This is a genomic window from Deltaproteobacteria bacterium, assembly GCA_016180855.1.
Classification (GTDB): Bacteria; UBA10199; UBA10199; order JACPAL01; family JACPAL01; genus JACPAL01.
Window position 1 is genome coordinate 113,483 of the sequence record JACPAL010000002.1, and the last position, 115,343, is coordinate 228,825.

The 115,343-nt window shown below is 51.0% G+C and carries 99 protein-coding genes, 2 tRNA genes and 1 pseudogene (2 of these 102 running past the window's edge); 56 read left to right on the top strand and 46 right to left on the bottom strand.

The features are described from left to right. The 11 genes from HYT77_00645 to ribD all read right to left on the bottom strand — a co-directional run. On the bottom strand, positions 1-434 hold the 5' portion of the coding sequence (locus HYT77_00645; GenBank protein ID MBI2066507.1) for an NADH-quinone oxidoreductase subunit D. The gene continues 772 nt to the left of window position 1, outside the view; only the first 434 of its 1,206 coding nucleotides appear in the window; the start codon lies at positions 432-434; the stop codon falls past the left edge of the window. 3 nt (positions 435-437) lie between these two features. After that, positions 438-935, bottom strand: coding sequence for an NADH-quinone oxidoreductase subunit C (locus HYT77_00650; protein MBI2066508.1), 498 nt, complete (start codon positions 933-935; stop codon positions 438-440). After that, positions 925-1,410, bottom strand: coding sequence for an NADH-quinone oxidoreductase subunit B (locus HYT77_00655; protein MBI2066509.1), 486 nt, complete (start codon positions 1,408-1,410; stop codon positions 925-927). The genes HYT77_00650 and HYT77_00655 overlap by 11 nt, the downstream gene beginning before the upstream one ends. Positions 1,411-1,418: 8 nt before the next feature. After that, positions 1,419-1,943 (bottom strand): hypothetical protein, encoded by a 525-nt coding sequence (locus tag HYT77_00660; GenBank protein MBI2066510.1) that lies wholly within the window; start codon positions 1,941-1,943, stop codon positions 1,419-1,421. Next, complete coding sequence (nusB, locus tag HYT77_00665; protein ID MBI2066511.1) at positions 1,940-2,347, bottom strand: transcription antitermination factor NusB; 408 nt, start codon at positions 2,345-2,347, stop codon at positions 1,940-1,942. The genes HYT77_00660 and nusB overlap by 4 nt, the downstream gene beginning before the upstream one ends. Beyond that, positions 2,331-2,801, bottom strand: a complete 471-nt coding sequence (locus HYT77_00670; protein ID MBI2066512.1) for a 6,7-dimethyl-8-ribityllumazine synthase — start codon at positions 2,799-2,801, stop codon at positions 2,331-2,333. Before HYT77_00670 ends, nusB begins: the two co-directional genes overlap by 17 nt. Before the next feature lie 3 nt (positions 2,802-2,804). Continuing rightward, complete coding sequence (locus HYT77_00675; GenBank protein ID MBI2066513.1) at positions 2,805-4,040, bottom strand: bifunctional 3,4-dihydroxy-2-butanone-4-phosphate synthase/GTP cyclohydrolase II; 1,236 nt, start codon at positions 4,038-4,040, stop codon at positions 2,805-2,807. Continuing rightward, positions 4,037-4,636, bottom strand: a complete 600-nt coding sequence (locus HYT77_00680) for a riboflavin synthase (GenBank protein ID MBI2066514.1) — start codon at positions 4,634-4,636, stop codon at positions 4,037-4,039. Before HYT77_00680 ends, HYT77_00675 begins: the two co-directional genes overlap by 4 nt. Before the next feature lie 130 nt (positions 4,637-4,766). After that, the gene (locus tag HYT77_00685) at positions 4,767-5,792 is read right to left on the bottom strand and encodes a hypothetical protein (GenBank protein ID MBI2066515.1); all 1,026 of its coding nucleotides are present in this window, start codon (positions 5,790-5,792) and stop codon (positions 4,767-4,769) included. Between the two features lie 61 nt (positions 5,793-5,853). Next, a complete protein-coding gene (locus HYT77_00690) occupies positions 5,854-8,445 on the bottom strand; it encodes a S8 family serine peptidase (GenBank protein ID MBI2066516.1) in 2,592 nt (863 codons plus the stop codon). Positions 8,446-8,595: 150 nt separating this feature from the next. Further along, complete coding sequence (ribD, locus tag HYT77_00695) at positions 8,596-9,663, bottom strand: bifunctional diaminohydroxyphosphoribosylaminopyrimidine deaminase/5-amino-6-(5-phosphoribosylamino)uracil reductase RibD (protein ID MBI2066517.1); 1,068 nt, start codon at positions 9,661-9,663, stop codon at positions 8,596-8,598. Between the two features lie 88 nt (positions 9,664-9,751). Between ribD and HYT77_00700 the strand changes: the two genes are divergently transcribed. Beyond that, positions 9,752-11,689 carry an acetoacetate--CoA ligase gene (locus tag HYT77_00700; protein ID MBI2066518.1) on the top strand — a complete coding sequence of 646 codons (1,938 nt, stop codon included), beginning with the start codon at positions 9,752-9,754 and terminating at the stop codon, positions 11,687-11,689. A gap of 4 nt (positions 11,690-11,693) precedes the next feature. On the opposite strand, the gene nrdR is transcribed toward HYT77_00700, so the two are convergent. After that, positions 11,694-12,155: a transcriptional repressor NrdR gene (gene nrdR / locus HYT77_00705; GenBank protein ID MBI2066519.1), complete on the bottom strand. Its 462-nt coding sequence runs from the start codon at positions 12,153-12,155 to the stop codon at positions 11,694-11,696. A 100-nt stretch (positions 12,156-12,255) separates the two neighbouring features. Then, the gene (locus HYT77_00710) at positions 12,256-13,548 is read right to left on the bottom strand and encodes a serine hydroxymethyltransferase (protein MBI2066520.1); all 1,293 of its coding nucleotides are present in this window, start codon (positions 13,546-13,548) and stop codon (positions 12,256-12,258) included. A gap of 69 nt (positions 13,549-13,617) precedes the next feature. On the opposite strand from HYT77_00710, the gene corA reads away from it, so the two are divergent. Beyond that, positions 13,618-14,589, top strand: a complete 972-nt coding sequence (gene corA, locus HYT77_00715; protein MBI2066521.1) for a magnesium/cobalt transporter CorA — start codon at positions 13,618-13,620, stop codon at positions 14,587-14,589. 10 nt (positions 14,590-14,599) lie between these two features. Here corA and rpiB read toward each other — a convergent pair whose 3' ends face one another. The 4 genes from rpiB to HYT77_00735 form a co-directional block, all read right to left on the bottom strand. Continuing rightward, complete coding sequence (gene rpiB / locus HYT77_00720) at positions 14,600-15,049, bottom strand: ribose 5-phosphate isomerase B (protein ID MBI2066522.1); 450 nt, start codon at positions 15,047-15,049, stop codon at positions 14,600-14,602. After that, positions 15,050-15,238, bottom strand: a complete 189-nt coding sequence (gene rpmF, locus HYT77_00725) for a 50S ribosomal protein L32 (protein ID MBI2066523.1) — start codon at positions 15,236-15,238, stop codon at positions 15,050-15,052. 202 nt (positions 15,239-15,440) lie between these two features. Continuing rightward, the gene (chrA, locus tag HYT77_00730) at positions 15,441-16,622 is read right to left on the bottom strand and encodes a chromate efflux transporter (GenBank protein MBI2066524.1); all 1,182 of its coding nucleotides are present in this window, start codon (positions 16,620-16,622) and stop codon (positions 15,441-15,443) included. A gap of 30 nt (positions 16,623-16,652) precedes the next feature. After that, positions 16,653-17,009, bottom strand: a complete 357-nt coding sequence (locus HYT77_00735) for a PilZ domain-containing protein (GenBank protein ID MBI2066525.1) — start codon at positions 17,007-17,009, stop codon at positions 16,653-16,655. A gap of 321 nt (positions 17,010-17,330) precedes the next feature. On the opposite strand from HYT77_00735, the gene recA reads away from it, so the two are divergent. From recA to HYT77_00760, 5 genes are read left to right on the top strand one after another with little or no spacing between them, the layout of a single operon-like run. After that, positions 17,331-18,398, top strand: a complete 1,068-nt coding sequence (gene recA, locus HYT77_00740; GenBank protein ID MBI2066526.1) for a recombinase RecA — start codon at positions 17,331-17,333, stop codon at positions 18,396-18,398. Between the two features lie 28 nt (positions 18,399-18,426). Further along, positions 18,427-19,095 (top strand): hypothetical protein, encoded by a 669-nt coding sequence (locus HYT77_00745; protein ID MBI2066527.1) that lies wholly within the window; start codon positions 18,427-18,429, stop codon positions 19,093-19,095. A 34-nt stretch (positions 19,096-19,129) separates the two neighbouring features. Beyond that, positions 19,130-19,741, top strand: coding sequence for a hypothetical protein (locus tag HYT77_00750; GenBank protein ID MBI2066528.1), 612 nt, complete (start codon positions 19,130-19,132; stop codon positions 19,739-19,741). 11 nt (positions 19,742-19,752) lie between these two features. Next, positions 19,753-20,637 (top strand): catechol 1,2-dioxygenase, encoded by an 885-nt coding sequence (locus HYT77_00755; GenBank protein ID MBI2066529.1) that lies wholly within the window; start codon positions 19,753-19,755, stop codon positions 20,635-20,637. Between the two features lie 34 nt (positions 20,638-20,671). Beyond that, the gene (locus HYT77_00760) at positions 20,672-21,571 is read left to right on the top strand and encodes a dihydrodipicolinate synthase family protein (GenBank protein ID MBI2066530.1); all 900 of its coding nucleotides are present in this window, start codon (positions 20,672-20,674) and stop codon (positions 21,569-21,571) included. Between the two features lie 8 nt (positions 21,572-21,579). Here HYT77_00760 and HYT77_00765 read toward each other — a convergent pair whose 3' ends face one another. Beyond that, a complete protein-coding gene (locus HYT77_00765; GenBank protein ID MBI2066531.1) occupies positions 21,580-22,866 on the bottom strand; it encodes an ATP-binding protein in 1,287 nt (428 codons plus the stop codon). A gap of 94 nt (positions 22,867-22,960) precedes the next feature. Between HYT77_00765 and HYT77_00770 the strand changes: the two genes are divergently transcribed. Further along, entirely contained in the window at positions 22,961-23,281 is a 321-nt protein-coding gene (locus HYT77_00770; protein ID MBI2066532.1) for a hypothetical protein, read from the top strand. Positions 23,282-23,547: 266 nt separating this feature from the next. On the opposite strand, the gene HYT77_00775 is transcribed toward HYT77_00770, so the two are convergent. From HYT77_00775 to rpoH, 4 genes are read right to left on the bottom strand one after another with little or no spacing between them, the layout of a single operon-like run. Next, positions 23,548-25,020, bottom strand: a complete 1,473-nt coding sequence (locus HYT77_00775; GenBank protein ID MBI2066533.1) for an aldehyde dehydrogenase — start codon at positions 25,018-25,020, stop codon at positions 23,548-23,550. Beyond that, positions 25,017-25,928 (bottom strand): hypothetical protein, encoded by a 912-nt coding sequence (locus HYT77_00780; protein MBI2066534.1) that lies wholly within the window; start codon positions 25,926-25,928, stop codon positions 25,017-25,019. The genes HYT77_00775 and HYT77_00780 overlap by 4 nt, the downstream gene beginning before the upstream one ends. Positions 25,929-25,950: 22 nt before the next feature. Beyond that, positions 25,951-28,437: a hypothetical protein gene (locus HYT77_00785; protein ID MBI2066535.1), complete on the bottom strand. Its 2,487-nt coding sequence runs from the start codon at positions 28,435-28,437 to the stop codon at positions 25,951-25,953. Positions 28,438-28,485: 48 nt separating this feature from the next. Beyond that, positions 28,486-29,340, bottom strand: a complete 855-nt coding sequence (gene rpoH, locus HYT77_00790; protein ID MBI2066536.1) for an RNA polymerase sigma factor RpoH — start codon at positions 29,338-29,340, stop codon at positions 28,486-28,488. Between the two features lie 148 nt (positions 29,341-29,488). On the opposite strand from rpoH, the gene HYT77_00795 reads away from it, so the two are divergent. Beyond that, complete coding sequence (locus HYT77_00795) at positions 29,489-30,964, top strand: DegQ family serine endoprotease (protein ID MBI2066537.1); 1,476 nt, start codon at positions 29,489-29,491, stop codon at positions 30,962-30,964. Here the strand turns inward: HYT77_00795 and HYT77_00800 are convergent. Both HYT77_00800 and HYT77_00805 read right to left on the bottom strand, forming a co-directional pair. Next, positions 30,947-31,879 carry an alpha/beta hydrolase gene (locus HYT77_00800; protein ID MBI2066538.1) on the bottom strand — a complete coding sequence of 311 codons (933 nt, stop codon included), beginning with the start codon at positions 31,877-31,879 and terminating at the stop codon, positions 30,947-30,949. The genes HYT77_00795 and HYT77_00800 overlap by 18 nt on opposite strands. 201 nt (positions 31,880-32,080) lie before the next feature. Continuing rightward, a complete protein-coding gene (locus tag HYT77_00805) occupies positions 32,081-39,814 on the bottom strand; it encodes a methyltransferase (protein MBI2066539.1) in 7,734 nt (2,577 codons plus the stop codon). Between the two features lie 271 nt (positions 39,815-40,085). Between HYT77_00805 and ispE the strand changes: the two genes are divergently transcribed. Next, complete coding sequence (gene ispE / locus HYT77_00810) at positions 40,086-40,976, top strand: 4-(cytidine 5'-diphospho)-2-C-methyl-D-erythritol kinase (protein MBI2066540.1); 891 nt, start codon at positions 40,086-40,088, stop codon at positions 40,974-40,976. 34 nt (positions 40,977-41,010) lie between these two features. On the opposite strand, the gene HYT77_00815 is transcribed toward ispE, so the two are convergent. Next, a tRNA-Gln gene (locus HYT77_00815) sits at positions 41,011-41,081 on the bottom strand. A 51-nt stretch (positions 41,082-41,132) separates the two neighbouring features. Here HYT77_00815 and HYT77_00820 point away from each other — a divergent pair. Genes HYT77_00820 through HYT77_00860 form a run of 9 tightly spaced genes read left to right on the top strand, consistent with a single transcriptional unit; the run spans position 41,133 to position 47,358 of the window. Then, positions 41,133-42,083 (top strand): ribose-phosphate pyrophosphokinase, encoded by a 951-nt coding sequence (locus tag HYT77_00820; GenBank protein ID MBI2066541.1) that lies wholly within the window; start codon positions 41,133-41,135, stop codon positions 42,081-42,083. Positions 42,084-42,100: 17 nt separating this feature from the next. Then, on the top strand, positions 42,101-42,805 hold the full coding sequence (locus HYT77_00825) for a 50S ribosomal protein L25 (protein ID MBI2066542.1): 705 nt from the start codon (positions 42,101-42,103) through the stop codon (positions 42,803-42,805). Between the two features lie 22 nt (positions 42,806-42,827). Continuing rightward, positions 42,828-43,355, top strand: coding sequence for an aminoacyl-tRNA hydrolase (locus HYT77_00830; GenBank protein ID MBI2066543.1), 528 nt, complete (start codon positions 42,828-42,830; stop codon positions 43,353-43,355). 14 nt (positions 43,356-43,369) lie between these two features. After that, positions 43,370-43,672, top strand: coding sequence for a 30S ribosomal protein S6 (gene rpsF, locus HYT77_00835; GenBank protein MBI2066544.1), 303 nt, complete (start codon positions 43,370-43,372; stop codon positions 43,670-43,672). 3 nt (positions 43,673-43,675) lie between these two features. Continuing rightward, positions 43,676-43,930 (top strand): 30S ribosomal protein S18, encoded by a 255-nt coding sequence (locus HYT77_00840; GenBank protein MBI2066545.1) that lies wholly within the window; start codon positions 43,676-43,678, stop codon positions 43,928-43,930. A 4-nt stretch (positions 43,931-43,934) separates the two neighbouring features. Further along, positions 43,935-44,924: a DUF2232 domain-containing protein gene (locus HYT77_00845; protein ID MBI2066546.1), complete on the top strand. Its 990-nt coding sequence runs from the start codon at positions 43,935-43,937 to the stop codon at positions 44,922-44,924. Continuing rightward, positions 44,921-45,364, top strand: a complete 444-nt coding sequence (locus tag HYT77_00850) for a 50S ribosomal protein L9 (protein MBI2066547.1) — start codon at positions 44,921-44,923, stop codon at positions 45,362-45,364. The genes HYT77_00845 and HYT77_00850 overlap by 4 nt, the downstream gene beginning before the upstream one ends. Positions 45,365-45,375: 11 nt before the next feature. Beyond that, positions 45,376-46,734 carry a replicative DNA helicase gene (gene dnaB / locus HYT77_00855; protein ID MBI2066548.1) on the top strand — a complete coding sequence of 453 codons (1,359 nt, stop codon included), beginning with the start codon at positions 45,376-45,378 and terminating at the stop codon, positions 46,732-46,734. Further along, a complete protein-coding gene (locus HYT77_00860; GenBank protein MBI2066549.1) occupies positions 46,735-47,358 on the top strand; it encodes an XTP/dITP diphosphatase in 624 nt (207 codons plus the stop codon). Here HYT77_00860 and HYT77_00865 read toward each other — a convergent pair. Continuing rightward, the gene (locus tag HYT77_00865) at positions 47,332-48,711 is read right to left on the bottom strand and encodes a hypothetical protein (GenBank protein ID MBI2066550.1); all 1,380 of its coding nucleotides are present in this window, start codon (positions 48,709-48,711) and stop codon (positions 47,332-47,334) included. The genes HYT77_00860 and HYT77_00865 overlap by 27 nt on opposite strands. 250 nt (positions 48,712-48,961) lie before the next feature. Here HYT77_00865 and HYT77_00870 point away from each other — a divergent pair, with 250 nt between their 5' ends. Beyond that, a complete protein-coding gene (locus HYT77_00870; GenBank protein MBI2066551.1) occupies positions 48,962-50,857 on the top strand; it encodes an OmpA family protein in 1,896 nt (631 codons plus the stop codon). A gap of 6 nt (positions 50,858-50,863) precedes the next feature. Here HYT77_00870 and HYT77_00875 read toward each other — a convergent pair whose 3' ends face one another. Continuing rightward, positions 50,864-52,777: an acyl-CoA dehydrogenase family protein gene (locus HYT77_00875; GenBank protein ID MBI2066552.1), complete on the bottom strand. Its 1,914-nt coding sequence runs from the start codon at positions 52,775-52,777 to the stop codon at positions 50,864-50,866. A gap of 200 nt (positions 52,778-52,977) precedes the next feature. Between HYT77_00875 and HYT77_00880 the strand changes: the two genes are divergently transcribed. From HYT77_00880 to HYT77_00965, 18 genes are all read left to right on the top strand, one after another. Beyond that, positions 52,978-55,227, top strand: a complete 2,250-nt coding sequence (locus HYT77_00880) for a CDC48 family AAA ATPase (GenBank protein MBI2066553.1) — start codon at positions 52,978-52,980, stop codon at positions 55,225-55,227. A gap of 3 nt (positions 55,228-55,230) precedes the next feature. Next, positions 55,231-55,304 (top strand) — tRNA-Pro (locus HYT77_00885). Positions 55,305-55,308: 4 nt separating this feature from the next. Beyond that, on the top strand, positions 55,309-55,680 hold the full coding sequence (locus tag HYT77_00890) for a response regulator (protein ID MBI2066554.1): 372 nt from the start codon (positions 55,309-55,311) through the stop codon (positions 55,678-55,680). After that, positions 55,668-56,528: an endo alpha-1,4 polygalactosaminidase gene (locus HYT77_00895; protein ID MBI2066555.1), complete on the top strand. Its 861-nt coding sequence runs from the start codon at positions 55,668-55,670 to the stop codon at positions 56,526-56,528. The genes HYT77_00890 and HYT77_00895 overlap by 13 nt, the downstream gene beginning before the upstream one ends. Next, complete coding sequence (locus HYT77_00900; protein MBI2066556.1) at positions 56,480-58,570, top strand: hypothetical protein; 2,091 nt, start codon at positions 56,480-56,482, stop codon at positions 58,568-58,570. The genes HYT77_00895 and HYT77_00900 overlap by 49 nt, the downstream gene beginning before the upstream one ends. Continuing rightward, positions 58,557-61,448 carry a tetratricopeptide repeat protein gene (locus tag HYT77_00905; protein ID MBI2066557.1) on the top strand — a complete coding sequence of 964 codons (2,892 nt, stop codon included), beginning with the start codon at positions 58,557-58,559 and terminating at the stop codon, positions 61,446-61,448. The genes HYT77_00900 and HYT77_00905 overlap by 14 nt, the downstream gene beginning before the upstream one ends. 15 nt (positions 61,449-61,463) lie before the next feature. Continuing rightward, positions 61,464-61,832 carry a response regulator gene (locus tag HYT77_00910; protein MBI2066558.1) on the top strand — a complete coding sequence of 123 codons (369 nt, stop codon included), beginning with the start codon at positions 61,464-61,466 and terminating at the stop codon, positions 61,830-61,832. Continuing rightward, entirely contained in the window at positions 61,829-63,187 is a 1,359-nt protein-coding gene (locus HYT77_00915; protein ID MBI2066559.1) for a hypothetical protein, read from the top strand. The genes HYT77_00910 and HYT77_00915 overlap by 4 nt, the downstream gene beginning before the upstream one ends. Beyond that, complete coding sequence (locus tag HYT77_00920) at positions 63,187-64,182, top strand: HEAT repeat domain-containing protein (GenBank protein ID MBI2066560.1); 996 nt, start codon at positions 63,187-63,189, stop codon at positions 64,180-64,182. The genes HYT77_00915 and HYT77_00920 overlap by 1 nt, the downstream gene beginning before the upstream one ends. 4 nt (positions 64,183-64,186) lie before the next feature. Further along, complete coding sequence (locus HYT77_00925; protein ID MBI2066561.1) at positions 64,187-66,163, top strand: HEAT repeat domain-containing protein; 1,977 nt, start codon at positions 64,187-64,189, stop codon at positions 66,161-66,163. Next, positions 66,156-67,616 (top strand): GT4 family glycosyltransferase PelF, encoded by a 1,461-nt coding sequence (gene pelF / locus HYT77_00930; GenBank protein ID MBI2066562.1) that lies wholly within the window; start codon positions 66,156-66,158, stop codon positions 67,614-67,616. Before HYT77_00925 ends, pelF begins: the two co-directional genes overlap by 8 nt. 14 nt (positions 67,617-67,630) lie before the next feature. Further along, positions 67,631-69,037, top strand: coding sequence for an exopolysaccharide Pel transporter PelG (gene pelG / locus HYT77_00935; protein ID MBI2066563.1), 1,407 nt, complete (start codon positions 67,631-67,633; stop codon positions 69,035-69,037). Between the two features lie 16 nt (positions 69,038-69,053). Next, a complete protein-coding gene (gene glmM / locus HYT77_00940; GenBank protein MBI2066564.1) occupies positions 69,054-70,406 on the top strand; it encodes a phosphoglucosamine mutase in 1,353 nt (450 codons plus the stop codon). A 135-nt stretch (positions 70,407-70,541) separates the two neighbouring features. Further along, on the top strand, positions 70,542-70,850 hold the full coding sequence (locus HYT77_00945) for a Rieske 2Fe-2S domain-containing protein (GenBank protein MBI2066565.1): 309 nt from the start codon (positions 70,542-70,544) through the stop codon (positions 70,848-70,850). 7 nt (positions 70,851-70,857) lie between these two features. Beyond that, positions 70,858-71,271 (top strand): divalent-cation tolerance protein CutA, encoded by a 414-nt coding sequence (locus HYT77_00950; GenBank protein ID MBI2066566.1) that lies wholly within the window; start codon positions 70,858-70,860, stop codon positions 71,269-71,271. Positions 71,272-71,307: 36 nt separating this feature from the next. After that, positions 71,308-71,544, top strand: coding sequence for a hypothetical protein (locus HYT77_00955; protein MBI2066567.1), 237 nt, complete (start codon positions 71,308-71,310; stop codon positions 71,542-71,544). After that, a complete protein-coding gene (locus HYT77_00960) occupies positions 71,541-72,026 on the top strand; it encodes a hypothetical protein (GenBank protein MBI2066568.1) in 486 nt (161 codons plus the stop codon). The genes HYT77_00955 and HYT77_00960 overlap by 4 nt, the downstream gene beginning before the upstream one ends. Continuing rightward, complete coding sequence (locus tag HYT77_00965; GenBank protein ID MBI2066569.1) at positions 72,019-72,660, top strand: MBL fold metallo-hydrolase; 642 nt, start codon at positions 72,019-72,021, stop codon at positions 72,658-72,660. The genes HYT77_00960 and HYT77_00965 overlap by 8 nt, the downstream gene beginning before the upstream one ends. Before the next feature lie 114 nt (positions 72,661-72,774). On the opposite strand, the gene HYT77_00970 is transcribed toward HYT77_00965, so the two are convergent. The 5 genes from HYT77_00970 to HYT77_00990 all read right to left on the bottom strand — a co-directional run bounded on the left by HYT77_00970 (position 72,775) and on the right by HYT77_00990 (position 78,335). Beyond that, the gene (locus HYT77_00970; GenBank protein MBI2066570.1) at positions 72,775-73,359 is read right to left on the bottom strand and encodes a peroxiredoxin; all 585 of its coding nucleotides are present in this window, start codon (positions 73,357-73,359) and stop codon (positions 72,775-72,777) included. 82 nt (positions 73,360-73,441) lie between these two features. Then, entirely contained in the window at positions 73,442-74,611 is a 1,170-nt protein-coding gene (moeB, locus tag HYT77_00975; GenBank protein MBI2066571.1) for a molybdopterin-synthase adenylyltransferase MoeB, read from the bottom strand. A 35-nt stretch (positions 74,612-74,646) separates the two neighbouring features. Next, the gene (locus tag HYT77_00980) at positions 74,647-75,930 is read right to left on the bottom strand and encodes a hypothetical protein (protein ID MBI2066572.1); all 1,284 of its coding nucleotides are present in this window, start codon (positions 75,928-75,930) and stop codon (positions 74,647-74,649) included. An 8-nt stretch (positions 75,931-75,938) separates the two neighbouring features. Then, entirely contained in the window at positions 75,939-77,252 is a 1,314-nt protein-coding gene (locus HYT77_00985; protein ID MBI2066573.1) for a hypothetical protein, read from the bottom strand. A 9-nt stretch (positions 77,253-77,261) separates the two neighbouring features. Next, positions 77,262-78,335: a hypothetical protein gene (locus HYT77_00990; GenBank protein MBI2066574.1), complete on the bottom strand. Its 1,074-nt coding sequence runs from the start codon at positions 78,333-78,335 to the stop codon at positions 77,262-77,264. A gap of 294 nt (positions 78,336-78,629) precedes the next feature. Between HYT77_00990 and HYT77_00995 the strand changes: the two genes are divergently transcribed. Both HYT77_00995 and HYT77_01000 read left to right on the top strand, forming a co-directional pair. Continuing rightward, complete coding sequence (locus HYT77_00995) at positions 78,630-78,920, top strand: hypothetical protein (GenBank protein MBI2066575.1); 291 nt, start codon at positions 78,630-78,632, stop codon at positions 78,918-78,920. After that, positions 78,913-79,395, top strand: coding sequence for a hypothetical protein (locus HYT77_01000; GenBank protein MBI2066576.1), 483 nt, complete (start codon positions 78,913-78,915; stop codon positions 79,393-79,395). Before HYT77_00995 ends, HYT77_01000 begins: the two co-directional genes overlap by 8 nt. A gap of 4 nt (positions 79,396-79,399) precedes the next feature. Here HYT77_01000 and prfB read toward each other — a convergent pair. The 6 genes and pseudogenes from prfB to HYT77_01030 form a co-directional block, all read right to left on the bottom strand. Then, positions 79,400-80,455 (bottom strand): annotated as a pseudogene (prfB, locus tag HYT77_01005) (peptide chain release factor 2). Between the two features lie 68 nt (positions 80,456-80,523). Next, positions 80,524-82,071: an apolipoprotein N-acyltransferase gene (gene lnt, locus HYT77_01010; protein ID MBI2066577.1), complete on the bottom strand. Its 1,548-nt coding sequence runs from the start codon at positions 82,069-82,071 to the stop codon at positions 80,524-80,526. 1 nt (position 82,072) lies between these two features. Continuing rightward, the gene (ybeY, locus tag HYT77_01015; protein MBI2066578.1) at positions 82,073-82,402 is read right to left on the bottom strand and encodes an rRNA maturation RNase YbeY; all 330 of its coding nucleotides are present in this window, start codon (positions 82,400-82,402) and stop codon (positions 82,073-82,075) included. Further along, entirely contained in the window at positions 82,377-84,500 is a 2,124-nt protein-coding gene (locus HYT77_01020; protein ID MBI2066579.1) for an HDIG domain-containing protein, read from the bottom strand. Before HYT77_01020 ends, ybeY begins: the two co-directional genes overlap by 26 nt. After that, positions 84,478-85,470, bottom strand: a complete 993-nt coding sequence (locus HYT77_01025) for a PhoH family protein (GenBank protein ID MBI2066580.1) — start codon at positions 85,468-85,470, stop codon at positions 84,478-84,480. The genes HYT77_01020 and HYT77_01025 overlap by 23 nt, the downstream gene beginning before the upstream one ends. Continuing rightward, the gene (locus HYT77_01030; GenBank protein MBI2066581.1) at positions 85,467-85,883 is read right to left on the bottom strand and encodes a YjbQ family protein; all 417 of its coding nucleotides are present in this window, start codon (positions 85,881-85,883) and stop codon (positions 85,467-85,469) included. Before HYT77_01030 ends, HYT77_01025 begins: the two co-directional genes overlap by 4 nt. Positions 85,884-86,125: 242 nt before the next feature. Between HYT77_01030 and HYT77_01035 the strand changes: the two genes are divergently transcribed. Together HYT77_01035 and HYT77_01040 are read left to right on the top strand one after the other, a co-directional pair. After that, on the top strand, positions 86,126-86,698 hold the full coding sequence (locus tag HYT77_01035) for a ribonuclease H-like domain-containing protein (GenBank protein MBI2066582.1): 573 nt from the start codon (positions 86,126-86,128) through the stop codon (positions 86,696-86,698). 72 nt (positions 86,699-86,770) lie between these two features. Further along, positions 86,771-87,391, top strand: a complete 621-nt coding sequence (locus HYT77_01040) for an RlmE family RNA methyltransferase (GenBank protein MBI2066583.1) — start codon at positions 86,771-86,773, stop codon at positions 87,389-87,391. Between the two features lie 238 nt (positions 87,392-87,629). Here the strand turns inward: HYT77_01040 and HYT77_01045 are convergent, their stop codons facing one another. After that, positions 87,630-89,780, bottom strand: a complete 2,151-nt coding sequence (locus HYT77_01045; GenBank protein ID MBI2066584.1) for a thrombospondin type 3 repeat-containing protein — start codon at positions 89,778-89,780, stop codon at positions 87,630-87,632. Positions 89,781-89,958: 178 nt separating this feature from the next. Here HYT77_01045 and alaS point away from each other — a divergent pair, with 178 nt between their 5' ends. Beyond that, a complete protein-coding gene (alaS, locus tag HYT77_01050; GenBank protein MBI2066585.1) occupies positions 89,959-92,571 on the top strand; it encodes an alanine--tRNA ligase in 2,613 nt (870 codons plus the stop codon). Here alaS and HYT77_01055 read toward each other — a convergent pair whose 3' ends face one another. The 3 genes from HYT77_01055 to HYT77_01065 all read right to left on the bottom strand — a co-directional run bounded on the left by HYT77_01055 (position 92,572) and on the right by HYT77_01065 (position 96,324). Continuing rightward, on the bottom strand, positions 92,572-93,270 hold the full coding sequence (locus tag HYT77_01055; GenBank protein ID MBI2066586.1) for a tetratricopeptide repeat protein: 699 nt from the start codon (positions 93,268-93,270) through the stop codon (positions 92,572-92,574). It abuts the gene before it with no gap. A 3-nt stretch (positions 93,271-93,273) separates the two neighbouring features. Further along, on the bottom strand, positions 93,274-94,002 hold the full coding sequence (gene bamD, locus HYT77_01060; protein MBI2066587.1) for an outer membrane protein assembly factor BamD: 729 nt from the start codon (positions 94,000-94,002) through the stop codon (positions 93,274-93,276). Positions 94,003-94,278: 276 nt separating this feature from the next. Further along, positions 94,279-96,324 (bottom strand): thioredoxin domain-containing protein, encoded by a 2,046-nt coding sequence (locus tag HYT77_01065; protein MBI2066588.1) that lies wholly within the window; start codon positions 96,322-96,324, stop codon positions 94,279-94,281. A gap of 167 nt (positions 96,325-96,491) precedes the next feature. Here HYT77_01065 and HYT77_01070 point away from each other — a divergent pair, with 167 nt between their 5' ends. The 8 genes from HYT77_01070 to HYT77_01105 all read left to right on the top strand — a co-directional run bounded on the left by HYT77_01070 (position 96,492) and on the right by HYT77_01105 (position 105,943). Continuing rightward, positions 96,492-97,127, top strand: a complete 636-nt coding sequence (locus tag HYT77_01070; GenBank protein MBI2066589.1) for a hypothetical protein — start codon at positions 96,492-96,494, stop codon at positions 97,125-97,127. A gap of 89 nt (positions 97,128-97,216) precedes the next feature. Next, positions 97,217-98,569, top strand: coding sequence for a lysine--tRNA ligase (locus tag HYT77_01075; GenBank protein MBI2066590.1), 1,353 nt, complete (start codon positions 97,217-97,219; stop codon positions 98,567-98,569). Positions 98,570-98,577: 8 nt separating this feature from the next. Next, positions 98,578-99,411, top strand: coding sequence for a Bro-N domain-containing protein (locus HYT77_01080; GenBank protein MBI2066591.1), 834 nt, complete (start codon positions 98,578-98,580; stop codon positions 99,409-99,411). Next, a complete protein-coding gene (locus HYT77_01085) occupies positions 99,408-100,607 on the top strand; it encodes an ABC transporter permease (protein ID MBI2066592.1) in 1,200 nt (399 codons plus the stop codon). The genes HYT77_01080 and HYT77_01085 overlap by 4 nt, the downstream gene beginning before the upstream one ends. Next, a complete protein-coding gene (locus tag HYT77_01090) occupies positions 100,600-101,775 on the top strand; it encodes an ABC transporter permease (protein ID MBI2066593.1) in 1,176 nt (391 codons plus the stop codon). The genes HYT77_01085 and HYT77_01090 overlap by 8 nt, the downstream gene beginning before the upstream one ends. 9 nt (positions 101,776-101,784) lie before the next feature. Then, on the top strand, positions 101,785-102,468 hold the full coding sequence (locus tag HYT77_01095) for an ABC transporter ATP-binding protein (GenBank protein ID MBI2066594.1): 684 nt from the start codon (positions 101,785-101,787) through the stop codon (positions 102,466-102,468). A gap of 6 nt (positions 102,469-102,474) precedes the next feature. Then, a complete protein-coding gene (gene bamA, locus HYT77_01100; protein ID MBI2066595.1) occupies positions 102,475-104,745 on the top strand; it encodes an outer membrane protein assembly factor BamA in 2,271 nt (756 codons plus the stop codon). A 175-nt stretch (positions 104,746-104,920) separates the two neighbouring features. Continuing rightward, complete coding sequence (locus HYT77_01105) at positions 104,921-105,943, top strand: hypothetical protein (protein ID MBI2066596.1); 1,023 nt, start codon at positions 104,921-104,923, stop codon at positions 105,941-105,943. Here the strand turns inward: HYT77_01105 and HYT77_01110 are convergent, their stop codons facing one another. Both HYT77_01110 and HYT77_01115 read right to left on the bottom strand, forming a co-directional pair. Beyond that, a complete protein-coding gene (locus HYT77_01110; protein ID MBI2066597.1) occupies positions 105,944-106,330 on the bottom strand; it encodes a type II toxin-antitoxin system VapC family toxin in 387 nt (128 codons plus the stop codon). Positions 106,331-106,381: 51 nt separating this feature from the next. Next, positions 106,382-106,633 carry an AbrB/MazE/SpoVT family DNA-binding domain-containing protein gene (locus tag HYT77_01115; protein MBI2066598.1) on the bottom strand — a complete coding sequence of 84 codons (252 nt, stop codon included), beginning with the start codon at positions 106,631-106,633 and terminating at the stop codon, positions 106,382-106,384. Positions 106,634-106,963: 330 nt separating this feature from the next. Between HYT77_01115 and HYT77_01120 the strand changes: the two genes are divergently transcribed. Further along, positions 106,964-107,458, top strand: coding sequence for a hypothetical protein (locus tag HYT77_01120; protein ID MBI2066599.1), 495 nt, complete (start codon positions 106,964-106,966; stop codon positions 107,456-107,458). Positions 107,459-107,628: 170 nt separating this feature from the next. Here the strand turns inward: HYT77_01120 and HYT77_01125 are convergent, their stop codons facing one another. Beyond that, positions 107,629-108,114, bottom strand: a complete 486-nt coding sequence (locus tag HYT77_01125; GenBank protein ID MBI2066600.1) for an acyl-CoA thioesterase — start codon at positions 108,112-108,114, stop codon at positions 107,629-107,631. Then, the gene (locus HYT77_01130) at positions 108,075-109,415 is read right to left on the bottom strand and encodes a replication-associated recombination protein A (protein ID MBI2066601.1); all 1,341 of its coding nucleotides are present in this window, start codon (positions 109,413-109,415) and stop codon (positions 108,075-108,077) included. Before HYT77_01130 ends, HYT77_01125 begins: the two co-directional genes overlap by 40 nt. Positions 109,416-109,488: 73 nt before the next feature. Here HYT77_01130 and HYT77_01135 point away from each other — a divergent pair, with 73 nt between their 5' ends. From HYT77_01135 to secA, 4 genes are all read left to right on the top strand, one after another. After that, entirely contained in the window at positions 109,489-110,817 is a 1,329-nt protein-coding gene (locus HYT77_01135) for a TldD/PmbA family protein (protein MBI2066602.1), read from the top strand. 6 nt (positions 110,818-110,823) lie between these two features. Then, entirely contained in the window at positions 110,824-111,588 is a 765-nt protein-coding gene (locus HYT77_01140; protein ID MBI2066603.1) for a Stp1/IreP family PP2C-type Ser/Thr phosphatase, read from the top strand. A gap of 164 nt (positions 111,589-111,752) precedes the next feature. After that, positions 111,753-112,592 carry a M23 family metallopeptidase gene (locus tag HYT77_01145; protein ID MBI2066604.1) on the top strand — a complete coding sequence of 280 codons (840 nt, stop codon included), beginning with the start codon at positions 111,753-111,755 and terminating at the stop codon, positions 112,590-112,592. A 38-nt stretch (positions 112,593-112,630) separates the two neighbouring features. Next, positions 112,631-115,343, top strand: partial view of a preprotein translocase subunit SecA gene (gene secA, locus HYT77_01150; protein ID MBI2066605.1) — the 5' portion only. 23 nt of this gene lie beyond the right edge of the window; the window shows 2,713 of its 2,736 coding nt (coding positions 1-2,713); it begins with the start codon at positions 112,631-112,633; its stop codon lies beyond the right edge, outside the window.

The window sequence follows — 115,343 nt, forward strand, 5'->3', positions numbered from 1 at the left end:
CGCGCATTGAAGAGGTACCAGAAGTTGGACAGTGCCCCGAGGTCGACGGCGGCGGCCCCAATACAGATGAGGTGATCCATAATACGGGACAGCTCGCAGACAATGAGGCGAATACGCTGGGCCCGTTCAGGGATCTCAATTCCTAACAGGGTTTCCACCGCGCGGCAGTAACCAACGTTATTGGCCATCGACGAACAGTAATTCAGCCGGTCCGTATACGGGATCACCTGACTCCAGGTGCTATGTTCCGTATGTTTTTCAAAGGCGCGATGAAGATAGCCGATCTCGGCATCGGCCTTGGCAATCGTTTCTCCATCCAGCTCAACGAGGAAACGAAGCGCCCCATGGGTCGCCGGATGGGAGGGGCCGATATTCAATACCATTCTCCTGGTTGATGATTCTTCGGGAAGGTTTTCTATCGATCGGGATCTCATGATTTAAAGTTTTTCTTCAGGGACCGGAATCTTCTGGCGGCGATCGATCGGATAGTCCTTTCGAAGCGGGTATCCCTCAAACCCCTCGAAGAGGAGCAGCTTCTTCGGGTTGGGATGCCCCTCAAAGAGAATTCCGAACATTTCGGCACATTCACGCTCCATCCAGTTGGCGGATTTCCAGAGATCAACGGCCGAGGCAAGACGCAAATCCTCTTCAGGCAATTGAATCTTCAACCGGAGCCGGTGTTTGAGGGTGACGGAGTAGAGGTGATAGACAACCTCAAAGCGAGGAGTTCCTCCCAGCTTCTGCCGGTCGATAGCGGTGAGGTCGATCAGAAAATCAAATCGGAGGGCCGGCTCCTCTTTCATAAAGGAGAGGATTGAATGGCCTTCCGCCTTCTTGATCACGGCGACCGGCATTTCACCGGAATCGTTCGTTGAGACAATTTCGGTCGGAAACTTTTCTTTAAGCTTCTCAAGAATGACGGGATCAGGCGGCATCCGGTTTCCCTTTTGCTTCCTTCACTATTTTTTCCTGGATCTTCAATATACCGTTCAGGATCGCCTCGGGCCTTGGAGGACAACCAGGGACGTAGACATCGACCGGGATAATCTCGTCGATCCCCTGAACGACACTGTAGTTGTTGTAAAAACCTCCCGAAGAGGCGCAGGCCCCGGCCGAAATAACCCACTTCGGTTCGCACATCTGGTCGTAAATTCGTTTCAGGATCGGCGCCTGCTTGTAGTTGATCGTTCCCAGGACAATGAGGAGGTCGGCTTGGCGTGGAGAAAAGCGGACCAGCTCCGCTCCAAAACGGGAGATGTCAAAGTAGGACGAGACGGTTCCCATGAACTCAATGCCGCAACAGGCGGTGGCGTACGGCATCGGCCAGAGGGAATTTTTTCGTCCCCAGGCGACTACCTCTTTCACCTTGGTGGTGATGACAGAGCCCGCAAAAATATCTTTTGTCCCCATAAATTTAATTAAGCGTACGTCAATTCTACATCGGCCCCAAAATCCATGTTCCTTCGCCTCGCCTCCTGGATCCAGCGGGAGTCCTCGGCGCAGAACATCTGGATATCCTCTTTTCGAATTCTTTGGGAGAGCCCCCCCATGAAAGAACGAAGAAGCGCGCGCCAGCTCATGAAGTCCCTCGCCATCTCTCCAAAGGAGATGACAAAGGTAGGAGCTCCGAGGCGTGCGACCTTGTCAACGATACAGTCAAATCCCTTTTCGAGCTCGTCTTCCGAGGCGGTCTTGTAGGAACCAAGGCCAAAAAGGAGGATCTCGTCTGCGGCAACCCTTCCGCGCGACGGCATGATCAGTGACTCTGAAAATCCGCCGGAGATCCTCTCGGCCATAATGAGACGGGAGAGGTGACCGTTTAAGCGCCAATCCAGGAGACCAACAACTCCTTTAAGGGGGCGGACATCCTCGAAAAAGGTTGCCAGCACCAGTTTGCCGGGGACCTCATCGACGGGTGTTGAAGAAAGGACCAGCTGAATCATTTTCTGACCTCCTTGGCGGCATGATCGAGGATTCCGTTGATAAAGGAACTGGAGTTTTCCGAGCCGAATTTTTTGGCAATTTCAATCGCCTCATCGAGGACAACCGGCGTTGGGACCTCGTGGTCATATAGAAGTTCGTAGGCCCCCAGACGCAGGATATTCCGGTCGACGGCTGACATCCGGTTGAGCTTCCAGTGTGTTGAAAACTTTTCTATCATCTGGTCAATCTCTCGGAGGTTGCGGTAGGTCCCCTCTACAACGGTCCTGGCAAAATCTTCAACCTCTTGACTCAAAGGCTCTTCATGCCCCAGATATCTGAGCTCCGACTTTGGATCGCTCCCCTTCATGTCGATCTGATACAAGATTTGCAGGGCGAGTTCTCTTCCCTTATGACGATAGCCCATGGTGAATCCCTCTAACCATTTCAATAGCGACTTCGGCGGCTTCAATCCCCTTGTTACCCAACCGGCCTCCGGATCGATCCAACGCCTGTTTCAGGTTATTGGTGGTTAGGACTCCAAAGGCAACAGGAATTTTTTCCTGCAACATGACCTGCATCACCCCTCGCGCTGTTTCACCGGCCACATAATCAAAATGGGGTGTCCCACCACGAATGACCGCTCCAAGGGCGATCAAGGCATCATACTTTTTTTGCCGGGCCATCCTCATGAGGGCGTAGGGGATCTCAAACGCCCCGGGGACCCACACCACATCGAGCCTCTTGGCCTTTTTCAGTCCCCTTTTGGCCCCCGACAGAAGCCGCGTGGTCACTTTCTCGTTGAAACGACTCACCACAATGCCGAATCGGAGTCCATCCGCCTTCAGACCGGTCACTCTTTTGGCAATGTAACGGCTCATGAGCTACACCTTTTTTAACAGATGTCCCAGTTTATCTTTTTTTGTCTTGAGATATTTCAGGTTTTCTTTTTCCGGCTCGATCTCAATCGGCACCCTTTCCACAACCTCCAGGTGATAACCATCCAGTCCGACAATCTTTCGTGGATTGTTTGTCATGAGCCGCATCTTTTTGACATCGAGCGAGGCAAGGATCTGGGCCCCGATTCCGTAATGACGAAGATCCGGTTTAAAGCCGAGCTGGCTGTTCGCCTCGACCGTATCGAATCCCTGGTCTTGCAGCGCATACGCCTTCACCTTGTTAAAAATTCCGATCCCGCGTCCCTCCTGGCGGATGTACAGCAAGACCCCTTTGCCTGCCTCCTCAATCATCTCGAGAGATCGATGGAGCTGTTTGCCGCAATCGCATCGCTTGGAACCAAAGGCATCTCCGGTCAGGCATTCCGAGTGGACCCGGACCAGAACCGGCTCTTTGGGAGAGATCTTCCCCTTCACCAGGGCGACGTGGGTCAGCTCGTCGACCTGACTCTCAAAACTGATCACACGGAACTCGCCATAGTCGGTCGGAAGACTCGCCTCTTCTACTTTTCGGATCAACGTTTCATGTTGCAGTCGGTAATCGATCAGGTCGGCAATCGTTACAATCGGGATCCCGTGTTCTTTGGAGAAGATCTCCAGGTCGGGCATCCGTGCCATCGTTCCATCCTCCTTCATGATCTCGCAGATCACCCCGGCCGATTTGAGACCCGCCAGCCGGGCCAAATCGACAGAGCCTTCCGTCTGACCGGAACGGACGAGTACCCCTCCTTTGCGTGCACGAATCGGGAAGATGTGCCCCGGCCTTGCAAAATCAGAATTTTTAGCCCCGTCACGAACGGCCTCCAGGATTGTTGTGGCACGGTCAGCGGCGGAGATCCCGGTTGTCACATTCTTTTTGGCGTCGATCGAAATGGTGAAGCCGGTTCCGAAATTGGAGGTATTTTCGGTGACCATCGGTGCGAGGCCGAGCTCGTCGCATCGCTCCTGCGTGAGGGTGAGGCAGATCAGACCCCGTGCGTGTCTCGCCATAAAGTTGATCGCCTCGGGCGTCACCTTTTCGGCCGCCATGACGAGGTCTCCTTCGTTCTCACGATCCTCATCATCAACGAGGATAACCATGCGTCCCTTGCGGATCGCCTCAATGGACTCCTCAACGCGTCCCTTTCGCCCCGTTACTTTTGTGAAGAATAATTTTTCTGTCACCTTCGACTCCGCTTGCGGAGGTAATTGACTATATACTTCCCAACCATGTCAACTTCGAGATTAACCGGGTCGCCCACCTTATGATCCCCCAGATTTGTTTTCGACAAGGTATGCGGGATGATAACGAGCGTAAAACGGTTTTTTGTGAGGTGATTCACCGTCATGCTGACCCCGTCAACTGCTATGGAACCTTTCGGGATGAGGTACGGCCGAAGTTCCGTTGAAAAACCGATCGTCAGTTCAACTCCAGCCCCATTTCGATTGATTGAAACAACCCGGCCGATTCCATCGACATGACCTGAAACGAGATGTCCCCCCATCCGGTCGCTCAATCGAACCGCGCGCTCCAGATTCACCCGCTCTCCATCTTGGAGGCGACCCAGATTAGTTCGCTTCAAGGTCTCTTGCGAGAGGTCGGTCCAAAAGCATTTTCCTTCTTTTTTAGTGACGGTCAGACAACAGCCGTTGACGGAGATGCTCTCCCCTTTTTTAATGGAGGAGAGCGAAAAAGAGGCCTGAATCTGAAGAATTAGGTGCCCCTTTCCCTCCCGTCGACTCCGTATAAAACCAGCCCCCTCGATGATACCCGTGAACATGAATTCCTCACTCCCTCACCCGTCCTTCGGCAGGCTCAGGACACCCTCTCCCGCCGAGGGGAGAGGGTATAAGAAAGCTACGATTATAGGGAGGTGGCCCCTCGCGTCAAGGAGAGGCTATCGGGCGAGATTAATGTATCAGTGAGAGGAGGGTGCGCGCTGCCTCCTCGGTCTCCATGACGTCGAGGTGATTCTGTTTCCACAAGATCCGTTCCCGATCAGGCCCCAACCCGAGCAACGCGGAGTGATGACCGATGACACCGTCGCTCAGTTCTCCCGGTGCCAACTTGACCGCTGTTCCGGACATGAGTCGGGCGGCTCCCTGCATAAGGCCGTTTGCTCCCAAGGAGAATGGGTCCCTTGCATGAAGGCCCCATGTTTGGGCCGCACCGAGGATGATGCCATCAGCAATCTTTTTAGGTTCAAAACCAAGTTGCTCGTAGAGTCCGGTCCTTGTTCCTGTGCCGCGAAGATAACCCCTTTCAAGCCACTCAAAAAGTTCTGGTCGAATCGTCCCGATCGCCCGGACCGCTTGACGACCTGCGCGTGTTAACCGAATCTCGTTTACGGGTGCCCCCATGAGGATCACACGCGCCCCCTGGAGACGCACGGACAGATCGTGTAACGCCTCGATCGTTCGGTGCGGTGTCGGGGGTAAAAAGGCGTGAAATCTTTCAATGAACTCCGAGCGTCCCTCCGCCGGCACCTTTGCCAAGGCACCAAGGAACAGGCTCGTCATCCCTCCCAGGGAAGAACCAGCGATCACCTCTACCTTCTCCGGGGGGCTCACAATCAACGCCTCACAGGCCTCGGCGACCATCTCGCCTAACCCAAGAAGCCGTCTTTTTTCCGCCCTCGGAGAGAAAAGGCAGGTACGGACGTTGAAACCACTTTGCTGCAGTGTGCCTATAAAGCGCTCCCCAAATGGGACAAGCCCAAGGCATCGAAACAGGAGGATCGTTGGGGCACCCTGCTCGGGGGCTGGTGGGAGACTATGACTATGACGCTGTCCGGCAAGGCGGTCGTAGACCCTCACAAAGTGATCCGCTGTCCGTTCGACAACGCGGAAAACGGCCCTCCTTGCGGTTTCTAGGGCTTTCCCTCCTCCTGTCAAGGAGGCCCCCCTTCCGGTCATAAATGACAAAGGCGAAATCAAATGACCCCTCTTAAATAGAGGATCGGCCCAGGCTTGAGAAAGTTTACAGAAAAATTGAGAATTATTGTCGGTGAATGACGATGCTCGAAGGGGTGCAGCTGCCATCTTTGCACTCAATCGTCTCCAGACTATTGAGGTCGGGGAAACCGAGACAGACCGGTTCGGGGGTAGAGCAGTCGGTCGGTTGACTGCCAAGGACCGCGACCAGGTTGTATTTGCCGGAGGGGAGGTTGAGATAGAAGTGGTAGTTGGCCCCCAAAGTGGTCTTGGTCCGGTACTGCTGTTCCGGCTTCTCGATGTTCCAGACGTAGATGTACGCCTCGCCAATATCTTCCGTATTCTGGAACTCTCCCGTTCCGTTGAGTAGGCTCGTTGCCCGGCTAATCAAATCGTCGATCTCATCGGTCTGTTCCCCTGCAGCAGGGTCAAAGGCCATCGTGACTTCAATCTCTTTATCTCCACCATTGGTGTGGATTTGGATCTTTCCAGTGTAGTTTCCCTCCGTGAGATCCTCTCGATTGATCGTGGCCACCAGCGCCCAGGGGGCGGTCTTCGGTTGGTTTAATTCCTTGACCGCAACGGAGAGCCAATCGCCTCCATCGGTCGTTTCGACAGAATAGCTGAGAAGATCCAGATCGCCTCCTCCCGAATTAAAGAGGATAATCGTCGCATTTTCTCCCAATTTTCCAAAATGAAGGCCGTTTACGGAGGTTGAAAGGATTGGGTTTCCCTCGGGTGTGTGATCAAGAAGTTTTTGCAAGGCGCCCCAGGGGTTTACGAGACCGAAGCCGTACTCCGGATCCCATCCGGCCGGGTCGTTCCCCAGATAGATTGCGGAATCACGCAGGATCTGGACGAGTCCATTACCTTCCGAACTATTCGAGAGAGGAAGCTCCGGATCGTATGCCTTCAGAAGGGCTGCCAGGCCGCTGACATGAGCCGCCGCCTGAGAGGTGCCACAAAGATCCCAGTAACCGTTAGCCACATTGGGATTGACCGTGCTCAAGACACACTGATCGCCGGAACCACCGGGGGCGACGAGGAACTGTCGCTCACCATAATTAGAGTAGGATTTTGCAAACGCCCCGCTGCCCGTGACCGCCCCGACGGCGATGACGCTCGGATCGGCTGCCGGATAAAATTTACAGTTTTCATTTGCATAATATCGTCCCGTCTCCTCATCTTCACAAAATCCGTCTGTTGTACCGCCATTGCCTGCGGCGGCTATCACAACAACTTTCTTCTCCCGTACACATTCGTGGATCACCTCGAGCAACGGAAGGGCAAAGTCAGTCGTCATTGCCAATCCCAAGCTCAGGTTGATAACGTCGGCGCGAGGACGGACCGCCCTGAGGTCGGTAGGGCCACCGCAGTTATCAGGATCAACATAATCGCCATTCGGTCCCGCAGTGGCACGGGGGCATTCATAACGATTCGGGAGGTGACAGGCCCAGGCGACTCCCTGTGCAACGTCATGAAGCGTCCCAAGTCCGTTTTTTCCCATCGCACGAATCGGGAGAATTTTGACCTTTTGACTTAATCCCCCCATTCCGGCAAGCCCGCGGCTGTTGTTAGTTGCTGCGGCCACAATGCCGGCCAGGTGGGTTCCATGCCAGCTACAGGCTGATCCCGGAATCCCCATATCCCGTCCGTCACATGGATCGGTTGGATCAAGATCATCGCCATCGTTGTCGAGTGAAAAATTTGCCTCAACGACGGTTCCACCGCTGTCGGTTAACTGATGGGTCACGAAATCAGCGCCCCAGATGACACCTGCATCCTGGTTCCAGACAAACTTGTTCTGAAACTCACGATGATCTTTGCGGATACCGGTGTCGATTACCGCGACGTAGGTAAATTTTTTCTGCAGATCCTCTTCGTCAGGATCAAACGGCTCCGGATTTTCATTCTCAAATTCGAAAACCGCCCCCATATTGATGAGGGCCATATTCCATTGTTCATCGTAGCCAGGATCATTGGGGAGTGACTGTGTTTTGAGCAAGACATTATAGGTACAACTCTTTCCTTCGCGACGGCACTCATCCAGTGCTTCTCTTTCCATCTTGCGGGTCAACCGGTCCTTCTCTCTTTTCACACCTAAACGAGCGGCAACTCCCCCGGATTGAACAGTCAGTGCCTGTATCTCAGGAGTTTCCAATTGAATCGCTGACCATCCCTTCTCTTTGACAAGGATTTGGCCAGCGACATGAGGTGGTGCATAGCTGGAGACTTCAACCAGTTCATCCGCGGTGACCTGGGTGATCTGAATCTGGCCTGACAGGGGTGCGCCATCCGGGTTAATCCGGTAGTAGGTCTCTCCGCCAAGGATCAATTTTTCCTGTTCGTTCTCTACCTGAATCTCGTAGACGAGTGACATGCCGCCCAAGACCGGCAGGTTGAAGTTTACATTCTCTCCGGCAACATCATAGGCCCCTTCATCCACATTGACGGTATCCCCTAAAGGGCGAACGGCCTGAACAAGTATTGTTTTTTGTTCTGAATCGAATTTGAGGAGAACGGTCTCACCGTTGGCACTCGGGGTCTCGGCAGCCCAATTTCCATTGAGGGCATCGTTCCCCCCCGAACCACCACACCCGAACGCCTGGTGAAACAGGCAGGCAAATACGGCAAATAAAAGTATCCTCTTCGGCATCAACCCGATTAATAAGCAAATAGGATGCCAGAGGACGGCCACCGAACAATATATAACTTATTGATATTATTTGTCTTATAAATAAGCCTTTGGTCGGTCTGGCAAGCCTTGAGGTCCAGAGGCCCCAATTTGTGTGGTCTTTAAGAAGCCCTAAAAACTCCCCTCAATGAAGAGGTCTTCTCCTATTTTTTCCCCTTGGATCGATTTGAGATCTTCAAGTTGATTGAGAGGGAACTGTACTGTTTCTCCTTGGATGATTTTTGGGGCGATAAAAACAACAAGCCTGTCGACGGTACCGGCCTTTAGAAAAGAGCTCCAGATCTTCGGTCCCCCTTCCACAAGAAGGGTCATGACTCCACGATTCGCTAGTTGACGAAGGAGATCGTTTAACTGAATCCCTCCACGTTTGTTTCGGCGACAGAGAAGGAATTCAACCCCTTTTCTTTTTGGGGTCTTGGAGACAGTTGTCGCGACAAGGGTCTTTGCGGGGGATTTTAGATGAAACAGGCGGGAGGTTGTTGGAAGTCTTAGTGAACTGTCCAAGACGACACGAAGCGGGTCTCTTTTTTGCCTCCTCTTCAAGCGGCAAGTCAGTTGTGGATCGTCAGCAAGCACTGTCCCCGATCCGACAAGGATCGCATCGACTTCAGAGCGAAGGTGGTGCGAGAATCTCCTCGCCTTCGTTCCGGTAATCGCCAACGCTCTTACCCCCTTTTTCGTTTTAAGGCCGACAACCGCGTTGAGCGTCATCGCTGCCTTGAGGATGACATAAGGACGTCTTTTTGTTCTATGAAGAAGGTAGGCCTCATTCAATTTGCGGCACTCCTCTTCCAAGACGCCAACCTTGACCTCGATTCCGGATCTCTCAAGGATTTGGATCCCCTTTCCAGAGACCCGTCGATCCGGGTCTCTCATCCCAACGATAACACGACGGATCCCGCTCTGAATAATCGCCTCGGTGCAGGGGGGGGTTCTCCCATAATGACAGCAGGGTTCGAGGGTTACATATAATGTTGCATTCTGTAGGGGCGTCCCTACGATTTTATCTAATGCCTCCCGTTCGGCGTGCGGCATCCCGGCCTTTTTATGAAATCCGGAGCCGATGATCCTGTCATTCTTGACAATGACAGAACCGACCGCCGGGTTGGGCGATGTTTTGCCAATCCCACGTTGAGCAAGGGTGATGGCGATTGCCATGAAATCTTGATCGCGGTTCATAACTCACTCCTCAATATCCCCCTCTTAATGTAAGAGGGGGATCAAGACAATCTTGAAGTCAGTGGAAGGGGGCGCTATGAGGGTAACGATGTCCCAACCACTCTGGTCACCCACCGAGTCCCGGGTCAAGTCCTCCAACATGACCCGCTATCTTGAGTTCCTGAAAAGAGAGAACGGTCTCTCTTTCAAAAACTATGAGGAGCTCCACCAGTGGTCGGTCAGCTCGATCCCTGACTTTTGGGAATCGATCTGGAAGTTTTTTACTGTCAAGTCATCCGTCCCTTATTCACGCGTCAGTGGCAAGTTGGAGATGCCGGGCACGAAGTGGTTTGAGGGGGCACGACTTAATTTTGCCGAAAATCTTCTCAAGTTTCGAGATGACCGGGAAGCGATTGTTTCGTGTGGGGAGGATCGGCCGGTTCGCCGGGTTAGCTATCGGGAGCTGTATCATCAGGTCGTCCGGGCTGCGGCAGGATTGAAGGGATTGGGGGTCCAACGGGGAGATCGTGTGGCCGGCTACATGCCCAACATTGTTGAAGCGGTGGTGGCGATGCTGGCGACTGCGAGTCTTGGTGCGATCTGGTCCTCCTGCTCCCCTGATTTTGGTCTCCAGGGAGTTCTGGACCGTTTTAGCCAGATTGAACCAAAGATTCTGTTTACGGTGGATGGCTACTCCTACAACGGCAAGAGACACGCCTTGGCGCCTCGTCTGGAGGAGATCCTGAAAAAACTACCGAGCCTAAAAAAAGTTGTGGTTGTTTCGTATCTTGACGACTCCCCCCGTGTCCCTTGGCTCGCGTGGGAAGATTTATTGAAAAATAATGCAAATGAAATCGCTTTTGAACAGCTTCCGTTCGACCACCCTCTCTACATCATGTACTCTTCCGGAACGACAGGCGTTCCCAAATGCATCGTTCATGGTACCGGCGGTACCTTGTTGCAACACCTGAAGGAGCTCTCTCTTCATTCCGATTTAAAAAAAGAAGATCGGATTTTCTACTTTACGACTTGCGGCTGGATGATGTGGAATTGGCTCGTCAGTTCACTCTCCGTTGGGTCCACGATCGTGTTGTATGAAGGGAGTCCCTCCTATCCGGACCTCACTAGTCTCTGGAAGATGGCGGAGCAGGAGAAAATCTCCATTTTTGGAACGAGTCCCAAGTTCCTTGCCTCTTGTGAAAAAGGGGAGGTCAAGCCGGGCAACCACTTTGATCTCTCACATCTTAAGGCCGTTCTCTCAACCGGTTCCCCCCTTTCCATTGAAAACTTCGAGTGGGTCTATCAAAACATCAAGTCGGATCTGCATCTTGCCTCGATCTCCGGCGGGACAGACATCATCGGCTGTTTTATGTTGGGAAATCCGAACCTGCCGGTTTATGCCGGCGAGATCCAGTGCCGTGGACTCGGGATGAAGGTGGAGTGTTGGGATGAGAGTGGCAAACCACGGGTTGACCGAAAAGGGGAGCTGGTTTGCACCGCGCCGTTTCCCTCAATGCCTGTCTCTTTCTGGAATGATCCGGACGGTACGAAATACCACGCGGCCTATTTTGACTATTTTCCGAATGTCTGGCGGCATGGAGACTTCATTGAGATAACACCTCGCGGAGGAGTGATTGTTTACGGCCGGTCGGATGCGACCTTGAATCCGGGTGGTGTCCGTATCGGAACATCCGAGATCTACCGTCAGGTTGAATCGATTTCCGAGATTAAAGACAGCCTCGTCATTGCCCAAAAATGGGAGAATGATGTCCGGATCGTTCTCTTTGTTGTGCTGAAGGAGGGGGTAGGGCTGGATGACCCACTTCAGGCCAAGATTCGGGAGACGATCAGGAGAGGGACAACCCCGCGTCACGTTCCATCCAAGATCATCCCGATACGGGAAATCCCGTACACCGTCTCCGGTAAAAAGGTTGAGCTGGCGGTCACTCGTCTCATTCACGGGGAGCCGGTCCAGAACCGGGAGGCGCTTGTCAACCCCCAGGCGCTCGATCAGTTTCAGAATCTTCCAGCCCTTCGTTCAAATTGATTTTCTATCTCTTCCCCTTCTTTAAAAGACCACTCAATTCATTCATGAACTCATTCAAGTCCTTGAACTCCCGATAAACCGAGGCGAATCGGACATAAGCGACCTGATCCATTCTGTGGAGCTCCCGCATCACCCGTTCGCCGATCTCTGAGGAAGGGATCTCTTTCTTACCCAATTCCTGGATCTCTCGTTCAATCTGGTCTGCCGCCTCCTCAATCCTTTCGGTCGAGACAGGACGTTTTTCACACGCCTTCTGAAGGCCGGCCAGGATCTTGTGCCTGTCGTACGGCTCACGTCGTCCATCTTTTTTGATGATGGCGGGAAAAGTCTCCTCGACATGCTCGTAGGTGGTGAATCGCTTGTGACACTTCTCACACTCGCGGCGGCGACGAATCGCCTCTCCCTCCTTGGCAAGCCGGGAATCGACGACACGGGTCTCAGAATGACTACAAAAGGGACATTTCATAACTCACCCCTCAAGGACTATCGTGAAAACCAATTTCCCCTCTCTTACTATTAAGAGAGGGATAACGACAACCTATCAGTTAGTGGGAGGGTGCGGTTATTTACAGGTAAAAGGGGAATTTCTTACAGAGCTCATTAATATTCTGCCGCACCTCTTTTTTATTTTGACTATTGGTCGGATCGCAAAGGATCTTGTTGATCCAGTCACCAATGAGCTCCATCTCCTTCTCCTTCATCCCGCGTGTTGTGAGGGCCGGGCTGCCGATCCGGAATCCTCCGGCGATCATCGGGGGTTGGTCATCAAAGGGAACGGCGTTCTTGTTGCACGTCATTCCGGCCTCTTCGAGTGACTCCTGGCAGATCTTGCCATTCAGGCCCCGGTTCCGAACATCAATCAAGAGGAGATGGTTATCGGTCCCGCCTGAAATCACCTGGTAATCATGCTTGATCAACCGTGCCGCCAATGCCTGGGCATTCCGGATCACCTGTTTGGCATACTGCTCAAAAGAGGGCTGAAGATTCTCCAAAAATCCGACTGCTTTTGCCGCAATAATATGCATGAGGGGTCCCCCTTGAATGCCGGGGATGATCATTGCATCGAGCAATTCGCTCATCTTCTTTAAGCGGCCCGACTTCGGCGCAGTGATTCCAAACGGGTTGTCGAAGTCTTTCCCCATGAGGATCAGTCCCCCTCGGATGCCGCGGAGTGTCTTATGGGTCGTGGAGGTCACAACGTGGCAGTGGGGGAGGGGATCGTTGAGCAACTTTTTTGCAATCAACCCGGCGGGATGGGCGATATCGGCAAACAGAAAGGCACCAACGGAATCTGCAATCTCACGAAAATGTTTGTAGTTAATATTGCGGGAGTAGGCGGAGGCCCCGACGGTGATCATCTTGGGGCGCTCTTTTTTGGCAAGAGTGGCACAGGCATCGTAGTCGATCAGACCGGTCTTGGGGTCAACTCCATATGCGGTGAAATGGTAGAGCTGGCCTGAAAAATTGACGGGTGAACCGTGTGTGAGGTGCCCCCCATGCTGAAGGTGCATCCCCATCACCTTGTCTCCCGGTTTGAGGAAGGTAAAATAGACCGCCATATTGGCCTGGGAACCGGAATGGGGTTGGACGTTGGCATACTCCGCCCCGAACAGTTTCTTGACCCGTTCACGTGCCAGCTCCTCGGCCTGATCAACAAACTCACATCCGCCGTAGTATCTCTTGCCCGGATACCCCTCCGCATACTTGTTGGTCAGGACGCTTCCAGCGGCCTCGAGGACGGCCCGGGAGACGTAATTTTCAGATGGAATGAGTTCCAGTTGTGACTCGAGGCGAATCGTCTCCTTCCGGATGATTTCGTCGATTTGGGGGTCTGACTGTTTAAGAGGTAAGGACGACATGGCGCCCGAGCTATCACAGGCCGTTCATTCTTCATAGACAAAAAATCTCAAAATTTGTACAAGCAACCCATGATCACGATTTTCTCCTACTCGCCCGTGGATGGGCTGACACAGGTTCGTGATCTTGCCTCTATTCGTCAGCTGATTCAGGAGAAGGAGAGGGTTACCTGGGTTGATCTGGAACATCCCACACCCCAGGAGACAGAAATCCTCGATACCGCCTTTAATTTTCACCCCCTGACCATTGATGACTGTCTTTCCCCACGTCATCAACCAAAGATTGACAATTATGGCTCCTATCTTTTTTTGATCGTCCACGAAATGAAAACAGAATCGTCGGAGGCCCGTTTCAAGACGAGTGAATTGGATATCTATCTCGGAAGCAATTATCTGCTGACCTTCCATCGCCCGAAGATGAAGAGCCTGGAGATTGTCCAGGAAAGGCTTCTCAAAAACCCGAAGGCGCTTTTCCGCTCTGCCGACTTTCTCATGGCGACCGTCCTCGATGAGGTGGTTGACCAGTACACCCCCGTTCTGGATCAGATGGATCAGCGGGTCAGTGCGCTGGAAGACCAGATTTTTTCCCCGAAGGATGGTGAAGATCTCCTCAATGAAATTTTTAGTCTGAGGAGAAGCTTGTCACAGATCAAGAGGATTTCGACGAAACAGATCGATCTCCTGACACGCATGATCAAAGAAGGGTATGACGAAATCATCCCGCTATCGCTCCCCTACCTTTCCAATGTTCGTGATCACCTGATTCGGGCTTCCGATCTGTGTGATTTTTTTCGGGACTCTATATCCAGCCTTGTGGATGCCCACTTGCTGACCTCTTCAAACAAGACCAATGAGACGATGAAGATGCTGACGATCTTTGCCTCCATGATGCTCCCTCTGACGGTTATTACGGGTGTCTATGGCATGAACTTCAAGAATATGCCGGAGCTTGATTGGTCCTTCGGGTATCCTTTTGTTATTGGGTTGATGGCTGTTGTGGCGGGGTCTATGCTGTTTTATTTTAAGAAGAAAAAGTGGCTCTAGCCCGATACGGTCATTTCAGATTTTTCTTTTCAATTTCGGAAATTTTAGTGAGGCGTCGGGCGTGACGACCGCCCGCGTAAGGGGTCGTCAACCAAATAGTGACCAGTTTTTTGGCCTCTTCCGTTTGTCGAATCCGTCCTCCCAAGCAGAGGACATTGGCGTTGTTGTGCTCCTTTGACATCCGGGCCGTGTACTCATCAAAGACGACGGCGGCACGGACGTTTTTAAATTTGTTGGCGACAATGCACATCCCGATTCCTGTTCCGCAGGCAAGAACTCCTCCATCCACAAAACCTCTGGAGACCTGCTCCGCTACTTCCGAGGCAAAATCGGGATAATCAACGGAGTCGGGACCGTTTGTACCAAGATCAATAACCTCTATTTTTTGTTTTTTGAGATATTCGATGAGTGTCTGTTTGACTTCATACCCGCCATGATCGGATGCAACGGCCAGTCTCACCTATTTCTTGGCCTCTTCCTGTTTCAGGATCTCTCTGCCCTTGTAGAAACCACAGTGGGGACAGACGCGATGGGGCATTTTGGCCTCCCCGCATTGGGGGCACTTATTGGTGTGGTAGACCTTCAGATGGATGTGCGATCGTCGATTGTCTCGACGAACACGTGATACTTTTTTACGAGGGACTGGCATAGGTCGGAATCCCTAGTATGGGGTCGATTGATTGTCAAACCGATTCAAGGGGGGATTCCTGTGGTCTGTTTAGCCCCGGTAGCGAACAGAACGAATTGTTTTCCCCTGCTTTTTTCGATGTTTCTTTCGCGCAACCTTGGTCTTCTTGTAAGCCATGGGCTTCCACTATCTCTCTCCCGTGAAGAGTACAAGTGAAAATCGTCTACGTGCCCAAAAAAATTTGCTTGAAAAGGATTCCCAACAGGCCGGCGCTGAGGACAACCGCCGCGACCGTTCCTTTCTCCTTCCATCGGTAGAGCGAGGCGAGGGCAATACCCAAGATAACGAGAGAAGGAAGATCGATAATCGCTGCCTTCAGGAGATGGGCGGTCGTCGCGGCAATCAAGCCGACGACTCCCGCCGTTACGCCATCCAGAAGGGAGTGAAGAGACCGATTCTCGACCACCTTTTCAATGGTGCGATGGCCGATCAGTGTCATACCAAAGGCAGGAAGAAAGATCCCGATGGTCAAGATCAGCGCCCCCCACGGCCCTCCTCCCAAGTATCCGACGAAGGTAGAAAAGATAATGAACGGCGCCGGCAAGATCCCTGAAAGAGCGACACCGTTCAAAAATTGCGGGTTGGTCATCCACCGGCCGACCTCGACCGCATCGTGCTGAAGGAACGAGATCACTGTGTAGGCGCCGCCGAAGGTCAAGAGGCCGCTCCGGAGACCGGAGAAGAAAAGTCGCAAAGAGGACGGAGGCTCCAGAGAGAGGTCGAACGACTCCGGAATCACATGAACTCCTTTTATCATCAGATAAAAAATCGAGCCCCCCAGAAAGGCGGCGGAAACAAACGCCAGGGGGAAAAATTTACGGCGTTTGGCAAAAATGTAAGCGACACCCGCAAAAGAGAGTGTAATCAGGAAGTGGAGATCCAAAAGGTGGCCGACACCCGCGACCACCGCAATCGCCCAGAGCCATCGGTCGGTCAGGGCATGCCCTCCGATCCGGTGGGTCGCCCGGATGATCAGCGCCGGGACCGCCGCCTGCATTCCGTAAAAGAGACCTGAAAAGAGAGGCGACTTGATGCCGTAGGCGGCGTAAAACCAGGAGAGGGTGAACATCAGGAGAAAGCCGGGGAGCATGAAGCCTAATCCTGCAAGAAATCCGCCGATCCTTCCCTTCGCCAGCATTCCGAAATAGACACAGAGCTCGTGCGCCTCCGGACCGGGGAGGAGCTGATAGACACCGAGCACCCGGTTGAAGCGCTCCCGGGAAATCCATTTTCCCTCTTCCACCAGCTCGTGCCGGATCATGTCGATCTGTGCCACCGGCCCTCCCCAGGCAAGGAGACCAAAGTGTAAGAATCTTAAAAAGAGACGAGTGTAAGACGTATCCATATTCTCTTAAATAAATTCCAATTATCTTTTCTATTGTAATTCTTTTGGGGTCAGGAAAGGGGAAAGGCTCTCCAATGGATTTGCAAATTCAAGGGCAATTGTCTGACTCTCTGTCTCATGTCGGACAACAATAGCGGGAAGGAGCCAGACCTGCGAACCAACATTGAGAAGGAGGGAAACCTTCTTTTGTGGGGTCAACGTGACCCACGGGACATCAAGCTTAAGCGTCAATCCAATGCCACCCCGGCTGATATCGAGAGGGACCGCACCGATCTCGATTGTTCGAGGTGAGGTCGATTCGAGCAAAGAACCACCCGCCAGGATCAATTTGGCTGAAAGCCCCGAGTTCTGCAAAACAATCTGTCGAGGAAATCTTCTTTTTTCCACCTGAGATATCCCTTGCAAGGTCTGCCCCCCCTCCGTACGCCACAAGGTTCGGATTGGTCGGCCGATTGTTGCTAAAAAATGTACTTGGCAGAAATTTTTCCTATGACACTCCAGTTTTTAGGTGAGGTCGAAGAGGATGGGAAGGGTTGTTAATCCGAAACGGGCCTCAGGCATTACAGATATAATATATATGGGCCAATCAGTCTTCTTTGAGGAATTTTTAGTGAAAAGTTTCTCTTTATTCAAAAGTGATTTGACACCATCCGGTGCTGAGTATACGAAACTAGCCGAGTTTGAGTTGAAACCTTAAAGGAGGGGGCCATGGAACAGATCGGTAACAAGGCAAAAATTCTGAGTAACACCATCAGCAACATTGAGAAGGTTTACGGAAAAGGTGCGATCATGCGCCTCGACAAGGAGGATGTGGCCCAGAATGTTGAGACGATTTCAACAGGTTCTCTCGGTCTCGACATTGCCCTGGGTGTGGGCGGTCTTCCGAGGGGGAGGATTGTGGAGGTCTTTGGCCCCGAATCCTCCGGGAAGACGACCTTGGCCCTTCAGGTCGTTGCCAATTGTCAGCGTGAGGGTGGTGTTGTTGCCTACATCGATGCGGAGCATGCCCTGGATGTTCAATACGCCAAGAAACTCGGTGTGAAGAGTGAGGAACTGCTGATCTCCCAACCGGACAGTGGTGAACAGGCGTTGGAGATTGTTGACATGCTCGTGAAGAGCGGTGCGGTTGACATGATTGTTGTCGATTCTGTTGCGGCGCTTGTTCCGAAGGCGGAGATTGAAGGGGAGATGGGAGAGCCCCAGATGGGACTACAGGCCCGTTTGATGAGCCAGGCACTTCGCAAACTGACTGGGAATGTCAGTCGCACCAAGACGCTTGTTATTTTCATCAATCAGCTTCGGATGAAGATCGGTGTGATGTTTGGAAATCCTGAAACGACCACCGGTGGAAACGCGCTCAAGTTTTATGCCTCCGTTCGGCTTGATATCCGGCGTGTCAATGCAATCAAGCAGGGGGAGCAGGTGGTTGGCAACCAGACCCGGGTCAAGGTCGTCAAGAACAAGATGGCCCCGCCGTTCCGTCAGGCCGAGTTTGATCTCGTTTATGGTGAGGGGATTTCCCGTGAAGGGGAATTGCTTGACTTGGGCGACCTTCATAAGGTTATCGAAAAATCAGGGGCTTGGTACACCTACGGAGGAGAGAAGATCGGTCAGGGGCGGGAGAACGCCGTCAAGTTTCTTAAAGAGAATAATGATGTTGCAAAAAAGATTGAAAAAGAGATCTTCGTTCGTGCCGGGGTTGTCTGCAAGGAACCGTTGAAAGAGGTTGCAGCTGAAAAAACGGCTGGTCGCGAAAAGAAGAGGGCTGCTGGTTAGTTGATAGAGCCAATTGAAGGGGGATTCAATGGCCATCACGGAATTTATCAGTGGTGGGGAAGGTGCGGCCGGTTTGGCTTCGGGCGTGATTGGGGATTTTGTAAGGCCCCATCAACCGAGTTTAAGACCGTCGGTGGCACTGCCGCGAACGGCCGCCGATTTTTTTGTTGCCGGCAAGACCGATCCCCGCGGGCTTTTCCTCGTATCTGCCGATGATTTTCAATATCGGATCGATCATCTTCGGCAATATGCGGATGATTTGCAGAGCTTGCTCTCGCGCGGTCTTCCAGGGGGTTTTTCGCAAGATGCGGATGCTGTTCCCCTCTTGCGGGACATCGTTCAGATCAGGCATTTAAATGAACAACTGGGGATCGCCTCCGGCTTTCTTCGTTTCAGGGAGGTGCGTGGCTGGTTCAGGTTGGGTCATGACAGATCAGATCTCGCGGTCGCATGGCTTGAGAGATCTCCCTATAAAGATCAATTTGATGAGGTCTTAAGGATTTCACGCGAGCTTGCCGAGCTTCTTCAGACAAGACATGGAATTGCCGTGGCGGCTAACAGCTTCCCCTCACCGGTTAAAGAGACCGTTTTTATGAGTCTTTACCGTGGTCTTCAAACGGCCTTGGGGAAGTCACCTTCTCTGGCTGTAGCTCTTTTAGCGGGCTCCTTGCTCGCTGTTGAGATGCGGAACGGTTAATTGAAAGTTAATAAACCATAATAAGGGGGTGGCTATGTCTTGGCTCAAGAAGGTCGATCACGTGACCTACGCGGTAAAAGATATCAAAAAGTGGGCCTGGTATCATCTTGAGGTTGAGGGGGGGCGTCTCATCAACCGAATCGATGATGTCATGCCGGATAATCCCGACAGCAGCATGAAGCTTTGGTGTATCGATTACGGTGACTTTGGGGTCGCTCTTGTGGAGGGGATTGATCGCCGAAAAGAATCCCAGGTGACTGCCTTTGTCAGAAAACATGGGGATCATTCGGTTCAGCATGTCGCTTATGATACCGAAGGACTCGATGTTTTTCTGAAGCGGCTCTCAGAATTTAATTGTCATCCACGTGGGGAAACCTTGGTGCGTAATGACGGCTTTGGTCTTGTAAAGCAGGTTTTTGGAAAAGGGTATGAGCATGAGGAGGATCCCGCGCAGGCGAGCTTCCCGGAATATGTGGAGAGGCCTCGGAGAGGGAATCATGAGTCAGAGATCTCCTTTTCCCAAAAATTCGGTGAAAGTTTTTACAAGCAGATTGAAAATGCACGGGAATCAAAAGATCGCGAGACGCTCATTGATTTTTCCAGGATGCCTCGTGGTTGGGAACCGGTTCTTCAAGAGAAGAGATAGCTAAAAGAGTTATGGGGAAAATAGTTGGCGCTACGCTTTGTTCTCACGTCCCCCGCCTTATGATTCCGCCGGAGAAACGGCGTGACTACATGGGAGGTAAGATCAGCACCTTTTACGAGGCGCTAGAGAGGATGCAGGCCGAGCAGATCCATAACAGGCGATTTGACACCTTTCTGGTTTTTGACACGCATTGGTGGACAACATTAGAGTTTGTTCTGAATGCCCATGGGTGGCACGTTGGTCGTTACACGTCGGATGAGATTCCATGGATGATTACGGATCTCCCTTACGACTACCCGGGAGATCCGGAGTTGGCAGACCAGATTGGTGAGGAGGCGAAGGGGGCTGGGGTTCCGGTTTACGTGGCGCGGGAGAAAAATCTTCCGTGGCATTATCCGACGCTCAACACAATGAAGTATTTAAATCCGGAAAGACGTCCTGTTTTGCCAATAAGCGTTGCCTATACCTCGTCGGTTGAAGAGGAGCTTCTCTTTGGAGAGGCAATCCGCCGGGCGATTGAGAAGGGATCACGAAATGTCCTCCTTGTAGCGACGGGTGGGCTTTCGCACCGGTTTTGGGAACTGGATAAGGTTCGGCAAAGGGCCTCGGCGGATCCTTCCGATATTTATTCGGAGGAGAACCGTCGGTATGACGAAAAAATTATTTGTTACCTCAAAGAGGGACGGCATCGTGAGGTGATTGAGGCGGCGGATGATTTTCGAAAAATGTGTTCACCGGAGGGGCGGTTTGCCCATTACCTCCGTATGGTCGGGGCGCTCGGAGGGAAGGGATGTCACCTTGGGGGTATTCAATATGGAGAGTATGAGGCGGCTATTGGCACGGGGCAGGTGAATTTGTGGTTTAACAATGATATCCCCTCCCACACCCTATCTTAAGGGGAGGGCCGGGGTGGGGATATAAGGAGATCCTATGAAAGCAAAAAAACTGGAGGGTGTTGTTGCAATGCTGGTGACACCCCTTAACAAAAGTGAGGAGATCGATTTTGGAGCGCTTCGGGCGGAAATTGATTGGGCTGTTGCACAGGGGGTGAGTGGTATTGTGGTGACCCCCAGTATCGGCGAATTTGCCGTCATGACGAATGAGGAGCGCTGGAAATGCTTTGAGGTTTGCAAGGAACAGGCCTCTCAATATCCCCATTTGTTCACTATTGCGATGACGGCAGCCACCCATACACGCGAGGTGATTCGCCATTCAAACATTGCGAAGGAGCTCGGATACGATGCCGCCCAGCTCATCCCTCCCTATTACTGGCTTCCGGATGAAGAGGAGGTGTATCGCCATTACCAATTAGCCGCAGAGACCGGCTTGCCGCTTGTCATTTACCACAACCCGGCGCTTTCCAAATTTTATATGCGGCGCGAATTTATTGGAAGATTGGTTGGTATTCCGGGCGTTGTAGGCATCAAGGAGGTCAAGACGGATCGTCATGTGGAGCTTGAACCACTTTTCCAAGAGGTGGCAGGGCGTGCGAAGGTTTTTACCACCTTTCGGGCCTTTTCAACCGGTTTGGTTTTGGGATCGAGCGGTGGTTTTATCAACGTCTTTGGGGTTCCGGCCTGTGTGCGGATGTGGGAACTTTGGCAGAAGGGGGAGAGGGATCGGGTGGAAAAGATTCAATGTTTGTTGAATGAGGTCTTTCCGCGAGGCGGCGAAGACAACAAAAAACATATCGGCACGACCAAGATGGTCTCATCGGTTGTAACCGGTATCGACATGGGACCACCAAGGGCGCCTTATCTCTCGCCGGATCGCCGGTATCGTGAGAATCTTGAGAAAACTTTGCCGCTGTTGAATCGATTGCTTCGGTAGCAGGGGGCTTATGTTACCTTAGGATCGGTCAGCCATTTTGTAGCGGGAACAATCCTGATGTAAGAATTTTTGTCACGGATTGTTTCTTCCTCTTCAAGGGTCACAATCGTTGCCTCGTTGATTTTATAACGTCTCATGCCGGTGAGGAGACTATTTACTTCGCGCTTTCGTGTCTCTTCTGCGGCCAGTGAAGCGGAGACCTGGATGAGATGAACCGGTTTGGGCCCTTTCCGAATCAGAAAATCTATCTCCGATCCGTCGTCATTTTTGGCATAAAAAATTTCCGAAGTTTTTTTTCGAAGATGGAGAAAAACCACATTTTCTAGAAGCCATCCCGTATCATCCGAAGACCGAAAAGCGACCTGGTTGATAATGCCGTTGTCAATACAATAGACTTTTTTTGGAGCTATTTGCTGCTGCTTCATCGAGGTGGAATACGTGTTGATGATGAAGTACAACCAACTCGTTTCCAGGTAGTCGATGTAGGTCTTGACGGTATTAACGCTTCCCAGCATGAGCATTTGGCGCAATTTGTTAAATGAAACCGGTTTCCCCGCGTTTCCTGCCAAGTACAATGACAGCTCTTTTAAGTTTTTGAGTGAGTCGATCGAGTAACGGGCGCTGATGTCGCGGTAAATAATGTCTTGGTAGAGCTGTGCGCAAAAATCATCTTCGGGATATTTGAGCGCATCCGGAATCCCGCCTGTTTTTAAATAGTCGTGGAGCCCCCTTTTCAGATACGCCGATTGGGTCGTATTTTGGGCGATCGGTTCGACTCCCTTGAAGCCGAGATACTCCCGAAAAGAGAATGGAAACAGTTCGACTTCCCGGTGGCGTCCCGTCAGGTGACTGCCGATCTCACGGCTTAAGAGGGATGCATTGGAGCCCGTGATGATGATCTTGTGTCCTGCATCGTGCAAACGACGGACAAAGAGCTCCCAATGGGGAATGTTCTGGACCTCGTCCATCAAAAAATATTTTTTTTCACCAAACAACTCAATCAACATTTCATGGACCCGGCTGAAGCCAGCCGCTTCAAATCCTGTCCAACGCTCATCATCAAAATTAAGGTAGTAGTAGTCATTCGGAAAACAGACATCGGCCAATTGGGCCTGGAGGGTCGATTTTCCGGAACGCCTTAGACCTGTGATTACCACGATGGCGGGGGATTTGAGATAAGGTTTGACCTCCTCCAATGCCTCACGGGGGAACCCTCGATCCATCCTTTTAAACCGTTCCGCCTGCTCAGAGAGGAGAAATCTCAAGTTTGGGGCCGAAGAAATTTCTCCATTCATATCGAAAACATATCATAATAAGTTTTCAATTACAACGAAAACTTTTTAGAAAAAAAGGCAGAAACTTAAATTGTTGTTTGACGATCTGTCGGCTATGTTGTTGTCTCTTGACATCACACCTGCCACATTGCCTGTTATTTCCAATGCGGTTCCTTATCATGAACTGATGTTTGATGGTAAGCTGGTCTGTGATAGTTTTGCAGCCGTCAAGACCCGCGATTTTGATTGGGCGAATGGATACCGTGGACCTGTCCTTTTATTTACCTCTGACAGAACAGTTCACGACTCCGTCGTTCGGGCTTATCGACTTGACTCTCGAAAGATACCGAGGGGGGCGCTTGTTGGGGTGGGGGAGCTTGTTGATGTTAGAAAGTTGACCCCCCAGGGAACAAGCGATTCTAATCGATCGGTTTAATAACCTGGGACTGGGTCGAGTAAAACTTTGGGTGTTGGCAAGGCATCTTAAGAGACAAACCGTTCCTGAATCCTTACGAGCGAAAATCGAGATCTGGCCAGCTAAGTTTGGACTCTTCTTCCGTCGGGTGCATCGTTTTCCCGTTCCGATACCGTTTGCTCGACCTACAGGAGCGGGAGATCGTTTTACAGCACCCGTGTCGCTTGTAGCAGAGCAGTTGATTGCTGCGGGGCTCCGAGTGTTTAGTTAAGATTCGTTGCTCTAAGCTACATCTCTTCTGTACAACAGATCATCTTTGGTTGGGTATAGAACTCAAGGCTGTAGCGGCCGCCCTCCGAGCCGATCCCGCTATTTTTAACGCCACCAAAAGGCACTCGAAGATCCCGCACGAAATGGCTGTTGATCCAGACCATACCGGCTTCCAGTGCCTCCGCCACACGCATCGCCTTCCTCTCGTCTTTTGTCCAAACGCTTGAGGAGAGGCCAAATTCCGAATTATTGGCTAACTGGACCGCTTCTTCTTCGGAGCGGAAAGGGAGAACAACAAGAACCGGTCCAAAGATCTCTTCCCGAAAAATTTTCATGGTCGGTTTTACTTGATCGAAGATTGTTGGTTCCAGAAAGTTGCCCCGACTTAAGGCAGGATCGTTCGGTCTTTTACCGCCGGTTAGCAGTCGTGCCCCCTCTTGAATCCCTGTTTGAATATAAGCCTCCACACGTTGCAGATGCTCACGTGAGACCAGGGGGCCTATCTCCGAACTTGGCTCCAGTGGGTTTCCGATCTTCATTTTTTTTGCAAAGAGAATCAACCTCTCCAGAAAGTCGTTGTAGATGGACTGCTCTAATAAAAGGCGTGATCCAGCGACGCACGATTGTCCCTGGCTTCGGAAGATTCCCCGTGCGACACCTTTGATCGTTAAATCAAGATCGCAGTCAGCAAAGACAACGGCGGGAGATTTTCCTCCCAATTCTAAAGAGAGGGGGGCGAGTCTAGTCTCTGCATTAGCCTTTGCCACCACCTTTCCCCCCGGAACGGATCCCGTAAAGGAGATCCGGTTGACAGAGGGATGGCGTACCAACGCCTCTCCCGCCTCTGGACCACCCGGAAGAATGTTGATCACGCCTGCGGGAATGCCTGCCTCATTCGCCAGCTCCCCCAGTTGGAGGCAGCTGAGCGATGTCCAGGGGGGTGGTTTGAGGATACAGGTATTCCCGGTGGCGATACAGGGACCGATCTTCCAGGTCCCCAACATAATCGGGCTGTTCCAGGGGATGATCAGTCCTGCAACACCGACGGGAAGCCTCTTTACGTCGCTCCTCGTCTTGACCGGTTTTCCAAGGAACTTCCCTTCTCCGGTGAACGTCTCTTCGGGCCACTCCTCCATCTGTTTGGCAAAGAAGGCGATATTCTCAGCGGCGCGGGCGACATCATGACGGATACATTCCTCCTTGAGCTTGCCGACATCCTGCGATTCCAGTGTCCCTAAAAAATCAGACTCTCTTCGAATAATGTTGGCGAACTTGAGAAGAATTTTGATGCGCTCCTTGATTGGTAAACGTGGCCAGGGGCCTTTGTCAAACGCCTCCCGGGCGGATTGGACCGCCCGGTCAATATCTTGGGCGTTGCCAACAAAGAAAGTCGCAATCGCCTCATTATTAGAAGGGTTGAGGGAGGTATAGGACTCTTGGGAGAACGCCTTGACCCGCTTGCCTCCAACAAAATGGTCGGTCTGGATCATACTGCTTTCCTGTCTTCAGTCTGCCTTTTCAGTTGATCTTCGTGAAGACCGTTCCAAAAAACGGCGCAGCAATCGAGCATCTCACGTCCTGCCTGAACAAACTTGTCTTCATTGAATTGCTGATAGAAGAAAACCTCCCGTAACTCATCTTTTGTATGCTGGGCATGCTGGTCTTCCAGGCGATCATGAAAGGTCCAGAAGCCAAGGTTGAGCTTCATACCCGTTTTCTGACGGAATATTTTGAGGCCTTGAATCAACTCCTTCCAGAAGCCGGCCGCGGCCCAGTTTTCAATCGCAAAGCTTGCGCCAGCGCTTCGGCTAAAATCGATTCCTCCATAGATCCTTTCAAGGCCATCGGTGAAATGGAGCGTTGTGGTGGTCCCATGATGCCTCTTACCGAGATCGCTGAATTCCAATCCCAGGGGCTTGGCAAAGTTGAGTAGCCACTCGAAATGGGCTGCCTCAAAGTGGAAGAGCCCTCCCTGAACGGTTCCCTCAGAACTGACGAGCTCCGGGTTATTTGGTGCCTCATCGGGGGCAAACTCTCTCTCATGATGATTTGGATCCTTCTTGTGGAAAACGACGCCGATCTCGTTAGCCAGGATCTCTTTGCTGGCCCTCATCTCCTCAAGGCTTACTGCGTTAATTACCTTTTTGAGCTGAGCGATTATAAAGAAGTTGGAGAAGACGGAAAACTGCGTTGTGAAATGTCTCAGATCGTCCAGCGTAAACGCGCCTTCTTTGAACCAGCGGGTATACTGGTTGTCATGAATAATGGGATGGGACATGATTTCATTTTCTACGCGACGCAGAAAATCGTGGTAATTCTGGTTGGTCCGAAATGTCATTGTTACCCCCTTTTTAATAATGACGGCCCGAAGAATTGCGCCAGAATTCTTTGAAGTCAAACAGAAAACGCGAAGAGGTTAATCAGGAGACAAAGAAGTTATCGCGAATCCCTATCTCATGTGGCTCGAGAGCAACCAGGCCCCGTGATTTACGAGTGGGGACATAGATTGTTATAACTCCGAGATCGATTGTATAGGAGAACCGGTTTTCATCGCCTACAATAACAAGTCTTGGCTTCATTTTTTCGCTTGAGATCCCGAGGGCGAGGAGTTCACTAAAGGTTTTTTCTCTCCCTTTAAGGGCCTGCTGATCCCTGAAGGACTTGCTGTTTGCCAGATCCCTTTGGATCTGATCCCGTTCCTGTTCGATCCGTTTTCGGGCGTAGTCAACCGCCTCCGGAAACGGGATGTCGATCGTCTCATCCATCGAGGAGAAATCCTGCCGGACATCGCGGCGCGAAATTTCAATCACCTTTCTGTTGCTATCTCTCCAGACAATCAGGCCTCTCTCCACAACCTCCACTTTTCGCTGGGCCTGGCGTAGTTGGACTGTTTGAGGCTCATAGAGTTGCCGGAAGCTTTGAACGGATCCGTTGAGAGAGGCCGCTTCATGCCGCGCCTGAAAGCGGATCCCTGATTGCCGGTAGGAATCCCTCAGGCTGCGCAAGGTTGAGGCGGAAATGCTTGAGTCTGTCTCCGTGGAAGCAGAGGGTGGTTGACGTGTAGAGAGCAGTTGCCGTCGTTTTCCCTCTTCCGTAATGATCTTTTCGACATCGGTCCTGGGATAAGGGAAGAGATCGGGTCGTTTCGTCTCCTGACCCGCCTGCTCCAGTCGTTTAACGGCACGTAACGCCGCATCGACAACATCGGCGGGACGTGGTGTTCGTGTGGAAAAGGAGAATTTGAACTCCTCGTGGAGGAGGGAGACAAATCGAAGTGCATCGGTCGGCCTTGACTGGGGCAACTTTTGCAACCCCTCGTAGAGAGACCACCAAAAACCGGAATAGACCTCTCCCCGTGCGTGCGGTTCCGACCCGATCTTGCTCAGAACTTTGTTATTCTTGACGGTCAAGAGTCCTACTTCGGGAGAGAGTTTCCCTCCCCACTCGACGACCCACGGTTCGCTCATGACCGGGTTGTCAAAACAGAAGGCGGCATCGAGATCGCCCGACGACTCATGCACGGCGCGTGCCTCAATGCCGTTAAAGTCCGGCATGATATGATAAAGAAGGAGATGCTGTGCCTCATGAAAGACGGATTCCCCCTCCGCGGCGACATGAAACCGATCAGTATATCCAAACGAGAGGTATTCCTCTTGCAGGTGGGCATACGCATTGGCGTCTTTGAAGTCGTTCGATTTGGCCCGGATGCTGTGAGAGCGGCCTTGATGAAGGGAGCCGAGGATCTTTGAGGGATTGTATCCGAGTCCTTCAAGCCACTGCAGGTACATCTCAAGGTAGTGGTAGAGGAGGATCGTGTCGGCCTGGTTTATTGTAAGTGCCGGTCCCGCTTTATCCCGGAGCGGCCAGAGCCATTGGCCGTTTAGATCCGCATTTCCGGTTACGGAGGCCCGCCCCCCCTCAATACCGTTATGAGGGATATATCCGCTCCAAACCCCGGGGAGGAGCAGCCTTTTCGTCCTAAGGACGGGTGGTGTTCGGGTCCAATCACAGGCGGTGACGATGTTGGAGCCGTCAAGAACCTCCACCTCGGGAGGCAACGGGGTTTCTCCCCTGAGGGACCGCCGAGCCCCTCGATGATGACCAATAATACCAAGTTCTGAGGCAAGAGAGGCCCTTTGCTGCGGAGGCAGGGTTGCCAAGTGAAGAAAGGCCTGTTGTGTTGTATTGAGGAAGGGGGCTTGAATGCGGTCGATTGTTTTTCCAACTCCGTTGCCAGCCATGAAAAAGGGAAGACCTTCAAAAAGTTCACGGCGGAATCGTTCACTCGTTGTCATGGTTGACTCAGGAGTTGCACCGACCGATTCCAAGCCCTTTCCGACGCCGACGCTGAGCCCCGCCTGTAGCGGTTCTGTGCAGAGGTCGGCGGTAAAGAGCATCAGTCCGGATGACATCCCACGCAGTTGGGCCAAACGATGGAAGAGGCCCATTGCCCCGATCCCAAGGCCAACGGAAGGGAGTGAAAAGAGGAGCCCAACCCCCCATCGTTTGAGAAAACTCTCTTCAGCGGGATGACCGTAACGGATTGTTTGATACAGGATCATGAGGCCTGACATGAGTGAGGAGGCAGCAACGGTTGTAAGGGCGAGCCCTGTGCTACCCGATTTGAGTCCGACTTTCCTAAGTCCTCCCGTTATTTTTCCGGATCCCCACTTCATGCCAACGTGCATTGCACCCGAGATTCCCAGTGTCTCTCCCCATCCCCCCACGGAGCCGATGCGGTCCGTATAGTGAGCCCACCAGGCGTCGTATTCTGTCATGCGATAACGATCAAAGAGAAATGGATTAGCGACCGCTAGTCCCGTTGTCCTTTGGTAATCCCGGTTTGTAGGGATCGGCACAAAGGAATCGGTCGACGAGAGACTACTTGTGGCGCTTGTTGCCCCCACCAACGGCTCCATCGACGGGGGGTAAAATGAGGTTGTGTAAAAAGTGGCTTAACTGGCAAGGGCTGGCGTAAGGGCAAGTCGCATCTTCTTCAGGGCACTGGCCTCGATCTGTCGCGCCCTTTCACGCGTGATACCATAAGAGTTACCGATCTCCTGGAGGGTCATCGGTTTATCTTTCAGAAAACGGTTTTGAATGACAAAGCGCTCACGTTCATTGAGTCCCATGAGGGCGGTTGAGACAGAGGTCTTGGCTTGCAATGAATCTTCCATCGTGACGAACTGGCTTTCCTGATTCTCCTGGGACGGGATGAGATCCAACCGGGTCGACCGGCCCTCTTCACCGAGAGGTTCATCCAGAGAGGTGTCGCGCCCCCTCATTCGCGAATCCATCTCGACGACATCCTCTTCACGCACATTCAGATTTTTAGCGATTGAGAGATACTGCTCCTCCCCCAACTCTTCTCCACGAAGATGTTTGGCAATCGCCCTCTTCGCCTGATTTAGTTTGTAAAACAATTTTCTTTGGGCCTGCGTTGTTCCGATCTTCACGAGGCTCCAGTTCTTGAGGATAAAGTTCTGGATATAGGCCCGAATCCACCAAACGGCGTAGGAGATGAGACGAAATCCCCTGTGCGGATTAAACTTTTTAACCGCCTGCATGAGACCGATATTCCCTTCCTGAATGAGGTCGGCCATCCGGATACCGTATCCGGCATATTCATTGGCGACCTTGACGACGAACCTCAAGTTGGATGTGACAAGCTTGTGGGCCGCTTCGATCTCTCCTTGCTCGTAATAGCGAAGTGCAAGCTCCCTCTCCTCCTGCTGTGAGAGTAGAGGAAATCTGTTGATCTCAACGAGATACGAGGCAAGCGATCCTTGTGGAACCGGTAAATTGCTCATAATTTGAACTGTGAATCTACTCTATTCATAGGAGGGCCGTCTGTCAAGGGAGGGGGTGGCGGCCTAAGGCATCTTGACACTCGTGGAACGGATCGCTAAACATCCGTCCAAAATCATTTATATTTTTTAAAAAGAGGAGAGACGATCGATGAGGCGAAAACTAGTCATCTTCTGGGGATTGGGAATGGGGCTTTTGGGGCTCCTCGTAGGGGGACTACTCAAGGATCATTTTCAGGCAACCTCCTCGGCCGAGGCGGTGGAATACGCCAGACCCGTCCAACCGGTTGGACTTTTTGGAGGAACGGCTTCTCCCACAGGACTTCCCTCATTTGCAGAGCTTGCTGACAAGGTGAGCCCCTCGGTTGTGAACATCAGTACAACGAAGAAGGTCCAGCGGCAGGCGACCCCCCGTGGTTTTCGGGGACCTGGACCCCAGGATCCGTTTGATGATTTTTTTGACCGGTTTTTTCAGGGGCCAGGACCGGGACCGTCTGAGCGTCCGCAGAGGAGTCTTGGTTCCGGTTTCATCTTCGGCGCCGATGGGCATATCATTACGAATAACCATGTCATTGAAGGGGCGGATGAGATTCAGGTCCAGCTGACGGATAAACGAAAATTTGATGCCGAAATTATCGGAACCGATCCCAAGACCGATCTGGCGGTCATTAAAATCAAGGCCAAGGAGCTCCCCGCGGTCGTCTTGGGTGATTCCAATCAGCTTCATGTGGGAGATTGGGTCATGGCAGTTGGAAATCCGTTTGGACTCGATCACACCGTGACGGCAGGAATTGTTTCCGCGAAGGGAAGGGTGATCGGGGCGGGCCCTTATGATGATTTCATCCAGACCGATGCCTCGATTAACCCTGGAAATTCGGGTGGTCCGTTGTTTAATCTCAAGGGTGAAGTGGTTGGGGTGAACTCCGCCATTGTTGCAGCCGCCCAGGGAATCGGTTTTGCGATCCCGATCAACATGGCGAAAGAGCTGGTTCCCCAATTGGTCAAGAGTGGAAAGGTGACCCGGGCCTGGCTGGGTGTTGGTATTCAGGAATTAACCCCGGAATTGGCGGAATCGTTCGGACTCAAGGAGCCAAAGGGGGCGCTTGTCGGGAACGTCTTCCCCAATAGTCCGGCGGACAAGGCGGGACTTAAGGCCGGTGATATTGTCACCGAATTCGACGGGAACAAGATTTTGGATTCTCATGCACTGCCAAACCTTGTAGCGCATCTCCCGGTCGGCAAGGAATCGATCATGAAAGTTCTGCGTGATGGCAAAGAAAAAGAGCTTAAGGTCAAGCTGGGTGAGATGGAGGAGGGAGAGAAGCAGGCGGCGGAGTCAACCTCCACAACCTCGGGTGAACTTGGATTGGCGGTCCGCGATCTGACTCCTGAGGAGATGAGGGAGGTCGGTGTGAAGGAGGGGGTTCTTGTGATGGGGGTCGAGGGAGGCAGTTCTGCTGACTTTGGAGGGATCCAGCGAGGGGATATTCTGCTTTCTCTAAACAACGTAAAGATTGTGAAGAGCTCTGACTTTGAGAGGGAATCGAAAAAGATCAAGAAGGGGCAGATCGTCCGCCTGCACATTAAAAGAGACGATACGACGATCTTTTTAGCGTTTTCGAAGTAGCTTTTTCTCGAGAAGAAATTTCTCAATACGAAGATTCACGAGCTCGGGCTGCTCCACAAGAGCGGCGTGGGTTGCCTTATGGATCATGAGGATCTCGGAATTCGGGATCAGGCGATGCATCTTTTTGGAGATCCAGGCAGGGGTGAACTGATCGAGTTCACCGCCTAAAATCAGCGTGGGGACCTTGATCTTTTTGAGAATATCATCGGCGCTGTTCTCCTGGGAGCTCTTGAGGAGGGTCGGGAAGAGAAGCGGATCACGGCTCAAGACGTGCTCAATGTATTGTTCGGCATATTTTCGTTCAATCATTCCGGTATTCATCACCTTCAAAAGCCCACCCGCCCAGAAGGAGAGCGGATTGGCAAGAAAGAAGCGGCTGATCGCGGTCGCCTGTTTGGGAAACTGTGTCCCCAGGAAATAGACCAGTCGGAAGATGAGCGGCGAGAATCTGAGGTTGAAGAAGCTGTCCATCGGGTGGCCTGGGTAGCCAAAACAGGAGATCATCCCCGCGACCCGTTTCGGATGGCGACGATAAAACTCGAACATCACCTGGCTCCCCATGCTGTGTCCTGCAAAGATCGCCTTTTTGATCTTCAGTGCCTCCAGGACTGCCTCCAGATCCTTGACGAGCGCCTGGATTGAATAGTTCTTGGTATGCTCGTTGAGCGAGGACTGCCCATGTCCGCGGTAATCCCAGGTGACGACCTGTTGAAACTGTTCAAAATGCTTTTCAAGGTAGACCCAAAAAAAAGTGGAGACGGAGAGGCCATTACAGCAAACAATAGGCGGAGATCCCTGCCCCACCGATTGAAAATGGATCTTCGTGCCGTCAAAGCTCGTGGCAAACCCCTCCTTGAGGCGCGATAGCTGGTAGAGTTTGAGGTTTCTTTTCTCCGAGATTTTGTCGGTGCCCATGTCTCTTCACTAGAGAAAACTGAGTAGAAAGGCAATAACAGAAGGGCACCTCAAAAACTACCCATCTGCTGTGTTGCCCGCTTCGTCCGCGTCCTCACGTACCACGAAAGTACGCTCCGGTCGCAGCCTTGCGGGCGCCTTGCATCTGGGCCGTTTTTCGAGGTGCCCGAAGCAGACGTTCTATTATTTTTGCGTGGTCCATTAACGAGGGAGCGACATGAGATACTGCAAAGTTCGTCCATTGAAGGTAGGGCCTACCCTTGCGACAAAACGGTGGAGGTTGTTGTATCGGGCCAGCGCAGCCGGTGTGAGAGACGGGACGATCAGCCCCCGGTCATTCACAAGGACCTGCCCCGTCATATTATCGAGTCGGATCTCGACAACGGTTGTTCCATCCGGACGAGGGGGTTGCGAGATCCCTTCCTTGCTCAATCGATCGATCTCGGGGGCGTCCTGGACAAAGTCGGTGATTTGCCCGTTTCGATCGATCAACGCAAAGAGCCTTACGTGGCCCATCCCCATGCCGATCTCTCGGCCCTCGGCGGTTTGATAGTAGACAGCTTCCGCCTTCTTGGCGGCCTCGGAAAAGAGCATCTCCAGATTATGACGATCGATCGGTGAACCCCGGTCTCCCAGTTTGCGGAGGTAGGGATCAATGCCATTTTTATGGAGCTGTGACTCTGCCTGGGTCCTCAAGTCGTCAAACTGCTGATACGGATCGCCGTCAATTAAACCCTCCATCGTAACGAGCGTATAAACGCGGGGCTGGACCAACCGATCACCCGGGTTAGAGAGTATAATCGTCTCTGCTACGCTGATCTCACGCCAGTGGTCCTCCCCCTCACGTCGATATTCATAACATCGCTCTTGCTCGTTAAACCGGATCTCAAGACCGGCCTCATTTTTTACAACCGTTCCATCGTGTGGGATGATGACCCCCTGTCCGGCGGTTGTGAATCCACCATACAGGACGCCGAATGGTTGCCGGGTTCGAACGGGGCCCGGGGTCTGTTTTGTCACCGGAGCGACCGGTTCAGCTTTGCCAAATATTCTCCATCTCTTTTCATGGACCAAGCGATCGTACTCTCGAAACGCCTCCAATGACTCGATCCTGGTCGGGTCGATTCGTTTGACTGCTGGGTCATAGGCCTTCATCAGTTCATCCTTGAAACTGCTTCCCTCAAGATCAACGCTCTCTATAATGTCATTGGCGAGGAGTGAGAGATCTCCCCTATCGACAGCTGCCTGTAGACCGTCAGCGATTCTTCTCTCACGGATCGTGAGGCGTTCAGATATTTTGGAGGATGCCAACGAATGTCCATTACTTGCTCTTTTCAAAACGACACTTACTTCGTGCCCATCAGGAAGTTCCAAGGTGTATAAGAGCTCAACATCGGGGGCATATTCTTGAAGAAATTGGATAAATTTGGGATCCACATTACCCAAGACCTCGATCGTGGCCCCCTGAAACAGCCCCTGATTGATCGCCCGCTGATATTTTAACGCCTGGTTCTTGACCTGCTCTGTTGAGCCCGCATTCCACTGCCTGTAGTCCTTGATTTCCCAGATATGTCCATCGAGTGGTACATCTTGTTCTATTGCGGAGGTCATTTCTACTCGTCTTCCATTTCGAAGCCCTGTAAAAGTGACCTTGAGGTCTCTTTGTGCAACAGCCTCCTGTGCTGGAGCTGATGCAGGATGTATCTGTGCCTGCCTGGTGAGTTCTGAGAGGGTCCCTTTAAGGTTGTTATAGGCCCCAACGAGGAATAACTTATTGCCTGTTGCCTTCGCCTTTCTAACACTTCCCATTGCCTCCCCAACCGCCTTAATAACCTTCTGTTGGGCACCGGGGAGTGTGATGCATTGACGATAGGCTGCAAACAGATCCTCATCAATGATCCCTTCCTGTCTCAAGAATTCGAGTTCGCCCATCGTCTTCCATGGAGCTGCGGCAGGATCCCCCTCCTCAGTGATCCTCTTCGCCTTTGCTTCTTTAAGACGGGTACCGAGTGTTTTGCTCAGTAAGGAGAGTGACCGACCAAGCTCTTCACCCTCTTCGGTTTTGGACCTTTCCCTGAGGGCAGTTGCCTGGGCCAAAAGTGAGGAATCCCCCACTTTTTTGGCCTGTTCTACAAGGTTATCCGCCCACCTAAAATGTTTTCCATTACTTGAAGGGGCACTTTGAGTGGGAGGAGGTGGTGAAGCTGCTTGCCTTCGGTGGGCAACAATAAGATTCCCTTTTACAGCCCCTTCTACCTGTCGGAGTTCCACATCGAAGCCAAGTTTACGGAGGTATTCAACACGAGCCGAATCCAACTCTCGCATTGCGGCATAACCTTCTCTCCTTTTGGCCTCGTCAGGATGCGAGGTCCAGTCAGATTTTCGTGTCAGTTCTTTCCATCGGGCTGGTTCTATCCCGTACATTTGAGGCCCCAGCGGGGAATTTTGAGCATGGCCTTGACAGCAGGTCACAATGAAGAGGGCAGGGGAATTCGGATTTTGAGCCCATTGTTGGATAATATGATCGACCAGATCGCCACAGGGATGTTTGGCAACCCAAAGTCCATCAGGGATCTTTTCTGCCCGGATATCAAAAGGCCTTGTCTCTAGATTCTGTCCTAGTCTGCGATTAAGGGCGCGGGCATAGCTTAATTGGTCACGATCGAAATCCAAGACGGTTCCCCGACTCGTTCTAAAACTTTCAACAAGGACGCGTGAGACATCCCCCGCCCCACCAGCGATGTCGACAAATGTTTGTCCCTCTGGACTGATACCGAGCCTCTCAAGGTGCGACTTAACTATTTCATAGAGCTGAGTTAGTTCCTTTTGCTTCCTTTCATAAAATCGATTTTGCTTGTCTTGAAGGCCCGCCCCTTTCCAGGCAGCCTGTTTTTGTTCCGGTGAGAGCCTGTTTGTTAAGAGATCATGATTCTTGCTGTCCTTAAACCAAGGGGCGTCCTTTAACTTTCCTTCTGAGAAAAGCTCGGCAGGGGACTTCCCTTTGAATTTTCTGGCGATCTCTGCAAGGTATTCTGGTCTAAGATTTTCTGCGGTCAGGAGACTTAGGGCAAATTCCCTTTGTTCGGCTGTCATGAGCTGGGGATTTCCCCATATTTCTCCCCAATATCTCGAGTAATGAATGGTGCGTCGTTTTTCAACGATGAGTCTGTCAATCAATAGATCCGCAACACGTCGGATACCCCCCCCTTCGATTCGGGGGTTTTTAACCTTTCCTGCCTCCCTCATTTTTTGGAGGTTGGTGCTGGCCTCTTCGTGAACCTGCCCCCGGGCGTCGACCGTGAAAGAGCGTTGGTCGCCCATTAAAAAGGCCCGCTGACCCCAGTAGGTGGTGTCATTCATCGGTGGGGCATATCGACCGGTGTAGGCGGTGTAGAGGCCAAATTTTCCGGTAGGCCCATAGGTTCCACCGATAATGTACATGACACTCGTGTCTCTTTTCTCTCCATTGACGAGGTAGACCTTCTCAGTCCTTCCTCCACTGGTGCGATCAGCAACAATGACATGTCCTCCCGGAGGAACCTGTGAAATTTCAACGACACCATCTTTCCCAATCGGCTCTTCAAAGATTACCTGAACAACCACACGACCCCCCGCGACGGAAGGTCCTACCTTAGCGCCATCAGCCACCTCATCACTCTGCATGATTCGCACCTTGGCGTTCTTTCCGTTAACAGTGGCTGTGAACTCTGTCCCTGGTGGTAGCTCTCCACGATAGGCCCGCTCAAGAACTGTTTCCGAGAAGGAGAGGAGCTGTCCACTATTTTGAAAGACCCTCTCCTGACCAAAGGTGAAATTGGAGCCAAGATCGACCTCTGAAAGGTGGGCCTCAAGATGGGATCGAATATCACTCCCTTCTGTGTTGCCTGATACGAGGTCGTGATATTTATAATTTGACCTAATCAGTTGTTGGCGTTCAGCAATTTTTGCCTTCTGCCCCCTCTCAAGACTTGTTAGCTGTTCTGTTTCGGTTGCAGAAATCGTCCCTTGCCGTTTGAGGCTTGAGAGACGATCGTATTCACTTAATTCTTGATTTAGGCGTGCTAGTTCTGCCCTGTAAAATGAACCGGCTCTTTCTGTAGTTCTTGCCTCAGACGCCGCTGGTCCGGTGCGAGCCCGATACACCCTCACTTGGGATTCGCGTGGGTTGTCTGAACCAAAATGGGTTGCAGTGAATAGATCGTTTTTTTCCGGATTGTGGAAGAGTGGGCGTGTGGAGGTTGGAAGTCGCTTTCCATCGGGGGTTTGATTCAAATTTTCCGGGTTCGATAATTGGAGGCGGCTTCCAACAAGGAGGTCGAGGGTTGGGCTGCCGTCTTCCCCGCGGGTGCCAGAATGGATAAGAATGAGTATTTTTTCAGGATGATCAATTAACTCCCGACCAACCCTGCCTTCAAAGGGGCCGCGATGAGGCCAACTGCTCCCAATCAGGATATCTCCATCCTTGGCTGCCTCAACAGCCTCCTTTCGTTGAACATCAGGCGGAAAGGCTATCCTCCCATCCCCGGCATATTGATAATTATCCGTCGCCTGAATCTGGAGCGAGAGCCCCCTCTCTCTTAACGCCTCACTGGCCGCAAGACGTCGGTTTAGGGCCCTTGTTAGACGACCGTCTCCTGCCGCGATTTCAACAAGTCTTGGAGGCCGTCCCTGTTGGGTATGAAAATCAAGGATCTGCCGTTCAAGATAAGTTGCCATCGCGTCTAACAACTCCTTGGTGTAGATTTGGTAAACCGGTTGAGCCCCCGCTATTTCGGGGGGGAGTCTTAAATTGTTACCTACATCATAGAGAGTGACCCCCGAGAATTTCCATCGCCAGAAGGTGTCATACATCGCGGTGACCTCGGCATGGGTCGGTTCCCTTCCGAGTTCACCTCGTAAAAACTGATTGAGGAGGACGACCGGGTCTTTGTCGGGGAAGCGGCTTCTCAGTTCCGGCCCAAACGGGAGCGCCTTCAGGATCCTCTCTGTCTCCTCCCGGATCACCTGATCCCGGAACGGGCCTGGCCTTTGGGCGAGTGCTGTCCTCACTGCCTCCCTCTCGGCGACCGGTATTCGGGCGAGATCTCGCCTCAGCTGGTCAATGAAGGCTGTTCTCTTTTGGTCGAGTTTCTGGAGCTCAGGGTCTTGCAGAATTTTTCTCTCACCGGCGGTCAACGGTTCAATGCCGCCCTCTCTCTTGATAACGGCTCGGTCATACTCCGCGAGTTGGGCGTTATATCCTTCTAGAATCAGACGAGAGGTGTGGGATTTTCGTGGGTCATGATCGACTCGGGCGAGATCAATTGGCTCTTTCGCCTCATCGGATGGGAGCCACCTGTCTTTCCTCTTCTTAAGTTCCTGCGCGTTTGCATAAAAATCCCCTGCCTCTTGAAGTGCCCCTTTTTCTCGCGCAACGGCTGCCTGGAGTTCACTCTTCTGCCCCCCTTCCGGTGCGAGTCCCTCAAGGGCAGAGAGGATCGCGACTTTTCTTTTCTGAAGCGTCAAAAGTCTCTTGAAGGTCGGATCGAGGAGGGCCAACTGGTCATTCTCAAGTTTCTCGACATCCCCGGCCCCTTTCACGCCGATCGTCCGGAGCCCCCTTAGCGCCCCTCCCGTCTCCTGTTGGATTGCTTGAAGCCTCTTGAGATGATGTTTGACCGTTCTATCGTTGACCCAGCCACCGATCGGTTGAAAGGCGGGGGAGGCGGCATGATGGCCAAGTTTCAAGGCCCCCAGAAAGAGCGCCCGGTTGTACGTCCCTTCCCAGGACCAGACCTGTTCGGCCACCTTTTCAAAGTCGATCTCCCCATCGAGTGACTGACGACCTATCCCCTCCACCTCTTCCCAGGCCGTAAAGGCGACGAGGTCACCCAGATATTCGCCGATCTTCTCCAGGACCTTCCCTTCAGGACCCAATTTCTTGAGTCGTTTGGCGAGTCGTGGTGAAAGCAGGAGTGCCTTTTCGAATCCCTTTTGTTTAAGACCTTCTATTGCCCCCCTGGATATCTTGCTGACCTTTCTGAGATACGCGAGCATCGGTGCCGCAAACGCGATGTCGATTAATGTCTCAGCCGTTAGTTGACCAACCGTTGTCTCTCCGTTCAGGATCTTTGTGGGACTGATCTCTCCGGAAAGTGCCTTTTCGGTCACGACGAACGCGGTTCCTTCAATGAGTGCGAGGGTTGCCTTTCCAAGCAGTGAACCCTCGAGATACGGGGCAACGGTACTCGCGACGAGGCCACCCGTCATGCCGGCGACGATCACGATCGCGACCCCTTTTGCGAGCTCCCGAACCACATCATGTTCCTGATAGGCCTTAAGGTAGGCGAAGAGATCTTTGTAGAATTCGGATCCTGAGAGCTCGGCGAACAGTTTCTGCGCCTCCTCGACATTCCCCTCGGCAAGATATTTGTCGCACTGTTGCAGGAGGGAGACGGCATATTCAAAATTTTTCGGGTGCATCCCGGGTCCGTAATCGCCGTAGAGAAACTTCCAGTCACGATAGCCTCTCTGGATGACGCCATCGGGGTCCGAGAACGCCTCGATTTGACGGGCTATTGAAAGGCGGAGCGTGTTGCGATCGATCCCCGTCATGATTTGACTCGCGAGCGCTGGTATATCGGACGGTTCACCCTCTCTCCCGAGCTTCAGGAGTTGGCTTAGTTTGAGGTTGAGACGGTGGCGAACGGAGGGCTCCATACCAAGTTCTGAGATCTCTTCCTTCTCCTTCTGGAGACGCTGAGTTAAGAGGAATGCCTCGAGACGGGCCGTCTCTCCGGAGATTCTCGTCAGCAGCTCTTTTGTTTGAGGAGTAAGGGGGATCTTTTCGTGGAGAGGAACGCCCGCAAAATCACGCGGCAGAAAGAGATGGTAATGACTTTTCAAACTTCTCATCCAATAGTCGAGGTCATTTTTTATTTTTCGTAATTGTTCCGCTGTAAGAAAAGGGGGGAGCTCTTTCATGAGAGAAGAGAGCTCCTCTTCAAGCCCAACACGGATTTTCCCAAGATCAGCCAATGAGAGAGCGGGAGGATTTTCGGCTTCAAGGATTTTTGCAAGTTGACGCGCACCGATGAGTCTTGCCGTTGTCTCAAATATTTTTTGGCGGGACTCGACCTCGGGAATTTCCCGCCCAGCGGCTTCTACCTTGGAATCCTTTCTTTTCGGGGCAGTGTGGGAAGGTTTTTTCGGCTCGGGAGCTGGTTCACAGGAGTTGTTTACTATAAAAGTAAAACCAAAATCTTCATAGTGGAGCCCGATCCCCTGTTCGGCCGAGGCGCGATCGAGGAATTTCTTGAAGTCGGCATTCGTAAATTGGAACAACGTTTCATAGATTCCTTCGTAGGTCGGAGGGAATAATGGAGTCGGCTCTGTTCCAGGACGGACAGAGATCATTTGCCCTCGCATCAAATAAAAGGCAGCTTCCAGTCTCTTTGCTGCTTCCGGATCCTCTTGCTCAATTTTTTGAAACGTTGGATCATTCCGGATTCCCTGGGGGAACTCCTGTCTCAATCGCTCCCCTGCTATCAAAAGCCGTTCATATTCCTCGAGGAACAGGATTGCTTGTTCAATCTGGGCGAGGTTTCCGGGATTGGTGTTCCAGTAGGCAATCGTTGCCAAGGCTTTTGTCTCTTCAAAAGGTGCAAAGTTTTTCAAAAAATCGTTGAACGTTTGTGAAGGGGAGTTTTGTAGATTACTCAAGCGATCACGAAGTTTTTTCGCCTGTCGCAAGATTTCGGAGGGGGAGAGTTTGCCGGTCGGTTGCGGCGGTTTCGGAGGACCAAAGCTGATGTAACAGGTCGAGGGCGGAGATGATTTTTGGGGTTCGGCATTGGCGGGAGAAACAGTCTCGCTTCGGCCCGCCTCCTGCAGACTCAGATCGGTCGTCGACCTTAAATTAGTTCCTTCAGTCCCCGTTTTTATGCGTCCTGCCACACTCGTCTCCCTAACCCCTTAGGGTTCAGGGGGATAAGGGAGCAACATCTGTGCCAAAATAGACCGGCACACGACATATAACATAATGATATTTATTGCTATTTTATAGAGATGGACCCAAAAATCATATAGCACCTATTTTGGGGGGTCAGCCCACCCCGAAAAAGGGCTAATTTGCCGCAATGCATGAAATGGACCATGGGGTTAATTAAGATGTCATTTTTAAAGGAAACTTGACGTCAACGACTGCCAAGGTGAGAAGAGGCGACGCATGATAGTGAACAGAAAAAAACTGGTTGCCTGGGCAAAGATCAACCTGCATCTTAAAATCACCGGTCGACGCGACGACGGTTACCACCTCCTCGATATGGTCATGGTCAAGTTGGATCTCTCCGATGAAATTGAAACGGAATTGGTTCATGAAGGGATCGAGATTCGATCCAATGTCTCAACGATCCCCGTAAATTCCTCCAATACCCTCTGGAAGATGGCGACTCTTGTGGCGGAGGAGAGTGGAAAAAAGTTTGGTCTGAGGATATTTCTTAAGAAGAACTCACCGGTTGCAGCCGGATTGGGGGCTGGGTCGAGTGATGCGGCGGCCCTTCTCCTTTGGTTGAATCAGGTCCTGGAGTTAGGATGGTCGGAGCAGAGGCTTGGAGAGATCGGTGCGTGTGTGGGAGCGGATGTCCCATTTTTTCTTCTGCGAGGGGCTTGTCGCGTTCAGGGCATTGGAGAGGTTTTAAGCCCGTTCATAATAGAGTCTTATCCTGTTATTCTGATTAATCCCGGATTTCCTGTCTCAACAAAGGAGGCTTATCGATGGTTTGATGAAAATATTGAGAAGCAAATTTTAAAGGCGGGTGGCTCAGATCGGGCGCCCACCCGCGCCACGCCTCCAGAGGGGTTGACAGCTATCAGGGTAGGTGGTACCACCTTCCCGCTTGAAAACGACCTCGAAAAGGTTGTGATTCCCCGCTATCCGGTCCTGGATCGGATCAAGAAGTTGTTGATCGATGCCGGGGCCCTCGTGGCGCTCATGAGCGGAAGCGGACCGACCGTCTTCGGCCTGTTTGAATCGACGGCGTCTCGAGACCGGGGATACGAAGTCCTCAAGAAGCAGAGAGATCCAAATTGGTGGATGTGGAACGGAAGAAGTTTGTAGTGCTTCTTATCCGGTTATGAAATCGGCTCGATTGCTCGGGGGTGAGGAATCGAACCTCAATTAAGGGCTTCAAAGGCCCCTGTCCTGCCGTTAGACGACCCCCGAATGGTGGCGGCACGATAAGGGACAGAGGCGTTTTTAGTCAAGGAGAGGTATATGGCTATCTATCAGCAGCTCAAAATCTTCTCTGGAACCGCGAATCCGGAGCTGTCGGAAAAAATGGCCAAATATATTGGTGTTCCGCTGGGTCAGGCTCAGATCAAACGTTTCTCCGACGGGGAAATTTTTGTCGAGGTGGACGAGAATGTCCGGGGGATGGATGTCTATGTGGTTCAGCCAACCTGCAGTCCGGTGAACGAAAATCTCTGCGAGCTTCTCATCATGATTGATACCTTGAAACGGGCCTCGGCCGACAAAATCAACGCCGTGATCCCCTATTATGGATATGCCCGCCAGGACCGAAAAGTTCAACCTCGCACGCCGATTACATCGAAAATGGTGGCAGATCTTTTGACGGCCGCTGGGGCTAACCGGATTATTTCAATGGATCTTCATGCCGGACAGATTCAGGGATTTTTCAACATCCCGTTTGATCATCTTTACGCCACCCCGATTTTTCTCGATTATGCAACAAGGCAATGGGGAGAGAAGGACCTTGTGATTGTCTCGCCTGATGCGGGGGGGACCGAACGGGCCAGGGCTTATGCCAAAAGATTAAATGCTGAGTTGGCGATTATTGACAAGAGACGGGAGCGTCCGAATGAGTCAGCCGTCATGCATCTGATCGGCGATGTTCAGGGGAAGAAGGCGATTCTTGTCGATGATATTGTTGATACCGCCGGGACTCTGTGCAACGCGGCCCAGTCGATCATGGACCATGGTGCCAAATCGGTGGTGGCGATCTGTACCCATCCGGTCCTGTCGGGAGCGGCGGTGCAAAAGATACATGAGTCACCCTTACAACAACTGGTTGTTTCTGACACGATTCCTCTGGGAGACAAGGCAAAGAAGACGAACAAGATTTGTGTACTAACGGTGGCTGAAATTTTGGGTGAGGCGATCCGGCGTATTCATACCGGCGATTCGGTATCGTCATTGTTTATTTAGTAGAGGAGGGAGATCCTATGGCAACAGAAAGACTCAAACTTAAGGCGGAAATGAGAGAGGTCGGTACAAAAGGGATATTGGGCTCTCTCCGACGAGCAGGACGTATCCCCTCCGTTCTTTATGGGCACGGTTTTGAAACGATGAATTTGTCGGTTAACGGGCGTGAGCTCTCTGCGCTTGTTCAATCAGCCGGGTTAAACGTGTTGATGGAGTTGGATTTTGAGGGCAAGAAGACAAAAGATCCCCTGGTTGTCATGATCAAGGATTTTCAGACGGATGTGATCCATCATCACATGATCCACATCGATCTTATGAAGGTTGATATGAAGGAGAAGGTGACCGTTGCTGTTCCTGTCAAACTGATTGGCAAGGCAATCGGTCTGGAGAAAGGCGGATTGATCGAACAGCCCCGCCGTGATCTGGATGTTCGTTGTTTGCCGACCGATATCCCGGAGGTGATCGAGGTGGATGTGAGCGGGATTGATATCGGGCACAGTCTCCATGTGAGTGCTCTTAAGTTGCCGGAGGGGGTTGAGATTGTTCAGGATCCAACCTTCACTGTCGTTGCCGTTGTCGCACCCAAGGAGGAAAAGGCGCCTGAACCGGTGGCGGTGGAAGGTGCGGTGGTACCGGGAGTGGAGGGGGCAGCGACTGCAGCGCCAGCAGAAGGGGCTGAAAAAGTCGAAGAGAAGAAGGAAGAGAAGAAAGAAGGGAAAAAATAGCAAAGATCAGGAAAGAGGAGAAATGAAGTTGGTCGTTGGGTTGGGAAATCCGGGCAAGGAGTATGAGAGGACAAGACACAATGCAGGGGCGGTACTCCTGGGACGCTTTGCCGCAAACCGAGGGATTGTACGGTGGAAAGGCCGGTTTGACTCCTCTTTTGCGGAAGGGGAGCTGGAATCGGAAAATTTTTTTCTCCTCTGTCCTCAGAAATTCATGAATCGGTCTGGTGAAGCGGTTAAAGAGGCGCTCTATTTTTATAAGTTAGGTGGTGATGATTTGATGGTTGTTCATGATGATATCGACCTTGCCGTAGGGCGTGCCCAACAGGTTTTTGATGCCGGGGCAGCTGGTCATAAGGGAGTTCTTTCGATCGCGGACCATCTTGGAACAAACGCCTTTTACCGCATCCGTTTGGGAGTGGGTCGTCCGGCCCTTAAAGGGCAGGTTGAGGATTATGTCTTGTCTCCCTTCTTTCCGGAAGAGGAGGAAGCTGTGGGTCGGATGTATGAACAAGGGGAACATTTGATTGAAAACTGGATCAGGAAATAAGGAGGAGAGAGAATATGTCATATGAAACGGTATATGTTCTTCGAACCGATTTGTCGGAAGAGGGGAACAAGAAGGTGGGTGGTCGTCTTTCCGATCTCGTTGCGCGAAACGGAGGAAAGATTCTGGAGCAGAAGGATCTGGGCATTCGAAGCCTCGCTTACCAGATTGCTCGTCAGAGTAAGGGACATTATTATCAGGTGAATTACGAGGGGCGTGGAAATCTTGTTCAGGAGGTTGAGAAGAACCTGCGCTTGACGGAAGAAGTGCTGCGCTTTCTGACCATTCAAATTCCACAGGCTGCGAAAGGAGAATTATAAATTATGATGATTGATATCTCATCGGGAAAAGCACCGTTTAGGAAAAAGGTCTGCCGTTTTTGCGCCGATCCGAAACTCTTTATTGATTATAAGGAGCCAAGAATCCTCCAGCCGTTTACCACGGAACGTGGAAAGATTATTCCCCGGCGTGTTACGGGGGCCTGTGCCTTTCATCAGCGTCGGATCACCGAGGCGATCAAACGGGCCCGTATCCTTGCCTTGTTACCTTTTGTCGGCGGTTTTCAAGGCTCTTTCTAATAACATGGTTTTAAGCTTGACCTTAACGGTCGTTGCGGCCCTCTTTTTTTATGGGAGCGGACTCTTCGGCCTCCTGACGCCTCTACCCTTTTCCATCTTGATGGTTCGCAGGGGGATTTGGGCTGCTTTGCTAGCGGCATTTTTATCCATTTTTTCTCTTGTTCTCGCTTATGACCTTCCGCAGGCACCCCTCTCCTTTTTACCCGGCATGGTTTTTTTCCCCCATTTTACCGTAGTGGGTATTCGTAATTTTTCACTCCTCTCGTTTTTTTATTATTTGTGGATCGGTTTTTCATTGATCTTTATTGGCCGAAAGGTGCGTTCCATGGAGAGAGGCGTTGCAGTGGCTGTCGGTTCTTCTTTTCTGCTGGTGTTGGCAGCCATTTTTATTTTTATGAAGGTCCAATCAGTCGATCTTGTAAGTCAGGGGAGGGAAGGGATCATTTTTGCCTTTCAGCGCCTTGCCGAACTAAATCCGGAATTGTCCGTTGAGGAAGGTCTTAAGATGGTGGATCCACTGATTCACTCTCTATGGCGACTTTTCCCCTCGTTGATCATTAGTATGACTCTCATGATTGTCGCGATCAATCTTTGGCTGCTCCGTCGTTGGGCCTCTGGACGACTCTTTGGCCAGTGGGGCGATTTTTCTCTCTGGAGGTTGAAAGAACAGTGGATTTGGATTCCGATCTTGTCCGGAGGGGGCTATCTGGCTAGCTTCTATTTTTTTCCGCAGTCTGTCATTGCGTGGGGATTCTTGAATGTTCTGATCATTGCGGCAACAATCTCTTTTTTTCAGGGGCTTGCGATCTTCCACTTTTTTCTGCAAAAACGATTATCACCCCTCCTTCGGATGGCAGTACTCTTTTTCTTTATGATTTTTTTTCAGATCGTTATGGTTTTACTTATTCTCTTGGGGCTCTTTGATTTTTGGTTTGATTTTAGGCGTGAGAAACAAGTAACAAAGGGGGGAAACGAAGGAAGGAGCTTTTTATGAAGGTCATACTCAGGGAAGATATTCGTTCTGTCGGTCAAGCGGGTGAAGTGGTAGAGGTTTCGCCCGGTTTTGGGAGAAATTATCTGTTGCCCCAAAAGAAGGCCGTTTTAGCCACGGCCGGAAACCTGAAGGAGCTTGAGAAGTCATTCAACACGATTCAGGCCAGGCGGGATAAGCAGAAACAGGAGGCGCAGCTTCTTGCGGAACGGATTGGGCAGGTCTCTCTTGTTTTGGAGAGAGAGACGGGTGAGGAGGAGAAGCTGTTCGGTGCCGTTACGTCGCGCCACCTCTCCGAGGCACTTGCTTTGCAGGGATTTAATATTGATCACAAGCTGGTTGATTTAAAACAACCTATTCGCACCTTGGGACAGCACGAAGTTCGTGTTGGCCTCTATCCCGGTGTGGATGCGCTTCTTAAGGTAGAAGTTCGCAAGAAATAAGGAAAACTTTTATGGGGGCCCAGGAAGCGGTACGGGTTGACTCGCTGGTTTCTAAATTACCGCCGCAAAATTTAGAGGCGGAGAAATCCGTTTTGGGAGGGATCATGCTTGATAATGAATCCCTCTACAATGTGGCGGAGGTTCTTTCCCCTGATGATTTCTATCGGGAGGCGCACCGAAAAATCTTCAAGGCGATGATCAAGTTGTCCGAAGAGGGAGAACCAATTGACCTGGTAACGGTTGCGAATCGCCTTAAGGGGGATGGGGTGCTTGATGAAGCGGGGGGTGCCGCCTATTTATCGTCCCTGGTTGACACTCTTCCCACCGCTGCCAATCTTGTCTCTTACGCCCGCATTGTTCGCGAGAAGTCGGTCCTACGAAACCTCATGCAGAGGGCGACAGAGATCATCACACGGGGGTATGGGATTACCGAAAATATCGACGAATATCTGGACCAGGCTGAAAAAGAGATTTTTGAGATCGCCCAACGTCGAATCCGGCAGTCATTCTTTCCATTGAAGGAGCTGATCAAGGATAATTTCAAGTTGATCGAACAGCTCTATGAAAGGCGTGAGCTCATCACTGGTGTGCCCACAGGGTATCACGAACTTGATCGTTTAACAGCCGGGCTACAACCTTCCGATCTGATTGTGGTTGCGGGACGTCCCAGTATGGGAAAAACCGCCTTTGCCCTCTGCGTTGCCGCCAATGCGGCCCTTCAGAAGAAAATTCCTTGTGCCATCTTCTCGCTGGAAATGTCTAAGGAACAATTGGTGCAACGGTTGCTTTGTATGGAGGGACGTATTGATGCAACAAAGCTGAGGGGTGGTTTTCTGACTGAATCTGATTGGCCCAGGCTTACCCGCGCGGCCGGGGTTTTGTCGGAGGCCCCTTTGTTTATTGATGATACGCCGGCCATTACGGTCTTGGAGATAAGGGCAAAGGCGAGGCGTCTTCAGAAGGAGCATGGTTTGGGACTCGTGGTTGTTGACTATCTTCAGCTGATTCGCGGGATAGGTCGACTGGACAACCGTGAACGGGAGATATCTGAAATCTCACGTTCTCTTAAGGCCCTTGCCAAGGAACTCCATATTCCTGTGATGGCTCTTTCCCAGTTGAACCGGATGGTGGAGAGTCGGAAGCCGCCCATTCCGATTCTGGCGGATCTGCGCGAATCGGGAGCGATTGAACAGGATGCCGATGTGATTATGTTTCTTTATCGTGAAGAGGTTTACGATCGGGAGACGATCAACAAGGGGGTTGCTGAGGTGATTATCGGAAAACAAAGAAATGGTCCGATCGGCAGAACCGAGTTGACGTTTCTATCTGGCTTTACCCGCTTTGAAAATCTTTCGCGGGACCATTCTTAAATGAAGCTGGAGTTTGGCTCTCTTCCATTAGATTGGATTATTGCGACCAGAAACTTCGGAAAATTTCGTGAGATTTCGTCCGGGTTGCAGGGTTTGGGGCTTCGGCTTAGGGCCCTGTCTGAATTCCCAGACATACTTGACGTTGATGAAAATCAGGAGAGCTTTGAAGGGAATGCCAGAATCAAGGCTTCTTCTGTTGTTGAGAGACTGAAATTACCGGTGATAGCCGACGACAGCGGATTGGTTGTCAAGGCATTAGGAGGACAACCCGGTGTTCGATCGGCACGTTATGCTGGGCCGAAGGCAAGCGATCAGGAAAACTTGGAGAAACTGCTGAAGGCGATGGAGCGGGTTCCTGCGGGGCAGCGAGAGGCGGCCTATGTCTGTGTCTTGGTGATTGGTCTTCCCTCTGGCAAGGAGTGGATTATCCGGGAGGAATGTTGGGGTGAAATTGCGTTTCGGCCAAAGGGGAGCGGCGGCTTCGGATATGATCCCATTTTTTTCATTCCCGAAACTCAGAAAACAATGGCGGAGCTCTCAATAAAGCAAAAAAACACGATCAGCCATCGTGGCAAGGCGATTCAAAAATTAAGAGAGCTATTTGGTTGTGGTGCTGTTGGTTGAAGACTTCGTTGTCGGACTTGCGACGGTTCCAGCTGATGTTGAACCTTTGGTTGTCGTCGTCTCCTTGTTGTCCTTCGTCGGCGAGATGATGTTTTTTGAGGTACTAGAGCTCAAGTCCTTTGAAGCATCCAGTGTTCCATTCAGGTTTGTTGTGATTGATGTGGTTGAGGTCTTCGAAAGGCTATCTTTGGAGTTAAGCGATGTTGAGGTGTCAAGGATGTTGGTCGTCGTGGTACCCTTTGAGATATCTAAAGAGGTTTCCTTATCATTTGTTATGATAGATGTCGTTAAGGTGTCATCCTTGGGGGTTATATTTGTTGATACCTTGGTTGTATCGGTTGCTGTGACAGTATCAGCCGTCTTTACCGAGATAGGATCGGTTACGAGGGCACATTTTGCGGTAAAGAAGTGGATGGGGAAAGATGCACAGAGGGGGTTTTTGGCTAAGTCGGTTGGACCATCAACGCCCCCCACGAGTTTGACCTGATACTCAATCGGTCCGCAGAAGAGCGGTTTTTCCAATTTATAAGTGACACAATTATTGGAGGTGCTGGCTGATGCAACCGAAATTGCTGGATTGATGAGGAGGTCATCGATCGCAAAGGAGGCGGGATCCATCGGTTCATCGAAGCAGAAGACCAGAATATCTCCACCGACACCGGTTGCCCCATCTGGTGGAATAGAGGAGACAACGGTGGGGCAAGAGGTATCTTGAGGAATCTCCACACTTTTTTCTTCACCTGAATCTTTAGTGTCAGACTTCTGGTCGGTTGTATCCGTTATCTTTTCAGTTGTCGTCTGATCTGTGGTTTTATCGGGAATTTTTGGAGACTCTTTTGATGATTCGACGAATTCCTTTTTATCCGAAGTTGGGGTCTCTGGGGCCTTTGTGACGGTTTCTTCAGCCGGTTGGGAATCGGCGGGAATGGTCTGCTCCGGGACGGTATCTCCATCCTCCGTTTCCAACCCTTCGGAATAAAGTATGACTTCACAACGGTTGTCGGAGGCAAGATGAGTAAACGAGGCACAAACCGTCTGGCATCCATTTTCACAATACACGATAAGGGGACTTGCGGATAAATCGGGACATTCATAGGCGAATGCCTCGCTACCGAGCGTCTCTTCCTTGATTGGCTCCTCCAGATCAAAACAATACGTTTCATTGGAAGAAGGGGGAGGGGCGAGCGTTTTGTCATTTGTGACAACCGGTTCAACCCCGCTAAATTCTGGTTTCTCGAATTCGGTCAGGTTCTCGGCCTCTTCCACCCTCATATCGATCGAAGAGGCGCAACCAATCATCATCAGTTGGGCTATGAACAGACAAGCAACGAAAGTTTTGTTTTTTGACTTCATGCTTGTCTTAACAGCAATACTGATGCCAAGTTGGAATAAACATAAAATATAAAATAATATTATAGTGTTACATTAAATAATGGCACTTTTGTTGAAGGTGCTATTTTTATCATTTTGATCAGACATGGGTTTGTCATTATCATTTTGATAATCTGTTTTTTTCGGGACGTTTTTCATTCTTTCAGTCCAAAAGTTGTTGCTTCACCTCGAATAGATTGGTATTTTTATCATGAACAGCAAACGGGGGATCATGAAACTCTTACAGCGGTTGGTTCTTGTCAGTACCTTTTTGGTACTGGGTCAGGGAGTGGTCCACGCAACGACGACTCGCTTTAGCGTTTTTACCGCCTTCCCATCTCCTTTGGAGCATGATTTTCAGTTTATCCACGGTTCTCGAACCCTCTTCCAGTTGCAATGGCAGGTGGGGACACAGATTGATTATTCTTATCGACCCTTTGAGGGATCAACGCGAAGAATCATTGATCACCTTTGGACGGAGCATTTTTTTGGGGGCATTGGTATTACCGATTGGTTTTCAACAAGTATTGACTGGCCTCTTGCGTTGTTGAACCACTTTCAAGATCCTGGGCCTGTTGTAACGCCTGGATTTGAAAACGACACGGATCTTGCTGATCCTCGTGTTGAATTCAAATTTCAACTGCTTTCCAGGTACAAGCATATTGTTGGGTTAGGGATTCTTCCTTTTATCCATATACCACTTGGCAATCAGGCCCATTTTATGGGTGACAATACGTTATTGGGAGGTGGGCTTGTGCTCTTCGATGTTGAGCTTACGCGTCGTTTGGTTCTTGCCCTGAATACGGGGGCTGAATTTAAGGAGGATGTCAGTCTTCAAAATGTTCAATTAAGCACGGTGAGTTTTTTGTTAGAGGGTGGGCTAGGGCTTCATGCAACAAAGCAGTTAGATATAACAGCTGAAATAAAATCAAAAACTCCATTTGGAAATTTTATGAAGGAGGAGGCTGAATCACCGTCAGAAGTTTTAGGTGGACTACGTTGGAGAGGGGATAGTGGTTTGGGTATTGCGGCGGGGGGGGCAACGGGGTTGGTTTATGGAGCGGGTGCCCCTCGTGCACGGGCCTACCTAAGGTTGGACTACACCCGAACGACAGAGGCGCATCGTAAAAAACTTGAGGAGTTAGAAATTGCCAAATATGGATTGAAGGCTCCTCCGGAAGTTCAGTGGGCGATCATTGAGTTGAAAGATAAATGCCCTTCAACCCCATCGGATTTTAATCCTGAGGTTCATGATGCCGGTTGCCCCAAACTTTATGAGTTAAATCAGATTGCATCGTTGAGCTTGAAGTGCCCGAGTCAACCTAAGGATTTTGACCCGACGATCCATGATGCAGGGTGCTCCAAGGTTTACGAGATGAGAAAGAATTTGACGAATGAGGAATATGCCACTGTCTATGTGCTAGCGGCCTCTTCTCTGCAGCAGAATTGTCCCGCTGACCCCAGTCAATTTGATCCCGAAAAACACGATACCGCCTGTTCAAAAGTTTTTGAGTTGCGCGAAGCCGCCTCCCTGGTGGCTCGCTGTCCCCAGAATTCGCGTGATTTTAATCCTGAGATTCATGATCCTTCCTGCCCCAAGGTTTATACGCTTAAGAAGGATTATTCGAAGCAGGATGTTCAGGCAATTTACGTCCTGTCACAATCAGATGCGGACAAAGACGGCATTCTCGATATTCAGGATCAGTGTCCAAAAGAATACGGAACAGCAGTCATGTTCGGTTGTCCCGAGGCAAAGGTTGTCTGGAAGGCGGGTCAGATTCTCGGCACGGCCGCACCGATCACCTTTAGTTTTAACCAATGGACCCTTTCTACCGAAATGGCAAAGTCCCTTAATGAGGTGGCGGAGATCCTTCACAACTATCCGGAAATCAAGATCGTTCGAATTGAGGGGCATGCCGATAGTATTGGTTCTAAAATCAAGAATAAACTCGTTTCGGAGCGTCGTGCACAGGCCGTAAAGCGGTTTATTGAAAAATGTGGTGTTGAATCCTTCCGTCTCAAGGCGGTTGGAATGGGTTCTTCACAACCAGTTGCCTCTAACAAGACGGTAAAAGGGCGTGCACAAAACAGGCGAGCAACAGTTCTTCTCCTCGAACTTGTTGAATAGGCGCGGCTAGACGTTCTGGACCAGTCTCGGCTGTGTGGCCGATGAGGAACGCGAGACAGACCCCTTTAGAATATCTTCTTCGAGCCAGTTTATCTTGCCTTCCAGATAGTCGCGGGCGACATGCCAGGTTTTCTGATCGTCATTGTTCCCAATATCCCGGAATGCATCCTTGATCCGGCGACTGGCGATTCGGCAAAAGAGATCGGCTAATTCCTCGGGAGAGCGGTCGACCGGATTCTTCTGGAGCATCAATTGGGCTTTGACACAACTGGCTGCCATGGCAAAAAGATCGGTGCCGATATTTACGACACGCCCAAGAATCTGTTGTCTTCTCTCCAAGCTAGCCTGGTAGCGAGACATGCAGTGAAAGATCGTCCTAGCTAGGCGATGACTACCACCACTTACAAATCGAAGATGTTTAGCAAGTGGACCGAATTCGCCGAACCTTGGCCAGAGCGAATAATGAAGCCACTGACGAGGGTACCAGTGGGAATAGAAGGCTGTCATTTTTCCTAGTGCTGCCAACTTGGCAGTGAACGGAGATTTTGGATTGAGCAAGGCGCCCGCGACCCGCATATGAGGATCGAGAGCTTCACGGGCAATGAAAAGCCTCAGGATCTCGCTGGATCCCTCGATCAAGGTGTTGATGCGGAAATCCCTCATCATTCTTTCCATGGGAATCCCCTCTTCACCGCGTCCGCGGAGCGAATCAGCCCTCTCATATCCACGCCCCCCACGGATCTGCAGCGCCTCATCGACGATCTTCCAGCCGGACTCGGAGCAGAAAAGTTTACACATCGCCGCTTCTAATCGAATATCACGTCCCCCTCGGTCGACAAAATGAGTCGTCAACCAGGTGATTGCCTCCATGGCAAAGGTAGTCGCTGCCGTAAAACCGATTTTTGAGGCAACGGCCTCATGTTTTCCAATGGGGGCTCCCCACTGAACCCGCTCATTGGTCCATTTTTTGTTGATCTCCAGGCATTTTTTGGAGGCAGCTATGCAGGCGGCTGGGAGTGTCAGACGGCCGGCATTGAGTGTCATGAGGGCCAGCTTGAGCCCGAGTCCTTCACCCCAGAGCATATTTTCACGCGGGACCTTTACATTTTTGAACCGTATCAAACCGTTTTGGATTCCTCGAAGCCCCATAAAGTCACACCGGTGTGCCATTTCTACTCCTGGCATATTTGACTCGACAATGAAGGCGGTGATCTGGGTTTTTTCCTTCCCCTTGATGATCTTGGGGGGGGTTTTAGCCATGACGCCAATGAGACTTGCCACAGGGCCGTTGGTACACCAGAGTTTTTCACCGTTTAAGATGAAAAACTTACCATCTTCTGTCGGTATTGCAGTTGTCTTCATTTTTGCGGGGTCAGAGCCGACGTCCGGTTCTGTCAGGGCGAAGGCGGATATCTCCTTTGTGAGACGCGGAAAGAACTTCTTTTTCTGTTCCGGTGTTCCACACAACTTGAGTGGCTGTGGGACGCCGATTGATTGGTGTGCGGAAAGCCAGACTGCGGTTGAGCCACAGTAGCTTGAAACGAGGTGAACGACTCGTGCATAGTTGACTTGTGAGAGGCCGAGTCCACCATATTCTTTTGGAATCTTCATCCCGAAACAGCCAAGCTTGATGAGGCCATCGACAACCGGTTTAGGGAGTTCCCCTGTCCGATCAACCTCGTCGGCATCCAAACTTGTTCTAAGAAAGGCCTCTACTTTAGCAAGGAATTCGTCCCCGATCTTTTTGTCTTCCGGGGATTGTTCAGGGTAGGGTGTGATCAACTCAGGACGAAACCGTCCCATAAACAATTCTCCCACAAAACTGGGGTGGGTCCATTTTTCTTCTCGGGCGGCCTCGGCGACATCCATCGCCTCCTGGGCACCTTTCTTCTCCTCTTTTGTGATTTCACCGACGGCCATATAAGCCCCCTTTGTTTGGTAAAGGTTTCAAAATTGACCATATGGTAGAACAGATTGACGCATAGCGCAATCAAAAAATGAATCATCATTCATTTTTAAAAATGCCAGTAGATGTAATAATTATACCTTTGTTTTTATTTGTTATTTTTGTTGGCTTGATTTTTATGAAATGATTATTAAATCAGATCTTGGGAGGGGGTATGGGAAATGGTTTAAAACTCAAGGTCGCTGAGTCAATTCAGAGAGATGTTGGAAAGGGGATAGTCCGCCTTTCTGAGGAGAGTGTGAAGAGGCTCGGTCTTCAGAAGGGGGATATTGTTTCTGTTAAAGGCAAGAGAGTTACAGCAGCAATACCGGTTCCTTCCTATCCCCAAGATGAGGGGCTTGATATTGTTCGAATGGACGGCTTGGTAAGGGCCAATGCCAAGGTTGGAATTGGCGAATTCGTCGAGGTTTCCAAGGAAAACTGGAAAGAGGCAAGGAAGGTTACTCTGGCTCCTGCGAGAAAAGATCTTCGATTGGCTGGTTCAGGAGAGGGGTTAAAACCGAATCTTTTGTACCACCCCGTTGTCGAAGGGGATTTAATTTCCACAACGATCTTTCAAAAGGGGAGACAATCTTTTCCTCAGGACCTTTTTTCAGACGATCTCTTTCGAGGCTTTTTCGAGTCACCGGCCTTTGGATTGATGGAGATCCGTCTCATTGTTACTGAAACAGTTCCCAAAGGGATTGTCAGGATCACCGAGTCGACCGAAATTGAATTAGTTTCCGAATTCACTGAGTCGAGGGGGGGAAGAGCTTCAGAAGTGACCTATGAAGATTTAGGTGGAATGAAGCCGATTCTTCAAAGGGTTCGTGAGATGATCGAGCTCCCTCTGAAACATCCTGAGATATTTGATCGGCTTGGAATTGATCCACCGAAAGGGGTCCTTCTTCATGGACCGCCTGGAACCGGAAAAACCCTCTTGGCAAAGGCCGTTGCCAATGAGTCGGATGCCCATTTCAACGTCATCAATGGTCCAGAGATTATGGGGAAGTTTTATGGGGAATCCGAGGAGAGGCTCCGTCAGGTCTTTGAGCAGGCGGAGGCAAAGGCGCCTGCTATTATTTTCATTGACGAACTGGATTCCATCGCTCCCAAGCGTGCTGAAGTGACAGGAGAAACGGAGCGACGGATTGTGGCCCAGCTTTTGACACTCATGGATGGGCTCAAGGCGCGGCGGAATGTCATTGTGATTGGAGCGACCAATCGTGTGGATGCGATTGATGAGGCGCTTCGCAGACCCGGGAGATTTGATCGTGAAATCATGATTCCAATTCCTGATGGCACTGGGCGTCTTGAAATCCTCCAGATCCACACGCGTGGAATGCCGCTCGACAAAAAAATTTCAATCGAAGATCTTGCGAGTAAAACATATGGATTCACCGGTTCCGATATCGCTGCGCTTTGCCGCGAAGCGGCCTTGGCAACGCTCCGCCGTTTTTTGCCGACTGTTAATTTAGAAGAGAAGACGATCCCGATCGAGATTCTTGAGAAGCTGACCGTAACACCCAACGACTTTTTTCAGGCCCTTAATGAGGTTAAACCATCAGCTCTTCGTGAGGTGATGGTTGAAATCCCGCAGGTTCGCTGGGAAGACATCGGGGGGCTTGAAGAGGTGAAGCGCGCCCTCACAGAAATGGTGGAATTGCCACTGAAGGAGGAGGAGTCTTTTACCCGCCTGGGTATTCGTCCTCCCAAGGGGATCTTGTTGTACGGACCTCCTGGAACCGGAAAGACGATGATTGCCAAGGCGGTTGCCCACGAGTCGAAGGCGAACTTCTTGACCGCTAAGGGGAGCGACCTGTTATCGAAGTGGTATGGGGAATCGGAGAAGAAAATCAGTGAATTTTTTCAGAGAGCCAGAACGGTTGCCCCGGCGATCCTTTTCTTTGATGAGCTCGATTCATTGGCACCAGCTCGCGGTGGCAATTTTGGTGATCCTCAGGTGACGGAGAGGGTAGTCAACCAGATTCTAGCTGAGATGGACGGTCTTGAGGAATTACGGGGAGTTGCGGTCATTGGGGCCTCCAACCGGCCTGATAGGATCGACCCAGCTCTTCTTCGACCAGGACGTTTTGACGAGATTGTTTATGTGGCGATCCCAGATGTAAAGGCTCGAGAACAGATCTTTCAGAGTCACACTAAAAAGATGCAACTGGATAAGGATGTTGACTTAAAAAAACTGGCGGAGATTACTGACAAATATACGGGGGCCGATATTGCAGCGGTCTGTATGAAGGCGGGGCTTTATGCCCTGAGGGAAAGCTTGAAGACAAAACAGATAGCGATGGAGCACTTTTACCGCGCTGTAAAAGACACGATTCCCTCCGTGACGGAGTCGATGCTAAGAGAGTACGAAAAAATAGCCAAGAAAGTGAAACAGGAATCTGTTAGAATCGGATTTTAGTAACGGGGCGTAGCTCAGCCTGGTAGAGCACCTGCTTTGGGAGCAGGGGGTCGTAGGTTCGAATCCTATCGCCCCGACAAAATGGTGTCGCAAAAAAGAATTCTTGTAGTTGATGACGAGTTTTTTCTGGTGGAGATGCTCAAGGATCGGCTTGAGTTCACCGGGTATGTTGTGGACTCAGCCGAAAATGGAGCGGATGCCCTGAAGCTCCTCCAGGAGAAGCCGTTTGATCTTGTTATCATGGATGTGATGATGCCGGTGATGGATGGGATTCAGGCGACCAGAATCATCAAGGGACACGAGAAACTTAAAAAAATACCCGTTCTCTTCCTCACGGCTCGCGCGAGGCCAGAAGACGAAATAGAAGGGCGCAAGGCGGGTGCGGATGATTATCTTGCGAAACCATTTGACATGGACGACCTGATCAGCCTGGTGAAGAAGTGGGTCAAGTAAAAGGGCTCTTCTTTTCACCGACTTCCATTTTTCTTCTAGGGCTGCTTCTCTGTTTTTCTTATCTTGTTTACTGGCAGATCACTCCCCGTCTTTTACGCTGGATTGTATTCTATGGTGATGATTTTTCAGGGGTCAACTGGCGGACAATCGACCTGGCGATCGTTGACCCATCCCATTTTACTCCCAGTGAAATTTCGTCCTCGCGGACGAAATTTTTTGCCTATCTTAGTATTGGTGAGGCGGAAGAGTATCGGGATTACTGGCCGCTTGTTCGTGACCAACCTTTTTTAATTGAAAAAAACCCTGAATGGCCTGGTTCCCACCGAGTCGACATTCGTTCAGCTGATTGGCAAAATCTCCTATTGACCCAGTTAATTCCTTCTTTTGTTCGACAGGGGTATCATGGGCTTTTTCTGGATACCGTTGACACCGCTTCTTATCTGGAATCGTTGAATCCAGAAAAATTTTCCGGTTCTCGGGAAGCGCTTGTCCAATGGATTCGAACGGTTCATCGGCAGTTTCCGGACCTCCTCCTGATTCCTAACAATGGCCTTGAGTTTCTGGAGCAATATGGCGATGTTATTTATGGTGTGGGGGTCGAGGATCTTTATACACGGCATGATTTTCACGAAAACAAGAATTATCCGACGCCCCCCGAGATAAGGGATGGTAAGGAAAGATTGCTTGATCAGTTTAGGGGGCGATATCACAAAGCGATATTCAATATTTTGTATGAGGATTCCAGGGATAGCCCTCTGGCTCGAGAGGCGATCCGTCGATCTCGGAAGAAAGGGTATCTGTGGTATCTTACAACGGTCGATCTGAACAAAATAGGTGTTCTCAACTGACCCGTTGTCTGGTTCTCCTGTTCTTTCTCTTTTGCTTTTCGGCCCTGGCTGAAGAGATTCCCCGAAAAGTGCTCGCCCTTTACGATCCTGTTTCGGAAGGAGACGAGGCAAAAACAATCATTCATCTTCGCGCAGAGGTTTGGCTCAACCACCTGGGCCTAGAGGTTATTTATCGTCCTATCGACAAGCCACTGCCCCCCTCCGGAGAATTGGCGGAATATCGTGGCATTCTGACCTGGTTTCGTCGGAGGGATGCTGTTCCGGAACCTTCCTCTTACTGCCAATGGCTCATACAGCAGATGGAAGAGGGGAGAAAGGTGGTTGTTTTGGAGGAACCGGGGGTCTTTCGTGATGCCAGGAGGGTGATGGAGCGGTCCTGCCTCCGGGCGTTTCGTCAGCTTGGAATAGAATATGAAGGACAGTTCTCCGACAACCCGTTCTTTTTCGAGCTCTTTGACAAGGTTCCCGAGGTGGTTGAGTTTGAAAGAAAGCTCGAACTTTCGGAAGGGCTTCTTTATAGCCTGTTTCGCCCCATTGAAAAATCAGCCCCTGTTTTTTTGAAGGCTCGTCGACGGGATCTGGAGGAAAGTGATTCGGTTCTGGTTCTGGCAACCTCCCGCGGCGGATTTGTTCATCCCTCCTATGCCATTTACGAAGTGAAAGATTTGAAGAAGGTCCAGTGGCGCATCAATCCACTTTCTTTTTTTGAAGAGGCCTTCCAGACCAGAGGGCTTCCGAGGCCTGATACAACTACCTTAAATGGCCGGCGGATTTTCTTTACCCACATCGATGGGGATGGATTCTTTAACGTCTCTCACCTGGATAACAAATCCTATTCGGGGGAGATTATTTACGAAAAAATTCTGCATCCCTATGAGAATCTTCCAATGACTGCCTCCTTCATCGTCGGCTATTTTGACCAAAAGGAATATCAGACAGAAAAGGTGAAGGCCCTTTACCGCAAGATCCTTTCTCTCCCCCATTTGGAGGTCTCTTCACATGCCTATGCCCATCCGCTGGTTTGGAAAACGGGGAAACTGGCCCTGAAGATACGTGGTTATCATTACGATCCCTATCAGGAGATTACGGGATCGATAGGGCGGTTGACCGATTTTCTTGGAGATCTCCAGATCAGGAAAACCGTCAATCTTTTTCAGTGGACGGGCGATTGCGAGCCGTCATCGGAGGTTCTCAAAATTCCCGAGGATCAGGGCTACCTCCATCTCAACGGTGGTGACCCGCGTTTTGACAAGCAATTTGATAGTTATGCTTTTGTTTCGCCACTCGGCATTCTTAAAAGTACCTCCCGCCAGATTTACACGGCGGCCCCCAATGAAAATGTCTATACCAATCTTTGGTCAGGACCTTACTACGGCTATGAAGATGTGATTTGGACCTACCAGAACACCGAGGTGCCGATCCGGATAAAACCGGTCAATGTTTACTATCACTTTTATAGCGGCGAACGTGTCGCCTCACTCAACGCACTTCAAAAGGTTTATGAATATGCCTTGGCTCAAAAGATATTTCCTCTCTTTGCCTCCGACTATGTTCGGATCGCCCGAGACTTTTTCCGGGTGAGGATCGAGCGAGTGGCTGATCGGTTTCGGATCAAAGGGAATGGTGCTTTGCGAACGATCCGCTTCGACCGGGAACATCGAAATCTGGATCTCGAACGCTCCCGCGGTGTTTTAGGTTTTCAACATTATCAGGGGAGTTTGTATGTCTTTCTTGATGAGTCGGTCGATCACGAGATTTACCTGACCCACAAGGTTCCTTCACGTCCCTACCTCCAGGAGGCGAGTTTTCATCTTAAAAATTGGAGAGGGACCGGCGCAAGAATTGAGTTTGAAAAGAAGGGATGGTGGCGAAGTGCTTTGGTGGTGGGAGGGTTATTGCCTCATCGTACCTATCAGATCACCTCAGGTCTGGAAAGACAAAGACAAAGAACCGATTCTCAGGGCTCCCTTTCCGTGCTATTCAAGGAGGCAGAGAATGAGGGGGACTTTAAAAAAGTGTTGATTGATCTTGTATCTCTCTAAGACAAAAATTGGGGTTTTCTTTCTGGCGGTTCTTGTTCTGGGATGGCTGCTCTACCCACGGGAGCTTTTCTTAGGCTTTATCTACGAAGGGTTTACCGAATTCCACCGTTCGGAGCAGTTTTATCAGAAATATTTACAGGATCACCCGAAGAACAAGTTTGCGACGCTCCGGCTTGCCTCACTCTATGAAAGAATGGGGGAGGCTGACAAGGCCGCTCTCCTTCTGAAAGGGTTGCGTGATCATCGGCGAAAAGACTGGGAGGTGACAGAACGGTATCTGGATCATCTCGAGAACAGCCATGAGGAGGAAGAGCTCTATCATGCGCGGTTGGAGGCGGTGCGCGATTTTGAGATGGTCCCCGGTTTCCCTTCAGGAAAAGTGGAGGATCTTCTCTATGGGGCGTATCAGTACGCCTCCTGGAAACAACGGGATGACGAGAGCTACTCCTTACTTCAACAATTGGTTCGTCTCTCCAGAAAGCCGGAATTTTATTTGTGGAACATTCAAGACTTGGATCGCGCTTTTCATCAGACGGACCGGGTTGTCCAGACGTTGGAGGACAAATTAAAACGGAATCCTCGTGATCTTCCCTCTCGCCTCGAACTGATCTCGGTCTATCAGGTTGTGGGTGAGTCTAAGAAGGCGACGGAACTCATTTCAGAAGGTCTTCAGCATTTTCCGCAGAACCTCTCTCTGCTCAAGGTTCGCGAAGAACTGTATCGGAGGGGGGGGGAGATCCAGGAACGGATAGAGAATCTGGAGGTGATTCTTGGATCACAAGAAATGACTCGGGAGGAGAAGATTGATTACCGGATCATTCTCGGAGAGCTTCAGGAAAAGAGAGGGGAGTTTCGGGTTGCCGATAAGATTTATGATGAGACGATCCTCCTCCTCCGCCAATACCTGAAAGAGTTTCCTGAGGTGATCGAACGTCAAAGGCAGCTTGTCGAACTGCTCCTCTACCATAAGAAGGATACAACCGCCCTTGATCTCTACAGTGACTTTATCAGGATGGATCGGCAGGCCTCTTATCTGGTCGATGTTGCAAACCTCCTCGAGCAGAGTGGGCAGAAGAGGGAGTCCGTTGTCTGGTTAAAGAGGCATCTTCCGCTTTTTTCCGGTGATTTTAAAATTGTACGGCTCCTTCTTGATGGTTACTCGGATCAAAAGGATTACGAGGAGGCGCTAGAGATAGGCCTTAGCTTTGTTGACGATCATCCTGACGATGCGGAGGCCCACCTGGAGGTGGCGCTCCTTTACTCCCGCCTGGGTGACGGGCGCTCTGCCTCCCATTTTTTTACACGTGTCGAAAATCTGGGGAAGGGGAACGCCCGTTTGTTGTTGAAAGCTGGTAGAGAACTCTATTTTTTTGGAGAATATGATCGGGCAGAAGATTTTTTAAAAAAGGTGGTGACGCTTTTGGAAAATAGCCCTGAACCCTGGTTCTGGTTGTTCGAAATCTCTTATGTGAAGGGGGAGGACCGAAAGGCGCGGCAGAGGGCGCGGCTTGTTTTACAACGGGTATCGTCTGGCAACCCCGATTCACGGTTGATTCGAATGGGTCTCAAGGTGCAGGCGTTCCTTGGATTCGACGAAAAGGTTTCACGTGCCTATCAAATGGCTATTAAAAAGTACCCTCGGGATGAGGATCTTCATTCCGACTACCTGGGTCTGCTGATCGAGGATCGGCGTTACGAGGAGGCTCGCGTTGAGATCACCGAGATTCGATTGGCCTCAAAAAAGCCTCCCGAGTGGATCAAGCCACATGAGATCCAGCTTGCCTATGCGGTGGAGGATTGGGGCATGGTGATTCCTCTATTGGAAAAGGTGCGCTATGAGAAACCGGGTGAGATGTTCTACCGGAGGGATCTTGCTGAGGCCTATGTTCGTTCCGGTTCCTGGGAGAAGGGGATCAGGGAGTATGAACAGGTACGGGAGGAGACAGGGAATCGTTTGGGGGCTGTTGATGCGTTGAGGGAACTGCACAAAGAATATGACATCCATGCCGGCGCCGCTTTTCAGCTTGTCGACTACGGAGCGGATGAATCACTCAAATGGGGAGTGAGTTCCCGTTTTTTTCTGTCACGCGACTGGCAATTGGAAGGGGAGGGGTTCGCCGGTCGGTATCGCTCTCCTGGACTCGGCTTTTCCAGCATTGTGGAGGAAGGGCGCCTCTCACTCTCAAAATATTTTCGTCCCGACTGGAAGCTGACTGGCGGGGTTGGCTTTGGAACAAGCGACCTCCGGACCGTGGTGATGCCCCTCGCCCATCTTACTTATCATCCATCCCATCGTTTCAAGACCTCAATCGGTTATGAGTTAAGACAACTGAGGACGGACGTCCCTCAGGCGGTCGCTGCTGGGGCCCTCAGGGATGTTGGGAGTTTTCAGTATGAAATCCGTCCGTGGGAGAGGGTCCTCTTGACAGGTGATTATCACTTTGGACGTAATGTCTTATCCGACGGGAGTCGTGCTGAGGAACAGCGTCTAGAGCCGGGCGTCTCCTTTATCCTCAGTCAACGTCCCTACCTGACAATCGGGTACCTTTTTCGGTTTCTTGATCTGACAGCGCACAATGATTTCGATACCCAGGTTCCGCTTATTCCCAGGATAGAGGCCCATTATCTGACTGGTTATTTAGAACATCGTATTCATCCCCAATTCTCTGTTGAAGGGGGATTCTTTGCCGGAGAGGACTTTGAACGTACATTGCATCTCTTCAAGGGTGATCTTTGGGGGGCTCAGGGGGGAATAGAATGGAATATACTTTCATGGATCGATTTGATAGCGAGTTATTCGTTTGGGCGTGAGACCCTGACAGGGTTACCCGGCAACAGCCATCAGGGGCGTTTTGTCCTGTCGGGGCACTGGTTTTAAGGGGAGTTGCAAGAGATGGGAAAAAGAATCCTCGTGATCGATGATGAAAGGGATTTAACCGAGCTCCTGGGGACCCTTCTCGATTTTCATGGTATTAAGGCCGATACGGTTAATGATCCACTCAAAGTTGAGACGATGTTGGAGCAGACGGCCTACGATCTTGTTGTGACGGACCTCATGATGCCTGGTCTTGACGGCTTTGAGCTGATTCAGAGAATTCATCACAAGGAACCCCGCCGGTCTCTGCCGATTATCGTTCTTTCGGCAAAATCGCTGACCCAGGCAGAGAGAAAGGTTTTGATACAGAACAAGGTCCATTTTTTCATGAAACCGTTTGAACCGCAGAATTTGGTCGATCAGATCTCTGGCCTTCTGAAGGAATGAGCAAGAAGAACTCTTATTTTTATGAAATCCCTCTTTTTTACCTTCTGCTTCTGGGGGTCAACTTTGTCTTTTTCCCGAGTCGCCCCGTCTTCTTGGGTGTTGATCCGCATCCCTACTGGATTGGTATCCTGATCTTCGGGCTTCGGTACGGGATTCTTTCAGGATTCTTCGTGGGAGTTTTGTCCGCTGCCCTCTATCTTGGAATCTCTTTTGTCTTTGTGGAAAACTATCTCCTGGAAGAGTTGTCATTCTACATCCTTCCGAGCTCTTTTATCCTTGTGGGCCTTCTGGTGGGGGGGCTGATTCATCGTTATCACAACTCCCTTTCCCGCTTGGGTCATGAGAAAGAGGAGGCTCTTAAAAATGTCGTGGCCCTCAAGGAAAAGTTGGTGACACTCGAGGCGGTCAATCAGGGGCTTGAGAAAAAGATTGTGTCGCGGATGTCAACCCTTGTGACCCTCTATGAGGGGGCCAGGCGTCTGGAGTCGCTCCGACTGGAAGAGCTTTATCATTCCATCTTGGATTTTATGGCCAAGACGCTGGGGGCTGAAGAGATGGCCCTCTATCTCAGGACCCCAGAAGGATGGCAGCTTAAGGAGAAGATTGGATGGAAAGAGTATTACCGCCGTCCTGCTTTTTATCAGATGAATGAAGGGATGACCGGCGCTGCAGGGAGTCGTGGCAAAATTTTGACAATCCGTGATTTTTTGGGAGAGGGAGAAGAATCATCGGACTCCCTTAAACAAGTGGGGGATGCGATTGCGGCTGGCCCCCTGAAGAAGGGAGAGCAGGGAGAGGTCGTCGGTGTCGTGGCGATCCAGAAAATACCGTTCGTGGAGTTTAATAGTGCGACCATCAATCTCTTCTCTTTTCTCTTACAGTGGGCCTCACGGGCGGTTGGCCGTGTCCATTTTATTGAGGAGCTCAAGTCGGCTGAAATTCTGGATCCTGGATACCAGGTTTATTCCAGGAAATATTTTTTCTCCAGACTGCACCAGGAATTTGTCCGTTCGAAATCTTATTCGCTCCCCTTAAGTGCAGGCCTTGTTCATGTTCAATGGAAGGGAGAGGTTTCCCGGAAGGAGAATAGGCTCGCGATTCTTGCCAATCTGCTTCGTGAAACGGTGAGGGAGATGGATGTGGTCTCTCTTTACGGTGAAGGGGATGTTCTGTTTGCCATTCTTCTGATGACGGCCAGCAAGAACCAGACAGAAGAGATCTGCGAAAAGATTTTAAGGAATGTTGAGATCCTCAAATTTCCGCTTTCCATGAAACTTGGCTTCTCAAGCTTTAGACCGGCGATGCAGGGAGAGGAGGAGATGATTCATGAGGCCAAAAAACAACTGACACAATAATGGCAAGAATTCTTCTTCTTTTTTTAGTCAGTGGTCTGTTGGAGATTCCCTTTTTTGCTGCTTTTTTTGGGGGGAAGAATTCTCTCCTGGAGGGTCAGCCTCTTTGGGTTTGGACGGGGCATTTTTTGGCCGCTCTCCTCCTCTTTGTTGTTGGATCTCCTCAGGGGAGAACCCTCTGCTTTTTCACTGCCCTTTTGCCTGGATGGGGTTGGCTCGGCTCCCTGCTGCTTTTTTCTCTTTCCTTCAAACGGGGATCGCCCGATTTTAAGAGGAGCGAAGAGGGACAGGAGGCTTTCTGGTGGGAGGTGCCTGAGACAAGTGTTCAACCGCGCTTTCGTGAAACCTCGCGGTCGGAACAGGTTCAGAAGGAGCTGGACCTCATGTCGCTCGCTGATATCCTGATCGGTGCCGACAATGATCTCAAGAGGGGCGCTGTTGAAAAGTTGGCACAAATCAGGACTCCGGAGGCAATCCAGACCCTGCTTCAGTATCGAAGCGATCCTTCGCTCGAGGTCCGGTTCTACGTCACCTCCGCTCTCACCCGTATCAAAAAAGATTTCGATGAAGAACTCGTCTCGGCCAAGAAAGGGATGAAACAGGACCTCCAGAAAGTTTCTGCCAGGGTTTTTTTGGCAAAAATCTATCTTCAGTATGTTCGTTCCGGCCTGCTGGATGAGGGTATGCGTTCTGCCTATGAGAGAGAGGCGCTCTATCACCTGCGTTTTGCCATTGAAACCCCTTGGGCCGACCGGGAGGCTTACTGGATGCTGACTCACCTTCACCAGGAGCGTGGTGAAGGTGAAGAGGCGCTTGCCGTTTTGAAAAAATTGGAAGAGGTGAAGAAGGTTCCCCAATTTGATCTTGTCAGGAAGAGTGCTGAGATTCATTACGAGCAGGGGAACTATCATGGTCTGTTGGCCGATCTTCGCTGGATTCGTGAGAAGGGGATTAATGATAAGCAATGGGTTGCCTTAAGTCAGTGGTGGGGAGTCTAGAGAGATGTCTTCTATCCATCAATTGCGTCAAGATTTAGGGGGTGAAAGTGAGGATGCCCGTTTTGCGGCTTGGATGGAGATCTATCAGTCGGGTGATGACGAGATCCAGATCGAGAGAGAGCGGATTCTCTCCGGCTCTGACTCGATCCTGAAGGTTTTTTTTGCCCGTTTTTTAGCCAAGGTTCCGGAGGAGCGCAGCGTCGATTATCTCTGCCGCCTCCTTTCGGATGAAAATAGTGTTGTTCGAGAAACCGCCAAGAGGAGTTTTGAGAGGAACTCTTGTGAATCGAAACTCAAGAAACTTCTTCCTCTTCTTCTATCACCCTCGATTCCGGTACGGTCGATTGCCATTGAAAAGCTCAGTCGTGGAGGGGTGATGGAGGCGGTTCAGCCGCTTCTCATGCTCTTTCACAAGGCGTTTGAGCTCCATGATAACCTGCTCTTAAACGAGCTTCTAACCGCCTTCCGTCATCTTCCGGATCGGATAGCGTTCCGTTCTGTTCTTCGCTGCCTTCATCATGAAGAGGAGGAGATTCGTGTCAAGGTTGTGTTGGTTCTTGGGGCCCTTTATGAATTGGGGATGGAACCATCAAGAAAATATCTTACCCAATCATTGACGGATCCTTCTCCAAGGGTACGGCGTGTCATTCTGTGGTGCCTGAAAAAGGACTTCTCAAGGAAAAATCTTCGAAGCTTTCTTCATTTTTCGGCTGAAGATCCTGACCCGCTTGTTCGCCAGGAGGCGTTATTGGGCCTTCGCCATTTTAACTCCCGCAATGTGGTTGGACACCTCCTTGCCGTTTTGGTCCGTGAGAAGGAGAGGTTGGTGAAACTGCAGTGTGAGGGGGTTCTTTTGGGGATGCCTGAGAAGGAGCTGGTTCGAAGCCTCAGGCGACTTCTTGGAAAACAGGATGAAAAACTTCGGGCAAAGGCGCTGCTGCTACTTGCCGAGTTTCAACCGGACTCGGAAGAACTTTACCGGCTTGTAACTGAGCGCTTACAGCGGTCTCCGCACGACAGGGGAAAATTGCCCTTTATAGAGGCCTTGGGCCTTTTCAATTTAGCGAAGGTTATTCCGCACCTGGAGAAGGAGCTCAAGGGATCCGGACCGCTTGCCTATGCGGCGATGACATCTCTCGTCCGTCTCTGGGACAAGGGGATCAAGGTCGATCTGCTCCGGTATCTCTCCGATTTGCAGATTTCTCCTCTTTTGAAGCAGATCATCTTGAGGTCTTTTGTTCGAAAGGGGGCTTCTTTTTTGGCCTCTCAGGATCTGTTAAAAATCCTGACTCAGTTTCTCAAGGATGAAAATATTAACATCCGTTATTTAGCGGCCCAAGGTTTGATGACCCTTGATCCTGCAAAGGCTTTTGATCCTGTCCTGGAGGCTTTTCTGAAGGAAACGGATCAGACATCGCTGAAATTCATGAAAGAGGGTATTTTTCAAACTCTCTGGAGGGATCCGCGGCAACTGGTTGACGCGATCGCCCGCTACCGGACTCATCCGGAGGTTATCGCCCTTTTTTTCTCTGCATTGAAGGAGCGACCGGTCTCCGGAGATCAGTTTTTAAGCCTCCTGAAAAGTTTGGCTCTTCCTCCCGTGGGACTTTTTAGTTCGGAGTATCGTCATTTGGGAAATGACCTGATCCGGTTTTATTTAAGCCATAAGAAGATAACACTGACCTCTCTATTGGAGTGTTTGTCTGATCTCTCCGAAAGGTGGGAGATTTTATCTTCACTGACCGCCTTTTTGGAAAAGGAGCCCGATCTTCGAGTCGCCCTCTCAGCCGATCTTGTCCGGCAGTGGCTTTCTGACCCAGAAGAGGATCACCAGCGGACGATCGTTTCGCTTCTTGGATTCAGTGAGGGTTATGAGGCGACTCAGCCCCTCGTAGAGATTGTCTGTGATGACCAACGGTCATTTCTTCATGAAGAGGCGGTTCGGTCACTTCATCGACTCATTGGAGAAAACTATGCTTGATGTCTGCCTGCTTCTGGAGGGGACCTACCCTTATGTGACCGGAGGAGTTTCGACCTGGGTACACCAGCTCATCACGTCGATGAAGAACCTCCGTTTTGGTATTCTCTTCATTGCCTCTCATTCGGATCCGACCCGCGAGCTTCGTTATGAGATTCCGCAGAACGTTCTTTATCTCAAGGAGGTCCCCCTTCACGATTATTATTTGGAGAGAAGGCATCAACGCAGACCGCGTAAAAAAGATTTTGAAAACATACGCCTGTTTTATGAGGGTTTAGAACAGCACCAGCACCGCCTCTTTCCGGAAATTTTGGATCTTTTTCATGGGGAGCGCTCCTGTTTTGACACCCAGAATTTTTTCTCATCCATGAAGATCTGGGATCTGTTGACCTACTTTTATAAACGCTATGTCGATGACATCTCCTTTCTTGATTTTTTCTGGACCTGGCGGGGGACGCACCTGCCTCTTTTACAGATCCTGCAGACCGAATTACCACGGGCCAAGATCTATCATTCCATTTCTACGGGTTATGCGGGTCTTCTAGCCGCGATCGGTAAGGCCCGGCATGGAGGCAGGCTTTTTTTGACGGAACATGGGATCTACACGCACGAGCGCTTTCTTGAGATCTCCCAGGCCCAGTGGCTTTACGAGAAGGAGAGGCGGCAGTTTCGCCCGGAGAGGGAACTCTCTTTTTTTAAGAGATGGTGGGTCCGGATGTTTCAGGTCATGAGCCAGATCACCTACCATGAGGCGGATCGTATCTTCACCCTTTACGAGGGGAACAAGGTCAACCAGGTGCTGGAAGGGGCCTCTGCGGATAAGATATCGATTATCCCCAACGGGATCGATCTGAAGTCTTACGACGGCATTGATCGATTTCAGAAGGAGGAACCCCAGATCGGCTTTGTGGGGCGCGTTGTGGCGATCAAGGATGTCAAAACTTTTATTCAGGCGGCCCGACAGATTGCGAGTGTCAGACCGAAGGCCCATTTTTACATTATCGGTCCCAAGGATGAGGAGGAGGAGTATTATGAGGAATGTCAGGTGATGGTGGAGTCTTTTCATCTGGAAGAGAAGGTGACTTTTACCGGGCAGGTCAACGTCAAGGATTACTACCGGTTTATCGATCTGGTCGTTCTCACGAGTCTTTCGGAGGCTCAGCCATACGTCATTATGGAGGCGAACCTTGCAGGGATTCCTGTTGTTGCCTCGGATGTAGGGGCCTGCCGGGAAATGTTGGAGGGTCGCGACGCGTCGGATCGGGCCATCGGGCCGAGTGGATTGGTGACAGAAGTTTCAAATCCTGGTGCCACGGCAAAGGCAGTTCTGAGTCTCCTGGAGGATCGAGGACTTTATCAGCGGATGGGTCGGTCCGGACAGGAACGGGTACGGCGGTTTTACGACCAGGATGATTTGTTGAGTCGTTATTTGAATCTGTACGAACAGAATCTTTAGGAGATTTAAGAAAAATGGCAGGAATCGGGTTCCGACTTCAGCGGCTTCTTAAGGAGGAATCGTACAGCAGCCTCGTCAAGGCGTATCTTTATTCGGCCATTATCTCGACCGGGCCGATGCTTCTTGCCATCATTGTTATGGCGGCCGTCGGCTATTTTCTGAAATTTCAATTGGGCCGGGAGGAGGGAGAATATTTTTTAGGGTTTGTTCTTTACGTCTACGCCTTTTCCATGATCAGTATTGGAATCTTTCTCTACGTGGTGACACGCTACCTGGCGGATCTCCTGTACTGGAACCGGATGGATGCCGTTACCCCAACCTACCTTTCCGTTTTGGAGGTGACCTTTAGTCTTCAAGCACTGACGGCTCTTTTGTATCTTTTTCCCCTCTCTCTTGATCCGTCCGTAAAACTTTGTCTCTTCTCTCTTTATCTTTTTGTGAGTGGCATCTGGATCGCGATGAGTTTTCTCTCTGCCGCAAAAAGCTATCTCTGGATTGTTCTTGCCTTCCTCTTGGGAGGGCTCGCGGCGGTTCTCAGCATCTATTTTTTAGGGAACGCTCTTGGTTTTCACGGATATCTTGTCGGCTTCACATTGGGGCAGGGGATTATCTTCTTCATTTTGAGCGCACGGATCTTCCGGGAGTTTGGTTATCAACGGTCCCATGACTTTGGTTTTCTGCTCTATTTCAAAAGGCACCCCGCCCTCGCCCTGACAGGCCTGTTTTATTACCTGGGGATCTGGATCGACAAAATGATCTTCTGGTTTTCTTCTTCAGGAAGCCGTATTGCGGAAAGGCTCTCTGTCAATTTTGACTACGATCTTCCGATGTTTCTCTCGTTTATGACGATTGTTCCGTCGATGGCCTTTTTTTTAATAGAAATGGAGACCTCGTTTTATCGCCACTATCGTGCTTATTATGATGATGTTCGGGATCGGGCCGATCTGGCGACGCTTCAAGAGAGGCAAGAGGGGATTCGCCGGAACCTGACGGAGCATTTTCAGAAATTCGTCCTTTTTCAGGGAATTCTGAGCGGATTTGTGATCCTTTTTGTTTTTCAGATTGCCGATCTCTTCCATCTGAATCCTGCCCAAATGGGAATTTTTCGCATCGGAGTGCTTGGGGCGTTCCTGCTCATGGGATTTTTGATGGTTGTGACAATCCTTTTTTACTTTGATGCCCAGAGGGAAGTTTTGGGGCTCACGATCCTTTATTGCTTATCGAACGGATTATTGACGTTTTTGACGTTAACAATCGGTCTTCCAGCCTACGGCTTTGGCAACGCAGCTGCCTCTTTCCTCTCGCTCATGATCGGCTTCTTTCTGCTCGACTACCGTGTCAAGACTCTGCCGTTCTGGACCTTCATGCGTCAACCGATTCTGTTGCCGAAATATCAGTTTGAATCCGAGAGTCGTTCGTGAGAGTATGAGTCACTTTATGAGTTTATTTGGTACCGATGGAATCCGGGGGGTTGCCAATCGCGAGCCGATGACATCGGAGACGATTACCCGCCTTGGTCGGGCACTTGCCTTTGTGGCCAGAAAATCTTCCACCCATCCAACAATCCTGATTGGCAAGGATACCCGCCTCTCCGGCTACATGATTGAAACGGCGCTGGCGAGTGGTATCTGCTCCATGGGCGTTGATGTTTTTCTCGTCGGTCCCCTCCCCACCTCCGGGATTTCCTGGCTTACGCAGAAGAAGAGGGTGACGCGTGGTGTGGCGATCACCGCCTCGCATAATTCCTACCGCGACAACGGAATCAAGATCTTTAATGAGAAAGGTCAAAAGATCTCCAAGGAAGAGGAGGAACTTTTATCCCGGCTCGTTTTAGAGCGTCATCTCGATTCACTCCGGCCGATTGAAGACAATGTCGGAAAGGCGACGAGGGTCGATGCGGCGGTCGATCGTTACATCGATTACTTGGCGGAGGCATTCCCCTCAATCCTCGATCTCAAGGGAATGACGATTGTGGTTGATTGCGCCCACGGCGCCTCTTATCAGGTTGCTCCACGTGTCTTCGACCGATTAGGTGCGCGTGTTATTCCATTGGGCATATTCCCGAGTGGCACCAACATTAACGAGGGGTGTGGCTCGGAACACCCGGAGCTTTTGCGTGAAACGGTTCTTGGCGTAAAGGCTGACTTGGGGGTGGCCTTTGACGGCGATGCGGATCGCTGTGTTGTTGTGGATGATGAGGGGTGTCTCCTGGATGGGGATCACCTGATGGCCCTTCTTGCGAGTGCCTTTCTCAAGAAAGATCAGCTCAAGAAAAAGACCGTTGTCCTGACGGAAATGAGCAATTCGGCCCTCATTCATTTTTTGAAGGCCGAGGGGATTCAAACCAAAAAGGTTTCCATTGGGGATCAAAATGTTTCCGCGGCCCTTTATGAGGAGGGATTATCGATGGGGGGAGAGCAGAGCGGACACATCCTTTTTTCTGATTGCAGTGCCACGGTTGATGGCGTTCTGACGGCCCTCCAGGTTATTGCCGTTGTTCGAGAGACGGGGATACGGCTCCATCAGCTGGCTCATCTTTTCAAGCCGTGGCCTCAGTTGCTTAAAAATATCCCGGTTCGTGAAAAAGTTCCCCTGGAAAACTTTCCGTCTCTTTTGGCAACGGTTGAACGTCTTCAGAATGATTTTCAGGGAACGGGACGAATTCTTCTTCGATACTCCGGGACGGAGCCAAAACTGCGTATCATGATCGAATCGAAAAATCCGGAGAAGATGGAGGGGGCGTTGCAGGTTTTGGAGAAAGAGATCCAGAAGACCATTTTTCAGGCCTGACACACCTTGTGATCTCTCTAGCTTCCTTGAAAGTACCATTCATTGTCTACCTAGGTCCTTCGAGTAATTTTGTTGATTTTTTTGGTTTTGTATATACGTCATAGTCATTATGAGTCAAAGTACTAAGGAGGTTTTATGAGTTCATTTGTCAAAGTGACTGCCAAAAGTGAAGTGCCTGTGAACGAAGGGCGGGTTTTCGATGTCAAAGGGCAACAGATCGCTGTTTTTAATGTCAACGGCCAGTTTTGTGCCGTTGATAATATATGCCCTCATCGCGGAGGGCCATTGGGAGAAGGGGCGGTTCAGGGGAGTGTCGTTACCTGTCCCTGGCACGGCTGGCAGTTCGATGTGACGACGGGAGTGTCACCGGTCAATCCGGCGGCTAAGGTACGAAAATTCAATTGCAAGGTAGAAGGAGAAGCCATTCAAGTCGAGGTCGACTAGTTTTTTTATGATCTCTTCTGTTGTTTGTCTCACAACGGTTGGGAGTCGTTCTGTGGCCGAGAAGATAGGACGGCGACTCGTGGCGGAGAGAACAGCCGCCTGCGTGAATGTCGTGCCGAGACTCGTTTCCTTCTATCACTGGAAAGGGAAGCTCTGTCGGGATCGTGAGTCGCTTCTGGTGATCAAGACGACCTCTGCAAAGGTGAAGAAATTGGAGAGACTCCTGCATCAGATCCACCCCTATGACCTCCCGGAATTTGTCGTGCTTTCGATGAGGGGGGGATCACAGCGCTATCTCGACTGGATCAGGAAGAGCGTAAAGAGTACCTCTAAAAACTGCCCATCTGCGTTGTTGCCCTCTCGCCAAAGATCCTCACGTACCAGCCAAGTACGCTCCGGTCTTTGGCTTGCGGGCGCCTAGCATCTGGACAGTTTTTAGAGGTACTCTAAAGAAAACATGAGATTCATTGCCCTCTTTTTTTCGTTTCTTTCTGTCTTCCTGTTGTGCCTCACGATGGCGGCCGGGCTCAAGGCGGGACATGGGCAGGAGTATTTTATCCCCCATCTTTACTGGGGGTTTGCGACACTCTCCGTTGTTTTAATCACATTGACCCTTTGCCTCCTTTTTATTTTCAAGATGCATGGGATCATCCATGAGCTGGCGGATCAATTAGAATCAAAGGAGAAGGAGTGATCCTCACCTACCTCCATCTGGCAGGTCTTGTTATCAGTCTGGGCGGCGGACTCTTTTTTGTTATCGGTCTTTACCCCTCCCTCAGGACTTTTGACGATCCCTCAATCCGGATGAGGCTTTTGGCCTCGTCCCTTCGCATCTTTCATCCCCTTTTTCTCTTTGGCCTTTGCTTAACCTTCATGACGGGCGCACTCCACCTCACTGATTTCAAAATTGCGTTGGGCAGTGACTATCTCCCAAAAATCGGCTCGATCCTGCTCTGGAAATTCGGAATGACGCTTTTGATTTTTCTCATCGCCGGCATGCAATGTTTTGGAATGGGGCTCAAGTTTCAGCGCATGGTGAATGGGGTGGTTCCTGGCGATTTGGCAACACAGGAGAGATATGCAAAAAAGATCTGGAGGGCGCAGTTTGCCAATCTGATTTTTCTCGCAATAACCTTGTGGTTAGGTTTAATGATGTCGGCCATTATCCATGACTAGCCCCTCTCCCTTTTATCTCAAGCAACTCGAAGTCGGCATGATGCAGAACTTCAACTACCTCATTGGCGACCCGGAAACGAAGGAGTGCGCCTGGGTTGATCCGGCCTGGGAGGTGGACCGTCTCCTCAAAATGGCAAAGGCCGATGGCTATCAGATCAAAAAAATTCTCTTAACCCACAATCATTTTGACCATATTGATGGGGTTGAGGCGGTTGTGAAGGCGACCGGTGCTGAGGTTTATATCCATCCGGAGGATGAGGCGCCGGTTCGAAAAAAGGCGGCTCACATTATTCCTGCTACTGCTGGCATGGAGTTCAAAATTGGCCATCTCAAGGTGGCGGCGATCCACACCCCCGGCCATACCCCGGGTTCAACCTGCTATCTTGTGGAGGATCTTCACCTCGTTACGGGGGATACCCTTTTTCAGGGAAATTGTGGTCGCTGTGACCTTCCGGGAAGCAGTCCCCAGAGACTTTTTGAAAGCCTGCAACATCTAAAGAGCTTGGACCCTTCGACCAAGGTTTACCCGGGGCACGATTATGGAACCCGGACGGTTACGACAATCGGTTATGAGAAGGAACATAATCCGACGATGCAGGTTGGGTTTTTCCGGCAGTTTCAGGAGATCCCTTGAAGGCACCTCAAAAAACTAGGCCCTCTCCCCTTGGCCTGCCCTGAGCCATGCCGAAGGGAGGGAGAGGGCCATTATAGACGCGGGTGATCTTTGGAGGTGAGGGATGAAGACTTTTTATCTCCCCACCGAACCAAAATATTCCTTCGACTTCGTCGGATCCGGTTTGATCTTTTTTCCACCCGGTTTCCAGTTGGCAGGGCAGACCTCGCCGGTCTTATCGACCTCTTGAATCGCGGCGAGTACACGGGCGATCTCCTCGGTATTACGACCGATCCCTAGGTCATGTACGGCCTTGTAGCGGAGCTTGCCGGTTGGATCGATGATAAAGACACCGCGAAGCGCAATGCCGGCATCGAGCAACACCTCGTAGTCGCGGCTGATCTGCTTGCTTAAGTCTGCCACGAGCGGGAAGTTGAGTCTCTCGAGTCCACCCTCTTTTCGGGATGTCTTGATCCAGGCGAGGTGAGAGAACTTGCTGTCAACAGAAACACCAAGGATCTCGGCGCCCAGCTCACGAAACTGGCCGTAATTGTCCGAGAAGGCGGTGATTTCGGTTGGGCAAACGAACGTAAAGTCGAGGGGATAGAAGAAGAGAACGACCCATTTCCCCTTATAGTCAGCGAGGCTGACCTTCTTGAACTCCTCTCCCACAACGGCATCGGCCGTAAAATTGGGAGCAAGCTGTCCGATCTGAAGCATAAAAACCTCCTTTAGGTTATTAATGAGGTGCGGGGCATAACAACTTTTCCCCTCAACCGTCAAGAACAGAGCAGGAACTGGATTATGAGTCTCCTCGTCCCGAGCAAAACCATTCGTAATCAATGAGTTCTTTGATCGTCGGCCTTTCTCCGCAGACGGGACAGGCCAAATCCCTCCGGACCTTCATCTCACGAAATTTTTGTTGGAGGGCATCATACATCAGGAGTCGACCGACGAGCGGTTGGCCGATATCGAGAAGAAGCTTGATTGCCTCTACTGCCTGGATTGAGCCGATAATTCCCGGCAGGACACCGAGCACCCCTGCCTCAGCGCAGGAAGGGGCCATTTCAGGAGGGGGAGGTTCCGGATAGAGACAACGGTAGCAGGGGCCGAATCCTGGTTTGATGACCATCACCTGCCCCTCAAAACGGAAGATGCTCGCATCGACGAGCTGTTTTTTGGCAAGGACGCAGGCGTCGTTGATGAGGTAGCGTGTGGCAAAATTGTCACAGCCGTTCACAACGACATCATAATCAGCGATGAGTCTCATGACGTTTTCACGAGACAGTTTTTCCTGGTACGGCATGACCTTTACCTGCGAATTGATCCCCCTCAGCGTCTTTTTGGCCGATTCAACCTTCGGGCTCCCGACCTCGTATTCACTATGCAGGATTTGGCGTTGGAGGTTTGTCAGGTCGACCTGGTCATAGTCGATGATGCCGAGCGTTCCAACCCCTGCGGCTGCGAGATAAAGGGCGGCGGGGCAGCCAAGGCCACCGGCGCCAATCAGAAGGATCTTTGAAGAGAGGAGTTTGAGTTGTCCTGCCTCACCCACCTCGGGCAAGAGGGTATGGCGGGAGTAGCGGACCATCTGGTCGTCACTGAGCATTTTACGATTTTCAATCGGGAGCCCTGCGTTCTTCCAGCCGTTGAAACCGCCGCTCATTGAGGAGACCTTCTTGTAGCCGAGCTGCTCGAGTGATTTTGCCGCGAGCGCGGAGCGGACCCCCCCGGCGCAGTAGCAGATCACCTCGCTGTTTTTGTCGGGTACCTCCTCTTCGACCTCGAGCTCCAGAAAACCACGCGCGATCGTTTTTGCCCCCGGGACGACACCCGATTTCCACTCATCCGGCTCCCGGACGTCAATAAGAACAAGATTTTGATCTCTCTTGCGCAGCGTATCAGCCTCTTTAGGGCTGATCTCCCTCACCTCACTTTTGACTTTTTTAAGGAGTTCCTGAAAGTTCCCCATAACCTGCTAGAAGGTATGGGAAAAACAGATAGGTGTCAAACAGGATCGGCCTCATCTAGACGACGTAAAGCCTCAAGGCCTACTGCATCTGCAGATGAAACAGCAGTCGCGACTGTTGGAGGAATACCTTTTTGGGGAAACAATGCCACATATCTCCTTACGCTCTCCAGGAGTGCAATCTGATCTCCTCTCAGTTGGCCCCCCTGAGCCTCTATTCGAAGCGCTGTTTCCACGGCTTCACGTAACGTGGGAGTACGCTCGAAGTAGCCCAGCCGTGCAAGGTCATCAAGAATGGCAAGGCCTGGTGGGTTAAGTTCCCTGTGTTCTGCCATCCAGGAAGGGACACTTCGGAGAAGGGCCATTTGTCGTTCCGAGGCAAACCCGAGCGGTTCAGCCCTGACCGCCTCCTCAAACAACCATTCTTGAAGAGAGGCCGCCCTTCGATCTAAAACTTCATTGGCACCACCAAGGCACCCAACCATATCATTGGCGGACTTGATGATGAGGTTGTATCGCCTCATCATGAACAGAAACCCGCCCGCAATGGCAAGTCCGGCGACCAGACCTCCAAGCAGCTCGGCCCCATTCTGGCGATCATTCCTTAGAAAGAGGCCAACGGCTCCGGCACCGGCCCCACACACGGCAAGCATCGATGCCAAAAATGCAAATCGTGGTGTAAGGTGTCCTGTAAGAAAAAAGATCGAGGGAACGACAACAGAAAAGCCACCGATCCCCATGCCGGCGAGCAACATCCCGACACCGTTTCCCTCTCCTTGGACGACCGTTGTTGGAGTTACTGGCGGGGACGGCGGGGTGTAGTGTCCTTCAATATGTGGGCTCACAACATACCCCACAAGGTCTCCAAAGGCGTTCTCACCCTGAGTCCAGGCGGCAACCTGTGAATCAACAGCATCCCCATTGGTCTTCTTGCCTGCCTTTTTGATCTTGGCCATGGCAAGCGTGACAAGGGCACCTTTTCTGGGATCCTCGCCAGAGGAGGCGGTCTTCATGGAATTTTGAAGATAACGACGCAGCTCTTCGGCATCGGTAAGACTGTTTCGGAGCGGAGCCGTTGAAGGGGTGATCGGAATCGATTGGTTCAGGCATTCAAAATGGTCTGGTGTGGCCCAGCTCAAATCACGCAAGATTGTCTGTGAAGGGAGGACCGCATTTCCAGCACTGTCTCTCCTTAAGCCAAGGCTTGTGTGTAACGAGGTACCAAAGACCGGTGCGGCGTCCAAATTACGCTCCAGATATCCTCGTACCTCCTGCATCCTTGCTGGGTCACAGATTGTTTTTGGTGCTGTGGGGGATGTCACGGTTCCTCCTAGAGATTTCCTATATCAGGCAGAGCCGCCTTGGGGTGACTCCGCGTTGTTTTTCTTGTTCCCTCTCGATGACGAGGCTTGTGAGACTTTTTAGGCTCCTTGGGAACTCCAAACGTATGTGTTGTTCTGGCCTTAGCTGGCAAGGTGCCATCGACGCGCTCCATATATTCAATCTTCCAGGTCCCACTCTCAGGATGCCTTCCCTTTTCCGGTTTGACGATCCAACCGGCCTTTTCATCATAATAGGTCCCGTCCACGATAGACTCGAGCGAAGGGATGATACGCACGATCGTCGAGCCGTCCCCTTCGAGTGTTATGTTTGCCTCGTAGATCTTTCCTTTGGGATCGGTCACCTTGATGTACATCCCACCGCCCCTTGTCGAATTTATTATGACCTCACCCACATCGCCTGTAATCGATTTGACCTCTGCCCGGATTGGCTGCTTTGATGTGGCAGCAGGAGGAGCTCCAGCCGGTTTGGCACCACCCGCGGTCTTTACTGTGGGGATCTCAACCGACTCGACATGGAACGGGGTCAGCTTGTTGATCCCCTCGGCAGGGTTGCCTCGCAACTCGTAAAGGGCGATCTGATAACGCCCCGGTTCCGTTGGTGTAAATTCAACCGGGATCTCCATGGAAGGTTTTGGATTTTTTTCGTCAAAATTTCTCCCACGTGCAATGATCCTCCCAGTCGTTTCCCCTTCTTTTGTGCCTGTCTCATGGGTGACGACCCAGAAGAGACGAATTCTGACGGTACCTTGGAGGGCCAGGATCCTTTTGTATGGCTTGCCCAGCTCGGGCCTTGCCTTTTCCTCCGAAGAACCGACACGGGGGGGCAAAATCTCTCTCCTCACATAATCGGCAATTCTGACCGGGTCGCCGTAGAGTTTCAGATCGGCTGTCTTTCTTCCGTAGGTATGGGCGGGGTTGGCACCATTACAGTCGAGTTTGGGTGAGCCGGGTGAGTCCCCACAGCTGACTCTCGGATACGGTTCAACCCCCATTTGTGCCTTGCTGGGGTCGGCAGGATCTTCACGAAAACTAATCTTGGGAGCCTGTGAGATGCCAACATAACGATCATCCTTGTCAAACAGCAGGGGGGGGAGATCAACGTAGGAGTATCCTCTTGTCGGGTCGGCCTCTGATGCAACCCCCATTCGGATTACGACCTCACGTCCTCCGTTAGTTGTGGTATTGACAACGGCCTCCCCATCCGCGCAGACGAGCTTGGCCGCCATCTCTGTATTATCCATGATCGGGAACTCTGCGCAGATTGCGGTTCGTTCATCTTGTGTGAGCCTGATCGTGCCCATAATGATCCTTTATTTTCCCCTCACGGTTGCCCAGCTGCTGCGTCGTGCCTCAAGCGCTGTGACAGCAGGATGTGGTGCGCCTTTTGTCGGGGTGATACCGCCTGGCGGTGTGGTCCCTGTTCTTTTTGCGGAGCCGCCTCCCAAGCCAATCTTGGCAGTTGCCTTAGCAGTGCCGCCCGTCGGTGTGGTAGAGACCGGGGCGGGGGTTGTTGAAGGAGGGCCGCTCGTACGTGCCGGTTTCTTTTCGGCACCGAACCGGTATTCAAGACCAAGCGCGATCGGTGGTCTCTCCGGTGTCTCGGCGAACCGGGAATAGATGTTATCGGTCCGGCTCGCCTCATAACCGCTCAATGTCTGTTCATGATTGAACAGTGTTAAAGAGAGCTTTACTGCGAGTCCTGGAAGTGAATCGGGGGCTGGTTGCCAGACAAGGAGATCCAGCGAGCTGTCCACCTGGAAACCGAAGGCATATTGGCTACTGGCGCCGTTCAGTGGCAGGTCTGGATAAGAGACAGGGGCAAGCGTGATTGTTTCACAGCCGTTACCGGGTGCATCACTGAACGGGCCGCTGTCGCAACGGTTGGTAACAATCGGGTTCTCTCCTTGAACCGTTGCCGTTGAGGCGGCTCTTATCTGGCGAAAGAGGCCGAGTCCGATGTTTGCCCCAATCCGACTCGAAAGGTATTTGTTGTATCGGTACTGATATTCTGCGACCTGCAACCCCAAAAATGCGGCCCAGCGATTGTCAACAGTCCCACCGGACTTCTCAACACTCGGATTTTGGAGGGCGGCAACATCAATTGGCATTGTCTCTTCGTTTTGTTCTGCCGCCGCATTCTCTTCTGCTTGGGCGGCATTGATCGCATCTCCCCTTTCACCCTCTGTGAGGGGTGAGGTGACACCAACTCCCCGGTACAGAAAATGACCGCTTAGTGTGGGGCTGATGAGCCTAACATGATGCTTGCCGTTGCTGGCAGCCCACCGGATGAAGTTCTCCTGGGCATAGAGTCTCAGGGCAGAGTCGCCGAGCCTTAAGTCCACGCCGACCGTCAGATTATTATGTCCTATTCTCCAGTCACCCATGTTTTTAAGATCCCCTCTTTCAAATATAAATTAAAAATCGGCTCTAACGGGATTATCGGTTACCGAAGGCTCTTGTTGCGTACAAAATGGGACTGTTGAAAAATGCCATCTGCTGCGTTCCCCTCGTCGCCGGCTCCCCGACGTACCCTCAAGTACGCCTGCGTCGCGGCTCCTCGGGGTGCCTTGCAGCTGGGCATTTTTGAACAGTCCCCAAAAGCCATTTTTCAACACACCCAAAATGACTTTGTAAATTCTGCCTTGATATCTTCTGATATCAAATGATATATTGTCGAGATGAAACCACTTTTTGTTCGAATTGATGAAGATTTGGAGCGAAGGCTGACCGACCTGTGTCGGCGTGAGGGTTATAAAAAAGGGGCATTGGTTACGAGACTGGTTCGTGAGTTTATCGAAAAGAGCGGTATTTCTTCGAACCCCATCAAGGCGGCGGAGGATTTTGGTATCGACATTTCCCTTCTTCAGGAGCGACTCAAAAAAACACCGACTGAACGTTTGAGGGATCATGCACAGTTTCACCAGTTTGTTTCGTCGATCAGGGGAGCGGCACTAAAACAACATGACTAACTTCGAAGAACTTCTTAAGGAGCTGGTTTCCTCCGACATCGATTTTGTTGTCGTTGGGGGGCTTGCAGCCGTGACGCACGGCTCGGCGTACGAGACCAGAGATCTGGATATCTGCTATCGGCGTTCGAAGGAGAACATCAAAAAACTGGTTAGGTTGTTGAAATCGCTTCAGGCAAAACTCAGGGGTCCAAAGGAAGAAATTCCCTTTATCCTGGATGAGAAAACCTTTTCCTTCGGAGTAAATTTTACTTTTACCACCCGGCTTGGAGATTTTGATCTGTTAGGGGAGCTGGGGGGGGTCGGTTCCTATGAAAAGGTCGAGGCGGTATCGGAACCGATTGATCTTTGCGAACTCAAGATCAAGGTGTTATCACTCGATGGCCTTATTGCATCAAAGAAGGCGGCCAATAGGCCTAAAGACCAGATGCATCTAAAAGAACTTGAAGCGATCAAAGAGCTTAAAAGAAAAATTTGATGATTTAGCCTTGTAAAAGAAACTTTCGGATAAACGGATCAATCTCGCCGTTTAGAACGGCATCGGCGTTTCCAATCTCGAGGTCCGTTCGGTGATCCTTGACGAGTCGATAGGGATGCAGGACGTACGAGCGGATCTGCGAGCCGAAATTGATCGCTGCCTTGGACGCCTCGATCTTCTCTTTTTCTGCCTTTTTCTTCTCCACCTCCATCTCGTACAATCGGGCCTTCAGAAGACGCATCGCGACGGCCCGATTCTGGTGTTGGGATCTCTCATTTTGACAGGCGACAACAATGTTGGTGGGGAGATGGGTGATACGAACTGCTGAATCGGTCTTGTTCACCTTCTGTCCTCCGGCGCCGCTGGAACGAAAGGTATCGATTCGGAGGTCGGACTCTTTAATATCAATCTCAATCTCCTCCTCAATATCGGGATAAACAAAGATCGAGGCGAATGAGGTATGCCGCCTCTTGTTCGCATCAAAGGGGGAGATCCTCACGAGGCGGTGAACACCGTTCTCTGCCTTCAAGTAACCATACGCATAAGCCCCGGCCACTGTTACGGTGACCGAACGGAAACCGGCCTGATCTCCCGGAGTAAAATCAACGACCTCATTTTTGTAACGATGTTGATCAGCCCACATCCGGTACATCCGGAGGAGCATCTCGGCCCAATCGCATGATTCGGTTCCACCGGCCCCGGCATTAATTGAAAGAATGGCCCCGCAGGCATCCTGTTCGCCCGAAAGCATCTGTCGAAATTCGATGTCGGCGAGTTCCCGGGTCAGCTTTTCAACCTTACCCTTTGCCTCCGCTTCCAGATCGGGATCGGGGAGATCCGAGATCAGTTCCACGGTTGCTCCGACATCCTCCAATTCCTTTTCGATCTGTCTCCAGTGCTGGGTCTCCTCTTTGAGTCGATTAATCTCGCGTGAGACCTGACCGGCGGTTTTGGAGTCGTTCCAAAAATCAGACTGATTTGATTTTTCTTCCAGCTCTTTGAGGCGGGCCTCTTTTTTAGTTAAGTCAAAGCCGCCTCCGAAGCGGCTCTGCCTTCGACTGAATCGTGGAGAAGAGTTCTTTCAATTCGCGGCTCATACGGGGGATCCTAATCAAATTTCATGAGGAATCAATTTCTTTTAAAGCGCGTCCGGAGGTGCAGACCCAGCAGGAGAACGAGACAACCGATCATAAAAACATCTCCGAGTCGGGTATAAAATGTCACTGGTCCTCCCAGACGGATTTTGGATGGGAGGATCGCGGACTGAAAGAGCGGGGCACGGGCGATCTCACGACCGATTGGGTCAAAGACAACGGTGACACCTGTATTCGTTGCGCGTGCGAGATACCGGCGATTTTCCATCGCCCGAAATCGCGAGAAGAGAACATGCTGGTCGATCGCCGAGGAGCGCTCATACCAGGCATCGTTGGTAAGGTTGATCAACAGATCGGCCCCACCTTGAACGAATCGACGTGATATCTCGGGGAAGAGATCCTCATAACAGATGGTGACCCCCATCTTCATCCCTGAGGTCTCCAACAAGTGAAAACTGCCGCCAGAAGAGAAGTCGGCATATCCCGGCACGATTTTGTTTAAGAAGAAAAGCGCCTTTTTCATCGGGACATATTCCCCTACCGGCACGAGGTGGTTTTTGTGGTATTCACCGCGTAGAAAACCGCCCGGCTCGATCAGGAGCGCACTGTTGTGGAGGCGAAAGTTATCCTTTTCCGTAGGGGGCCACTCCTCGGGAATCCCCCCTTGGTAGGTCACCGCGCCCATGAGGAGCGGTGACTTAAATTGATCAATCACCTTGATCTGACCAAATCCTGGCGGAATCACAGCGGGATAAGAGGCCTCCGGCCAGAGAATCAGATCGGCCGGATATTTTCCTTCCGCCTCTTTTGTGAGACCAACATGATCAAAGACAATCTCCTCAATCTCTGTCGTGAGCCATTTCTCCTCTTGAGGGACGTTCCCCTGAATGAGGATGAGATTTTTTTCTGTCTGATTGTTCCAGGTCTTGCCAAGATGATGCTCCCGCCACAAGCCGTACAGAGAAGAACCCCCCACGGTTATGATAAAGAGAAGGAGAAGCTGCTTGGGAAGCCTCCTTTCTTTTTTTAGATAGAGAATGATCTTGCCCAGGAAGACGTTCCCGATCAGGATGAGGAATGTTATTCCGTAAGGTCCTGTGACATCGACAACCTGAAGAAACGGCAACGCCTCTGTTTGGCTGTAGGCAAGGGAGGACCATGAAAAACCGCCAAAAGGGAAAAAATTGCGGGCCCAGTCCTGCAGGAGCCACATCACGATAAAGCTAACGGAAAAAGGGAGACCGTGGCGACACAGCCACCTCGCGAGTGAAAAAGCCAGTCCCAGATAGAGGGACAAAATGGTCACCAGAATGAAAAGAGAGAAAAGGGTTGCACTGGTGGAAACGTTCCCATGGACCTTCATCGCAATGAAAATCCAGTAGAGGGAGAGGCCATAAAGAGGGAATCCGGTGGCGATCCCATGCCAGAAAAGGACCTTCCCTTTTTTCACCGATCTTACAGAGGAGAGATAGGTGGGGATTAAGGCAAACCACGCGAGTGGCCAGAGGGAGCTGGAAAAGTCCCCTGCCCGAAAAGGAAAGGCGAGGGCAGCCAGGAGGCCTGAGAGAAGAGAGGCGATCATTTCAGACATCCTCAATCTTTTGCAGGAGCTCTTCCGTTTTTTTCCACATTCGCTTTAGCTCCTTGGGTGAGTGATCCTCATAGCCCAACAGGTGAAGAAGTCCATGGATCGACAGAATTTTGATCTCCTTCAGCAAGGAATGGTTTTGCTCCGTTGCCTGTCGTGCTGCGGTATCGAGGGAGATCACAATCTCTCCCCAGCAGTGGTTTTCGTTGATTGGAAAGGCAATGACATCGGTTGTCCGATCATGGCGAAGATACTTTTTATTATAAAGGCGGATCTCCTGGTCCGAAACAAAAACAAGATCAGTTTCTTTTCCGGTCAGTCCCAATGCGCGGAATAGTTTTTGGAGGGAACGTTTGATCCTCCCGGAGGGAATTTTCCTGGAGGGGTGACGGTTCAGTAAATTTATCGACATGGGGCATCGTGGGTCTTGGGGATTCTTCCTTACGTGGCAGCTCCGGGTATTCAATCCGTTGATGATAGATCCCCACCAAAATCCGCACGAAACTCTTCCCGATCAGCTGCAAATCCTTGAGCGTCAACTGGCACTCGTCCAACTGACCGTCAATAAAATTCTTGTTAATCATGTTTCGCACCACTTCCTCGATCCGGGCCGCCGTTTTCTCCTTGAGAGAACGGGTTGAGGCCTCCACCGTATCGGCTAAGAGGATAACTCCGGCTTCACGTGTCTGGGGTTTTGGTCCGGGGTAACGAAAATGTCGCTCATCAACGACATGAAGGTCGGTCTGTTCCGCCTCCTTGGCCTTGGCATAGAAATAGCTGATCAATTTCGTTCCCTGGTGCTGAGGGATGATGTCCAGTATTTTTTGGGGCAGGCCGTATTCCTTTCCCAACTCAATCCCCTCCTTGACGTGGGCGGCGATAATCAGGGCGCTCATTGAGGGTGATAAATGGGCATGGCGATCCTCTCCCACCGGCTGGTTTTCAATATAATAGGGGGCCTTCTTCATCTTCCCGATGTCGTGAAAGCAAGAGGCAACGCGGGCGAAGAGAGAGTCGGCGCCGATCGACTCACAGGCCGCCTCGGCGAGTGTTCCAACAAGGTGACAGTGATGATAGGTGCCCGGGGCGCGAACGATCATCTCTCGGAGTAGGGGATGGTTGAGGCTGCCGTACTCAAGAAGCTTGATCGGTGTCAGGTAGTTGAAGAGTGGCGACTCAAAAAGAGGAAGCAGGAGAAAAGTAAGAACGGCGCTGAAGACTCCGCCTAAAAAGGAGAAGACGAGCAAGGTCGGGAGCTCGTTGACGAGGGTCATGTGGCTGGGAGAGGTTGTGTTCGCAAAGCTTAAAATAAGGAGGGTTGCTGCATTGACGAGGCCAACCTGAATCCCGCTCTTGAGAAGTTGGGCTCGACTTCGTACGGAACCGACAAGGACGGCAGCCACAAGGCCGCCTGATAAAAAATACAGCATGTACAGCACATTGTTTTCCAGCAGAAGGCTTGCCAGGACCGAAAACCCGATTGAGAAGAGAAGTGCAATTTGTGGCGTCAATAAGAGACGAACTGTCATCGCTCCTGTTGCGACGGGAAGTACCAGATAAAAGGCGTTGAGCGAGACATCAAATGGGAGCAACTCCTTGATGCCCGCAGAAAAATAGAGCAGGGATCTTTCTACAACCAAAAGAATAAGAATGAGTATTCCCTGAAAAAGATAATCGACCCGATTCATCCTGAAGTTTCTCGGAAGAGACTCGCCGACGGCATAGAGGAGCCCAAGAAAGAAGAGGGTAAAGGAAAAAATGCCAAACCAGCGTTCCCAGGCTTCTATCTTGACACGCTTGGCTTGTATCCCCTTCAAGACATTGACGTGCCACGGGGCGATCCGATCACCGCTGCGCAGAATCGACTCCCCCCGTTGGACCTTAATGACCACCTCCTTGATTTCAGAGAGGACCTTTGCCTTTCGTGTCTCCGTCTCCTGCTGGTTCAACACAAGATTGGGCCGGAGATCCGTTGGGCGTGAGGTAAAACGCTTTTTTGCCTCTTCGAGAGTCAAGACCTCGTCCCATTGCTTGAAAAAAGTCGGTTCAGTCGCTGGCATCGAAAGCAGACGGAGAAGAACTCCCTTTTCCAACCAGGAGGCGAACTCTTTTTTATCGCTGACTATCTTGAGACCGCGTGAGGCGCGATCATCCCAGTCAAAAACGGGAAGAACGGCGCCCAATTTTTCCTGCTTGAGTTTCTCAGTCGCCTCTTCATCAACAATTTCATAATCTCGGTCGGCCCGAATACTGTAACCGGCAATAGCCCCTGCCCGAAGATCGATCGGGAACTCCGTCCATGAAGAATTCATCACGAGAGAAACGGTCGCCGCAAAGAGAAGACAGGCGAGGAGAGCAAAAACCGAACGCCATCCTTTCAATAGAGATTTTCCAAGAAATTTATTTGTTATCCAGTTTTTCATGACGATTCCTTTCGTAGGCCATTACAATCTCGGATACGAGACGATGCCGGACGACATCCCGTTGGTCAAAATGTTGGAAGGCGATACCTGGAATCCCCTTCAGGATTTCTGCTGCTTCCTGGAGGCCGGAGATACGACCCGGAGGGAGGTCGACCTGAGTGACATCTCCGGTTACAACAACCTTGCTGTCAAAACCGAGCCGGGTCAGAAACATCTTCATCTGTTCGCCGGTGCAGTTTTGGGCCTCGTCGAGAATAATAAAGGAGGCATTCAAGGTTCGGCCACGCATAAAGGCGAGTGGCGCAATCTCGATGACACCGGTTTCAACCATCTCCGTGATTCGCTCGTAATCAAGAAGGTCGTAGAGGGCATCGTAAAGAGGTCTTAAGTAGGGACTGACCTTTTCGTACATATCGCCTGGAAGAAATCCGAGTTTCTCTCCGGCTTCGACGGCCGGTCTTGATAAAATAATCCGCGAAACCTGCTTCCGGGAGAGCGCCATGACGGCCATTGCAACGGCAAGATAGGTTTTTCCTGTCCCGGCAGGTCCGATTCCGAAGACCATGTCGTTCTGACGGATTGCCTCAAGATAGTCGCGTTGATTGGCACTCTTTGGGACAATCACCTTGTTTTTGACGGGGACAAAGATGCTGTTCTCCAGGAGGTTTTGCAAGTTGGCATTCTGGTCCGAGGCAAAAACGCGGATCGCCTGTTCCACATCGGCACCCATCACCGGAAAACCGCGGCGCACCATTTCATAGAGCTGATGAAGAACCTTTTCGACAAGGGCTACCTCTGTTTGATGTCCCCGTATGCTGACATGGTTCCCTCGGATATCTATCTGGACGCCGAGTTTTTTTTCGATCGTCCGGATATTCTCGTCCTGGACCCCAAAGAGATCCCTGGCGGCGTTTGAATCCTCAAACTGGATCTTGGTAAGACTTGGCTCTTTACCTGAATGCTTTGTCACCTTTTCCCCCTTTGTTGTGGTCCTGTCTGTGGTTCTGGCTCTACTGAGGCCAGTTGGACCACGACCTCGCGCCTTTTGGCCGACGGCTCATAATCAAGCAAAAAAAGATCCTGCCATGGCTCGAAGATAAACCGCCCTTTTTCAATGGGGATTGTTAATGAGGCGGGCCAAAGAGGGCGCAACGAGGCTGGAAGGGAACGAGCGAACTCCTGCTTCAAGGAGGCCCTTAAGTCAGCTGCTGCCTTCCCCTCTATCGGCAGTACGACCAACGCCGCCCCGCTCAGACGGGATAGCACGGTTACCGCTCCGCTATCGAGTTTGGTCTCGCGGATGAAGGAACGAACGTCATGCCCAATATTAATCAGATCTATGTCTGCTGTGGTTCCCACGTAGAAGCTTTTGAGTGTAATCATACCACAAAAAACAAAACCCGCATCAATTCGCTCGGCGGCTGGCAAAGCCACACGCCTCGCTAAAGTCAGGGGAAGATTCTATCGCTCCCCCTGACAACCCCCATCGCTAAGCGGGGGCACACCAAAAAAACAAAACCCGCATCAAGATTGGTGCGGGTTTGAAGTTAAGAAAATGCTACGCCTTTCAATAGGTTATGTCAAGGCGGTTGACGAGGGACGCTTTTCTTTGACATGTGAGGCGAGTGAAGCAGATCGTCCTTGATATTGAGACAAAACGGGGCTTTGACGAGGTGGGGGGGAGGGAAAATTTCAAGGATCTTGGGGTCTCACTTGTCGGGATTTACAGGTATGATACCGAAGAGTATGTCTCCTATGAAGAAAAAGACCTGGTCCAACTGGGACTACTCCTCTCATCAGCAGAGCGGATCATCGGATTTAATATACGACGCTTCGATTTTCCGGTCCTTCAACCCTACTTTAAAGACCTAAAACTCGAAAAACTGCCGATACTGGACCTTCTGGAGGAGGTTGAGCATCGTGTTGGGCATCGTGTGAGTCTTGAAAGCGTCTCCCAGGCGACCCTTGGTATAGGAAAAAGTGGGAAAGGGACCGATGCCATTGTTTATTACAGGAATGGAGAGATCGAAAAGCTTAAGAAATACTGTTTGGATGACGTTCGTCTCACAAAAGAGATATTTGAGTTTGGCAAGAGATGGTCAAAGATCTATTTTCTCTCCAGGGATAGGATGGGAAAGATAGAGGTGCCGGTTGATTGGAGAGATCCAGACCCTCCATCCAACCTCTCTCTTTTTTAAATGATTACAAATAGTTAAAAGATCTGTAATCCCCCTTGAAATCTATTTTTTGATGCAATAAGTGAACGGTCCATGGCCATGCATCCCTATGAAAGAAAAGACTTTTACTATAAAAAAGCGAAGAGTCTCGGACTCAATTCTCGAGCAGCCTTTAAAATTATGGAATTGCATTCGAAGTTCAGACTTTTCAAGCCAGGGATGTACGTTGTTGATTTAGGGGCGTCACCAGGCGGATGGCTTCAAATCATCTCAAAAGAGGTAGGTCCTTCAGGGCAGGTTATTGGTGTCGACTTAGAGCCGGCTGTTGGAACTCCAGCAAAGAACGTCTTGTTTATACAGGGGGATATACGTGAAGAGAGGACGCAGAACAGGATATTGTTAGAGTTAGGGAGGAAGGTCGATGTCGTTGTCTCTGATCTGGCCCCCCACCTCTCAGGGGTTAAGTTTCAGGACCAATATAATTCTTATGAACTCGCCGAGATGGGGCTTAAATGCTGCAAGCTGGTTTTAAAAGAGGGTGGCGATTTTGTAGTCAAGATATTTCCTGGGGAAGAGCTGGAACAGTTCAAGGGAACGCTTAAGGCCTGTTTTGTTCAGGTGAAGGTCTATATCCCCGATTCGAGTCGTAAAAGTTCGTCTGAAATCTACCTTGTCTCCAAGGGGTTTTCCTCTCGTCATAACGGTCAGTCCTGATGGGACTGTTGAAAAATGCCATCTGCTGCGTTCCCCTCGTCGCCAGCTCCTCGACGTACCCTCAAGTACGCCTGCGTCGCGGCTCCTCGGGGTGCCTTGCAGCTGGGCATTTTTGAACAGTCCCCAAAAGCCATTTTTCAACACTGCCGGTCCGGCAGGATCGCTTTCGAACAACATTTGGAGAAAGGAGATGGGGGATTTAGATAGGCGAGAGATGTCTCCTTTCTCCGCCCCTCGCCTAAAGCTTAATGCACATGAAGTATCGTCTCCTCCCGTAAACAGTTGCTAGATTTTTAAACTGTCGCTTAACTTTTTTATTTCGTTGCAAGGCAAATCTAAAAATTAACAGCGGAAGCAACAGGAGGAGGGAATGGTAGGCTGCCCGATTGTCAAAATTATTCCCTTCGATCCGGCAACCGCAGCCGCCTCCCCCGACAAAAGCGTCTTCCGTACGTGACAGAGAGCCTTCGGAGCCGTTCGGCAGGGGATCACACTCGTCTCCGATTCCATCCGTATCGCTGTCTATCTGGTCCGTATTGAAGGCGTTGACACAGTTGTCTCTTGCATCATCAATAGAGTCGCCGTCAAAATCGCCATCACACGCGTCACCAAGCCCGTCCCCATCGGTATCGATCTGCGTCTCATTGGCGACGAGGAGGCAGTTATCGTTGGCTGTGCAGACACCGCTGATTGCATTACCGCAGTCACAGAACCCGTCTCCATCCAGATCGGGGTCCAATGGCCCGGCACCGTTTTGGTAATACGGTTCGTCAATCTCGAGGTTATCGTCACAACCATCGGCATCCGTATCCTGTGCTAATGGATCTGTCCCAAAAATATTCCGTTCAATCTCGTCCGGGATGGTGTCTCCGTCGGAATCGATTGTGCTCTCGCTAAATTCGAGGTCGCAGCTGTCTCCGATGCCGTCACGATCCGAGTCTTTTTGCCAATCGACCTCTGTTAATCCCTCGGTGTTGGGACCGTTGGAGACAACGGTGCAATTATCCGCCTCGTTAAAATAATCGCTGCAATTCCCGCAATCACTCCTCCCCAAGCACCCTTCATCCGGATAGTTGGGGTCGAGGGTATTTCCGCTCGTTACATCCTGGAGCAGATCGCAGATCCCGTCGTTATCCAAGTCGGGATCGTAAACAGGCACGGCAACTGTATGGACCACCTCAACGGTGCCACTGCCTTCTCCCTCAATAACAATCGGGTCAACCACGCAATTAGTATGTGTCACTTCCGCGTCAGGATAAATCTCATCATTGCGTGGGCATTCCACATCCCCGCCGCGGCAAAGGCGGTAAACTGTTTTACCCTTCGTTTTAAACGGCTGACAGAGACCTATCTTTCCCCCCTTGCCACCTAAGCATTGCTCTTCAGTCCCCTGACAGCAGACATCGCCCTCGCCGTCACAATACTGATCACCATCGGTGTCGTATTTGACAGGGCTTGAACCTTGGCGGATCTCATCATTGTCGGCAACTCCATCACCATCGATATCGCTGTCACAGCCATTACCACGACCATCCTTGTCCAAGTCCTGAATATCCCGATTCTCGGTGCGGCATGCCTCAAAGAGACCGTTGTCATCCGAAGAGAGGCATTTTCCACTCTTCTCTCTTTCAGTGGTGCAAAACTTTTTGAAGTTTAGTGTTGAGCAGACGGAGGTCTGCATGTCGGGTGTTATTCCTTCGACACACTTGTCCTCAGTATCAAGAATGCCGTCGCGGTCCCGATCCTTTTCCACAATCAAGGTCCCCTTGAACTCACATTCCGTTGCCTCTTGCTCCTCACAATCAGGGTGGGTCGCTGGGTCATCATAGATATTTACACCATTTTGGCAGATACCCTGTTCTTTATTGGCGACCTCAATCGTAAGGTGCTGGACGATCGGATGTGATTCCAACCCTTCCGGAATCTCAATGGCACACTTATAGTTTTCCCCCGCCCTCTCACGAGTTAAGGCGACCGCATCGATAACAATTCCCAGTGAACTTCCGTCGGAGGGATGTTTACCGCTCACCCAGACCGCCCTTTCAGTAATATCTCCATCGGGCATGTCGGTGCAGGTTCCAGCCCCGATTGTGAGAGGCTCATCCAGCGGAATGACAGCCCCTTCCATTTGAGAAACAAATGAGATGAGGCATTGACACTTTTCAACCTCTTCGGAGGTGGCTGAACTGACCGCGTAGTTTAAGGTTCCACGTCGTGTTGCACTATCATCCTCAAGCCAGACGGTGCAGGCGTTTTGTCCCGTACACTGCTCATCGTAGCTGTGGCAGTCGCCATTAACGAGATGGGCCGAAGCCAATCGGTAGCTACCCGCTGTCATCAGCATCGCCATCGCTATGGTTAAAGAAATTTTTTTAATGGAGGGTCTCACTCTAAGACGATTATCGATTGACGGCTGCAAAAGTTTCGTGATCAGAGATCCCGGTCCGAGGAGAGCCATTTAACCCATTAATTTTAAATGAATTTTTTGACATTTTTTTTGCTGTTTTCTTTGGTTTAAGCTCGTTGCAACCGGTGAATAGCCTTGTTAGTAGCGTTCTTATAAGATGATGCTCTCACGTGACATCAGGGAACAATTCCTGCAGTATTTTGAAAAAGAGGCGCACAGGCGGGTCAAGAGCGGATCGTTGATTCCGGCCAAAGACCCAACCCTTTATTTCACGAATGCCGGGATGGTTCAGTTCAAGGACTACTTTACCGGTCTGGTCAAACCCTCTTTTTCCAGGGCGACCACCTCACAGAAGTGTCTTCGAGTCTCCGGAAAACATAATGATCTGGAGAATGTTGGCCGGACCGCCCGTCACCACACCTTTTTTGAGATGCTGGGGAATTTTTCCTTTGGAGACTACTTCAAGAAAGAGGCGATCCGCCTTGCCTGGAACTTTCTGACGATTGAGATGAAGATTCCAAAAGAGAAACTCTGGATCACCGTTTATGAAAAAGATGATGAGGCGGAGTTGCTTTGGCAGTCCGAGGTGGGGGTGCCGAAGGGCAGGATCATTCGTCTGGGAGAAAAGGACAATTTTTGGTCGATGGGTGAGACCGGTCCTTGCGGGCCTTGCTCCGAGATCCATTATGACCATGGTGAAAAGTACGGGTGTAAAAAACCGACCTGTGCCTTGGGGTGCGATTGTGACCGGTTCATGGAGATATGGAATCTGGTTTTCATGCAGTATGAGCGGAGTGCCGACGGCTCTATGAAGCCTCTTCCCAAGCCATCGATTGATACCGGCATGGGTCTCGAACGGCTCTCTGCCGTTGTTCAGGGAGGGCATTCCAATTATGAGAGTGACCTTTTTGTCCCGTTGATTCATGAAATCGAGCGGTTGACCGATCGACAGTACGGCGGTGAGGAGGAGGTGAGTGTTTCGATCCGCGTTCTGGCGGATCATATTCGGGCAACGGCCTTTCTCATTGCGGATGGAGTTCATCCTTCGAATGAGGGGAGAGGGTACGTTCTCCGACGAATCATGCGTCGTGCGATCCGTCATGGAAAACTTCTTGGTCAATCGAAGCCGTTCTTTTTTGAGCTTGTTGATTGTCTGGTTCGAGAGATGGGCGAGGCGTATCCCGAGCTGAAGAAAGAAAAGGAGGGGATCACAAGGGTGATTCGTGCCGAAGAGGAAAAATTTTTGGAGACGTTGGGGACGGGGATGCAGATTATTGAAGAGGAGCTCGCCAAGATCAAAAATAGTCGTGAACATGTCCTGGCGGGGGATGTTGTCTTCAAGCTTTATGATACTTACGGATTTCCGATCGACTTAACGGAGTTAATTGCCCAGGAGCACAAACTGGATATTGATATGGCCGGCTTTGAGCGCTTGATGGAGGAGCAAAAAGGACGTGGCAGAAAGGCCTGGAAGGGATCGATAAGGGTTTCGCCAGCCTTGGACGTCGTTCTGGAAGGGGGCTCTGATTTTACCGGTTACGATCGACTTGAAGATCAAAGTATTGTGGCGGCCTTGTTGAACCCCGATGGAGGGCGCCTTGATAAAATAGGGGTAGGAGAGAAAGGGATCGTTGTTGTCAAAAGAACCCCGTTTTATCCGGAGGGGGGTGGTCAGGTTGGTGATCGCGGTGTCCTGGCATCAAGACAGATGAGGGCGCTGGTCTTGGGTGCTAACAAACTACCCAATGGTACTATCCTTCACCCTATCCAGATGGAAGAGGGGAATCTTCAGGCAGGGGATGAGATTGAGCTCAAGGTCGATCGCCCGTTTCGTCAGGGGACGATGACTCACCATTCGGCCACCCATCTTTTGCATGCGGCCCTCCGGGAAATTTTAGGGACGCATGTTCGGCAAGCGGGCTCCCTTGTCGAAAATAATCGCCTTCGCTTCGACTTTACCCATTTCGAGGCGGTGTCGAGACCGATACTTCGCCAGATTGAGGATCGGGTGAATCAAAAGATTCTTGAGAGACTTCGAGTGACCCACCAGATTCTCTCTTATGATGAGGCGATGAGGGTCGGGGCACTTGCCTTTTTTGAGGAGAAATATGGGGACAAGGTTCGTGTTGTCAAAATGGGAGATTTTTCGATTGAGCTTTGTGGTGGAACGCATGTATCCAATGTGGATGAAATTAAACTGCTCAAGTTGGTTCAGGAATCCTCTGTGGCCGCCGGTATTCGACGGGTGGAGGCGGTAGTGGGGGATTCAGCATTGAGGAAATTGCAGGAGATGGAGGATCAGATCTCCAAGATCGCTGGCTCCTTGAGGGTTCCCGCAACCCAGGTGGCGGAGCGCGTCGAAAAATTATTGGAACAGATAAAAACGCTCGAAAAGGAACTGGAGCATCAGAAGAAACGGGCGGCGACCGGTTCGGGAGGGGTTGAGGAAAGGGTTGAAGAGGTGAAGGGTGTCAGGCTCCATTTTTTAAAATTGGAACTGGATGATGCGAAGGCGTTGCGGGATTTGTCGGATCAGAAGATCCAGAAGTTCGGGAGTGGAATCCTGTTTTTGGCAGGGGTTGGGGGAGAGAAGATGTCACTCATCCTTCGTGTCTCAAAAGATCTCACAGGTCGTTACGATGCGGGAAAGCTGCTCAAGGAGATTGCCTCTTCTATTGGTGGTTCTGGGGGCGGTCGTGCCGATATGGCCCAAGGGGGTGGGCCTTCCCATCAATGGGAGATTGCCAAAAGACAATTGACGGAACGGATCTGACTATTTTTGGGTTGTGCAGAGTCGTAGATAAAGCCTTGCGGTCTCGTTTTCCTTGTCTCTCTTCAGGACCTCTTCCCATTCCTTGGAGGCCGGCTTCACTTTACCCGTGACATAATAACTCAAACCAAGTTGTATCCGCGCCGGCAGATAATCAGGAAACTTGCGAGTTATTTCAGAGAGCTCTTTAATTGCTTGTTCCTTCTGGTTGTTTTCGCGGTAGCAGATCCCCAGTTTGGTTTTAATGTCCTTGTAGTCAGGGCAGAGGGCCAACGCCTTCTTATATTCTTCAATTGCCTCTTTCAAATGTCCGATACCGGCGTAGGTGTCTGCAATACCCGAATGCATGTTGGCAATCTTTCCACGCAAGACGGGGTTCATGCCGTCCGGCTTTTTTTGTTTTTGTTGAATCCTCTTGTAGAGGGCCTTGGCCTCTTTGTATTCCCCAAGGTCATTTCGGAGGACCGTCAGATTCAGAATCGCCTCGGTATAGTTCGGGTTGATGCTGAGGGCTTGCTGAAAGCAGGCGATGGAATCGTTGAATTTCCCCTGGGCATGGTAGAGGACCCCCAACATATTGAGGACATCGGCGTATCGGGCACCCCCCTTGAGTGTTTTGAGGAACAGTTGCTCCGCGCGCTCGTAATTTCGGCTTTCAAAATGTCTTTTGCCTTCTTCAACTAATTCTCGTGTAGAGGCCATCCGTTAAGCTCCCGCCTTTCGTGCCAATCTTCTTCGGTAAGAACTATTCGGGAAATGTTGATCAAAGATGGTTAAAATGTCCAGACATTTGTCTTTTTGCCCCAAGTGGAGATAGGAGCGTCCCAGATAGTAAAGAGCCTTCTCATCGAAGCCCAGATCGTTATGTTTGGTAATGATCTCCTCAAAGCGGGGGATCGCCGCCAGATATTCACCGGTTCGGTAGTAAAATCGTCCGACATAGAAAGAGCGGGCTGCCAGCCGGCGGCGTGCCTCGGTCCATTTTTCCTTGGCAACCTCGCGATACTCACTGTTCGTATCACTCATTGTTAGCGTAAAGAAGTGGATTGCATCGTCCAGATACTGCTGGTCCCGGTCGACCGCTTTAGGGCTTTCCTTCAGATAGCTTTGCCCCGTTCGGTAGTAGACGTAATCAATTCGTGGGGAGACGGGATGAAGGCGGGCAAATGCCCTGTAAGACTCAACGGCGACGAGGTAATCCTTTTGACGGAAGTAATTGTCGGCGATCTCGATCTCTGCCTCGATGGCCTCCGGTGATCCGGGGTACCGGCTTTTTAAGAGCTCCAGACACTCGTTCGCTTTTTCAAAAACCTTATCCTCGGTGTATCGATGGCATTCCGTATACGCCTCCTCTGCACTTTTGGCCTTCGAGAGGAGGGGCGGCTTGGTGCAGGCGAGGGTCAAAAGGAAAATGAGGCAAGAGATTTTTTTCATTCGTGTGACGGCTTCCATCTTTTTTGGTTCAATCGTCAAGGCTTAGTACTTCGACTCGTAATGACTATGACGTATATACAAAGCCAAAAAAATCAACAAAATTACTCGCTCAGCACTAGTCTTGAGTAAATAAATTCGTCACCGAATTTATCCGCCTCCGCCAGAAAGCCCTGCCGTCTTGCGGCGATGAATGGTCCGGAGATCCGAAGCATTGGCAGAGGAGGGTCGGTGGCTACGGGGATTCCGCCAAGAAACCCCGCGGTCTTGATCGAAGGACTAAGGGCTTGGATCGTTTACAAGTTTCTTGGCTAGTTCCAGATCATTCGTCGGTTCGCGACAGGTCTGATTTTCACAGATGTAGACCGTCGTGAGTCCTCCTTTAAGGGCTTTTCCTTGCAGGAGGGGGATCGCTTTTGAATCTTGCCGGCCGGTCGGTTCTCCGACAACAAGGACCTTGTTCGGGAGGAATGTCTGCTGAAAGAACTTTGTAGCCTCATCCCGTCTTGGGTCGGCTCCCTTCCCAACCACCACAATCTCTTTGGATTGATCGAGCTCAAAATCGAGGGCGATCAGCGCCTGGGCATGCCCCATCGGGTAGCGGGTGATCTCAGCCGAGATTGATTCGAACAGTTGACGGGCTTTTTCAAGGTAGCCCGGCTCTGCCGTTAGGGCGTGGAGCCTGAGGAGATTTAAGGCGGCAACCGAATTGCCTGACGGGATGGCACCATCATGGACCTCTTTTTTCCGAATGACCAATTCCTTCTCCTCAGGGCCTGTAAAAAAGTAGCCCCCCCCTTGAGCATCCCAAAAAAGTTCATCCTCTCTTTTTTGCAGGATTTTGGCCCATTCAAACCACTGGGGATCAAAATCCGACTCGTAGAGGACGAGAAGGCCATGAATCAGAAAGGCGTAGTCGTCGAGTGTTGCTGTAAAGCGGCTGTCACCATCCCGATAGCGACGTAGAAGTAGGGGCGCTGCTTGCTGCGCCCCCTCGTGCCATAATTTCCCCCGAATAAAATTGGCCGCCCTCCGTGCTGCCTCCAAGTATCTCTTCTCCCCCAATACCTGGTGACCTTTTGCCATCGCGGCGATCATCAGTCCGTTCCAGGCGGTGAGCACCTTGTCATCCTTATAAGGAGGAGGACGGCTCAGGCGTGCCGTCCGTAGTTTTTGGTGGGCTGATGTGAGGAGTTTCGAATCTTCCTCCCCCCATTTTTTGTTGGATCCCGTATGCAAGATGTTGGTCTGGTGCTCGAAATTTCCGGAAGGAGTCACTCGATAAAGGTCTCTGATCGCCTCGAACTCCTCTTTTGTGAGCAGGGACTTGAGATCTGCCTCTCTCCAGACATAATACTCCCCCTCACGCCCAACCTCGCCCGCATCTTCGGCGGAATAGAATCCCCCCTCGGGAGAGGTCATGACGGAGAGGACGTAGTCGAGTGTCTGTTGGGCGACGGAGGCATAGGCCGGTTTGCCTGTCACCTGAAACGCCTCGAGGTAACTCCAGGCAAGCAGGGCGTTGTCATAGAGCATCTTTTCAAAGTGGGGGACGAGCCATTGTTCATCCGTCGAGTAGCGATGGAACCCCCCGCCCAAATGGTCGTAAATCCCCCCTCGCGCCATCGCATCCAGGGTTGTGGTGACGATCTCGAGCGCCCTCTTTTCTCCGGATCGTCTGTAGATTCGAAGCAGGAGCGAGAGTCCGATTGTAGGTGGAAATTTTGGGGCCTGCCCAAAGCCGCCATAGGTATCGTCGAAACTCGAGTTCATCTGTTCATAGGCTGATCGCAAGACCGCCTCCGAAACCTGTTGTTTTTCAGGGGCGGCGTTTCTTTGTCTCAAAAATTCGAAGACCTCCTCCCCGGCTGCAACGATTCGTTGTGGCTCCTGTTTCCAGGTCGTTTGCAGGCGGTTCAACAACTCCAAAAATTGGGCCTTCCAGAAGAAGGTACCGCCAAAGACCGGTTTCAAATCGGGGGTCAGAAAAACGGTCATCGGCCAGCCCCCCCGTCCGGTCATCCCGACCACGGCATCCATGTAGATCTTGTCGACATCGGGATGCTCCTCCCGGTCCACCTTAATACTGATGAAATCACGGTTGAGGAGGTCAGCAACATCTTGGTGCTCAAACGAGTCCTTCTCCATCATGTGGCACCAGTAACAGGTGGAGTAACCGATTGAGAGGAAGATCAGCTTCTTCTCATTCCGCGCCGCCTGAAATGCCTCCTCTCCCCAAGGGAACCAATGGACGGGGTTCTCCTTATGCTGCAGCAGGTAGGGGCTTTTCGTCTCCCCCAGACGGTTCTGTTTTTTAAGCGGCATCTCAGGGACCGATCCTTTTAATGGAATCAGGATTACTATGGCGATGAGGTATTTCCAAGTCATTTTAGGCGTACACCCCAAGAGTACATTTTATGGTCTCTTAGCCTGATTTGAGGAATTTTTTCAACCTGGAGATCGATAACAAGAGTGTCAAAAGGAGGTTTCACATGGAAATTGATGTGACAGGGGGTCAGTGGAAGGAGTTCTTTTTAGGTCTCCAGCGGGTTATTGATCTCCCTCCCGACGAGGTCTATCGATATGGAGGGAGTAACTGTGGATTGGATCGTAGCTTAGAGTTACAAGTATATCGAGGGACTGATCTCAAAGCGATTACACGTGGAGTGGATCGTTTTGGAGAGTTGGCAGAAAAGACAACTGGCCCGAACAAGTCTGTGGCCTCAGCGTATGCCATAAGGCTCAAGGAGTTGTATAGGGACTGGTTATTTGCCCACCGGGCGGTAGTGGGGCAGATCGATGGAGATAGGTATCTCGTCCCTATTGCAGATCAGGTCTTCAATACCCATCGAGACGCCCTCTGGGCGTTCCGGAATTATGTTGATGGGGCCCGGGTTGCAATAAGGCGCTCTGAGATCGGTGCCATTGCTAAGGGCGTTGAATTGGGGGAGGATCTCCACATCCAACGGATGGTTCAGGGGCTCAAGCAGTTTATGAATAATCCACATGGTATCGGTGCGTCTGTTGGTGATCGCGTTGCCTCTGCCATTTCTGTCGGTGCGTTCGGTTTTGCCATTGGCGTGATAGTAACGATAGCGGCGGTTGCTGAGGGGAGAAACCAGCCTTAGTCTCTTCTTCTCATATCTATGAATCGAAGGGAAAATACGGTATCTCTTCTTGACTTCCCCTACAAAAAACGGGACTTTTCGCGGCGACTATGTCGCTTGAAGAGGAATATCAGAACCGGCTCGGTCGTTTGAAGGGACTTCAGTCGTCCGGGATTTCCCCCTATCCGAATCAGTTTCCTGTCAAGAACAGCGCCCGTGAGATCCATGAGCGGTTTGATTCTAAAAGTGCCCAGGAGCTGGAGTCGGTCCAGGAGGAATTTGATCTGGCCGGCCGGATCTTGGCCGTTCGAGCCTTCGGGAAGGCGGCGTTTCTTCAGATCAAGGATCGGACCGGCAGGCTTCAGATCTTTGTTGAACAGAAATCACTCTCGCCCCAGATGTTCGAGCTCTATCAAAAACTCGATCTGGGCGATTTTGTTTATGTGAGGGGGAGACTGTTTCGGACCAAGACGAATGAACTCACGTTGCGTGCGAAGGAGGTTCGACTTGCCTCCAAGGCGCTCCGGCCTCTCCCTGAAAAATGGCACGGGCTTCAGGATGTCGAGGTTCGCTATCGTCAACGCTATCTCGATCTGATTGCCAATCCCGAGGTCCTCGAGGTTTTTCTTAAACGGGCCCGGATCATCCAGCTCCTCCGGCGTTTTTTTGAGGAGCGCGAGTTTGTCGAGGTCGAGACTCCGATGATGCAGACGCTGGCGGGTGGGGCGGCGGCAAAACCTTTTGTCACGCATCACAACGCCTTGGGTCTTGATCTTTATCTTCGGATTGCGCCGGAGCTTTATTTGAAACGGCTGGTGGTGGGAGGGATCGAACGCGTCTTTGAGATCAATCGCAATTTTCGTAATGAGGGGATCTCTACGCAGCATAACCCGGAATTTACAATGCTCGAGTTCTACCAGTCGTACGCCACCTATGAAAATCTCATGACATTGACGGAAGAGCTGTTTGGCTCTCTGGCCCGTGCGGTCTACGGTCAGGAGGAGACGGAGTATGGGGGGAAGAAGATCTCCTGGAAACCCCCCTACTCCAGAATAACCTATGAGGAGATGAAAAGGGTGGGAGAAGAGAGCCTCATTCAACCGACCTTTGTGACGGAATTTCCGCTTGAAGAGTCTCCGCTCGCTCGCAAGAGCGACAAGAATCCGAACCTTGTCGATCGCTTTGAACTCTACATTGCCGGGATGGAGATTGCGAATGCCTTCTCTGAGTTGAATGACCCACTGGACCAGGCGGAGCGATTTCGTATGCAGGTGGAGGCACGCCGGAAGGGGGATGAGGAGGCGATGCCATATGATGAGGATTATGTGACCGCCCTTGAGCATGGGATGCCGCCGACCGCCGGTGAAGGGATCGGCATCGATCGTCTTGTGATGTTGCTCACCAATCAGCCGTCGATTCGGGACGTGATCCTGTTTCCTCTCTTAAAGCCGAAGGAAAGATAGTTCGTTACATGAAAAACAATTTAGCCATTTTTGAAAACTTTAAGATTCGTCGCTTATACGATGAGAAGGCCGAAGTTTGGTATTTTTCTGTCGTCGATATTATTCAGGTGCTCATCCAACAACCTGACTACCAGACAGCCAGAAAATACTGGAATAAACTCAAAGAGCGGCTCAAGAAAGAAGGAAGTCAGTCGGTGACAAATTGTCACCGACTGAAATTGGAGGCCGCTGACGGGAAGAAATATCTAACAGATGTGGCAAATCCTCAAACATTACTAAGACTTATTCAATCCGTTCCCAGCCCAAAAGCCGAATCGATCAAGCTCTGGCTTGCCAAGGTGGGGTATGAACGCCTGCAAGAAATGGCCGACCCTGCCCGTTCGCTTGATCGTGCCCGCGAGACATGGCGTAAACATGGGCGTAGTGAAAAGTGGATCCAACAAAGAATGATGGGTCAGGAGACGCGCAATAAACTCACCGATTATTGGAAAGATCACGGCATTCAAGAAGGCAATGAATTCGCCATCCTCACCAATATCATTCATCAGGAATGGAGCGGGGTTTCTATCAAAGAGCACAAAGATATCAAAGGACTCAAAACACAAAATCTTCGCGATCATATGAGTGAAGCCGAACTGATCTTTACTGCCTTGGCTAAACTATCCACCCGACAAATCGCCGAAACGGATGATTCAACCGGCATGGATGAAAACAAAGTAGCTGGCGTCAAAGGCGGGCGCATTGCCAAAAAAGCGCGCTTGGAGCTTGAGGCAAAGACGGGTCGCAAAGTGGTGACATCAGGGAACTATCTGCTACCCGCAAAAGCGGCGCGGCATGGATGAACTTCAAATCCTTCATCGCCCGCCGCTACCTCTCCACAAAAAATAAACCGCTTTTTATCATGCTGCTCACCTGGATCAGTATTGTCGGCATGTCCGTCTCCGTCTTCGCGCTCATTTTTGTACTTGCGATCATGGCCGGTTTTGAAAAGGACTTTCATAAACGGATTATCGGGATGAAATCTCCCCTCACGGTGATGGGGGGTTCGGGTGAGGATTGGGACGGGCTCGTCTCTGAAATGAGGAGGCGTGAACCGCGTGTTACCGCGGCGATCCCTTTTGTTGAGGGGGAGGCGATCCTTCAGACGGGAGAAGGGACGGCGGCGGGTGTTCGTGTACGGGCGATTAAGGGGGTTCTCGATCTGAAACGTCTGCAGGAATTGAGTTCTACGGACCCTCTTCAGGAGGGGGAGGTCTGGATCGGTCGGGAGTTATCCTACTCGCTCGCGATTGACCCCGATTTTGAGGATGAGGTCCGGCTCCTCTTTCCGTTGGGCGATATCGGTCCCACCGGAGAGATTCTCCCAAGAACAAGGTCGGTTCTTGTGACCGGTCTTTTTCGTTCCGGTTTCTACGAATACGACAGTAAATATCTCCTCGCGACTTATGAAGAGGCCACCCGCCTTTTTGGGGAATATGGTCGCTACGGCCTGGAGGTCTGGCTTGATAATATTCGTGACAGTGAGCAGGTTCGCCAGTCTCTCTTGTCCTGGGTTGATCCCGGTAAGTTTACACTCTTAAGCTGGGAGGAGCAGAATCCGAAGCTCTTTGCTGCCTTGAAACTTGAGAAGATCGGCATGACCCTTCTGCTATCCGTTCTCCTCGTGATTGCCGCCTGCACGATTTTCGGACTTATTTCACTAACGATCATTGAGAAGATGCGCGATGTGGCGATTCTTCATGCCTTGGGGTTGAATCGGCGCCGTCTCCAGGCGATTTTTCTGACCAAGGCGATACTGATCGGCCTCCTGGGGAGTTTTTTGGGCGGAGGGTTGGCAATCGCCACAATCACACTGCTCCACAAATACCCCCTCCGTCTTCCAACGACCTATTATGTGGAATATCTTCCCCTTCAGATGAATCTTCCGGTGGTGGTCCTTATTCTTTTGGCGGCCCCCTTGGTGGCGCTGCTCACCTCTTTTTATCCTTCACAACAGATACGCCGCTATTCGCTCGAGGAGTTGCTTCGTTATGAATAGTTTTTTTCTCACCCGGCTTCTGGCGAGGCGTCTTCTCCAGTCAAAAAAGTCTGATGTGTTATTTTCGATGACAAGTTGGGTTGCGGTATTGAGTATGGCACTCGGTGTTGCGGCCCTTTTTATCTCTCTCTCGGTCACGACCGGATTTCAAAAGGTTTATAAGGAGGCGATGTTGCGGTTCAATTCCCATCTCGTTCTGACAAAGGCGGGCGAGATCGAGAACCCTGAAAATCTGGAAGAAAAGTTTCCTGCCACGTTTCGGAACGAGATTGTCGGGATCAACCCTTTTCTCTACCGGGAAGGGATGGTCGTCTCAGGAGACTCGCTCCGGGGTGTCGTGATCAAGGGAGTGCCGCTCGAAAACTTTCAAAAACTTTCACACATGGAGATGATCATTCGTGAGCCTTCCCTGATTGTCGGGAGCGGATGGCTTCCTTTTGTTAAAAATGACGAGGTTCGCATCCTGTTCCCTCACGATAACCGCGAAGAGACCGTCAAGAAATTCCGGATCGGGGGCTCTTTTGAATCCGGCTTGTATGAATACGATTCTTCATTTGCCTTTTTGCCCCTTGAGGAGGCGCAGAATGATTTTGGTGTCGGCCGACGGGTCTCGGGCATCGAGATCTGGCTGAAGCAGGCTGATCGAGCCGATTACTGGAAGAAGGAGTTGCAGCCGGTTTTTGATTTTCCCTATGTCCTGATGAGCTGGCGTGACATCAATGAAAATCTCTTTCGTGCCCTTGATTTTGAGAAAAGGGTCTTCTTTATCCTCATGCTTGTCTTGACCATGGTCGCCTCGTTGAACCTGCTGGCCTCTCTTATCATGTTTTTGTTGCAAAGCCGGCGGCAGATCGCCTTGCTGCGATGCCTCGGTTTCAGCTGGTCCCGGATCAAAAAAATCTTTCTTTTAGATGCCCTTCTGATAGGTTCCGCCGGTTTGAGTTTGGGGCTTCTTTTGTCGGTGACTTCGTTGTGGTTGATACAAAAATGGTCGCTGATCCCTTTGGCCAAGGAGATTTATTTTGTGGAGACAGTCCCGGTTCAGTTTTCTTTCATCAACTTTTTACTCGTGGCGGGGTCTGCCATCGGCATTGTTCTTTTGGGATCTCTGCTGACCTTGGGAGGGCTCCGTCGTTTGCCGATTCTGTCAGCCCTTGTTGAAAAATAACGAATCACTATGTCACTACTGATCGAAGCAAAAGGGATTCATAAGGTTTATCGGGGACAAGCACTTGAAACCGCGGTCTTGAAAGGGGTTGACCTGCAGATCGCCCGCGGTTCTCTCACACTCATTACGGGGGCCTCAGGGTCGGGCAAGAGTACCCTCCTTCATATTTTAGGTTCTCTGGACCGACCAACCGCCGGGAAGATTTATTTAAACGAAAGGGATCTTTATGAAGAGGGGGATGAGGCTCTAGCGCAACTGCGCAATCAGGAGATCGGCTTTGTCTTTCAGGCCTACCACCTCTTGCCCGATATGACGGCCCTGGAGAACGTCATGATCCCGTTGCTCATTCGAGGCCGATCCTCTCAAGAGAGCCGTCTGCAATCGGAAAAAGTTCTGGATCGGGTCGGGCTGGCCCATCGTTTTAATCATCGTCCCTCCCAGCTTTCAGGTGGAGAACAGCAGAGGGTTGCGATTGCGCGCGCTGTTGTCGGTTCACCGTCACTTCTTTTTGCCGATGAGCCGACCGGGAACCTCGATCGGCGAAGTGGCGAACAGGTGCTGGAGCTTCTCCTGGAGTTGCAAGCAAAAGAGGGGATGGCTCTCGTGATGGTGACCCATAATGAGGAGATTTCTCAGAAATTTTCGATCCGTTACCTGCTCAAGGATGGTCTGTTGGGGAAGAGTAAAGGATAAAAGAGGATGAAAGGTCTTCGAAACAGTTTTATTCTCTTGTTGATCGGGGCTTCCTTCCCCCTTCAGGCGGAACCGATGATCACCTCCATCAAGGTGGAGGGGAATCAGGCGGTTGAAACGCGATCAGTCCTCTCCACCATTGAATCTCGTGTTGGCTCCTCCTTTTCCCGTGCGAAGGTGCGGCAGGATATCGAGGCGCTTTTCCAGATGGGGAGCTTTGAGGATATCCGGGTTGAAAAAAAAGACGGCTCCAACGGCGTGCAATTGATCTTCAAGGTTGTGGAGAAGACCAAGATCACAAAAATTATTTTTGAGGGGAATAAAAAGATCCGGGAAGAGAAGCTTCGCGAACTGGTTGATTTAAAGGCCTACAGCTCTTTTGATGCGGCACAGCTCAACACGGCAGTCCGGAAGATCCGCGAGCATTATCAGGAAGAGGGATATCACCTTGCCGAGATCCTCACGGAATACCGTAAGGATCCGGAGAGCGAGGGTCGACAGCTTGTCTTCAAGATTCGTGAGAATGCCTCGATTCGTGTCAAGCGGGTTCATTTTATCGGCAACAAGGCGTTTTCGGACGTTAAGCTCCGGAAACTTTTAAAGAGTCAGGAGAAGGGGCGCTGGTCCTGGCTCACCTCGAGCGGTAAGTATAAGGAGGAGTTGATCCACCGGGACATCGCCTTCCTGACCTATCACTATCAGAACCATGGGTATCTGAAGGTTCGTGTGACGGCCCCTCAGGTCGCCATTTCACAGGACCGGAAGTGGCTCACCCTGACCTTTCACATTGAGGAGGGGCATCCCTACAAGATCGCCTCGGTCGATATCCAGGGGGAGATCCTCACAACGCGCGAGGAGATGATGAGTGGGCTTAAGACAAAACCGGGCCAGCTCTATTCACGCGAAAAACTGGAGGAGGATCTGCAGAGGTTTTCCCTCCTTTATGGAGACCAGGGGTATGCCTATGCCGCGATCAATCCGGCAATCGTGCCGAATGATGAGGCACGAACCGCTGACATCACGTTTGTGATCGACAAAGGAAAACAGGTCTTCATTGAAAAGATCAATATCTCCGGCAATTCGCTGACGCGCGATAAGGTGATCCGTCGCGAATTGCAGATCAAGGAGAACACCCTTTATAGTGAAAGCGGGATGCGGGAATCCCAGCGGCGTGTGGAGGCGCTTGGATTCTTTGAAGAGGTTAACTTTGCGACGCCTCGCGGTTCAACGGACGAATTAATTGTCGTTAATGTCACCGTGAAAGAGAAGCCAACCGGCACCTTCACGATTGGTGCCGGATTCTCCTCGGCAGAAAATTTCATTTTTAACGCCTCCATCGCCAAAAATAACTTTTTCGGTTTTGGTATCAGCGGCCAACTGGCGTCCGAACTCTCCTCCCGAAGACAACTCTTCCTGCTTTCCGTGGAGGATCCTTACTTTCTCGATTCTCCCTGGATCCTTGGAATTTCCGGATTCCGGACCGTGAACGTTTTTGAAGACTTTGATCGTGAGTCATTCGGTGGATCGCTGACATTCGGACGGCGTGTCTTTGACTACTCGACCTTCCGTTTCATTTATCAGCTTGAGGATGTTGATATTGGAGACCTCCGGACGACTGTTCCGGCCCGGTTTACCTCGAATCTCTCCGGACTCACCTCGAGCGCCACATTGTCCCTCCAACGCGATACGCGGAACAACCGGATCTTCCCTTCCAAGGGGATGTTTCAGTCGCTCTCCAGCGAGTTTGCAGGACTGGGCGGGGATACGCGTTTTGTCCGGGTGGTAGAAAACTTTCGATACTATATCCCCATCGGCAAATACATTGTCGGAAAGACAAATTTCTCGATCGGTAATATGGCGACCTTGGAGTCCTCGGCCACGATTCCTCTCTTTGAGCGGTTCTTTATGGGGGGGATCAACTCACTGCGTGGCTACACGTTGCGATCGATCGGTCCTTCTGAGCCGGTCACGAATACGACGACCGGGGCCCAGACCGACTTCATTTTCGGCGGGAACAAGATGCTCCAGATGAATCTGGAGCTCGAACTGCCGCTTTATCCGCAGGCCGGTTTCAAGGCGGTTACCTTTTTTGATACCGGCCAGACGTTTGCGGAGGAGGAACAGTTTGGGATTAACAACCTCCGCTCCGATTACGGTTTTGGATTCCGCTGGAACTCGCCGCTCGGTCCCCTCCGTTTTGAGTGGGGGATCCCGATCAACCGTCAGCCGAATGAAGGTTCGGTCGTCTTCAATTTTGCTATCGGGTCGTTCTTCTAGGGGGCTCATGTCGCCCCCTCCACCCCGCCTTGGAAACGGCGGGGATGGAGCCTCCCCCTCAACGCCCCTTGAGGGCTGGGACTGAGTTTCATTTAGGGGCTCACGTCGCCCCCTCCACATTTAATCTCATATTTAATCACAACTCTTCGGCGGTTTTGGCGAACTCTGAGCTGTCATGAGAATCCCCCTTTTAAGGCTCTTGAGACCGTTACTCGCCTCTCCGGAATCGGCCCCAGAGGTCGCTGGGGTTGTGGCGCAATCGGCCTCCCGGGTCGTTGATCTCCTCGAACGAGGGGCGTTGCACCTTCTGGAACGTTCGGAGATTTTCAGGCTTAATTTCCCTCTTCCCCATCCTGTCCAGCTTGCGGAGGGGATTGCGGTGCGCGCCCTCCGTCTGAACGGCATTGCGATGTGGCGAACCGCCGAAAGATCTCCAGAGCAGACCGCGCTTCTTATGTCTGTTTTAAAGAAAGTCCTCCAAACGGATCATCCTGTCGTTGTTTTCGATCTGGATGACACCCTGTTCAGTACGCTGTTCCGGCATGTCGCTGTCTTGAGGGAATACGGGAGGCTCCATAATGTTCCCCTCATGACTCTGATCGGACCGGAGCATTTGACCTCCTGGGATCTGAACAAGGTGCTCATTAATAATCTTGGCATGGAGCCGGTCTGGGTGAAGACCCATATGCCGGCGATCCGCGCGTTTTGGAACGAGCGTTTTTTCTCCGACAGGTATCTTGCCTATGATGTCCCGTTGGCGGGGGCGGCAAAATATGTCCAGCAACTGCGCGATGCGGGGGCCCATATTGTTTACCTTTCGGGACGTCACGAATGGGAGATGAAGGAGGGGACGCTTAGCGCCTTAAGCCGTCATCACTTTCCGATGCCGGATGGTGACGAGGTGACCCTCGTTCTCAAACCGCAATCTTTTGATTACACAAAACCCGGCATGTCTGATGTTGACAGAATCGAGGCTCAAACGCGGTCCGATATTGATTTTAAAAAATGGGCGGTTGGATTGATCCAGCGCCTGGGAAAGGTTGTCGCCTGCGTTGATAACGAGCCGGGCAACATCAACATGATGCGGGCCGCCTTTTTCCCGGAGGGGGGCGGGTATGCGATTCGTCCGAGAACCGGGGCGGGAAAGAATGTTCCACTCGATCCGGGGGTTTTGCTGATCAACGGTTTTTTGTATTAATTAGCTGAATACTTTGCAACCGGGTAGCTTCCGAAAGTCATTGTCGAGGGTAATCAGTTCGGCATCATAGGTTTGGGCTGTTGCATAAATAATCGCATCGGCCATTCCCAGTTGATGCTCTGATCCAAGCTTGGCTGCATACAAGGCTAAATCTTCATCCAATGGAACAACCTGTTCGTTCTCCATCTGGGTCACAAAAAAAAGGGCCTTTTCATCCCCAATGGTACGGCTCAAACACCGATAGACTTCATAGAGAACAGCGCTGGGGACTAAAATCCCCTCAGGCGCCTTGGAGAAATAAGAGGCAATAAGACCCGCCTTAGGGTTATCAAGAAAGTAGGTAATCCATGCGGAAGAATCGACAAGAATCATACTAAAGGAGTTCATATCCCACTATACATTGGAAAAGAAAAATGAAGCATATTCTCCTTAGTACTGTCAGGTCTTATGAATAGAGATTAATGAACTGACTTGTAAGGGGCGATCCGATTTGTCTCTCAAACCTTCCAGCGTCACCCCGCTCCCTTTGAGCATCCCCCGTAATTTTTTTAAGGGAACGGTCGGAATCAAATGGATAATCCCCCCCCTTTCATAAACAATCAACTTTTGGCCGGGCTTCACCTGCAGCCTTTCTCGAACCACTTTCGGGATTACAACCTGATATTTGGGTGAAACTGAGGTGTACGTCATAATTATAATTTATCCTACCATTGTGTTATCGATCTGTCAAACGTAATACATATTGGTGATCCTCGACTTTTCGGATAGTTCTGACTCGATCTGCGAAATTCTGGTGGCTAAACCTTAATTCCGCACCAAAAAGATAAGGGAATCTCCTCCCAGGTTTGATTTCTCTCGCCCGTAGCCGATTTTCGGCTAAAAATCATTCACTCAATCGTACTCCAAAAGAGTACGTTTTTTTCTGCTAAGAAGCACCTTTTAATACCCGAGATCGATAACAGATTTGAAAGTCAATTGCGGAATTTTGGGAAAGAAAAAGAGGCATCAAGGAGGTGTTTTATGGCTGAGGCCCAATCAATAAAAAACGGTCGTGAAAATTTCTGGTGGGGGCCCGCTGGGGGTGTTGTCGGGGGTCTCGTCGGTAGTCTGGCGATCAGTGTCCTGGAGAACCCCAGTAGGCGCGGTAGATATAGATGGGGATTTGGTCTTGAGGAAATAATTTTGGGGGGAGTTTTTGGTATCACCACGGTTGCGACCAATCTCTTGTTCAGGAAGGTGAGTGACTTTATCAATTCGAACAAAGAGGGTAATGACCTCCCACTTGCCCTGCAAGCGGCGATTGCGATCCCCCTCCAGCTCGTTGTCACTTCGGTATCGCTCCTCCTGTTTGGGATGGCAGTGGCGTATAACAGGCGTCAGCCATTTGGTGCCAATCTGAGAGATTCTTTTCGTTCGATAATGGATGAACGTGCCAATTTCGCCTTGATCAGCGTGGCATGGGGAGCCGGTATGCTGGTTGGCTCCGACCTCGGCCGGTGGGTGGAGAAGAAATAGAGAGTAATTGGTATGTTAAGGACAAGGGAGAGAATGAGGTCGAGCGATTGTTGGGCCCGACTCGTTAAAGCATTTCAACTTTTAGCGGATACGACTGTACCCGCTAAAAAGTTAGAAATACTTATGGTTTATCAACAAAAATGTACTAACCGAAAGCTGATCAACCATAATTAAGATCGATACTGTTTTCGCTCTTCACGTTTCTTTAAACGATTTTTCTGTCTCTGCTCTGCCTCGCGGTATCTTCTTTTCTCTTTATCGGTTTCGGCAAGAATGGGTGGCACCTCGATTGGTTTTCTTTTTTCATCGAGTGCCACGAAGGTGAGGTAGGCCGAGGCGGTATGGCGACGTTCGCCCGTTAGAGGGTTTTCTGATTCGACCTTTACTCCGATTTCCAGTGAGGTTTTGTGTGTGTAATTGACCGAGGCGTGGAGAATGACGATGTCTCCTGCACGGACGGGTGCCAAAAAATGGAGGTCGTCGATCGCGGCCGTTACACAAACCTGTCGTGTATGTCGTTCCGCACAGATGGCGGCTGCAAGATCGATCCAGGCCATCACCTGTCCGCCGAAAATCGTGCCGAGCGAGTTGATATGGGCCGGCTGAACGATGTGGGTTACTTCAATCTGGGATTCTTTGACGGGTTTAGGTTGCATAGGTGTTCCTTGATCTCCTTTTCATGGCCATTCTCACTCGGATCATAGTATTTTTTCCCCCTCAACTTCTCCGGTAAATATTCCTCTTTGACGTAGTGCCCTTCATAATGGTGAGGGTATCTGTATCCCTTTCCATAATCGAGCTCTTTCATCAATTTTGTCGGTGCATTACGAATATGTTTCGGTGTTGGAAGCGCCCCCTCTTTCTCAACATCCTCTTTTGCCTTTTTATACGCCATGTAACTCGCATTACTTTTGGGTGCGGAGGCGAGGTAGGTTGCCGCCTGTGCGAGTGGTATCCATCCCTCGGGCATTCCGACAAAATCGAATGCCTGCATTGCAGAGATTGCCACCTGGATCGCCTGTGGATCGGCGTTACCCACATCTTCAGAGGCGAAAATTACCATGCGTCGCGCGAGAAAAAGCGGCTCCTCTCCCGCCTCCAGCATTCGGGCGAGGTAGTAGATGGCGGCATCCGGATCGGAGCCTCGCATCGATTTAATGAAGGCCGAGATCAGATTATAATGCTCCTCGCCGGATTTGTCATAGAGAAGACTCTTCTTCTGAAGCGCTTGTTCGACATCAATACGTCGAATCATGGCGCCTGAGGAAGGCGTTGTGATGAGGCTCGTTGCTATCTCCAGCGTATTGAGTGCCCTCCGCGCATCCCCATCCGAGGTCTCGCAGATAAAGCTCAAGGCGTCCTCATCGATTTTAAAATTCATTTTTCCAAATCCTCGCTTTACGTCCTGCAATGCTCGTTGGACAATCATTTTAAGGTCCTCGAGAGAGAGGGGATTCAAGACATAAACCTTGGTTCGTGAGAGGAGAGGTCCAATCACCTCAAAGGACGGGTTTTCCGTGGTCGCGCCAATCAGTGTGATTGTTCCATCCTCCAGATGGTGGAGAAGGGCGTCCTGCTGGGCCTTGTTCCAGCGATGGATCTCATCGACGAAGAGGATTGTCTTTTTCCCCTCAAGACGACGGTGCCTCGTGGCGATCTCAAGAATCTCCTTGAGCTCCTTGACCCCCGCCATCACGGCGGAAATGGAGTAGAAGGCCGCTTTGGTTTCTTGGGCAATGACCCGGGCAATCGTCGTTTTACCGGAGCCAGGGGGTCCCCAGAGGATGAGTGAGGGGAGATGGTCGCCCTTGATTTGTCGCCTGAGAGGTTTCTCATTTCCCAAAATCGATTCCTGTCCCACAATTTCATCAAGAGAGACAGGTCGCATCCGGTCGGCCAGAGGGGATTCCAATTCTTTTTGTTTTTGTGATGGAAAGAGTGTGAAGAGCTCCGACATGGAGGTGGATGGTACTGTCTTTTTGGCAGAGTTTCCATAGACTTTTTCGAGTCTGGATGGTACCCGCCACTCTGTGGATCCAATCGCTTATCTTGAGCAACAGGCTTCCCTGTTAAAAGTGGATGGCTATGAGTTTTATCGAACGAGAAGTCGTCAACTTCAAATCGAAGCGAAGGGAGGAGATGTTGAGTCATCAGAAGAGGCGGTCTCTCATGGTTTGGCGATCCGCTTGATTCGTCAGGGACGAGTTGGATTTGCCTCAACGTCCTATGAGTCGCCTGCCTCTCTTGAGAAGGCCCTTCAACTTGCTTACAACACGCTGGATCTTGTGCAGGAAGAGGTTGGGGTCCGGTTTGCCAATGAAAAAAACAGGAACTCTTTTTCGCCGGTGTTTGACCAGAGTTTAAGAGAACGCCCTTTTCAGGAGAAGGCGAGGTTGGCCTTGGCGCTTGAAAAGGAGGCAAGGGATTTTGATCGCCGAATCTGTCGTCTTCGGAGTGTCTGTTACGAGGAGGTTGAGGAAGAGGTTGAACTGAAAACCTCCTTTCAGTTTGAGGGGAGTTATCGAAGAACCCTCTGTGAACTCTCGCTGATGGTGGTTGCCGAAGAGGGGGGAGAGTCCGAAACCGCCTGGGAAAGTGATTTTTCTCCCTCCTTTGACCGATTGGATCCATCGGTGCCTGCACGTCGGGCTGCGGAAAAGGCGGTCTCGCTCTTGGGGGCAAAACCGGTTTCGAGCCGACGTTGCCCTGCGTTGCTGGAACCCTCCGTGGCAGCCTCTTTTTTGAGCGTTCTTGCCTCCTCTTTTATGGGGGACCAGGTGATGAGGGGGAGATCGATCTTGAAAGATCAAGTTGGTAAAGATATTTATTCTACGAAGGTCAGTTTGTTGGACGACGGAAGGATGGTAGACGGATACCTCAGTCTCCCCTTTGATGGGGAGGGGAGCCCGACGAAAAAAAATAATTTGATCAAAGAGGGGCGTTTGGTTGGTTTTTTGCATGATCAACAGTCATCGAATCGAATGGGAGCTGAATTGACGGGTAATGGAATAAGACCTTCCTATAAAGAGAAGCCTCGCGTCGGTGTCTCCAATTTTTTTCTTGAACCAGGTCAGAAACCGGTTTCAGAATTGATGCATCAGATGGAAAACGGTTTCTGGATTACGGACCTTATTGGTTTGCATACCGCCAATGCTGTCAGCGGGGATTTCTCATTAGGAGCGACCGGTTTTTGGGTGGAGAATGGGAAGAAAAATCATCCGGTACGTGGGGTTGCTGTTTCGGGGAATTTGCACACCATTTTTAAAAGGGTAGTTGAGGTTGGGTCGGATCTTAAGTTTTTTCACTCTTTTGGTTGTCCGTCGCTCTTGATTTCTGATATTGATCTGGGTGGGGTTTAGAGAATTATGAAAATCGTCAGCTTCGGCAAAAGCGATGTGGGCAAGAAGAGAGAGAAGAATGAGGATAGCTTTCTTGTTGATGAGTCGATCGGCTTGTACGTTGTAGCGGACGGGATGGGGGGGCATCTGGGAGGTGAATATGCCAGCAAGATTGCCGTGAAGACGATTCAAGAGATCTTGCGGAAATTTCGGGATGAACCAGAGGCGATGATGGCGGAGGGACATTCAAAGGCGGGGGATCCTGTTTTGGAGCTGAAGCAGGCGATCCGGATTGCGTCACAACGAATTTATAAAGAGGCGATCCGCGAGCCAAACCTCCGGGGGATGGGAACCACGGTTGTGGCACTTCTCATTAGGGATCAGAAAGGATATCTGGCCAACGTCGGTGACAGCCGGGGCTATTTAATCCGCAATCCTGAAATCCAGCAACTGACAGTCGATCACTCCCTCGTTAGTGAACAGTTACAGGCCGGTTTTATCACTTTGGAAGAGGTAAAGCATCACCGACTCAAAAACATTATCACACGCTCTGTTGGTTTTCAGGAGGATGTGGAGACGGATCTGGTGGTTCGTGAATTGGAGGAGGGGGACCAGTTTCTTCTCTGTTCGGATGGATTGACGAACCTGGTTCCCGATGACGAAATCCAAAAATTAGTTAGCAAAGGGAAGTCATCGAATCCGAAATCGGCTTGCGAAAAACTGATCCAGTTAGCGAATCAGAGGGGCGGGGATGATAATGTCACTACTGTTATTGTTTCGGTCCAACCCTAAAGAGCACCTCGAAAAACCAGTAATAATCTTGACACCCTTCCAGCCCACTGTTAAATCGCGCTAACGTGCCAGTTTATGGCGTTTTTTAAATAATGAAGACGAAACTTCCCATCCATAAAGCGAAACACTTCAGTTTTTTTATTGTTCCTGAGGACCATAGAAAAGTGATGAGATTTCGGCTGTCCAATTCAAACATTTTTATTGTTGGTTTCTTTTTTGTCGTAAGTCTTTTGACTACCGTTTTGAGTACGGCCGGTCTTCTTCATTATCGGTCGCTCTATCAGAAATTGGAGGGGGTTCGACTCGCGCAGGGAGAGTTTGCGAGGGAGCGTTCAGAGATTCTGAATGAGCTCAAAAGCCTGGAGTCGATTGTTCAATCAGCCGAAAAATATGCCAACAACCTTGCCGGGATGGTTGGCATTGAGAGGCCTGAGCTCCGAAAGGGTGTTGGGCCGATCAAGGAGTTGACGCGGGATATTAATGATTTTGTTCTGCCGGTTGACTTCGATGGACTTGGTCAGGAGATCGGCCGCCTTGAGGGACGAGCCAAGGCGATTGATTATCGCCTCCAAGAGTTGAGCAAGACTCAGGAAGAGAAGCTTCTTTATATTGCCTCCCGTCCTTCGATCTGGCCTGTGAAGGGATGGGTCACGAGCGAGTTTGGTTACCGTCATTCACCGGTTGGATCGGGGCATGTTTTTCATAAGGGGATTGATATTGGTTCTCAGTGGGGCTCAACCGTTGTGGCCCCTGCGGCGGGAATTGTCCGGTATTCTGGTTTCAAAGGTGCTTTGGGGAGGGCGGTCATCCTGGATCATGGCTATGGGGTTCATTCCTATTATGGGCATGCCTCAAAACTTTTGGTCCAAAACGGGTCTCTCGTCAAACGGGGGACGCCGATTGCCCAGGTCGGGAGCAGTGGCCATTCCACCGGTCCGCATCTTCATTATGAAATTCATGTTGATGGGGTGCCTGTTGACCCGATGCAGTACATCATTCAGTAAACTTGCCAAAACGTCAGTGCTGATTCTATAGTCTCCCCATGCCGGGGTTCCTGAGCAAAATTTTTCCAACAAGAAATGAACGGGAGCTGAAGAGAATCAGCCCCCTCGTTGAACAAATAAATTCGCTCGAACCTTCTGTCAAAAATCTGAACAACGATCAACTCAAGGCGAAGACGGCGGAGTTTCGAGAGCGTCTTGGGCGTGGAGAAACTCTTGATCAGCTCCTTCCGGAGGTATTTGCCGTGGTTCGCGAGGCATCGATCCGTGTACTGGGGATGCGTCACTTTGATGTTCAACTCGTTGGTGGCATTGTCCTTCATGAGGGAAAGATTTCTGAAATGAAGACGGGTGAAGGAAAGACCCTGGTTGCAACCCTTCCTGTTTATCTGAATGCCCTGGATGGCAAGGGGGTTCATGTGATCACCGTAAATGATTATCTCGCTCGCCGTGACTCCGAGTGGATGGGGCAGCTCTACAAATTTCTGGGACTCAAGGTTGGTGTGATTGTCCACGGATTAACAGATACGGAGCGTCGCTCGGCCTATCAGGCGGACGTGACGTATGGAACCAATAACGAGTTCGGTTTTGATTACCTTCGGGACAACATGAAATACTCTTTGGAGTCGTACGTCCAGCGGGAGATGAATTATGCGATTGTTGACGAAGTTGATTCGATCCTGATCGATGAGGCGCGGACGCCACTGATCATCTCCGGTCCGTCCGAAGAATCAACCGACAAGTATGCCCAGATTAACCGGATCATTCCACGGCTTGCCAAGGGGGAGGTTCTTGAAGACAAAAAGACCGGCAAAAAAAGCTCCACTGGTGACTACACGGTTGACGAAAAGAGCAAGGCAGCGGTGCTGACGGAAGCCGGCGTTGCTCAGGTTGAGAAAAATTTGGGTATTCCTAATCTGTATGATCCCGAAAATATCGAAATTCTGCATCATGTGAATCAGGCGCTCCGGGCGCATGCCTTGTACAGGAGGGATGTCGACTATGTGGTGAAGGATGGAAAAGTGATCATTGTGGATGAATTTACCGGCCGCCTGATGCCCGGTCGGAGATGGTCGGACGGCCTGCATCAAGCCGTGGAAGCCAAAGAAGGGGTTGCGATTGAAAATGAAAATCAGACGTTGGCAACGGTCACCTTCCAGAATTTTTTCAGAATGTATCGGAAACTTGCCGGAATGACCGGCACCGCTGATACCGAGGCACCGGAATTTGCCAAAATTTACAATCTTGAGGTCATGGTGATTCCCCCTAATCTCCCGATGATCCGACAGGATCTAGCCGATGTCATCTACAAGACGGAAAAGGAAAAATTTAACATGGTGCTGGAGGATATTAAAAAGCGCCATCAAGCCGGCCAGCCGGTCCTGGTCGGAACAATCTCTATTGAAAAATCAGAACTCCTTTCACAGCTTCTCAAGCGTCACGGGATCCCGCACCATGTCCTGAATGCCAAGAACCATGAAAGAGAGGCGGAAATTGTCGCCCAGGCGGGGCGACTGGGTCAGGTGACCATTTCTACCAACATGGCGGGGCGTGGGACGGATATCATTTTAGGGGGCAACCCTGAATTTTTGGCGCGGAGTCGTGTGGACCATGAAAAGGATCCGGGAGGGTTTGAGAAGCTCCTCAAGGAATTGCGCGCGCTTCAGGCGGAGGAGAAGAAAAAGGTCCTTGAGACGGGCGGTCTTCATATCTTGGGGACGGAACGACATGAGTCTCGACGCATTGATAATCAGCTTCGAGGTCGGTCCGGACGGCAGGGGGATCCTGGCTCTTCCCAATTCTATCTTTCGCTCGAAGACGACCTTCTCCGAATTTTTGGTTCGGAACGGATCTCGTCGATCATGGATCGTCTGGGCATGGAGGAGAATGAGGAGATCACGCATCCCTGGATCACCAAGGCGATTGCCAATGCGCAAAAAAGGGTGGAGGGGCACAACTTCGAGATCCGGAAACATCTGCTGGAATATGATGATGTGATGAACCAACAGCGCCGGACCGTTTATGGGATGAGGCGCGATTTTCTTAAAGGGGAGGGGACCCGAGAAAAAATTTTGGACATGATCGATCTGGAGGTGACGAACCTGGTTGTGTCCTTGCCAGAAAAACCGGTTCGATTCGAGGCGCTTGATCTGGCTGTGATGGAGGAGCCTTTTTACAAGTTTTTTGATTTGAGGATTGATTGGAAGAGTTTTGCCTTGAGTGACTGGTCCCAGGAGACGGTCGGCCGGGCCCTCTTTGATTTGGTTGAGAAATCGTATCAGGACCGGGAGACACGTTTTACGCCGGCTCTGATGAGGGAAGCGGAGAAGATGCTTCTTCTTTCCACACTCGACAACCTCTGGAAGGACCATCTTCTTTCCATGGATCATTTGCGGGAGGGGATTGGGCTTCGGGGCTATGGCCAGAAAGATCCCCTCTTGGAATACAAAAGAGAAGGATTCATTCTTTTTCAGGGTATCATTGACCAGTTTCGCCAATCCGTTCTGGAAAAGCTCTTTCGTGTTCAGGTGAAAGAGGAGAAACAGGTGGTCAGGGCACTGGAGAGAAGTTCCGTCCGTCCCATGACGATGGGGCGCGGTGCGGCGCCAGCGGTTTCACCGCAGCAACACGGAGCTCTACCAGCCCCTTCCGTGGCTCATGCGATGGCAGCGACGCCCCCTCCGGCAGCAGGTCCTGTCCATGTCGAAAAAGTGGGACGCAATGAACCGTGTCCCTGCGGGAGCGGGAAGAAAT

Coding starts and splice junctions, on each gene's coding strand:
- HYT77_01030 (MBI2066581.1), bottom strand. CDS start 85,883: ATGATTACACTCAAAAGCTTCTACGTGGGAACCACAGCAGACATAGAT.
- HYT77_00750 (MBI2066528.1), top strand. CDS start 19,130: ATGTCTTGGCTCAAGAAGGTCGATCACGTGACCTACGCGGTAAAAGAT.
- HYT77_00670 (MBI2066512.1), bottom strand. CDS start 2,801: ATGAGCCGTTACATTGCCAAAAGAGTGACCGGTCTGAAGGCGGATGGA.
- HYT77_00660 (MBI2066510.1), bottom strand. CDS start 1,943: ATGATTCAGCTGGTCCTTTCTTCAACACCCGTCGATGAGGTCCCCGGC.
- nusB (MBI2066511.1), bottom strand. CDS start 2,347: ATGGGCTATCGTCATAAGGGAAGAGAACTCGCCCTGCAAATCTTGTAT.
- HYT77_01125 (MBI2066600.1), bottom strand. CDS start 108,114: ATGCAACCTAAACCCGTCAAAGAATCCCAGATTGAAGTAACCCACATC.
- moeB (MBI2066571.1), bottom strand. CDS start 74,611: ATGGGGAACTTTCAGGAACTCCTTAAAAAAGTCAAAAGTGAGGTGAGG.
- HYT77_00995 (MBI2066575.1), top strand. CDS start 78,630: ATGAAACCACTTTTTGTTCGAATTGATGAAGATTTGGAGCGAAGGCTG.
- HYT77_00825 (MBI2066542.1), top strand. CDS start 42,101: ATGGCAACAGAAAGACTCAAACTTAAGGCGGAAATGAGAGAGGTCGGT.
- alaS (MBI2066585.1), top strand. CDS start 89,959: ATGCTCTCACGTGACATCAGGGAACAATTCCTGCAGTATTTTGAAAAA.
- HYT77_01000 (MBI2066576.1), top strand. CDS start 78,913: ATGACTAACTTCGAAGAACTTCTTAAGGAGCTGGTTTCCTCCGACATC.
- HYT77_01090 (MBI2066593.1), top strand. CDS start 100,600: ATGAATAGTTTTTTTCTCACCCGGCTTCTGGCGAGGCGTCTTCTCCAG.
- pelG (MBI2066563.1), top strand. CDS start 67,631: ATGGCAGGAATCGGGTTCCGACTTCAGCGGCTTCTTAAGGAGGAATCG.
- HYT77_00755 (MBI2066529.1), top strand. CDS start 19,753: ATGGGGAAAATAGTTGGCGCTACGCTTTGTTCTCACGTCCCCCGCCTT.
- HYT77_01020 (MBI2066579.1), bottom strand. CDS start 84,500: ATGAAAAACTGGATAACAAATAAATTTCTTGGAAAATCTCTATTGAAA.
- HYT77_00650 (MBI2066508.1), bottom strand. CDS start 935: ATGCCGCCTGATCCCGTCATTCTTGAGAAGCTTAAAGAAAAGTTTCCG.
- bamA (MBI2066595.1), top strand. CDS start 102,475: ATGAAAGGTCTTCGAAACAGTTTTATTCTCTTGTTGATCGGGGCTTCC.
- rpoH (MBI2066536.1), bottom strand. CDS start 29,340: ATGAGCAATTTACCGGTTCCACAAGGATCGCTTGCCTCGTATCTCGTT.
- HYT77_00770 (MBI2066532.1), top strand. CDS start 22,961: ATGTTGTTGTCTCTTGACATCACACCTGCCACATTGCCTGTTATTTCC.
- HYT77_00970 (MBI2066570.1), bottom strand. CDS start 73,359: ATGCTTCAGATCGGACAGCTTGCTCCCAATTTTACGGCCGATGCCGTT.
- lnt (MBI2066577.1), bottom strand. CDS start 82,071: ATGATCGCCTCTCTTCTCTCAGGCCTCCTGGCTGCCCTCGCCTTTCCT.
- HYT77_00800 (MBI2066538.1), bottom strand. CDS start 31,879: ATGGGCACCGACAAAATCTCGGAGAAAAGAAACCTCAAACTCTACCAG.
- HYT77_00710 (MBI2066520.1), bottom strand. CDS start 13,548: ATGTCGTCCTTACCTCTTAAACAGTCAGACCCCCAAATCGACGAAATC.
- pelF (MBI2066562.1), top strand. CDS start 66,156: ATGCTTGATGTCTGCCTGCTTCTGGAGGGGACCTACCCTTATGTGACC.
- HYT77_00965 (MBI2066569.1), top strand. CDS start 72,019: ATGACTAGCCCCTCTCCCTTTTATCTCAAGCAACTCGAAGTCGGCATG.
- HYT77_01070 (MBI2066589.1), top strand. CDS start 96,492: ATGGAAATTGATGTGACAGGGGGTCAGTGGAAGGAGTTCTTTTTAGGT.
- rpsF (MBI2066544.1), top strand. CDS start 43,370: ATGTCATATGAAACGGTATATGTTCTTCGAACCGATTTGTCGGAAGAG.
- HYT77_01130 (MBI2066601.1), bottom strand. CDS start 109,415: ATGTCGGAGCTCTTCACACTCTTTCCATCACAAAAACAAAAAGAATTG.
- HYT77_00760 (MBI2066530.1), top strand. CDS start 20,672: ATGAAAGCAAAAAAACTGGAGGGTGTTGTTGCAATGCTGGTGACACCC.
- HYT77_00865 (MBI2066550.1), bottom strand. CDS start 48,711: ATGAAGTCAAAAAACAAAACTTTCGTTGCTTGTCTGTTCATAGCCCAA.
- HYT77_00915 (MBI2066559.1), top strand. CDS start 61,829: ATGAGCAAGAAGAACTCTTATTTTTATGAAATCCCTCTTTTTTACCTT.
- HYT77_01140 (MBI2066603.1), top strand. CDS start 110,824: ATGAAAATCGTCAGCTTCGGCAAAAGCGATGTGGGCAAGAAGAGAGAG.
- HYT77_00950 (MBI2066566.1), top strand. CDS start 70,858: ATGATCTCTTCTGTTGTTTGTCTCACAACGGTTGGGAGTCGTTCTGTG.
- dnaB (MBI2066548.1), top strand. CDS start 45,376: ATGGGGGCCCAGGAAGCGGTACGGGTTGACTCGCTGGTTTCTAAATTA.
- ispE (MBI2066540.1), top strand. CDS start 40,086: ATGATAGTGAACAGAAAAAAACTGGTTGCCTGGGCAAAGATCAACCTG.
- HYT77_00745 (MBI2066527.1), top strand. CDS start 18,427: ATGGCCATCACGGAATTTATCAGTGGTGGGGAAGGTGCGGCCGGTTTG.
- HYT77_00955 (MBI2066567.1), top strand. CDS start 71,308: ATGAGATTCATTGCCCTCTTTTTTTCGTTTCTTTCTGTCTTCCTGTTG.
- HYT77_01105 (MBI2066596.1), top strand. CDS start 104,921: ATGAGAATCCCCCTTTTAAGGCTCTTGAGACCGTTACTCGCCTCTCCG.
- HYT77_01040 (MBI2066583.1), top strand. CDS start 86,771: ATGGCCATGCATCCCTATGAAAGAAAAGACTTTTACTATAAAAAAGCG.
- HYT77_00985 (MBI2066573.1), bottom strand. CDS start 77,252: ATGGGCACGATCAGGCTCACACAAGATGAACGAACCGCAATCTGCGCA.
- HYT77_00875 (MBI2066552.1), bottom strand. CDS start 52,777: ATGGCCGTCGGTGAAATCACAAAAGAGGAGAAGAAAGGTGCCCAGGAG.
- HYT77_01065 (MBI2066588.1), bottom strand. CDS start 96,324: ATGCCGCTTAAAAAACAGAACCGTCTGGGGGAGACGAAAAGCCCCTAC.
- HYT77_00775 (MBI2066533.1), bottom strand. CDS start 25,020: ATGATCCAGACCGACCATTTTGTTGGAGGCAAGCGGGTCAAGGCGTTC.
- HYT77_00690 (MBI2066516.1), bottom strand. CDS start 8,445: ATGCCGAAGAGGATACTTTTATTTGCCGTATTTGCCTGCCTGTTTCAC.
- chrA (MBI2066524.1), bottom strand. CDS start 16,622: ATGGATACGTCTTACACTCGTCTCTTTTTAAGATTCTTACACTTTGGT.
- HYT77_01110 (MBI2066597.1), bottom strand. CDS start 106,330: ATGAACTCCTTTAGTATGATTCTTGTCGATTCTTCCGCATGGATTACC.
- HYT77_00920 (MBI2066560.1), top strand. CDS start 63,187: ATGGCAAGAATTCTTCTTCTTTTTTTAGTCAGTGGTCTGTTGGAGATT.
- HYT77_00870 (MBI2066551.1), top strand. CDS start 48,962: ATGAAACTCTTACAGCGGTTGGTTCTTGTCAGTACCTTTTTGGTACTG.
- HYT77_00765 (MBI2066531.1), bottom strand. CDS start 22,866: ATGAATGGAGAAATTTCTTCGGCCCCAAACTTGAGATTTCTCCTCTCT.
- HYT77_00890 (MBI2066554.1), top strand. CDS start 55,309: ATGGTGTCGCAAAAAAGAATTCTTGTAGTTGATGACGAGTTTTTTCTG.
- HYT77_00860 (MBI2066549.1), top strand. CDS start 46,735: ATGAAGCTGGAGTTTGGCTCTCTTCCATTAGATTGGATTATTGCGACC.
- HYT77_01055 (MBI2066586.1), bottom strand. CDS start 93,270: ATGGCCTCTACACGAGAATTAGTTGAAGAAGGCAAAAGACATTTTGAA.
- HYT77_00850 (MBI2066547.1), top strand. CDS start 44,921: ATGAAGGTCATACTCAGGGAAGATATTCGTTCTGTCGGTCAAGCGGGT.
- HYT77_00845 (MBI2066546.1), top strand. CDS start 43,935: ATGGTTTTAAGCTTGACCTTAACGGTCGTTGCGGCCCTCTTTTTTTAT.
- ribD (MBI2066517.1), bottom strand. CDS start 9,663: ATGAACCGCGATCAAGATTTCATGGCAATCGCCATCACCCTTGCTCAA.
- HYT77_00830 (MBI2066543.1), top strand. CDS start 42,828: ATGAAGTTGGTCGTTGGGTTGGGAAATCCGGGCAAGGAGTATGAGAGG.
- HYT77_00925 (MBI2066561.1), top strand. CDS start 64,187: ATGTCTTCTATCCATCAATTGCGTCAAGATTTAGGGGGTGAAAGTGAG.
- HYT77_01075 (MBI2066590.1), top strand. CDS start 97,217: ATGTCGCTTGAAGAGGAATATCAGAACCGGCTCGGTCGTTTGAAGGGA.
- bamD (MBI2066587.1), bottom strand. CDS start 94,002: ATGAAAAAAATCTCTTGCCTCATTTTCCTTTTGACCCTCGCCTGCACC.
- HYT77_01085 (MBI2066592.1), top strand. CDS start 99,408: ATGAACTTCAAATCCTTCATCGCCCGCCGCTACCTCTCCACAAAAAAT.
- nrdR (MBI2066519.1), bottom strand. CDS start 12,155: ATGAAATGTCCCTTTTGTAGTCATTCTGAGACCCGTGTCGTCGATTCC.
- HYT77_00910 (MBI2066558.1), top strand. CDS start 61,464: ATGGGAAAAAGAATCCTCGTGATCGATGATGAAAGGGATTTAACCGAG.
- recA (MBI2066526.1), top strand. CDS start 17,331: ATGGAACAGATCGGTAACAAGGCAAAAATTCTGAGTAACACCATCAGC.
- HYT77_01080 (MBI2066591.1), top strand. CDS start 98,578: ATGAAAAACAATTTAGCCATTTTTGAAAACTTTAAGATTCGTCGCTTA.
- HYT77_00795 (MBI2066537.1), top strand. CDS start 29,489: ATGAGGCGAAAACTAGTCATCTTCTGGGGATTGGGAATGGGGCTTTTG.
- HYT77_00990 (MBI2066574.1), bottom strand. CDS start 78,335: ATGGGTGACTGGAGAATAGGACATAATAATCTGACGGTCGGCGTGGAC.
- HYT77_00840 (MBI2066545.1), top strand. CDS start 43,676: ATGATGATTGATATCTCATCGGGAAAAGCACCGTTTAGGAAAAAGGTC.
- HYT77_00945 (MBI2066565.1), top strand. CDS start 70,542: ATGAGTTCATTTGTCAAAGTGACTGCCAAAAGTGAAGTGCCTGTGAAC.
- HYT77_00880 (MBI2066553.1), top strand. CDS start 52,978: ATGGGAAATGGTTTAAAACTCAAGGTCGCTGAGTCAATTCAGAGAGAT.
- HYT77_01115 (MBI2066598.1), bottom strand. CDS start 106,633: ATGACGTACACCTCAGTTTCACCCAAATATCAGGTTGTAATCCCGAAA.
- rpmF (MBI2066523.1), bottom strand. CDS start 15,238: ATGCCAGTCCCTCGTAAAAAAGTATCACGTGTTCGTCGAGACAATCGA.
- corA (MBI2066521.1), top strand. CDS start 13,618: ATGATCACGATTTTCTCCTACTCGCCCGTGGATGGGCTGACACAGGTT.
- HYT77_01095 (MBI2066594.1), top strand. CDS start 101,785: ATGTCACTACTGATCGAAGCAAAAGGGATTCATAAGGTTTATCGGGGA.
- HYT77_01120 (MBI2066599.1), top strand. CDS start 106,964: ATGGCTGAGGCCCAATCAATAAAAAACGGTCGTGAAAATTTCTGGTGG.
- glmM (MBI2066564.1), top strand. CDS start 69,054: ATGAGTTTATTTGGTACCGATGGAATCCGGGGGGTTGCCAATCGCGAG.
- HYT77_00820 (MBI2066541.1), top strand. CDS start 41,133: ATGGCTATCTATCAGCAGCTCAAAATCTTCTCTGGAACCGCGAATCCG.
- HYT77_00680 (MBI2066514.1), bottom strand. CDS start 4,636: ATGTTCACGGGTATCATCGAGGGGGCTGGTTTTATACGGAGTCGACGG.
- HYT77_00655 (MBI2066509.1), bottom strand. CDS start 1,410: ATGGGGACAAAAGATATTTTTGCGGGCTCTGTCATCACCACCAAGGTG.
- HYT77_00700 (MBI2066518.1), top strand. CDS start 9,752: ATGTCCCAACCACTCTGGTCACCCACCGAGTCCCGGGTCAAGTCCTCC.